Source organism: Peribacillus asahii, from assembly GCF_003570725.1.
Taxonomy (GTDB): Bacteria; Bacillota; Bacilli; order Bacillales; family DSM-1321; genus Peribacillus; species Peribacillus asahii.
This window is the reverse complement of record NZ_QWVS01000013.1, coordinates 57,672-173,014: the sequence shown is the minus strand read 5'-3', so window position 1 is coordinate 173,014 and position 115,343 is coordinate 57,672. Positions and strand designations below refer to the sequence as shown.

The 115,343-nt window shown below is 38.2% G+C and carries 121 protein-coding genes, 1 pseudogene and 3 riboswitches (1 of these 125 only partly in view); of the genes and pseudogenes, 101 read left to right on the top strand and 21 right to left on the bottom strand.

Annotation, left to right across the window (positions count from 1 at the left end):
* The first annotated feature begins 2 nt into the window (after window positions 1–2).
* The 39 genes from D1953_RS07080 to D1953_RS06900 all read left to right on the top strand — a co-directional run bounded on the left by D1953_RS07080 (window position 3) and on the right by D1953_RS06900 (window position 31,009).
* Window positions 3–203 (top strand): XtrA/YqaO family protein, encoded by a 201-nt coding sequence (locus tag D1953_RS07080; protein ID WP_119116467.1) that lies wholly within the window; start codon window positions 3–5, stop codon window positions 201–203.
* Entirely contained in the window at window positions 200–931 is a 732-nt protein-coding gene (locus D1953_RS07075; RefSeq protein ID WP_119116466.1) for a hypothetical protein, read from the top strand. Before D1953_RS07080 ends, D1953_RS07075 begins: the two co-directional genes overlap by 4 nt.
* 84 nt (window positions 932–1,015) lie before the next feature.
* A complete protein-coding gene (locus D1953_RS07070) occupies window positions 1,016–1,210 on the top strand; it encodes a hypothetical protein (RefSeq protein ID WP_119116465.1) in 195 nt (64 codons plus the stop codon).
* 6 nt (window positions 1,211–1,216) lie between these two features.
* The gene (locus D1953_RS07065) at window positions 1,217–1,600 is read left to right on the top strand and encodes an ArpU family phage packaging/lysis transcriptional regulator (protein ID WP_119116464.1); all 384 of its coding nucleotides are present in this window, start codon (window positions 1,217–1,219) and stop codon (window positions 1,598–1,600) included.
* Window positions 1,601–2,452: 852 nt separating this feature from the next.
* The gene (locus D1953_RS07060; RefSeq protein WP_119116463.1) at window positions 2,453–2,641 is read left to right on the top strand and encodes a transcriptional regulator; all 189 of its coding nucleotides are present in this window, start codon (window positions 2,453–2,455) and stop codon (window positions 2,639–2,641) included.
* A 122-nt stretch (window positions 2,642–2,763) separates the two neighbouring features.
* A complete protein-coding gene (locus tag D1953_RS22170; RefSeq protein ID WP_119116462.1) occupies window positions 2,764–2,868 on the top strand; it encodes a DUF2116 family Zn-ribbon domain-containing protein in 105 nt (34 codons plus the stop codon).
* 77 nt (window positions 2,869–2,945) lie between these two features.
* Window positions 2,946–3,839, top strand: coding sequence for a terminase small subunit (locus D1953_RS07050; protein WP_245979960.1), 894 nt, complete (start codon window positions 2,946–2,948; stop codon window positions 3,837–3,839).
* Window positions 3,820–5,277 carry a phage terminase large subunit gene (gene terL, locus D1953_RS07045; RefSeq protein ID WP_119116461.1) on the top strand — a complete coding sequence of 486 codons (1,458 nt, stop codon included), beginning with the start codon at window positions 3,820–3,822 and terminating at the stop codon, window positions 5,275–5,277. Before D1953_RS07050 ends, terL begins: the two co-directional genes overlap by 20 nt.
* A 6-nt stretch (window positions 5,278–5,283) precedes the next feature.
* Entirely contained in the window at window positions 5,284–6,606 is a 1,323-nt protein-coding gene (locus D1953_RS07040) for an anti-CBASS protein Acb1 family protein (protein WP_119116460.1), read from the top strand.
* Complete coding sequence (locus D1953_RS07035) at window positions 6,593–7,345, top strand: phage head morphogenesis protein (protein ID WP_119116459.1); 753 nt, start codon at window positions 6,593–6,595, stop codon at window positions 7,343–7,345. Before D1953_RS07040 ends, D1953_RS07035 begins: the two co-directional genes overlap by 14 nt.
* Before the next feature lie 46 nt (window positions 7,346–7,391).
* Window positions 7,392–8,477 carry a DUF2213 domain-containing protein gene (locus tag D1953_RS07030; RefSeq protein ID WP_220453357.1) on the top strand — a complete coding sequence of 362 codons (1,086 nt, stop codon included), beginning with the start codon at window positions 7,392–7,394 and terminating at the stop codon, window positions 8,475–8,477.
* Window positions 8,478–8,489: 12 nt separating this feature from the next.
* The gene (locus D1953_RS07025) at window positions 8,490–8,936 is read left to right on the top strand and encodes a structural cement protein Gp24 (RefSeq protein ID WP_119116457.1); all 447 of its coding nucleotides are present in this window, start codon (window positions 8,490–8,492) and stop codon (window positions 8,934–8,936) included.
* Window positions 8,937–8,950: 14 nt separating this feature from the next.
* Entirely contained in the window at window positions 8,951–9,829 is an 879-nt protein-coding gene (locus D1953_RS07020) for a DUF2184 domain-containing protein (protein WP_119116456.1), read from the top strand.
* Window positions 9,829–10,128 carry a hypothetical protein gene (locus tag D1953_RS07015; protein ID WP_119116455.1) on the top strand — a complete coding sequence of 100 codons (300 nt, stop codon included), beginning with the start codon at window positions 9,829–9,831 and terminating at the stop codon, window positions 10,126–10,128. The genes D1953_RS07020 and D1953_RS07015 overlap by 1 nt, the downstream gene beginning before the upstream one ends.
* A gap of 11 nt (window positions 10,129–10,139) precedes the next feature.
* On the top strand, window positions 10,140–10,487 hold the full coding sequence (locus D1953_RS07010) for a DUF4054 domain-containing protein (protein ID WP_119116454.1): 348 nt from the start codon (window positions 10,140–10,142) through the stop codon (window positions 10,485–10,487).
* The gene (locus tag D1953_RS07005) at window positions 10,488–11,093 is read left to right on the top strand and encodes a hypothetical protein (RefSeq protein WP_119116453.1); all 606 of its coding nucleotides are present in this window, start codon (window positions 10,488–10,490) and stop codon (window positions 11,091–11,093) included.
* A 1-nt stretch (window position 11,094) separates the two neighbouring features.
* On the top strand, window positions 11,095–11,448 hold the full coding sequence (locus D1953_RS07000) for a hypothetical protein (RefSeq protein ID WP_119116452.1): 354 nt from the start codon (window positions 11,095–11,097) through the stop codon (window positions 11,446–11,448).
* Complete coding sequence (locus tag D1953_RS06995; RefSeq protein ID WP_119116451.1) at window positions 11,429–11,917, top strand: phage neck terminator protein; 489 nt, start codon at window positions 11,429–11,431, stop codon at window positions 11,915–11,917. Before D1953_RS07000 ends, D1953_RS06995 begins: the two co-directional genes overlap by 20 nt.
* Window positions 11,918–11,921: 4 nt before the next feature.
* On the top strand, window positions 11,922–12,935 hold the full coding sequence (locus D1953_RS06990) for a DUF3383 family protein (protein ID WP_119116450.1): 1,014 nt from the start codon (window positions 11,922–11,924) through the stop codon (window positions 12,933–12,935).
* Window positions 12,936–12,948: 13 nt separating this feature from the next.
* Window positions 12,949–13,341: a phage structural protein gene (locus tag D1953_RS06985; protein WP_119116449.1), complete on the top strand. Its 393-nt coding sequence runs from the start codon at window positions 12,949–12,951 to the stop codon at window positions 13,339–13,341.
* An 87-nt stretch (window positions 13,342–13,428) separates the two neighbouring features.
* Window positions 13,429–13,731, top strand: a complete 303-nt coding sequence (locus tag D1953_RS06980) for a hypothetical protein (RefSeq protein WP_119116448.1) — start codon at window positions 13,429–13,431, stop codon at window positions 13,729–13,731.
* A 28-nt stretch (window positions 13,732–13,759) separates the two neighbouring features.
* Window positions 13,760–13,906 carry a hypothetical protein gene (locus tag D1953_RS21175; protein ID WP_182480546.1) on the top strand — a complete coding sequence of 49 codons (147 nt, stop codon included), beginning with the start codon at window positions 13,760–13,762 and terminating at the stop codon, window positions 13,904–13,906.
* 4 nt (window positions 13,907–13,910) lie between these two features.
* Window positions 13,911–18,650 carry a phage tail tape measure protein gene (locus tag D1953_RS06975; protein ID WP_119116447.1) on the top strand — a complete coding sequence of 1,580 codons (4,740 nt, stop codon included), beginning with the start codon at window positions 13,911–13,913 and terminating at the stop codon, window positions 18,648–18,650.
* On the top strand, window positions 18,650–19,225 hold the full coding sequence (locus D1953_RS06970) for a LysM peptidoglycan-binding domain-containing protein (protein WP_119116446.1): 576 nt from the start codon (window positions 18,650–18,652) through the stop codon (window positions 19,223–19,225). Before D1953_RS06975 ends, D1953_RS06970 begins: the two co-directional genes overlap by 1 nt.
* Window positions 19,225–19,557: a phage baseplate plug family protein gene (locus D1953_RS06965; RefSeq protein WP_119116445.1), complete on the top strand. Its 333-nt coding sequence runs from the start codon at window positions 19,225–19,227 to the stop codon at window positions 19,555–19,557. Before D1953_RS06970 ends, D1953_RS06965 begins: the two co-directional genes overlap by 1 nt.
* Window positions 19,541–20,392, top strand: coding sequence for a phage protein (locus D1953_RS06960; RefSeq protein ID WP_119116444.1), 852 nt, complete (start codon window positions 19,541–19,543; stop codon window positions 20,390–20,392). Before D1953_RS06965 ends, D1953_RS06960 begins: the two co-directional genes overlap by 17 nt.
* The gene (locus tag D1953_RS06955; protein ID WP_119116443.1) at window positions 20,392–20,856 is read left to right on the top strand and encodes a hypothetical protein; all 465 of its coding nucleotides are present in this window, start codon (window positions 20,392–20,394) and stop codon (window positions 20,854–20,856) included. Before D1953_RS06960 ends, D1953_RS06955 begins: the two co-directional genes overlap by 1 nt.
* 12 nt (window positions 20,857–20,868) lie before the next feature.
* Window positions 20,869–21,234 (top strand): DUF2634 domain-containing protein, encoded by a 366-nt coding sequence (locus tag D1953_RS06950; protein ID WP_119116442.1) that lies wholly within the window; start codon window positions 20,869–20,871, stop codon window positions 21,232–21,234.
* Window positions 21,227–22,396, top strand: coding sequence for a baseplate J/gp47 family protein (locus D1953_RS06945; RefSeq protein ID WP_119116441.1), 1,170 nt, complete (start codon window positions 21,227–21,229; stop codon window positions 22,394–22,396). The genes D1953_RS06950 and D1953_RS06945 overlap by 8 nt, the downstream gene beginning before the upstream one ends.
* Window positions 22,393–23,193, top strand: coding sequence for a hypothetical protein (locus tag D1953_RS06940; RefSeq protein ID WP_119116440.1), 801 nt, complete (start codon window positions 22,393–22,395; stop codon window positions 23,191–23,193). The genes D1953_RS06945 and D1953_RS06940 overlap by 4 nt, the downstream gene beginning before the upstream one ends.
* Window positions 23,193–23,489: a hypothetical protein gene (locus D1953_RS06935; protein ID WP_119116439.1), complete on the top strand. Its 297-nt coding sequence runs from the start codon at window positions 23,193–23,195 to the stop codon at window positions 23,487–23,489. The genes D1953_RS06940 and D1953_RS06935 overlap by 1 nt, the downstream gene beginning before the upstream one ends.
* 11 nt (window positions 23,490–23,500) lie before the next feature.
* Window positions 23,501–26,011, top strand: coding sequence for a hypothetical protein (locus D1953_RS06930; protein WP_119116438.1), 2,511 nt, complete (start codon window positions 23,501–23,503; stop codon window positions 26,009–26,011).
* Between the two features lies 1 nt (window position 26,012).
* On the top strand, window positions 26,013–26,243 hold the full coding sequence (locus D1953_RS06925) for a hypothetical protein (RefSeq protein WP_119116437.1): 231 nt from the start codon (window positions 26,013–26,015) through the stop codon (window positions 26,241–26,243).
* Window positions 26,240–26,356 (top strand): CD1375 family protein, encoded by a 117-nt coding sequence (locus tag D1953_RS21935; protein ID WP_281271531.1) that lies wholly within the window; start codon window positions 26,240–26,242, stop codon window positions 26,354–26,356. The genes D1953_RS06925 and D1953_RS21935 overlap by 4 nt, the downstream gene beginning before the upstream one ends.
* A 497-nt stretch (window positions 26,357–26,853) precedes the next feature.
* Window positions 26,854–27,267 carry a phage holin family protein gene (locus D1953_RS06920; protein ID WP_119116436.1) on the top strand — a complete coding sequence of 138 codons (414 nt, stop codon included), beginning with the start codon at window positions 26,854–26,856 and terminating at the stop codon, window positions 27,265–27,267.
* Window positions 27,267–28,001, top strand: a complete 735-nt coding sequence (locus tag D1953_RS06915; RefSeq protein ID WP_119116435.1) for an N-acetylmuramoyl-L-alanine amidase — start codon at window positions 27,267–27,269, stop codon at window positions 27,999–28,001. The genes D1953_RS06920 and D1953_RS06915 overlap by 1 nt, the downstream gene beginning before the upstream one ends.
* A 183-nt stretch (window positions 28,002–28,184) precedes the next feature.
* Window positions 28,185–29,777: an SIR2 family protein gene (locus D1953_RS06910; RefSeq protein ID WP_119116434.1), complete on the top strand. Its 1,593-nt coding sequence runs from the start codon at window positions 28,185–28,187 to the stop codon at window positions 29,775–29,777.
* Between the two features lie 278 nt (window positions 29,778–30,055).
* Entirely contained in the window at window positions 30,056–30,241 is a 186-nt protein-coding gene (locus D1953_RS06905; RefSeq protein WP_119116433.1) for a hypothetical protein, read from the top strand.
* Window positions 30,242–30,367: 126 nt separating this feature from the next.
* Window positions 30,368–31,009 carry a thermonuclease family protein gene (locus tag D1953_RS06900; RefSeq protein WP_119116432.1) on the top strand — a complete coding sequence of 214 codons (642 nt, stop codon included), beginning with the start codon at window positions 30,368–30,370 and terminating at the stop codon, window positions 31,007–31,009.
* Between the two features lie 429 nt (window positions 31,010–31,438).
* Here the strand turns inward: D1953_RS06900 and D1953_RS06895 are convergent, their stop codons facing one another.
* The gene (locus D1953_RS06895) at window positions 31,439–31,939 is read right to left on the bottom strand and encodes a hypothetical protein (RefSeq protein WP_119116431.1); all 501 of its coding nucleotides are present in this window, start codon (window positions 31,937–31,939) and stop codon (window positions 31,439–31,441) included.
* Between the two features lie 285 nt (window positions 31,940–32,224).
* Window positions 32,225–32,449 carry a helix-turn-helix transcriptional regulator gene (locus D1953_RS06890; protein ID WP_119116430.1) on the bottom strand — a complete coding sequence of 75 codons (225 nt, stop codon included), beginning with the start codon at window positions 32,447–32,449 and terminating at the stop codon, window positions 32,225–32,227.
* A 283-nt stretch (window positions 32,450–32,732) separates the two neighbouring features.
* On the opposite strand from D1953_RS06890, the gene D1953_RS06885 reads away from it, so the two are divergent.
* Genes D1953_RS06885 through D1953_RS06875 form a run of 3 tightly spaced genes read left to right on the top strand, consistent with a single transcriptional unit; the run spans window position 32,733 to window position 34,977 of the window.
* On the top strand, window positions 32,733–34,031 hold the full coding sequence (locus D1953_RS06885; RefSeq protein ID WP_182480534.1) for an FtsK/SpoIIIE domain-containing protein: 1,299 nt from the start codon (window positions 32,733–32,735) through the stop codon (window positions 34,029–34,031).
* Window positions 33,979–34,548 (top strand): replication-relaxation family protein, encoded by a 570-nt coding sequence (locus D1953_RS06880; RefSeq protein WP_245979959.1) that lies wholly within the window; start codon window positions 33,979–33,981, stop codon window positions 34,546–34,548. Before D1953_RS06885 ends, D1953_RS06880 begins: the two co-directional genes overlap by 53 nt.
* Window positions 34,549–34,560: 12 nt before the next feature.
* A complete protein-coding gene (locus tag D1953_RS06875) occupies window positions 34,561–34,977 on the top strand; it encodes a hypothetical protein (RefSeq protein WP_119116428.1) in 417 nt (138 codons plus the stop codon).
* Window positions 34,978–36,003: 1,026 nt separating this feature from the next.
* Here D1953_RS06875 and glsA read toward each other — a convergent pair.
* Window positions 36,004–36,933 (bottom strand): glutaminase A, encoded by a 930-nt coding sequence (gene glsA / locus D1953_RS06870; protein WP_119116427.1) that lies wholly within the window; start codon window positions 36,931–36,933, stop codon window positions 36,004–36,006.
* Window positions 36,934–37,412: 479 nt separating this feature from the next.
* Between glsA and D1953_RS06865 the strand changes: the two genes are divergently transcribed.
* The 20 genes from D1953_RS06865 to D1953_RS06770 all read left to right on the top strand — a co-directional run bounded on the left by D1953_RS06865 (window position 37,413) and on the right by D1953_RS06770 (window position 56,458).
* Window positions 37,413–38,006, top strand: coding sequence for a hypothetical protein (locus tag D1953_RS06865; protein ID WP_119116426.1), 594 nt, complete (start codon window positions 37,413–37,415; stop codon window positions 38,004–38,006).
* A gap of 294 nt (window positions 38,007–38,300) precedes the next feature.
* Window positions 38,301–39,077, top strand: a complete 777-nt coding sequence (locus D1953_RS06860; RefSeq protein ID WP_119116425.1) for a 3-hydroxybutyrate dehydrogenase — start codon at window positions 38,301–38,303, stop codon at window positions 39,075–39,077.
* A 272-nt stretch (window positions 39,078–39,349) separates the two neighbouring features.
* Window positions 39,350–40,735: an MATE family efflux transporter gene (locus D1953_RS06855; RefSeq protein ID WP_119116424.1), complete on the top strand. Its 1,386-nt coding sequence runs from the start codon at window positions 39,350–39,352 to the stop codon at window positions 40,733–40,735.
* A gap of 179 nt (window positions 40,736–40,914) precedes the next feature.
* Window positions 40,915–41,982, top strand: a complete 1,068-nt coding sequence (locus D1953_RS06850) for a phosphotransferase family protein (protein WP_119116423.1) — start codon at window positions 40,915–40,917, stop codon at window positions 41,980–41,982.
* A 12-nt stretch (window positions 41,983–41,994) separates the two neighbouring features.
* Complete coding sequence (locus tag D1953_RS06845) at window positions 41,995–42,744, top strand: 2-phosphosulfolactate phosphatase (protein WP_119116422.1); 750 nt, start codon at window positions 41,995–41,997, stop codon at window positions 42,742–42,744.
* A 40-nt stretch (window positions 42,745–42,784) separates the two neighbouring features.
* On the top strand, window positions 42,785–43,960 hold the full coding sequence (locus tag D1953_RS06840) for an acyl-CoA dehydrogenase family protein (RefSeq protein ID WP_119116421.1): 1,176 nt from the start codon (window positions 42,785–42,787) through the stop codon (window positions 43,958–43,960).
* A 20-nt stretch (window positions 43,961–43,980) separates the two neighbouring features.
* Window positions 43,981–44,745, top strand: a complete 765-nt coding sequence (fabG, locus tag D1953_RS06835; RefSeq protein WP_119116420.1) for a 3-oxoacyl-ACP reductase FabG — start codon at window positions 43,981–43,983, stop codon at window positions 44,743–44,745.
* 13 nt (window positions 44,746–44,758) lie between these two features.
* Entirely contained in the window at window positions 44,759–45,208 is a 450-nt protein-coding gene (locus tag D1953_RS06830) for a MaoC family dehydratase N-terminal domain-containing protein (RefSeq protein ID WP_119116419.1), read from the top strand.
* Window positions 45,205–45,609, top strand: coding sequence for a MaoC/PaaZ C-terminal domain-containing protein (locus tag D1953_RS06825; RefSeq protein ID WP_119116418.1), 405 nt, complete (start codon window positions 45,205–45,207; stop codon window positions 45,607–45,609). The genes D1953_RS06830 and D1953_RS06825 overlap by 4 nt, the downstream gene beginning before the upstream one ends.
* 163 nt (window positions 45,610–45,772) lie before the next feature.
* Complete coding sequence (locus D1953_RS06820; RefSeq protein WP_119116417.1) at window positions 45,773–46,978, top strand: acyl-CoA dehydrogenase; 1,206 nt, start codon at window positions 45,773–45,775, stop codon at window positions 46,976–46,978.
* A gap of 18 nt (window positions 46,979–46,996) precedes the next feature.
* A complete protein-coding gene (locus D1953_RS06815) occupies window positions 46,997–47,770 on the top strand; it encodes an SDR family oxidoreductase (RefSeq protein ID WP_119116416.1) in 774 nt (257 codons plus the stop codon).
* A gap of 16 nt (window positions 47,771–47,786) precedes the next feature.
* On the top strand, window positions 47,787–48,956 hold the full coding sequence (locus tag D1953_RS06810) for a thiolase family protein (RefSeq protein WP_119116415.1): 1,170 nt from the start codon (window positions 47,787–47,789) through the stop codon (window positions 48,954–48,956).
* Between the two features lie 92 nt (window positions 48,957–49,048).
* Window positions 49,049–49,612, top strand: coding sequence for a TetR/AcrR family transcriptional regulator (locus tag D1953_RS06805; protein WP_119116414.1), 564 nt, complete (start codon window positions 49,049–49,051; stop codon window positions 49,610–49,612).
* A gap of 34 nt (window positions 49,613–49,646) precedes the next feature.
* Window positions 49,647–50,075: an acyl-CoA thioesterase gene (locus D1953_RS06800; protein ID WP_119116413.1), complete on the top strand. Its 429-nt coding sequence runs from the start codon at window positions 49,647–49,649 to the stop codon at window positions 50,073–50,075.
* 74 nt (window positions 50,076–50,149) lie between these two features.
* Window positions 50,150–51,820: a long-chain fatty acid--CoA ligase gene (locus D1953_RS06795; RefSeq protein ID WP_119116412.1), complete on the top strand. Its 1,671-nt coding sequence runs from the start codon at window positions 50,150–50,152 to the stop codon at window positions 51,818–51,820.
* Window positions 51,821–51,849: 29 nt separating this feature from the next.
* Window positions 51,850–52,716 carry a branched-chain amino acid ABC transporter permease gene (locus D1953_RS06790; RefSeq protein WP_119116411.1) on the top strand — a complete coding sequence of 289 codons (867 nt, stop codon included), beginning with the start codon at window positions 51,850–51,852 and terminating at the stop codon, window positions 52,714–52,716.
* Complete coding sequence (locus tag D1953_RS06785) at window positions 52,713–53,726, top strand: branched-chain amino acid ABC transporter permease (protein ID WP_119116410.1); 1,014 nt, start codon at window positions 52,713–52,715, stop codon at window positions 53,724–53,726. The genes D1953_RS06790 and D1953_RS06785 overlap by 4 nt, the downstream gene beginning before the upstream one ends.
* A gap of 3 nt (window positions 53,727–53,729) precedes the next feature.
* Window positions 53,730–54,494, top strand: a complete 765-nt coding sequence (locus D1953_RS06780) for an ABC transporter ATP-binding protein (protein WP_119116409.1) — start codon at window positions 53,730–53,732, stop codon at window positions 54,492–54,494.
* Entirely contained in the window at window positions 54,487–55,194 is a 708-nt protein-coding gene (locus D1953_RS06775; protein ID WP_119116408.1) for an ABC transporter ATP-binding protein, read from the top strand. The genes D1953_RS06780 and D1953_RS06775 overlap by 8 nt, the downstream gene beginning before the upstream one ends.
* Before the next feature lie 121 nt (window positions 55,195–55,315).
* Window positions 55,316–56,458, top strand: coding sequence for an ABC transporter substrate-binding protein (locus D1953_RS06770; RefSeq protein ID WP_425454258.1), 1,143 nt, complete (start codon window positions 55,316–55,318; stop codon window positions 56,456–56,458).
* A 70-nt stretch (window positions 56,459–56,528) separates the two neighbouring features.
* On the opposite strand, the gene gltC is transcribed toward D1953_RS06770, so the two are convergent.
* A complete protein-coding gene (gene gltC, locus D1953_RS06765; protein ID WP_119116406.1) occupies window positions 56,529–57,431 on the bottom strand; it encodes a glutamate biosynthesis transcriptional regulator GltC in 903 nt (300 codons plus the stop codon).
* A 273-nt stretch (window positions 57,432–57,704) separates the two neighbouring features.
* Here gltC and gltB point away from each other — a divergent pair, with 273 nt between their 5' ends.
* Complete coding sequence (gltB, locus tag D1953_RS06760) at window positions 57,705–62,258, top strand: glutamate synthase large subunit (RefSeq protein WP_119116405.1); 4,554 nt, start codon at window positions 57,705–57,707, stop codon at window positions 62,256–62,258.
* A gap of 15 nt (window positions 62,259–62,273) precedes the next feature.
* Window positions 62,274–63,755: a glutamate synthase small subunit gene (gene gltD / locus D1953_RS06755; protein ID WP_119116404.1), complete on the top strand. Its 1,482-nt coding sequence runs from the start codon at window positions 62,274–62,276 to the stop codon at window positions 63,753–63,755.
* Window positions 63,756–63,903: 148 nt separating this feature from the next.
* Here the strand turns inward: gltD and D1953_RS21170 are convergent, their stop codons facing one another.
* The 4 genes from D1953_RS21170 to D1953_RS06740 all read right to left on the bottom strand — a co-directional run bounded on the left by D1953_RS21170 (window position 63,904) and on the right by D1953_RS06740 (window position 66,756).
* Window positions 63,904–64,074, bottom strand: a complete 171-nt coding sequence (locus D1953_RS21170; protein WP_182480545.1) for a hypothetical protein — start codon at window positions 64,072–64,074, stop codon at window positions 63,904–63,906.
* A gap of 436 nt (window positions 64,075–64,510) precedes the next feature.
* Window positions 64,511–64,600: riboswitch (cyclic di-GMP riboswitch) on the bottom strand.
* Between the two features lie 695 nt (window positions 64,601–65,295).
* The gene (locus tag D1953_RS21165; protein ID WP_182480533.1) at window positions 65,296–65,433 is read right to left on the bottom strand and encodes a hypothetical protein; all 138 of its coding nucleotides are present in this window, start codon (window positions 65,431–65,433) and stop codon (window positions 65,296–65,298) included.
* Window positions 65,434–65,587: 154 nt separating this feature from the next.
* A complete protein-coding gene (locus tag D1953_RS22165) occupies window positions 65,588–65,836 on the bottom strand; it encodes an Ig-like domain-containing protein (RefSeq protein ID WP_425454257.1) in 249 nt (82 codons plus the stop codon).
* 14 nt (window positions 65,837–65,850) lie between these two features.
* Window positions 65,851–66,756, bottom strand: a complete 906-nt coding sequence (locus D1953_RS06740; RefSeq protein WP_119116401.1) for an AEC family transporter — start codon at window positions 66,754–66,756, stop codon at window positions 65,851–65,853.
* Between the two features lie 286 nt (window positions 66,757–67,042).
* Here D1953_RS06740 and D1953_RS06735 point away from each other — a divergent pair, with 286 nt between their 5' ends.
* Entirely contained in the window at window positions 67,043–67,309 is a 267-nt protein-coding gene (locus tag D1953_RS06735; RefSeq protein WP_119116400.1) for a YiaA/YiaB family inner membrane protein, read from the top strand.
* Between the two features lie 130 nt (window positions 67,310–67,439).
* Here the strand turns inward: D1953_RS06735 and D1953_RS06730 are convergent, their stop codons facing one another.
* Window positions 67,440–69,041 (bottom strand): FMN-binding glutamate synthase family protein, encoded by a 1,602-nt coding sequence (locus D1953_RS06730; protein WP_119116666.1) that lies wholly within the window; start codon window positions 69,039–69,041, stop codon window positions 67,440–67,442.
* A gap of 258 nt (window positions 69,042–69,299) precedes the next feature.
* Here D1953_RS06730 and D1953_RS06725 point away from each other — a divergent pair, with 258 nt between their 5' ends.
* The 4 genes from D1953_RS06725 to D1953_RS06710 all read left to right on the top strand — a co-directional run bounded on the left by D1953_RS06725 (window position 69,300) and on the right by D1953_RS06710 (window position 73,840).
* Window positions 69,300–69,728 (top strand): DUF2935 domain-containing protein, encoded by a 429-nt coding sequence (locus D1953_RS06725; protein ID WP_119116399.1) that lies wholly within the window; start codon window positions 69,300–69,302, stop codon window positions 69,726–69,728.
* A gap of 52 nt (window positions 69,729–69,780) precedes the next feature.
* Window positions 69,781–70,323: a nitroreductase family protein gene (locus tag D1953_RS06720; RefSeq protein ID WP_119116398.1), complete on the top strand. Its 543-nt coding sequence runs from the start codon at window positions 69,781–69,783 to the stop codon at window positions 70,321–70,323.
* Window positions 70,324–70,752: 429 nt separating this feature from the next.
* On the top strand, window positions 70,753–72,387 hold the full coding sequence (locus D1953_RS06715; RefSeq protein ID WP_119116397.1) for an acetolactate synthase large subunit: 1,635 nt from the start codon (window positions 70,753–70,755) through the stop codon (window positions 72,385–72,387).
* A 19-nt stretch (window positions 72,388–72,406) separates the two neighbouring features.
* Window positions 72,407–73,840, top strand: coding sequence for an aldehyde dehydrogenase family protein (locus tag D1953_RS06710; protein ID WP_119116396.1), 1,434 nt, complete (start codon window positions 72,407–72,409; stop codon window positions 73,838–73,840).
* Window positions 73,841–73,943: 103 nt separating this feature from the next.
* Here the strand turns inward: D1953_RS06710 and D1953_RS06705 are convergent, their stop codons facing one another.
* From D1953_RS06705 to D1953_RS06690, 4 genes are all read right to left on the bottom strand, one after another.
* Complete coding sequence (locus tag D1953_RS06705) at window positions 73,944–74,129, bottom strand: hypothetical protein (protein WP_119116395.1); 186 nt, start codon at window positions 74,127–74,129, stop codon at window positions 73,944–73,946.
* Between the two features lie 183 nt (window positions 74,130–74,312).
* Window positions 74,313–75,188: a glycine-rich domain-containing protein gene (locus D1953_RS06700; RefSeq protein WP_119116394.1), complete on the bottom strand. Its 876-nt coding sequence runs from the start codon at window positions 75,186–75,188 to the stop codon at window positions 74,313–74,315.
* Between the two features lie 244 nt (window positions 75,189–75,432).
* Window positions 75,433–76,011, bottom strand: coding sequence for a YybS family protein (locus D1953_RS06695; RefSeq protein ID WP_119116393.1), 579 nt, complete (start codon window positions 76,009–76,011; stop codon window positions 75,433–75,435).
* Between the two features lie 105 nt (window positions 76,012–76,116).
* On the bottom strand, window positions 76,117–77,745 hold the full coding sequence (locus D1953_RS06690; protein WP_182480532.1) for an acetolactate synthase large subunit: 1,629 nt from the start codon (window positions 77,743–77,745) through the stop codon (window positions 76,117–76,119).
* Between the two features lie 196 nt (window positions 77,746–77,941).
* Between D1953_RS06690 and D1953_RS06685 the strand changes: the two genes are divergently transcribed.
* The 11 genes from D1953_RS06685 (at window position 77,942) to D1953_RS06630 (ending at window position 89,939) form a co-directional block, all read left to right on the top strand.
* Window positions 77,942–79,558: a YceG family protein gene (locus D1953_RS06685; RefSeq protein ID WP_245979958.1), complete on the top strand. Its 1,617-nt coding sequence runs from the start codon at window positions 77,942–77,944 to the stop codon at window positions 79,556–79,558.
* A gap of 18 nt (window positions 79,559–79,576) precedes the next feature.
* The gene (locus D1953_RS06680) at window positions 79,577–80,656 is read left to right on the top strand and encodes a toxic anion resistance protein (protein ID WP_119116390.1); all 1,080 of its coding nucleotides are present in this window, start codon (window positions 79,577–79,579) and stop codon (window positions 80,654–80,656) included.
* Between the two features lie 65 nt (window positions 80,657–80,721).
* Window positions 80,722–80,764, top strand: a riboswitch (PreQ1 riboswitch).
* Window positions 80,765–80,817: 53 nt separating this feature from the next.
* Window positions 80,818–81,477: a 7-cyano-7-deazaguanine synthase QueC gene (queC, locus tag D1953_RS06675; protein ID WP_119116389.1), complete on the top strand. Its 660-nt coding sequence runs from the start codon at window positions 80,818–80,820 to the stop codon at window positions 81,475–81,477.
* 4 nt (window positions 81,478–81,481) lie between these two features.
* Entirely contained in the window at window positions 81,482–81,955 is a 474-nt protein-coding gene (queD, locus tag D1953_RS06670; protein WP_119116388.1) for a 6-carboxytetrahydropterin synthase QueD, read from the top strand.
* Window positions 81,948–82,670, top strand: coding sequence for a 7-carboxy-7-deazaguanine synthase QueE (queE, locus tag D1953_RS06665; RefSeq protein WP_119116387.1), 723 nt, complete (start codon window positions 81,948–81,950; stop codon window positions 82,668–82,670). Before queD ends, queE begins: the two co-directional genes overlap by 8 nt.
* 4 nt (window positions 82,671–82,674) lie before the next feature.
* On the top strand, window positions 82,675–83,214 hold the full coding sequence (locus tag D1953_RS06660) for a VUT family protein (RefSeq protein ID WP_119116386.1): 540 nt from the start codon (window positions 82,675–82,677) through the stop codon (window positions 83,212–83,214).
* Between the two features lie 124 nt (window positions 83,215–83,338).
* Window positions 83,339–84,982 carry a spore germination protein gene (locus tag D1953_RS06655; RefSeq protein WP_119116665.1) on the top strand — a complete coding sequence of 548 codons (1,644 nt, stop codon included), beginning with the start codon at window positions 83,339–83,341 and terminating at the stop codon, window positions 84,980–84,982.
* Window positions 84,979–86,169: a Ger(x)C family spore germination protein gene (locus tag D1953_RS06650; protein ID WP_245979957.1), complete on the top strand. Its 1,191-nt coding sequence runs from the start codon at window positions 84,979–84,981 to the stop codon at window positions 86,167–86,169. The genes D1953_RS06655 and D1953_RS06650 overlap by 4 nt, the downstream gene beginning before the upstream one ends.
* Window positions 86,170–86,442: 273 nt before the next feature.
* Entirely contained in the window at window positions 86,443–87,537 is a 1,095-nt protein-coding gene (locus D1953_RS06640) for a GerAB/ArcD/ProY family transporter (RefSeq protein WP_119116385.1), read from the top strand.
* 99 nt (window positions 87,538–87,636) lie between these two features.
* Window positions 87,637–88,731: a GerAB/ArcD/ProY family transporter gene (locus D1953_RS06635; protein WP_119116384.1), complete on the top strand. Its 1,095-nt coding sequence runs from the start codon at window positions 87,637–87,639 to the stop codon at window positions 88,729–88,731.
* 104 nt (window positions 88,732–88,835) lie between these two features.
* Window positions 88,836–89,939 (top strand): GerAB/ArcD/ProY family transporter, encoded by a 1,104-nt coding sequence (locus D1953_RS06630; RefSeq protein WP_119116383.1) that lies wholly within the window; start codon window positions 88,836–88,838, stop codon window positions 89,937–89,939.
* A gap of 3 nt (window positions 89,940–89,942) precedes the next feature.
* Here D1953_RS06630 and D1953_RS06625 read toward each other — a convergent pair whose 3' ends face one another.
* Window positions 89,943–90,689 (bottom strand): YqjF family protein, encoded by a 747-nt coding sequence (locus tag D1953_RS06625; protein WP_119116382.1) that lies wholly within the window; start codon window positions 90,687–90,689, stop codon window positions 89,943–89,945.
* A gap of 165 nt (window positions 90,690–90,854) precedes the next feature.
* Between D1953_RS06625 and D1953_RS06620 the strand changes: the two genes are divergently transcribed.
* From D1953_RS06620 to D1953_RS06610, 3 genes and pseudogenes are all read left to right on the top strand, one after another.
* A complete protein-coding gene (locus tag D1953_RS06620; protein WP_119116381.1) occupies window positions 90,855–92,255 on the top strand; it encodes an FMN-binding glutamate synthase family protein in 1,401 nt (466 codons plus the stop codon).
* A gap of 138 nt (window positions 92,256–92,393) precedes the next feature.
* Window positions 92,394–92,516 (top strand): annotated as a pseudogene (locus tag D1953_RS06615) (cell wall hydrolase); the annotation flags it as partial.
* A gap of 111 nt (window positions 92,517–92,627) precedes the next feature.
* Window positions 92,628–93,557, top strand: coding sequence for an alpha/beta hydrolase (locus tag D1953_RS06610; protein ID WP_119116380.1), 930 nt, complete (start codon window positions 92,628–92,630; stop codon window positions 93,555–93,557).
* 84 nt (window positions 93,558–93,641) lie between these two features.
* Here the strand turns inward: D1953_RS06610 and D1953_RS06605 are convergent, their stop codons facing one another.
* The 3 genes from D1953_RS06605 to D1953_RS06595 are packed head-to-tail and all read right to left on the bottom strand — an operon-like array spanning window position 93,642 to window position 96,333.
* Complete coding sequence (locus tag D1953_RS06605; RefSeq protein WP_182480530.1) at window positions 93,642–94,643, bottom strand: ABC transporter substrate-binding protein; 1,002 nt, start codon at window positions 94,641–94,643, stop codon at window positions 93,642–93,644.
* Between the two features lie 36 nt (window positions 94,644–94,679).
* Window positions 94,680–95,540 (bottom strand): ABC transporter permease, encoded by an 861-nt coding sequence (locus D1953_RS06600; protein WP_119116378.1) that lies wholly within the window; start codon window positions 95,538–95,540, stop codon window positions 94,680–94,682.
* A gap of 1 nt (window position 95,541) precedes the next feature.
* Complete coding sequence (locus D1953_RS06595) at window positions 95,542–96,333, bottom strand: ABC transporter ATP-binding protein (protein ID WP_119116377.1); 792 nt, start codon at window positions 96,331–96,333, stop codon at window positions 95,542–95,544.
* Between the two features lie 297 nt (window positions 96,334–96,630).
* Window positions 96,631–96,782, top strand: a riboswitch (cyclic di-AMP (ydaO/yuaA leader).
* 102 nt (window positions 96,783–96,884) lie between these two features.
* On the opposite strand from D1953_RS06595, the gene D1953_RS06590 reads away from it, so the two are divergent.
* From D1953_RS06590 to D1953_RS06570, 5 genes are all read left to right on the top strand, one after another.
* Window positions 96,885–97,541: a potassium channel family protein gene (locus tag D1953_RS06590; RefSeq protein ID WP_119116376.1), complete on the top strand. Its 657-nt coding sequence runs from the start codon at window positions 96,885–96,887 to the stop codon at window positions 97,539–97,541.
* A gap of 836 nt (window positions 97,542–98,377) precedes the next feature.
* Window positions 98,378–99,430: a DUF5105 domain-containing protein gene (locus D1953_RS06585; protein ID WP_182480529.1), complete on the top strand. Its 1,053-nt coding sequence runs from the start codon at window positions 98,378–98,380 to the stop codon at window positions 99,428–99,430.
* Window positions 99,431–99,445: 15 nt separating this feature from the next.
* Window positions 99,446–99,826, top strand: a complete 381-nt coding sequence (locus D1953_RS06580) for a TcaA second domain-containing protein (RefSeq protein WP_119116374.1) — start codon at window positions 99,446–99,448, stop codon at window positions 99,824–99,826.
* A complete protein-coding gene (locus tag D1953_RS06575) occupies window positions 99,823–100,506 on the top strand; it encodes a hypothetical protein (protein WP_119116373.1) in 684 nt (227 codons plus the stop codon). Before D1953_RS06580 ends, D1953_RS06575 begins: the two co-directional genes overlap by 4 nt.
* Window positions 100,507–100,811: 305 nt before the next feature.
* Complete coding sequence (locus D1953_RS06570) at window positions 100,812–101,219, top strand: S-Ena type endospore appendage (RefSeq protein WP_119116372.1); 408 nt, start codon at window positions 100,812–100,814, stop codon at window positions 101,217–101,219.
* A 79-nt stretch (window positions 101,220–101,298) separates the two neighbouring features.
* Here D1953_RS06570 and D1953_RS06565 read toward each other — a convergent pair whose 3' ends face one another.
* Entirely contained in the window at window positions 101,299–101,643 is a 345-nt protein-coding gene (locus D1953_RS06565) for a DUF3992 domain-containing protein (RefSeq protein WP_119116371.1), read from the bottom strand.
* Between the two features lie 104 nt (window positions 101,644–101,747).
* Complete coding sequence (locus tag D1953_RS06560; RefSeq protein WP_119116370.1) at window positions 101,748–102,299, bottom strand: TVP38/TMEM64 family protein; 552 nt, start codon at window positions 102,297–102,299, stop codon at window positions 101,748–101,750.
* Window positions 102,300–102,436: 137 nt separating this feature from the next.
* Between D1953_RS06560 and D1953_RS06555 the strand changes: the two genes are divergently transcribed.
* The 9 genes from D1953_RS06555 to D1953_RS06515 all read left to right on the top strand — a co-directional run bounded on the left by D1953_RS06555 (window position 102,437) and on the right by D1953_RS06515 (window position 109,107).
* Window positions 102,437–103,045, top strand: coding sequence for a class I SAM-dependent methyltransferase (locus D1953_RS06555; protein ID WP_119116369.1), 609 nt, complete (start codon window positions 102,437–102,439; stop codon window positions 103,043–103,045).
* Window positions 103,046–103,088: 43 nt separating this feature from the next.
* Window positions 103,089–103,490 carry a hypothetical protein gene (locus D1953_RS06550; protein ID WP_119116368.1) on the top strand — a complete coding sequence of 134 codons (402 nt, stop codon included), beginning with the start codon at window positions 103,089–103,091 and terminating at the stop codon, window positions 103,488–103,490.
* Between the two features lie 259 nt (window positions 103,491–103,749).
* A complete protein-coding gene (locus tag D1953_RS06545) occupies window positions 103,750–104,259 on the top strand; it encodes an acyl-CoA thioesterase (protein WP_119116367.1) in 510 nt (169 codons plus the stop codon).
* A 193-nt stretch (window positions 104,260–104,452) separates the two neighbouring features.
* Window positions 104,453–104,797: an ArsR/SmtB family transcription factor gene (locus D1953_RS06540; protein WP_119116366.1), complete on the top strand. Its 345-nt coding sequence runs from the start codon at window positions 104,453–104,455 to the stop codon at window positions 104,795–104,797.
* A 14-nt stretch (window positions 104,798–104,811) separates the two neighbouring features.
* Entirely contained in the window at window positions 104,812–106,107 is a 1,296-nt protein-coding gene (locus D1953_RS06535; protein ID WP_119116365.1) for an arsenic transporter, read from the top strand.
* 15 nt (window positions 106,108–106,122) lie between these two features.
* Window positions 106,123–106,542 (top strand): arsenate reductase (thioredoxin), encoded by a 420-nt coding sequence (gene arsC / locus D1953_RS06530; protein ID WP_119116364.1) that lies wholly within the window; start codon window positions 106,123–106,125, stop codon window positions 106,540–106,542.
* Between the two features lie 93 nt (window positions 106,543–106,635).
* Window positions 106,636–106,998 (top strand): arsenite efflux transporter metallochaperone ArsD, encoded by a 363-nt coding sequence (gene arsD / locus D1953_RS06525; protein ID WP_119116363.1) that lies wholly within the window; start codon window positions 106,636–106,638, stop codon window positions 106,996–106,998.
* Window positions 106,999–107,021: 23 nt separating this feature from the next.
* Window positions 107,022–108,791: an arsenical pump-driving ATPase gene (arsA, locus tag D1953_RS06520; protein WP_119116362.1), complete on the top strand. Its 1,770-nt coding sequence runs from the start codon at window positions 107,022–107,024 to the stop codon at window positions 108,789–108,791.
* Window positions 108,792–108,831: 40 nt separating this feature from the next.
* Window positions 108,832–109,107 (top strand): adhesin, encoded by a 276-nt coding sequence (locus tag D1953_RS06515; protein WP_119116361.1) that lies wholly within the window; start codon window positions 108,832–108,834, stop codon window positions 109,105–109,107.
* A 111-nt stretch (window positions 109,108–109,218) separates the two neighbouring features.
* On the opposite strand, the gene D1953_RS06510 is transcribed toward D1953_RS06515, so the two are convergent.
* Window positions 109,219–110,313 carry a CdaR family transcriptional regulator gene (locus D1953_RS06510; protein WP_182480527.1) on the bottom strand — a complete coding sequence of 365 codons (1,095 nt, stop codon included), beginning with the start codon at window positions 110,311–110,313 and terminating at the stop codon, window positions 109,219–109,221.
* Window positions 110,314–110,546: 233 nt separating this feature from the next.
* Between D1953_RS06510 and D1953_RS06505 the strand changes: the two genes are divergently transcribed.
* The 4 genes from D1953_RS06505 to D1953_RS06490 all read left to right on the top strand — a co-directional run bounded on the left by D1953_RS06505 (window position 110,547) and on the right by D1953_RS06490 (window position 114,668).
* Complete coding sequence (locus D1953_RS06505; RefSeq protein ID WP_119116359.1) at window positions 110,547–111,686, top strand: glycerate kinase; 1,140 nt, start codon at window positions 110,547–110,549, stop codon at window positions 111,684–111,686.
* 12 nt (window positions 111,687–111,698) lie between these two features.
* Window positions 111,699–113,039 (top strand): GntP family permease, encoded by a 1,341-nt coding sequence (locus D1953_RS06500; protein WP_119116358.1) that lies wholly within the window; start codon window positions 111,699–111,701, stop codon window positions 113,037–113,039.
* Between the two features lie 277 nt (window positions 113,040–113,316).
* Window positions 113,317–113,913: a LemA family protein gene (locus tag D1953_RS06495; RefSeq protein ID WP_425454254.1), complete on the top strand. Its 597-nt coding sequence runs from the start codon at window positions 113,317–113,319 to the stop codon at window positions 113,911–113,913.
* Window positions 113,910–114,668 carry a TPM domain-containing protein gene (locus tag D1953_RS06490; RefSeq protein ID WP_119116356.1) on the top strand — a complete coding sequence of 253 codons (759 nt, stop codon included), beginning with the start codon at window positions 113,910–113,912 and terminating at the stop codon, window positions 114,666–114,668. The genes D1953_RS06495 and D1953_RS06490 overlap by 4 nt, the downstream gene beginning before the upstream one ends.
* A 183-nt stretch (window positions 114,669–114,851) precedes the next feature.
* Here the strand turns inward: D1953_RS06490 and D1953_RS21930 are convergent, their stop codons facing one another.
* A protein-coding gene (locus D1953_RS21930) for a glycine betaine ABC transporter substrate-binding protein (protein ID WP_119116355.1) crosses the window boundary here: on the bottom strand, window positions 114,852–115,343 show its final stretch. It continues 1,236 nt past the right edge of the window; 492 of the gene's 1,728 nt are visible here — the last part of the coding sequence; its start codon lies off the right edge, out of view; the stop codon is at window positions 114,852–114,854.

Sequence of the window (115,343 nt, the reverse complement as noted above, 5' to 3'; positions counted from 1 at the left end):
TCATGAGATTACAAAATATTGATATAGATCCTAGTACTATGAGACTAGAAGTTGATATAATGAGTCAAAAAGGGAGCTTTGTTGTTGTCGTTTGCGATGGTAAGGCCCGATTAACTCGTTTGCCTGAGCATGGAGAAACAAAGATCATTACACATCAGGGGAAGGTGAAACGGGTTAAGTTCGATGAGGGGGAAGATTTTTGAGTAAGAATAATGAGGTGCAAATTGTTGAAGATGTAAAAGAGGAAATGCAGAATTGGATGCTCGAACAGCAATTAACTAACATGGAAAATACATTGTCTGATACAATTTCATTTTTTTCTACCACATTTGCTATTGTTGGTATAGGAGTTACGATTCTACTTGTTTTTGCTGGATGGTGGTTGAACCGACTATTTAATACAAAATTAGAAAAGGTACAAGAGTTTTCTAATTCAGTTAGTGAAAATAAAACTGATATTGAAAAAATCGAAAAAGAACTCATAAAAAGGCTTGGACATATCAAAGAATTGGAAAATTCTCTTCGAGAGGAAACTGGTAAGTTAACAAATCAAGAAGAAATTAATAGTTTTCTAGAAAAAGAAAACAATTATTTAAAAGAACAGGTTGAGTTTACACTTACATTAACAAGGTTTCAAAGTGTTATATTAAGGATTGAAGAGCATCTAACCAAAATAAATGAAAGTATGATAGAAAGTTCTGAATGGGGGAGTGAGAGTGAGACTCCAGTAGAGGATTTTGAGTGGCAGAAAAAAGACTATTTAGAAGCAAAAGCTATATATGAACATTTTAATGATACTGAATATCACCTTGCTGATTATTTGGGTGACCTGGAAGCGGAGGAGCAAGGTGATAGATTGGAAGAATTACAAGAGAAATTGAAAAGTGCTCAGGAGTTTTATTATTTATTATTATCAATCTTAGAGAAATAAGTTCTACCAGCCCTCTGGAGGACACTGAATGACGCATTAAGCGTTGTTTGGTGTCCTTTTTTATTTGTCAAAAGGAGTGAAAATATGAATCCGCCAATGCAAAATCAATTGATTAAGTGGAAACAACATCAAGAACCTACTCCTAAGAAACAGAAACATCGTCAGGAATCACAGGAGCGTCATACAGACCAGTTAAGTGATTGGGAATGGAAAGAACTTATGGGGAAATTCGGCCAAAGATTGAGCCGACGTAATGGCGCATTAAGAAGAGGGAGGTAGGAAGAGATGGGAGCAAAACAACTCAGTTTATTTGAAGATATAAACGAGAAAGAAGTCCGACGTACTGTAGCGCGTGAACTTAAACAATATAAGGCTTTAAAGGTAGCACAGCAAAATAGGGATGAACGACTGCAAGAGGGAATCAACCTTCTTTTTCCCTCTCTCAATCAAAATGAAAAAGAAAAGGAGTTAAAGGTAAGACAAATTGACAGGGCCTTAGAATATGCTCTTGATGAAGTGGAGCGTCAAATTGTTAGGGAGAAGTATCTTTCTCCTAAACGTGTGAAAGATATCAATTTATATCTAGATATGGGGATGACGAAAGATCAATATTACACAAGAAAAAAAGAAGCTATATTTCTCATTGCAGCAGCTCTTGAAATTATTTGAGGGCTGCTTTATTTTCCTGACAAAAACCCGACAAAAAGCAGGACATTTTTAGGGATAAAAGAGGGGAATTTTTATTTTTCTATTGAAGGTAAGATTTTCTTATCAGGTGAACACTTGATGGGAGATGCATCGTTCCCTTATCAATGGTGTACTCGAGTGTATCGAATGACTGAGAAGGTTGCCGGCTGAAATTACGGGGGGACAACTGGAGTCTAGCTGTATTGCGTGCGATAGCTACGGGGATGCAAAGCGTGAGATTCCTTTGCAAAGACTGACTGTCGATTTGTACAGCGACCGTTACTACAATCCCGGCCTCCTCCTGGGTGATTGATATAGGACGGGATAATTAAATTTATTAAGCGACTAGCATAATGGGGTGAGATATTTAAGTGTGCGTCACCTTTCGGTGGTGTTTTTGTTTTATCACATAATTTTATTTGGCAGGTGAATCCCTTGATAGGATTGAACTTTTCTCTTTAGTTAATTAAAGAAATGCAATTTTCAATTTTATTATATAATTTTACTTATGCCCCATCCTTATAAAAAGGACGGGGCACTATATGATTTTTGAATTTTATTTTTTGTTTTTTATGAAAAATAAAAGCCTAAGCCTAAACTTAATGTAGTTATTAGCAATAAAACTTTCTTTATAAACTTTTTTTCTAAATTAACATGAAAAAGCATTTGTTGGCCTGTATAAATAAAAATTACTTTCATTTTACTCCTAACTGTGCCCAGTCATAATAATATTGTATCCTTGAGATAATAACTTTATTCATTGGTATATCAAGGAAGTTTGCAGGGATTTATCTCTTTTTGTCGAATTATCTTTGGCAAGAAGGGGGTGAAAACATGGAACCGAAATGTCCTGATTGCGGAATAATAGGTGTTAAACATATTGTAGCAACAGAGAGTGAAGAAAGAAGCCAAGGTGGAGACCCATGGTTTGAAATTGCACATTGCGATAAATGTGGGCACGTGTATGGGGTTTTTCCTAAAATCGTTCATAAGCCAAGTATAAAAGTCCCAAGTTTTGAATAAGACTTGAATTTATATTTTGATGATGAGGCATCCTTCGGGGTGCTTTTATTTGAAAGGAATAAAATAAGAATAATACAAGCTATTCAACATATATTTTTAAAAATGTTAGAGGAGTTGGTATTATGGGGCAAGATAAAGAGTTATGTGTAAATTGTGGAAAACCTATCTATAACGGTTTTTCCTTTTGTTCAGATGAATGTGATCTGGAGTATAGATTAGACGATTAGTAGGAGCATCCATTGTGGGTGCTTTTTTCTTTGTTCCAAAATAACTCAAATCAAAAGGAGGTGGCAGGTGATGAGGGGTGGCTGAAAAATACGAACTAGCCGAACATGACTATATGAGCGGTATGAAATATAAAGATATTGCTGAAAAGTATGATGTCTCGATTAATACCGTTAAGTCATGGAAGACTCGATATAAATGGTCAAAAGATAAAAAAGGTGTGCACACAAAACCAAAAAGTATGCATACAAAAAAAGATACTCGGAATAAGGAGAGTATTACTGAAACAAAGGCTGCTGTTACAGATGATTTGCCGCTTAATGAAGATGGCGAATTGACCGATAAACAGTGGCTTTTTTGTATGTATTACGTCAAATATTTTAATGCTACAAAGGCATATCAAAAGGCTTATGAATGTGATTATTTTACAGCAAATGCTAACGGTAGTAGGTTGCTAGTAAAGGCTAGTATTAAATCTGAAATAGAGAGCATGAAAAAAGAAGTGGCTGATGGTCTAATGTTAGATGCGAGTGCGGTTTTACAGAAATACATCGATATTGCTTTGGCTGATATAACTGACTTTGTTGAGTTCGGTAAGAAAGAGGTTCAAGCAATGGGTGCTTTTGGCCCTTTAGAGGATGAAGAAGGAAATCCTATTATGGTTGAAGTTAACTATGTGGATTTTCAGGAATCCTCAATGGTCGATGGAACAATCATAACCGAAGTCAAAAAGGGTAAAGACGGCGTATCTATTAAGCTAGCTGATAAGATGAAAGCTTTAGAGTTCCTTTCTAAATATACGGATCTTCTTTCGGATAACGATCGTAAGAAGCTACAGGAAGAAAAACTTAAAGCTGATATTGCAAAAGCTCGTTCCGAAACGAAGGGTTCTGGAAATGCAAATATCAATGTTGTTGATTTCAGTAATTTGAGTACAGAGGAGTTGAGAGCCATTGCCAACTCTAACAAATGAACAGATTGAAGCGTTAGTTTACGAGGCAAATAAAGAGCTTGCACGCCGTAATTATCGCGATTATGTGGAATATGTTCATCATGGCCATTTTCAGCATTTCCGACATACGGAGCTTGTCTGTGAGACATTACAACGCATTGCTGATGGTGAGGAACTATCGGTGCTTATTGAAATGCCGCCGCGTCATGGTAAGTCAATGACAGTGACTGAAACATTTCCAAGCTATTACATTGCGCGAAATCCGCATAAACGTGTTATTGCCGCTGCCTATTCGGATGGCCTTGCTACAAAGTTCGGTCGTTTGAATCGGAATAAGTTTGGGGAGTTTTCTTATTTATTCGGTGAATTGCTATCAGAATCCAACAGTGCCACAAAAGATTGGGGCGTTGAAGGAAAACGAGGCGGTATGATTGCGACAGGTATTGGTGGTTCTATTACAGGTCAAGGTGCTGACTTGATGATTATTGATGACCCGATTAAAAATGCCGAAGAAGCCGCTTCTCCTGTTATTCGAGAAAAGATATGGAATGAATGGGAGTCGACGCTTTCAACGCGTTTGCATAAAGGCGCATCGTTAATTGTTATCATGACACGATGGCATGAAGATGATTTAATCGGTCGGTTGCTTAAAAAGAGTCCTCGTAAATGGATTAGATTACGACTGCCAGCAATTGCAGAAGATGATAACGATTTACTTGGTCGTGCTGAAGGTGAGGCACTATGTCCGGAGCTTGGATTCGATGAACAATGGGCAGCGGATAAAAAGGTTGAAGTTGGTTCGAGAACATGGGCTTCACTTTACCAACAACGTCCGACTCCAGCTGGCGGTGCTATATTTAAGCGTGAATGGTTGCGGTACTATGTCCGAACACCAGAGCAAAAGCGTGAATGGGGCTTGAGTGATGACGTGATGATATATCCAGTGCATATCGATAAAATGGCTCAATCATGGGATTGTACATTTAAGGAATCTGATAAAAGCGACTTTGTTGCTGGTCAGGTATGGAGTAAAAAACAAGCAAACTTCTTCTTGGTAGATCAAGACCATAGACGAATGGGCTTTCCTGAAACGGTAAAAGCCATTCGTGCTATGACAGACAAGCATCCACAAGCACGAAGTAAATATATCGAGGATAAGGCAAATGGTTCTGCTGTTATTCAGACATTACAGGACGAAATCAGTGGGATTATAGATGTTAATCCAGAAGGAGGAAAGGAGGCCCGTGCTAATGCGGTGTCTCCTTTATTTGAAGCCGGCAATGTTTATTTACCACATCCGTTAATGTGTCCATGGGTTGAGGAATTTATTGAAGAGCTGGTCAGCTTCCCAAACGCTGCACATGACGATATGGTGGATGCTTGTACGCAAGCACTGAATCAGATGTACAGTGGTAAAACGAACGTCGTGGATCGATACAAGAATTTGTTAGGCAGGTGATAACAGATGGGTATTTTAGAAACCACTAAGCGATACGTGACCGATTTCATGGACGGTGTAGGGCGTAACGGTAAACGGGATAAGTTAGCCCGAATGAGCGCAGGTACTTATGTGCGCACACCAGCACATGAGTTAAATGCTTTATATGCTGAAAACCGAATCATTCAAAATGTGGTCGATATTCCAGCGGAGGATATGACGCGCAACTGGTTTACCTTGCGTTGTGATAATGATGAGCTTTCACGAAATATCCTGAGCAAGCTTGCTGATCTAAATGCAAAAGACGCTTTCAAGCGCATGATGATGTATGAGCGTATTCAAGGCGATGGCTTTATCTCGCTTGGTGTCACGCAACCAAGCATGTTTGATTTAAAACAACAAATGCCGGATAAGGTAAAATCGGTCGACTACCTACATGCTTTCAGTAGTTATAAGGTCAGCGAGTTCATCATAAATGAGGATGTATTCGACATTCATTATGGCAAGCTCGATTCATTAGTCATTGACCGTTCATCTAAGCATATGGCAAGCAAAGTACAAGGGAATGCAGCGGTTCACACTTCACGATTGTTACATGCTCGTACACGATGGCTAGAAGGCGAGGTACAAGGACAATCGCTTATTGAAGCAATGAATGATGTGTTTAAGGTATTTGATACGACTCTGTGGAGCGTAGGTCAAATCCTTTATGATTACACATTCAAGGTGTACAAGTCGAAGGATATTGATGGTATGAATTCGAGGGATAAGCAAGAATTATCTATGCTAATGGATTTCATGTTTAGAACCGAAGCACTTGCATTAATCGCGAATGACGAAGAATTAACGAAGCAAACAACAAACGTCAGCGGTATTGACCAGCTGATTGATTTTGTATGGGATGTAATGGCTGCTTCAGCTCGAATGCCGAAGACAGTTCTTAAAGGGCAGGAGTCCGGCACTATCGCCGGTGCTCAATACGATGTGATGAACTATTACTCTCGTATTGCAGCAGACCAAGAGAACGTGATAAAGCCGTTACTCGAGAGATTAATTCGATTAATCATGCAATCAGAAGAGTTCAACGTAGATCCTGAATCGTTAGAGTGGGAAATCAAGTTCAATCCTTTATGGCAAGTTGATAGCAAAACAGATGCAGAGATTCGTAAACTAATCGCTGAAACAGACCAGATTTACATTGTAAATGGTGTTCATACGGTCGATGAGGTGCGCAATGCTCGCTTCGGTCAATTTGGTTTAACTGAGGAAAATAAATACTCTGGTGATAGTGCTAATCTAGACGATATAGCTAGGAAAGTGTACAAGGGTTTTCTAGATGGTAAAGCGTAATATCCCACCTACACGCTATCCATATGCTGTTGAAAAGGCCTATGAGCAAGGTATGAAGCGCATGATTAAAGAGATGGTTCGTTTCACACTTCAGGAGTATGATAGAGCGATTAAAATGAACATCAAAGCTTATCAAGCTGATGCTGATGAATTAACATTTGCGCAGCGTGTACTTAAGCTGGTTAGGGCGTTGACGTTAAATATTTTTACTGACTCCCAAATTACGAATCTTGCAAATACATTTGTGAGTGGCCTGAATCTATTTAACATGAAGAATATGAACGATCAAGCGAGAGTGGCAGCGGTTAATCCTATACAACATGAGGGTTGGCTAAATGACTTCGTAAAATCATCTGTAACGCAGAATGTAGGGTATATCAAGTTCATTCACTCCCAGTACCATGACAAAATTGAGGCGATTGTGTACGAGGGGATGAAGAACGGTACAAGCATGAAAGAGATTCGCAATCAAATCATGAAAACTGGAAAAGTCAGCGAGAGTCGAGCAGAGTTTATTGCTGTTGATCAAAGTGGCAGTATACATGGACAACTAACAAGGAGACGTCATGAGGCGATGGGGGTTGAAAAGTTTACTTGGTTAACTGCAGGTGACGAACGTGTGCGAAAAGAACACCGCAATTACAGCGGTAAAGTGTATGACTATAAGAATGGTGCTAATGGGAAGTTTCCAGGTAGCGATTATCGTTGCAGGTGTGTTGGGACACCTGTTTTTGAATGAGTCATTCATAGAGTGGCTTTTTTATTTGCTGAAAGGGGGTGAAATATTGAAGCTCCAACGATTCGATAGGTCTTATATTAAAGACTATCAAGAAACGACAGAGGGTTATCTAACATTTAAGGACGTCCCAATTACACGTACAGGGGTTTTTCCTTATCGTCGTAGTGACGGGGCTACAAGCTATGAAGCAAAGCTTCCGGAGGAAATATTGTCAGATAGCACAGTGCAATCAGCACAATCAAAAGCTGTTACTGATGAGCATCCAAGTGAGCTTGTAACGACTGCTAATCATAAACAGTTAGCAAAAGGATTAAGCCATACAGATGCGCGTGTAGATGGTGACAAATTGCTTGTATCATTTACTGTCACAGACAGCGAGCTAATCGACAAGATTAAAGCTGGTAAGCGAGAGGTATCTATTGGATTTTTAAGCGATATTGAACAACGTGAGGGCGAATACAACGGCCAACGGTTTGATGCAGTACAAAAGAATATTGAAATCAATCACATTGCTGTTGTAGATCATGGTCGTGCAGGTCCTGAAATTGGCATCCGTAACGACAGTGATGCATGGCAGATTGAAAATGAAGGAGGAAAAGGGAAAATGCCAGTTTATAAGATTGATGGGAAAGATTATGAAGTGGATTCAGCTGTTAAATCATTTTTAGAAGCACAACAGGCGAAACTTGATGCTGCTGAATTAAAAATTAAACAAGTAGACACGTTACAAGGGCGTGTAGATGCACAAGATGCAACAATCAAAGCGAAAGATGCTGAGATTACTCAATTAAAAGAAAAACAATTGTCTGCTGATGAATTAGACAAGAAAGTTGAGGAACGTGTAGCGCTTATTGCTACTGTAAAGCCACTTCTAGGCGATTCATTTGACTTTACAGGTAAAACTGACCGTGAGCTAAAAGAAGCGGTCATTCAGTCTGTAAATCCCGAATTTAAAGGTGATAGTAAGTCTGATGATTATATCAATGCCTTCTATGATGCAACTGTCGCTAATGTTCAAGTGAATGGCTTTAGTTCAACAGGTGCTCAATCAGCATTAACGGTTGATTCAGCTGGTACTCAGTCTAAAGAAATCAACGACATGAAGGCTCAACGCCTAAACATGCGTAAATAAGGAGGAAACGGAATGTCTATTACATCCTATCCGCAATACATGGAGCCAGCGGGCAAAGCTGGTCAACTAGCAAACTTTCAAAACTATGTAGCAGATTCATATGCAGTCCAAGAAGCCGTGCCATATGGTGCAGCTGTACAGTTAAATGCGACAGGTACAGCAATCACGCCGATTAAAACGGGTGGGACGGTTATCGGTATCGCGTTAGCTCAACACATTCATGATTACGTGGAAAAGAAAGACGACCAAAAATACGAAGTGGCATCATCGGCTGCAATCGTAAAACGTGGTCGTATTTTTGTTGTTGCAGGAGGCGATATTATCAACGGCCAAGCGGTTAAAGTGGATCCAACAACTCAAAAATTCTCAACAAGTGGAACAATTACAATCGCAGGAGCTGTTTTTAAATCCAATGCAACGGCTAATCAACTTGTAGAAATCGAAATTAACTTACCATAGGAGGGAAAATAACTATGTCATTATTACGACCGCAAGATTTACAAGCTATCGATGCTAAAATCTATGAGCCGCATAAAGAGGAACTAAAGGCACGTAGTATTTTTGCATTAAAAACAGATATTCCAGCGGGCGCAGAAACGTATGCGTATGATGTATTCAATCGTTCCGGGGCCGCTAAAATTCTTGCTCCGGGCGCTACAGATATTCCGTTAGTTGATGCTGATTTAGACCGTCATACAGTCAATATTTACTCAATTGCTGCTGCTATTAATATTACGGTGCAAGAACTTCGTCAAGCTCAAATGGCAGGCATGACAGTAGAAACCGTAAAAGTCGACACGGCTCGTAAAGCCATTGCTGAAAAAGAAAATAAACTCGCTTTCATTGGTGACTCTGCTCACAACATCAAAGGTCTAACGTCAACTACTGGTATCCAAGTGTATGCCGTACCACAAGGTGTATCTGGAAAAACAACATGGGCTGATAAAACAGCCGATGAAATCGTTGCTGATATTCGTAAAGCAAAAAATAAAGTCAATAAATTACCTGGTCATACTGCTGACACATTGCTGGTTACGCCTGATTCGTTTGAATTGCTGGAAAAACCGTTCAATGAGTTCACTAAGCAAACTGTGCTGGAATATATCCAATCACAGCGTTGGTTTACTCGCATCGAAGTATTAAACGATATTAAGGGACAAGGTACTGCAGGTGCAGATTGTTTTGTCGTGCTTGATTCTTCACCAGAGGTTGTACAACTGGGCATTCCAATGGATATTACACGCCATCCACAAGAATACTCATTCCCAAATTACAAAGTGCCTTTTGAACAGCGTACAACAGGCTTAATCGTGCGTTATCCAATGGCGATTGTGCGAGGTGACGGTATCTAATGTTAGTAAATAATAAGGGTAATTTCTCATATGAAGCGGCGGGTGTTGTATTAATTCCTGGTACAAACAAAGTGGGTGAAAAGGAGTTTGAAAAATTTCTAGCTCATCCACTCATGGCGGAGTTAGATCAGCGAGGTGAATTTGTCTATGAAAAAGGTAAAACGTCTGCGAAGGATGTTATCGCGCTTGTTGAAGATGCATATGACGTCGACATGCTAGAAGTCATGAAAGCAGAAGAGGACCGTAAAACTGTTCTTGAAGCAATCGACAAGCGTATCGCTGAATTAAAAGCTGAGTAGGAGGTGCTGGTATGAGTGAGAAACTCACAACACCTGAAAAAGTAAAATCCATTGCAAAGCACCTTTCGTCATTGTCTGATGAACAGGTGCTTTTATTGATTGAAGATGCACAACTTGAAGTTGAGGAGCTTGATGTTGCGGATAAGTACAAAGAAAAACTCACTCGCTACTTAGCTGCTCACTATGGATCATTAGGTAAAAGACAGGCCCAATCTGAAACAGTTGGTCCTATTAAGCGTACATTCACTTCATCTGCTATTGATTCTAGTAAAGGTCTAGATGCCACTCCATTTGGCCAAGAGTATCAACGATTGTTAAAGCTTTATAAGCCGAAAAAAATTAATTTAACGGTGATATAGATGGAATACTTTGACGATATAGAAAACCTTGAAAAGTTAGAGCGGGAAATCAATGAGCTCAACCGTTATGCAGTAGAAATCGGTGTGTTTGGTAGTGATGACTCGTTTTATCAGATGATTGCTACGGTGCATGAGTTTGGTATGCAAATCAAAGCCAAAAACAAGTATCTAGCTATTCCTACAAAAGAGGCCGGCGAGAAGCGACCGAAAGACTTTGGCGATAAATTATTCAAACCGAAAGGAAAGAATATTTTAGCACTCGCTAATCGTGATGGTACGTTGACAACGATGTTCATATTGAAAGAATCCGTCAATATCCCAGAGCGTTCATTCATTCGTTCTACATTCGATGAAAACGAACGTGATTGGGCTGAATTTATTGAAAATCAAATCGAAAAGGTCTTGTCACTAGAAATTACAGCAAGGCAGTTATTCGAAAGACTTGGTGCTCTTATAGTTGGAGATATCCAAAAGAAAATGACAGACCTTAGAACACCTGCCAATGCGTCCTTAACAGTTGCCAATAAAGGCTCTAGTAATCCTTTAATAGATACAGGTGAATTAAGGCGGCACGTTACATGGAAAGTAGTGAGGGATGATGGATAACATGTTTGATTTCTCTGATTTACTCGAGGAGCATAGCGTGCCATTCGTCGCTTATGAAAAAAGAGATGGGGATTGGGCAGACAATGGGGATTGGGTTCCAGCGGGTAAATTGGTTCCAATTAACTTGAAAGGGGCCATCTTTCCCTTAACAAAGGATGATCTGCAATATGCTGAAAATGGAACGTATAGTGAGAAGGACCGAAAAATCTACACTACTCATGTATTAGAGGTTGGACAAAGACTTCTATATAAAAATATTACGTACACGATTCAGGGTATGGAGGATTACAGCGACTATATGGATATTAATATCTATTATGCAAGGTGGGCCGGCGATGAATCTAGTAGCGGTTAAAGAACTGATTACTCAAATAAAAAAAGATATCGGTATTCCAATCATTAAAGGGAATACAAAGGCTCCAGCGCCAAAGCCACCTTATGGGATGTACAATATCACTTCTCCTTATATCAAAGGAAAGGGAAGAGGAGCAGTTACCCTCCATGATAGTGAATCCGGACCATACGAAAAACGGACAGAGGAGTATACATTCACAATCTCTTTTTCTATTTTTGCTGAAAACACCGAAACTACTATTGGGCTTGCTCACAAAGTTCATCAGTGGTTTTTGTTTTTAGGCGAGGAATTTATTAGAGAGCAAGGCTTTGTTATCGCTAGTGTTGGAAATATCGAAAATCGAACTACTTTTTTAGTAGACGATTATGAATACAGATATGGATTTGATGTTCAGTTCAGGGCTGTAGATGAACAGATTCGTCAAATTGAAACGATTGAAAAAGTAGAAATTACTAATTTGGGAGGTTGAATAAATGCCGTTAAGTGATGTAACAGTAACCATTGATATTCAAAAACCAACAAGACTTATTGGGCTTGGGAAACCTTTAATTCTTGCTAAAAAAACAGGAACAAGTACGTACAAAAGCTATAGCGATTTGACAGCAGTTAAAGCGGATTACGCAGAATCAACGAATGCTTATAAGAAAGCAGCTGCCATTTTTGCGCAAGATCATGCGCCAGCGGAGATTGCTATTGCATCTTATGATACCGCTGCATCGGCTGGTGATCCGAAAACACCAGTAGAAGCCGTAACGAAATACTTTGAAAATGATTGGTATTTCTTGCTTACTACTGATGCGACAAATGTAGAACAAACTGCTGTTGCCGACTATGTGGAATCTCAAAAATATAAAATCTATGTTACCAAAGCAACCGCAGCCGCTGACCGCACTGCGTTCAAAACAAAAGCCTATGACCGTACAGTCGTTTTTTATCATACGATTGTGGCGGAGGAACCAGATGCGGCGCTAGTCGGTGAATTAGGCAGTCAAACGGTCGGATCCATCACTTGGAAATTTAAAACGCTAAAAGGTATCACGCCACTCGACCTCACAAAAACAGAATTAAACGCGATTCATACTGATAAGGCTATCGCTTATGTTACAAAGGCGGGTATTCGCCAAACAAGTGAGGGTACAGTAGCGAGCGGCGAGTACATTGATGTCATTCACGGAAAAGATTGGGTTAAAACGGATATGGAGAATAACATCCAAACAGCTTTTGCTAACAATCCAAAACTTTCTTTCGATGCTCGAGGAATCAGTGTGCTAAATGGACAAGCTACTACCACTCTTTTACGTGGGGTTACGAATGGAATTATCGCGGTCGATGATGACGAAAACCCATTATTTACAGTGAAAACTAAATCAAGATTGGAAACACCTGTAGCAGAACGTGCAGCTCGCGTTTATAAAGGTCTGTCATTTTCTTTCCAACTAGCCGGCGCTATTCATACCGCGGAAATTTCAGGCGAGATACTAAAATAAGGGGGATTCATTCATGGGAAATTATGATGCTAATCTATGTACACTTGTGGCTGATGGGAGATTTATTACAGGGTTTGAAGATGGTTCTTTTATTAGTGCAAATAAGAATGAAGAATCATTTTCGGTGAAGACCAGTGCTCAAGGTGAGCCAATTATTTCGGAGAATAATAATCCATTGGGGACCATTGGGGCCACATTGTCGCAAACTTCTCCTTCTTATGCATACTTACAAGCATTGGCTAAATCTAAAAAAGAGTTTCCAATTTGGGTAAACTATAGTGGGACACCATCGGAAAAAGCCGGTGGAACTCGAGCACGAATTAAAAAAGTACCAGATAAAGAGTACGGCAATGATGCAGGAGCTCGTAGATTTGAAGTTGTAGTATTTGACTACACAACTGATTAATGCTTCAAAAGCAATTAAGCGATACAAAGAGGCGGCCTAATAAGGCTGTCTTTTTCGTAATTAAAACTAAAATCGGAGGTATTTAAAATGGCTGAAAATTATCAAAATCAAGGACAAGTAAAAGAAGAAAAACAATCGAAATTTGGATTACAGGAGAAACACACGGTTGAAGGTGTGGAATACACATTCCAGTTCCCGGGTACACGCAAAACACAAGAAATCTTAGATGATTCATCAGGGAAGGGCAGCTTTAGTAACGTAAAATACCATGAAGATATTATGGAGCACGTAATTGTTAATCCAAGAACAACTTGGGATTATTGGGATGAAAATGCCGGCTATCGTGAGGTAATGAATTTAGCCGACAACTTTCTTGGTCGCCAACTCTAAGCGAAAGAAGAGAGAAGAGTACGAACGGATGTTAGTGGAAGATGAAATGTACTGGCTGCCTGTCATCGCCGGTATCGCGTCTCATGAAGACGTAGCTGTGATGACAGCGGATCAATTAGGGATGGCGGTAGCTGCCGCTAACTTGAAAATCAAATTATTCGGGAAAGGAGGATAATTGATTGTCAAGAACGCTTAGAAACACAACGATGCGCGTCAAAATGGATGTTGAAACACGAGGCTTAGCAGCAGCGAACAGACAGATTGATGCAACGCGCCGCAACATGGAACAATTGGAACGTACAGCTGATGGTGCCAGTAATGGCATTGATCGTACTAGGGGAACGTTCATATACTTGGACCGGACAATGCGAAATAGTACAAATTCTACAAATGACAATACACGTAGTACAAACCGGAATACAAATGCCCAAGCTGATTTAAATGAATCACTTGCTAATCGTGCACGTCGTACAAGAAGTGCACGGGATGCGCAGAATGATTTAACGAACAGTACCCGCCGTAATGGTGAGGAGTTAATCGGCGCACGCCGTAGATTAGTCGATTGGTCAGATTCTATATCAGATTCTAATCGACGACTTCAAAGATTAGGTAGAACCATTCAAGATACAGGAAAACAAGCTTCAACTTTCGGCCAAGATGTAACATCATCGATGGCCGATGTAACACTCGCTGTTGGTACGGGTGTAGGTTATGCTGTTAAGCAAGCGGCAGACTTCGAGCAGGCGATGAAAGATGTAGAGGCATTGATGTCTGATAGTGAATGGCAGCAATCCGGTAATAAGCTATCTAAAATGGTCACTGAGCTAGGGATGGAAACAAAGTACAGCTCCAACGAAGTTGCTGGCGGTTTGGAAGAGTTAATCAAAGCTGGTGTGTCGACGCAAGATATTCTTGCCGGCGGCCTGAAGGATGCTCTTAATCTAGCAACAGCCGGTGGTCTTGACTTAGCAAAGGCATCTGAGGTTATGAGTACGGCTTTAAACTCGTTCACAAACGATACAATCAGTTCTACTCGTGCCGCGGATCTATTAGCTGGTTCCGCCAATGCTTCAGCAACTGATGTAAAAGAAATGGCGTATGGCTTATCTCAATCTGCAGCAGTGGCCAATAACCTTAAGTTTAGTTTTGAAGAAACATCTACGACTCTAGCAGTGCTAGCTCAAAACGGTTTGAAAGGCTCGGATGCAGGTACATCACTGAAAACGATGTTAATGAACTTGTCGCCACAAACTGATGCAGCTGCAAATCAAATGGCACAATTGGGATTAGGTACTACAAACGTAGCGAATGGTTATAAATTCTTAATTAAACAGGGGATTCAACCAGCATCAAAAGGCTTCGATGATATTTCTGCATCGTTAATGGCTATGGCCAAAGAACAAGCTGGTGCTGGAGCTACAGCTACTAAGATTCAAAAAGAATACGACAAATTAGCAAGTCAATCCGGTTTGGTTTCATCTGCTTTCTTTGATGCAAATGGTCAAGCTAGAGATATGGATGAAATCTTCCAACTGTTGCAAGATTCGTTAAAAGGTCTATCTGACGAACAACAACAAAATGCATTAAAGACCATGTTTGGTACTGATGCTGTGCGTGCTGCTACAATTGCGGCTGACCAAGGTGCAAAAGGCTACAAAGCTATGAATGATGCTATGCAAGATACAACAGCAGCCAGCGTTGCGGCAGAGAAAATGGACACGCTTTATGGTTCATTAAACATGCTGAAATCATCTTCAAATACTCTTGCAACGGACTTTGGTACAGCTTTAATACCGACAGTGAAAAGTGTGACAGAAGGTGTCACAGACTTAACGAATTGGTTTAATAGTTTAGATCAATCGACAAAGGAATCGGCGGCTAAATGGACAATGATTACTTTGGTTGGTGGTGCATTAGTAACTGGATTAGGTTTAGTATCTATTGCAGTAGGAGGCGTTGTTACAGGTGTAGGTACGCTAATCGGTGCGTTTAGTAAGTTGAGAAGTGGTGCTGGGTATGTCGGTAGTTGGTTGAGTGGATCACGTCGCTCGTTTAACAATGAAACAGCTGCTATTAACGCTAACACGGCAGCACTACAACGCAACAATCGAGCTCGCAACAATCTTGGTGGCAATACTACTGGCGGTACAAGCACTACTTCTAGCAACGGTCGTCGTTTAAGTCGTACAGCGCGTGGAGGTACAGCAGTTGGCGGAGCAAGAACGATTCAAAACTTCGGTAACACAGCGAGTAACGTAGCTGATACCACGACAAATGTTGCACAAGGTGCTGGCAGGTTTGCGAGGGTAGGAAAGGTTATCCCGTATGCGGGTGCCGCACTTGCTGGACTATCTTTGGTAGGCATGACAAGAGATACTGCCGGTGAGGATTTAGGTGGATTTGGTGGAGCGTTAGCTGGTGGTGCAGCAGGTGCCGCAATTGGTTCAATCGTTGCCCCAGGCATCGGCACTGCAATTGGAGGTATGATTGGTTCTCTAGCAGGAACTAAATTCGGTAGTGAGTTTGGTGCAACTGTACAAGAGAAATGGCCAGAAATTAAAAAAACGGTCAGTGATTTTACCGAAAAGCATCCAATACTCACACAAGTAGCTACTAATGTTATTCCTGGTGCAACCTTTGTGAAAGGCGCAGCATCAGCGAAAAACGCTTACGATAATGCAGTGAAAGACCCTCTTACCGATAAGATGGACTTTGGTAAAGGGGTATCTGAATCGACAGAAAAAGCATACAACAGTTATAAAAAGCTAAATGACAAAGCGACAGAACAATTGAATTTGTTGTATTGGTCTGGGGAAAAGATTTCAAAGAAAACGGCGAAGTCATTAAAGGCGAATTATGACGATATGGCTGATAGTATTCAGAAATCCATGAAAACAAAGTTCGGTAAATCCGAAAAGACTTTATCCGATTTTATGAAAGACTCCGGTTTTTCCAAAAAAGAACAAAGTGCTATAACCAAAAGCGTTGAAACGAACCATAAAAAGCAAAAAGAAACTGTTGAAAAGTATCAAGAACAAATCAACAAAATTTTGGATAAGGCAGCTAAAGAAAGACGTTCTTTGACGGATAAAGAGCGTAGTGAAATCAACAAGATTCAAAATAGAATGAACAACACGGCTGTCAAAACATTATCAAAGTCAGCAAAAGAACAACGCACAATCATGACAACGTTAAAAGCTGAAAGTAGTGAAATTAGTGCTAAACAAGCTGCTGATGTGGTTAAGCAATCAAAGAAAGCTCGTGACGGTGCTGTAAAAGAAGCCAATAAAAAGTATAAAGACGTAGTTGCGGCAGCAGATGCGGAATATTACGAAAATGGTTCTATTACTAAGAAACAACATGATGACATTATAGCGAAGGCAAAGTCACAGCGTGATAACGCAGTTGCACAAGCTGAAGACATGCATATTAAAGTGGTCGAACAAGCTAAGAAACAAGCGGAAGGTCATATAAAACAAGTAGATTGGGAAACAGGACAAGTTCTTTCAAAATGGGATCAGTTTAAGGTTTCGTTAGCGAAAGTGTACAACGCTGTTACTGGTGCTATTAATAAAGCATTAAAGTTTTTTAATCTTCCGGAGATTCCCACTTGGAATCCTGCTGGATATAGTTCTAGTAAATCCAAAGTTGCTTCTAACGCAAGAGGGACAAATTATCATTCCGGTGGAGCTTCCGTAGTTGGTGAAGAAGGTCCGGAGCTTGCTTACATGCCATATGGAGATGCTTGGATAGTCGGGCAAAATGGAGCTGAAATTGTTGACTTGCCTCGAGGGGCTAAGGTGCTTACTGCGTCCCAAACAAGTCAAATGATGTCTGGTGGATTAAAAGGAACGATGCCGGGGTATGCGGGTGGAAATGGTGGATCGATTAAAGACGCTGCTAGTGCAGTTCTTGATAAAGCGAAGGATACAGCAAGTGGTGCCATTAGCAAAACGAAAGAAGTAGCAGGCAGTGCATTAAATAAAGCGAGTGAAATAACGGACGATGTGATGTCATTTATCGCAGATCCAGCAAGTGCCATTAAAAAAATTATTGCTAAGAATCCTCTATCACATGATATTGGTGGGATTGGTAAAGCTGCTCTCGGGAAAATAAAAGACGGCGCAGTTGACTATTTGAAAGATAAAATTAGTAGTTTCGGTTTTGGTGCTGGTTCTACTGGCGGCGTGGGTATTACCGGCGGTGCGGCGGCTTGGTCGAACATGATTATAAAAGCCGCGGCGCAAATGCAGGTAGCGTTATCTGGTAGTGAATTAAAAGGAATCATTGCGCAAATCCAACGAGAGTCTACCGGTAACGAAAAGATTATTCAATCACCAGCTGTAAACGATATTAATATGAGGAATGGTAACCCAGCGCGTGGATTGCTCCAATATATCCCTCAAACCTTCAATAAATACAAATTGAAAGGTTTCGGGGATATTATGAACGGGTATCATCAGCTACTAGCGTTCTTTAATAACTCAAACTGGCGTAGGGATTTACCTTATGGTCGTTCCGGTTGGGGGCCGACAGGAGCAAGGAGATATGCAACAGGTGGCATTGCTTATAATCCGCAAGTCGCTACTTTAGCCGAGAACGGATGGAAAGAGTTTATCATTCCAACTCAGCCAAGTATGAGAAAAAACGCTCATGCTCTGCTTCAACAAGCGAATCAGGAGCTTGGCCATACACCTCAAGATTCGTCAGAAGGCAGTTACACACCATTAACAAGTGTTGCTAGTTCTTCTGAAGATTCTCGTGCTGCTATTCACTATAATCCTCAAATTACTGTTCATATCGAGGCTGACAGTAAAGGAAATATTGATGAAGCGAAAGTGAAAAGGATGTTTGCTGATTTACTTGAAGATCATTATGATAAATTGATTTCCATTTACGGAATCGGGGTGGTTCGATAATGGCGAAGCTTGGAAATGTATATTTACAGATAACAAGCGAAGATATAAATGATTCAGTAGTAGCCACCTCTTATCCTGTCGAAGAAGGAGTCCCGTTTTCTGATCACGTTCAAGAACAACCTAAATCTATATCACTGAGTGGGTATGTACTAGGCAAGGATTCTAAACAACGTCTGCAGCAATTACGACATTCCATGAAAAAGGGTGAAATACTCAGCTATGTTGGACGTTCAATCCTCAAAAATGTCATTATCTTGAGTATTGATGACAACCGAACGAATGAAACGGCAAATGGTAGTGCAGTAAACATCCAACTACAATTTATTCGTATCGTTAATACTTCGTGGGAAAAGGTGCCGCCTAAGCAAAAAACGCAGCAAAAAAAGCAAACAAACGCAGGGAAAAAACAGCCTGTTGATAAGAAGAAAACAACAGCCGTTTACCATAAAGTGAAGAAAGGGGATACCTATTGGGAGTTGTCACGAAAGTACGGTACATCCATTCCACAATTAAGGAAGTGGAATAAGTATCCTGATCGAGCCATCCCCATTGGCGTGAAATTGAGGGTGAAATAATGAGAAATTATATCCCGTTTGACAAAAACACGATTCCTGAACGCTTTGAAATCGACTTAGCGGAGGAATCGTTTTTTCTTGAAATCAATTACAACGAAATAGGCGATTTCTTTACCATTAACCTTTTCGATGCGGATGAAGAATCACTTGTATTAGGGGAAAAACTCAGGTTAGGCATTCCTTTATGGTCAGACGTTCCTAACCCTAATCTTCCGGCACCAACCCTTATTCCACTTGATCAAAGCGGAAAAGAGAATCGCATCACATTTGATAATTTCGGTGAGACGGTATTTGTTTATATTGATGATGTAGGTGATGAAGATGAGCTCTAATGCGATGTTTGGTCGTGTCATAAAAGTAACGGTAAAGGGCAAGTATTCCACAACCTTCTCTAATAAAGGTTTGGAAATACGTTTTGACGTTCCTTTTGATGATGATTCAAAGCCGAATACAAGCACAGTGGACATTTATAATCTCTCAAAAGATTCGATAAACCGAATGCAAAAAGGAGATACCTGTACAATCCAAGCTGGATATAAAGATGATTACGGTGTGATTGCAGTGGGGAAAATCACAAAAATCCTTACAAATCGAAATGGTGTAGACAAAATCACAACGATTTCTTTTTTAGAAGGAGATGATTATTCTCGGGTTAAAGTCACTTCTAAAACAGCGGACAAAGCAGAAAAAGGAAAGAAGCAAAAATTGAAGATTGCCTTTAAAGCAGGAACGAAGGGGTCAACTATCATCAAAAAAATTTGCAGCGTGTTAGGGATTAAATTAGCACAAATGAAGCTGCCGAAAGATGTTACGTATAAAAAGGGTTATACTGTCACAGGTCAAATATTAAACAACCTGGAAGAAGTCGTGAAAGATTGTGGTGCTGCTCTTTACTATAAGCGAGGGAAGTTAATCATTCGGTCGATTAAAGAAGGTGACGACGAACGATTTACACTTGAAGAAAAAACAGGTTTAATCGGTAGTCCTGAACCTTTCGATGATGAAAACGGAAAAGGATATAAAGTACAATGCCTTCTCCAACATCGGCTGGCTGTTGCATCCATCGTTAAATTGAAGTCCAAAGGAATTGATGGTAAATATCGAGCCAAGAATGGGCGACATTACTGTGATGGCGGTAATTTTATGACGGAAGCGAATGTGATCTAATGGCAAATGATACGAATTTTATCGACCTATTAGAAAGGCGAATCAAGTTATCTATCCGTACACAAGCACCAGCGAGGGTTATATCGTTCAATGAAGAGAAGCAAACGGCAGACGTTGAGCTTCTTTTTTTATCGGTTGATACAGATGGAGATACCGATAAATACCCTGTTCTGCAAGATGTCCCGATTCTTGGTATGCGGTATAAGATTTCTCATCCCATTCCTGCAAATATTGCAGGATTAACAGGGGCGTATGGTGGGGTTGATGGTTCGAATGGGATAATCCATACGAAAAACGAAATAGAATTCAAACCATTTCTAAAGAAAAATGATGTGGTCTTTGTAGAATTTGCGGAAAGAGCACTCGATAATTTAAACGGCACAACTCCTTTTGATCCCGAGTTTAACCGGACTCATGACCAGAGGGATGCTGTAATAACAGGAATATTAAACTTTGCTCCATAAGGCGGTGATAACATGTTTTCTCCCAAAATAGTGGATGGAGACTTAGTGATTGATGAAAACGGTGATATCGTCATGGTGGAAGGTGATGAAGAATTGGCCCAGTCCGTACGGATGATTCTCGAAACTAGAAAAGGAGAGTTTTTTCTTGAACCGGACCATGGCTTGGTTTTCGATAACCTTTTAGGGAAAGAAGCCGACCTAGCAAAAGCTCATGAAGATATCGTTGAAGCAGTTTTACAAGAAGAGAGAATTGCCTCTGTTGAAGATGTTATTTTTACGGATAATCCACAAGAACGGACTAGATCTGTTTCTCTGGAAATGAAAAAAACAGACGGAGGAACACTTTCTTTGGAGGGGGTGAATATAGAATATGCTTGATGAAAATGGCTTTAAGAAAAAAACATACGCTGAACTCATTGAGGAAATGGAAGCGAAAGCTAGAGAAGGATTCGGTGAAACAATTAATCTATCACCACGTTCTTTCCTTGGTATCTTAATACGTCTTTACGCATGGTTTTTAGCTATCGTATGGCAGGTAATAGAGAAGGTTTATAACAACTCATTCCCTGGCACAGCTGAGGGGGTTTCTCTTGATCGAGCCGTAAGATTCAAGGGTATTAGCAGGAACCTCGAAGAGTATGCTTATGGAAAAGTGAAAATAAGAGGAACACCTGGAGCAACCATAGAGACTGGTTTTATTGTAGGCACGAAAAATAATATTTATTTTGAGACAACCGAAGATGCCGTTCTGGATGAAATAGGGGAAGCTATCGTAGAGATTTATGCAGAGGAAAAAGGAACGCAAGGGAATGTGGCTGCGGGCGAAATTACAGAGATTTTATATCCCGATCCAGAAGTAGTTTTTGAGGTTATTAATTTAGAACCAACAGCGGGTGGCACGGATAGAGAAACAGATACAGCTTTATACACTAGATATCAATCCTATCCTCCTAATAAAGGTTCATCTGATTTAGAAGGCATTCAGGCTGAACTGTTAGAGGTGCCTGGTGTTCGTGATGCTATTGTAAGCCAGAATACATCAATGGTAGAGAAGGATGGCATTCCTCCTAAATCTATTGCCCCATTTGTGTTTGGTGGCACAGATCTCGATGTGGCAAAAGCCATTTTTGGGAGAAAATCTGGTGGGATACAATCATTCGGTTCGACTGTAGTAGAAGTTCTTGATTCAAAAAATATCAAGCATTATATCGGGTTTACCCGGCCTGAAATCATTCAGATTTATGTACGGGTGGCTTTAACAAAGAAAGCTAATTTTCCATCCGATGGGATAGAAATAGTACGTTCTCAAATCTTAAATTATATCGGTGGGGAAAGTGAGTCCGGCACAGAATATCCGGGTCTTGGACTGAAACAGAATGTGATTATTAACCAAATTGTCTGGTCTATTATAGAACTAAATATTGTAGATGATGTGACAGTTGAATTAAGTACGGATGGAGTAACATACGCATCTGGAAATATCACAGTGCTTGACGGAAAGGTTGCGAAAACGAGTTTTGATAAGGTTGTGGTGTCATGATTTTTTTAGATAACATTCTCTCAAAACTTACGGATGCGTATAAAAAGACGAAAGAAAGTAAGATTGGTAAATTAATATCGATTGTTTCTTCACAGTTAGATGATATTGATAGCACATTGAACCGTATGGAGGAATGGCGAGATATTGATTTAGCGGAAGGCAAAGCATTAGATCGATTAGGTCAAGAAATCGTTGGAGAATTCCGAGGCTTGTCTACCGATGAAGAGTATCGCTTGAAAATAAAGACAAGAATTGTGACAAACTTTTTATCAGATGGGGACATCGAGAGTATAAATCAACTCCTACAAATCTATTTGAATGAGTATTTTATTAGTGCCCAAGAAGGGTGGAGTCTTAAAGGAAGCCCTTTTGACGGGGAACCAGCCATGCTTTTTATTACGGTAAAAGGCGATGGTAATCCATACGGCATTCCCTTTTCTGACTTAAATCGAGTGGGAATAGGCGGAATAGGTACACAATGGCAATATCTCTTGGAAAGAGAATTAACTGCAGCCGATGAATACCAACGCTGGATGTATCCATTTGAAAACTACGCTGGCCACATGATGGCAGGTGGGGAACAAATCACAAATGGGAATGCACTTTATCAAGCATCTTTAGACATTAGAGGTGCTTATTCCAAAGCGGATAACCCTTATCTAATCTGCGGGGACTATGTTTCTGGAGACAATATCAGCAAGGATTACAACTCCAACTTTGAACTAAGTGGGGTTTATTCGTCGTTTTTACAAATCTATCCGATTTGCGGGAATTTTGTTGCAGGAGAGGTGATTTAATGGCTATTACAACTGGTGGACATACCAAAATGAAAAACTGGCTAAAGGGCTTTATCAAAGAAGGTCAGTACACGGTGGGTGGAGTGAAATACAAAACGCCCATCTATAAAACAGATTTAACAGGTGACGTTATTACGATTTATCTGTATTTAGATGATACAGTGAGCGGCACGATTACGAAATTTGAGTTGTTAGACCAAGACGGGGCCGTATTCGATGATCAACCAGATAACATCGTAAAACCAAATATAAACGGTTTACTCATTTCTTTTAAATACACATTAAAGAGAGTTTAGGAGGTAATTGAATGCCTTATTCACAAAAACAATGGCAAGATCGTATTAAAGATGCACAAGGAAACATTATTCAAGAGGGAACGCCTTTTAGTGCTGGTAACATGAATCGGATGGAGCAAGGGATTGCTGATGCACATGCACAGTTAGAAGAAGCGGGTCGACAAAAACAAACGTTAATCCACGGTTTGAGTGTTTTAAACGGCGGAGTCGATGCTCCAGTTAACATCGAAATTGAAGGCTGTACACGAATCCCAATGCAAAACACGGTACTCGATCCGTTGAAATATTATGTTTTAGCCGACAAACGAACAAAACTTAAATGGGCAGATGCTTCTATTACAGCAGGGGTAGCGAAGTTTACAGCAAAGGCAGAGCGTCCAACATTAATCCGCGTTGCTAATTTCGAGGGGAAAGTCGCGGGAATTACGTTGGAAAATCCGCATAATGCCAAGTATAAAATAACAGACACTATCCTTGCTATTCCTCCATCGTTTTCATCAGAGGTTAGTCAAGGGGCGTATAGTAATTTATATTCCTTAAATTCTGCTAATTCCGTTCACGGAAGCAGCGTCAACGGAGGTATCGCGCAACACCTATTCTCATTCGATATAATCGCAGAAGTAGAACGCCAATTAGGCCGCATCCCGCGCTCGACAGTTGCGGATAAGGTGCAGTGGCTGAAGGATAATGTTTCAAAAATTACATGTAATTGGCATGGCTTCGGATCGTCCGTTGGTGGAAATAAAGCTAGTTTAAAAGTATGGCTCAACGCTAGTAACGTTTGGTCTACAACTGTAGCAACTACAACTAACGCGGCTGTTTCTAAGTTGGCTCTTAATACAACTGCCGAGCATAGTGATTCTAATGGATTCCTTCACTTCCTAGCCTACGCCGAACCAACGGACGGCAGTGCAACGCCATCTTTAATCAACACCGATTACGTCGAACTAGAAATCGAACTAAAACCGGAGGCCATCCTACATGCTCCAAGAGTGCCGTTATACGAGGTAACGAAAGAGCATTATGATGCAATCAACGTAACGATGCTAGAGGATGAGGTTTTACGCCGTTATCCATCAGTTGAAGGTGTGCAGCATTTGCAAAATCCGTACATCATGGCAGAGGGTGAGAATTTATTGCCGCCGTTTAGTGAGTGGACGTTGAACCCTAACGCAAAAATTCTAAGCCAATATGAATTAGAGTTGAACGCCACAGCAAGCGGGCAAATTTCATCTGTCATAATCCCTGTTAAAAAAGGTTTTTCATACACCGTTTCAGGCGAGGGCATGTATTACGGAAGAAAAGAAAGTGCATCCGGTGCGATCGTTCTTACTACAAGCACCAAGACATTCACCGCGGACAGCGATTTTAATTTATATTTTTACACTTTCAACAGTGAGGCAGGAACGTTCTTGTTCAAAAACCCAATGCTCACACTAGGCGCAACAGCAAAACCATTCGTACCACAAAATAAATCTTATGCATTGTTCGAAACAAAACTAGGAAAAATCGGAGATGTTGCGGACCGTTTATTTGAACAAGATGCCAAGTATTTCAAACGCAAGGTGATTGAGGATGCTGTTTTGGATGGTTCTTCAACATGGTACGTTACGGATGCCGGTGGATATAAACTTTTTTGGACACCTATCGCGAGCAACGGTAAAGGATTAGGGGTTGTTTCTAAACACAACGGCGCACTGTTAAAAATCACTACAGATGCTTACACCGGAACGGATAAAACAGGTGATTTGGCTTATCCACGCGACAATAACTTTGTATTTCTTACAGTGTCCGACCAAGATACAGGATTTGCGGAAACATACACACCGACAGGGGACGAAATTAAAGCTTATTTCAATGGTTGGAAAGTGAAAACGGTCGATCCAACAACATTTAAACCGACAGCATGGGTATCCGTTGTTGATGGCACAGATGCACCAACGCAAACATTGGATTACGTCAAGGCGAACAAAGCAGCAAATTACACGCCGTACAAACTGTCTTATGTGTTAGCGATTCCGAAAGTTGAGGAAATCCGTTCAGAGGGTGCAATTAGCGTAAACGGATTAACACAAGTTGAAGTTGGTGGCGGGGTTGTCATGAAGGAGACGGCAACAGCGTTCCAATTCTCTAGTGCGGGGAATATAACAAACGGGTATGTTCTAAACTCCGCGTCCAATAACCCATTGGCATATCAAGCGGAAAAAATAATCGCGGTTTATAAAAACGGCATAGTCGATAGAGATTGGGTTGTGCAAACTTCAAATGCATATGGTAAAGTCAGGGTCGCTATTGAGCCGAGCAAATACGAGGCAACAGCAAAGTACGAAATTCGCTACATTGTTAATAATCGCCAAGCTTTCACATCCAGCCCGGTGAATGTATCAGCTCAATTTGCCAACAATGTCCGGTCAGCTCTTGAAGATGCGACGAAAAAAGTTGAGGATAATACAACAGCAATTTCAGTAAATACAAATATTTTGTATGATGTGTTGAAAAGATTAAAAGCGGGGGGCCTCTAATATGGATGAGTTGTTGCAAAGAGTATTACAGCAGTTAGGTAAAACACCAGAAGAATTTGATCAAGATGTTGAGGAAATGCGCAAGCAGTCAAACCCGGAAATGATGGCTAATTTAATTGCTATGCTGATGCAAAATGCAGAGTTTACCGCTATGATGCTATCAACATTAATGATGGAAAATGCTGATTTAAAATCAAGAGTTGAAAATTTAGAAGGGGGGCAACCTGTATGATAAACATGTATACAAGCGCCGTAAAATATGGATATATGACAATTGATCAAGTACCAACGCAATATCGCCTACAAGTTGAAGAAGCACTAAACCCGCAAACACCTGCTCAGTAAGGTGTATTTTTTATGACTTAAAAAGGAGTGTTGGAAAATAGAATTTTTCAAAGGCTGCATGTGGGGAGCGTTATTATCCATTCCAATGTGGATTATCATTATTTTCGTCATACAATCTCTATTAAATTAATCAACAACTTCATGATTTAAGAAATGCCCTGTACCGAGCAGAGAGATATGTAAAGGGTAGGGTTATTCCTATTTAATTGAATATAAGGTTATTAAAGTGATTTATTTTTAAAATAAGTAAATTTTATAAGACATCAGCACCGTGTGACATTATTCGACAAAATATTTAATTAGTAAGGTTATACTATCGACAACTTTCGACAAATGGTTTATATTATACGTAGAAAGCAATCATGTTGCGTTGATTGTTTTCTTTTTACTCATTGAGACAGCCAGTTTCCTTCAAAACTGGCTGTCTTTTTTATTACATCATGACCTGAGTTGCCCCGAACCGATCGGGGCTATTTTTATGTAAAGCAGGTGTACGAATGGAGAACTTTTTTCAAATCACAATTGCTACAATTGGTGGCCTTATAGGATGGTTAGTTGGCGGATGGTCCGTCTTATTAACAGTACTTTTAATCTTAAATACATTTGATTTTATTACAGGTATGGCAGCGAATTGGGGGCAAATATCGAGCAAACGTGGCTATGAAGGTATTATAAAAAAGGGCATGATGTGGGTATGGATTGTTGTGGCTAATCTTATCTATCTAGTACTAGACCATCAAGGGTTGAAAATCGGTGGAGTTATTCCGAATGCTGTTGCAATCTTATTTATTTTAAATGAAGTAGCTTCACTTGGTGAGAACAGTGCGAAACTAGGTATTAATATTCCAGAGCCAGTGCAAAAAGCATTGGCTATTTTCGATAAAAATGAAAAGGGAAAGGAGAATAAATAATGGTCAACGTGTTATCAAAGCAGGGGCTAATTAAGATTTTTATTGACCCGGGTCACGGCGGTAAAGATCCAGGAGCAGTTGGAAATGGATTGCTTGAAAAAGATTTAACCTTAAAGATTGCTAAACGAGTAAAAGAACTATTAGCTGCATATGAAGATGTAGAAGTAAAAATGAGTCGTACAGGAGATACTTATCCGACACTATCAGAACGAGCAAAGACAGCAAATGTTTGGGGAGCTGACTTCTTCTTATCTATTCATATCAATTCAGCTTCTAAAACATCAACAGGTTATGAAGATTATATTTACACGAAAGCTTCAGCGAAATCGAAAGAATATCAGAAAATTATCCATGCTGAAATCATGAAGAAAATCAAAGAATATGGAGTGCGTGATCGCGGCCTACAAACAGGGAATTTACAAGTTTTAAGAACAACGAATATGCCAGCTTTACTGACAGAAAATCTTTATATCTCCAATCCTGATGAAGCTGCTATTTTGAAAAAGGCTGCATTTATTGAAGATGTTGCACAAGGTCATGTAAACGGGATTGTTACAGCATTCGATTTGAAAAAGAAGAAGGCTGATGACAAGGAATATCACACAGTCGTAAAAGGTGATACAGTAACAAAAATCGCTAAAAAGTATGGCACGACGATTGTAAAAATCAAAAGCTGGAACAAGCTTGATGATAAGTACACGGTTCGCATTGAACAAAATTTACGGGTGAAGTAAATGTTAAAAATCCTTCTCTTAACTTAAGAGGGGGATTTTTTTGTTTAAACGTATTAAGTTTACAGATATATTCGATGTTAATTTTGAAGAAAACAACTAATTCTGTTAATTAGAATGATTTACGTTCAAACAAACTGGACATAAGGTATAATTAGAAAAAATAGTGAAAAAGGTGTGGGTAAAATGTCTTTTGAACAGTTAATAAAAGGAAGTAAATTGCCTGTTTTATTTATAGGCTCTGGATTTAGCAGAAGATATTTAAATTCTCCTGATTGGGAGCAATTGCTGATAAAAATATATGAATTTATTGGTAAACAGAAAATAGATTATGTAGCGCTAAAGTCCAGAATTAAAAACAAGGCAGAAAATAGAAAACTTGGTGATGGAGAAGTAAATTCCATTATTGCAGAAGAACTTGAAGAGGAATTCAATAATTATTTTTATGAAAGTGATTTAGTAACAGAGTACTCTGAATGGGTTGAGCAAGAAGTTAACCCATTTAGAATGTGTATTGCTACAATTGTCGGGCAGCTAAGTATTTTGAAGGAAAAAGAAGCTGAAATTGAAATTTTTAAAAGTTTAAAAAATAAAGTTATGTCTGTAATTACAACTAATTATGATACTTTAATAGAGTTGTTATTTTCTTTGACTAAAGAAAGTACATTTATTGGGCAGCCGCAACTTTTTAATCCGAACTCATTGGAATTAGGGGAACTATATAAAATTCACGGGTGTATAACTGAACCGGATAATATAATAATTACCAAAAGTGATTATGATAATTTCAAGGAAAATGCTAAATTATTTAGTGCCAAGTTATTAACTTTGATATCTGAAAATCCAGTGGTGTTTATTGGATATTCAATAAATGATCCTAATATGCAGCAAATATTGACTGATTTAGTTCGCTGCCTATCACATTCACAAATAGAAAGTCTAAAAAATCACTTTTATTTAATAGAATTTGATAGTGGAAATCAAGAATTAGTTGAAAAACAATTTTTATTTAAAGCAAAGGCTTATAATGGTGAGGAAACAGTATTTCCTATCTCTGTGATTAGTACAGATAATTACGGAGAGGTTTACACAAAGCTGTCAAATTTAACTCCATCTATGAACATTAACACTGTAAAGCAAGTAAAGCGCATAGTTAAAGATATAGTAATACAGTCAGTTGAATCTAATCAAAAGACAGATGATGTTATGACTATATTCATGGATGACGTAAGTAAATTATCAGAAACTCATCAGAAGTTTGCTATAGCCGTAGGTAATGTTAAAGACATAAACAATGCTTATGGGTACAATCTCCGTCCTATCGAAGATGTGTTAGAAGACGTGCTATTTGATAATAAGAATTTGAACAGTAAGAGGTTAATTGAAGAAACATATGAGTTGGCATACTTTAAGATTAACCGTAAATTACCGATATATAAGTATTCAAAGGATTTAAGTGCGAAAGAAATTAACGCCTGTCCTAATGTAAATCATTATCTTAATTCTCATAATACTAAAAAACATTATTTAAACAATAGTATTATAAAGTCTTTACAGAATGTTCAGGTAAGTAATGACATAAAAGATATGCCGCCTTTGGAGATTAATTACCGGAGAACGTATTTGTGGATAATTAAAAACTTCGAAAATTTACCAATTGAAGAACTTAGACTTATTCTGCAAAAGGAATTTCAAGGATATTCAGATTTTAATAGTAATAGGCAAAGTGATTATCGAAGATTAGTCGCAATATATGACTTATATAAATTCAAAGCATAAAAATAACCCTATGGAGTGTTCATATTTCAATTAATATGAATTCCATAGAGTTATCTGATGCTTTAATATTATATGCTCATTATATAAGTGTTATGTTAGGTAGTCAATGGTTAAAAAGAAAAATTCATGGCGATTGGCTTATTTAACAATTTTATTTGGATCAGCAATCCTGAAAGCTCACCTGAATAGGTGGGCTTATTTTTTTATGTCAAATCCATGAACTCAAAGGATTTGCTCTCTCCAACGCTGAATTATTCAGAAAAGGAGAGGTGATACATATGAAGAAACTACTTGAAATCCATTGTTGGGATTGTCGCCTGAGACTGGAACCAGACGATGTAGTTAACATGGATGAAATCTACACGTTAACACACGATTTTTGCAATTCGATGGGGTTCGAAATTGAAGATACGGGGACGTATGAGGAGATAGCGAAAAGACACCCGTACTATTATAAGAAGTAAGGGCCATTTTTGATTGAGAGGGGGATTTTTGTCTAGACTTTGTTGAATTTTTACATATTTATATCTATGGAAGTATGCTACTCTTATACTGTTGAAAATAGTATAAATCGAAGGAGAAATGGTAGCATGAAGCAATCGAAGAAAATGGTTAGTATAGTAATGATTGCAGTTTTAAGCTTTTTTAGTCTTTTAGTTGTAGAAAGTGCAGAAGCGAAAGCTGGGAAGAAATTTACTGTTTCATTAAAGAAATGTACAGATGGGGATACGGCTCAATTTACTAAAGTAGGTAAAACTCGTTTCTTGTATATCGACACACCGGAAAGCACAAATAAAGTAGAATCTTACGGAAAAACAGCAGCAAAATACACTTGCGATAAGTTGACGAAAGCCAAAAAAATCGAATTACAATACGATGGCACTAAAAAAGATAAATATGGTCGAACACTCGCATGGGTATGGGTTGATGGTAAATTACTTCAAAAAGAACTAATCAAAAAAGGTTATGTGAAAAAGTTCTATGATTACGGCACATACTCTTACGAAAAAGAACTAATTCAATTACAAAAAGAAGCTCAAAAGAAAAAAATAGGGTATTGGAGCAAACACAAACCTTCATCATCCACTACAAACAACAATACATCTAATAAAACAAGCTTTAAAAACTGCACAGAATTACGTAAAGTCTATCCAAATGGCGTATCTAAATCACATCCAGCCTATCAAGCAAAAATGGATCGTGATAAAGACGGATATGCTTGCGAAAGATAAAAAATAGTTGTTGAATAGTAATTGAAAGGTAAAAAAGCCCTTACTCGGTTGAAAGGGCACTGAAAAAGTCTATTTTTGAAAAACAAGAAAGCAATTACCTACTATATGTAGATAACTGCCTTCTTTTATTTACTGTATATTGATGGAGATCTCTGTTCATCGTTCAAAGAAACCACTTTTTCAGTGGCCTCCTCGGTTGAGTAGGGGCTTTTTTACCTTGTCTATAAGAGGTACCATCAACAATTTTTTTTAACTAAAGCTAATAGTTAGCTATCCATGAAGCTCTGCTTCACCACAAAAAATATGTAAGAAAACTAAGTTCTTAGATGGTAGTTAAATGAGAATATTCTCTTCGAACTGTGAATTAATTTAGACCTAAACTTTCCTCGAGATTTCCAAGTTATTTAAATGAATTATCAATTTCTAAATCTACTTTTCTATTTCACTGATATCCAGAAAATGAACGTATCCATTTGTCCCTACATATGGACCGTCTAAAACTTTAACATAATCTATACGGTGGTCTTCTGTTGTTCCATATTCGACCTTTGTACCTTTTTCCAATACTATGCCATTTTCTCTTGCATGTTGGATTCCTTCTTCATTACCATTATCAACTGAAAGACCGTAAAACCAAGCATCATCTTCACTTTGAACAAGGATTGTATCAGCATCAGTAACACCTAAATTCAGCGATGGTTTTGAATCGGCGGAAACAGTTTCTTCTTTTTTGGTAAAATGAGTTACTGTTTTGTACCCTATAAAGGAAAGTATAATAATCATTATTATTGAAATATTCGCCAATAGAATTAATTGTTTTCTTCTCACTTTTTTTTCTTGTTGTTTACGTTTTTCTTTATCTCTTCTCACTCGTTCTCTATATTCTTTTCTTTCTTCTTCAGTCAATTCTGAATGTCTTTTGTATGCCACTTCTTAATCCCCAATCTAATTAATATATAATTTTTAATTACTTCAATAATTTTTTCTTATTCCCACGAGATTCAAATTTAATTTCTGTCTCCAAAATCTGCACTTCTTTATGCCGCGATATGTGTCAAAAGGGGACATAAAGGAGTCATTTCTCTTCTTAAACTTAATTTAAGTACAAACTTTCACAATCTTACTAGAGTAAAGCCTAGGATTCTTCTTCTAAATGCAACAAGCTTGATGATTATATATTCAGATTGACTAAAAGTTACGTGTGAAGTAAAGCCCTTACTTGTTTTGAGTAGGGGCTTTACTTCCCGCAATTAAATCTCCCCATAATTCTTCAACACTTATATCCAATACTCGAGCAATCCGAAGTGCTGCTGGTAACGTCGGAACTGATTTCCCTCTTACAATTAAGCTGAAAGCGCCACGTGATAATCCTGCTTTTTCAGCGATAAACCCCTGCTTCAATCCTCGTTCATCAAGTATCTTTTTTAATTTTGTCTCCATTCTGATCACCTCATTATTTTTATATTCGATAAAAATTTTGCTTGTCCTTTAAACTTTTTAGTTATAGGACAAATCACGCCCTCAATATACATTTACAAATTCACAAAAACATACGGAAACAAGTTCGCAGCAACATGCGTTTTCTATGTTCGTTTAACGATTCGCTGTATGAATATGTAGGTGAACCTTACGGGTTCAACCCTTGTAAAGGTTCCGGCACTTATTTCAGCATTCGTTTTCCATGCAACTATTTATAAATAAATACTTAAAAGGCGGTGGTGTGATGCTGTTCGAAATTGCAACAACTTCATTGATGGCTGGCTTAGTAGGATATTCTTATTTGAAAAAGAACGGTCTCTCCGATGTAGATAAGATTCAAAAGATTTGTTTGAATTGCGGATTGACCATTAAAGAAGGGAACGATATCAAAACCATTCATCTATATCGAAAAAAACGACACGATTGGGGGATGGAATATGTATACAGAATTCCTCTTGGACTGTCCTTTCATGATTTCGAAAAGAGGCTAAATCATTTGAGGGACGGATTGAACAATAAAAAATCTACCATAGAACTTTCTGATTTATTTAAATTGAATTTCAAGACCAATATCATCAAACGAGTTAAAGATATCCTCAATAATGGAAAGTACATGCAAAAGGATGTAGAACTCGAATATGACGGAATGTTGCATATTAAGGTACTTAATCAACCTTTACCTGTTGAATTGTTTTTTGACGAAGAATTATTCAGCAAGTGTAACGAGTGGCAAATACCACTAGGTCAAACTCGATACGGATTCACTTATCACGATACAGAACGTGGTCATATTACTCTGGCCGGTGCCACTAGGAAGGGGAAAACGGTGTTTCTTAAACTTTTTATCACTTCATTAATCCATCAGCAACCAGAAAACACAAAACTCACTTTGATTGATTTAAAAGGCGGCCTTGCTTTTACTCGATTCAAGGATCTTAAACAAGTAGAAACGGTTGCTACTGATTTGAATAGTACATTAAAAGCTTTAAAAAGCGTCAAAAACGAAATGAATCAAACGAAAGAATGGTTTGATAAGAATGGATGCGAAGACATTAAAGAAGCTGGGATTGATACTAGACATTTCATTATTGTTGATGAAGCAGCGCAAATCTCGCCGCAAATCATCACCGGGAAAGAAGAGAAAGAAAAAGCGCGTCAATGCGAAGAAGTACTCTCGGAAATAGCGCGAATCGGAGCTGGGTTAGGGTACCGTCTTGTCTATTGCTCACAGTATCCTACGGCCGATGTAATGAACAAGCAAATCAAGCAGAACTGCGATACGGTTATTACTTATAAATTGAGGGATGCTATTGCTTCTCGTGTGGTCTTAGATGAATCAGGAGCAGAAGATTTACCGATACCAGGTCGAGCGATATATAAAACGCCAGATGGTGTGCAGATTGTTCAAACTCCGTTTATAACGAATGAACAAATAGAAAAAATCATTAAGCCTAACATTGTTATGAAAGCCAGGAAGGAGGATATAGCTATTGAAGAACCAGCAGAGGCTAGAAGAAATACTTTTGAGCTTGAAGAAATGTGACTATCTTTCCAGAGAGCAATTACAGAAGATGCATGATCTTGGTCAAGACAGAAATGCTCAACGCGTTCTTAGTAATATGAACGAATACATTTCTCATTTTACTGAGGAAAGGAAAAAAATTTATTACCTAAATGCAGCTGGACGCGAAATGATTCAGTCAGAAAAAGTCCGCAAGAAAACAGCCTTAGTTAACCACTATCTAATGCGAAATGATCTATACATTCACTTTGAACGCCCTTCTAGTTGGAAGAATGAAATCAAAGTAGCCTTGAATGACATGTCCCTCATTGCAGATGCAGCATTTATCTCCAATAAACTCCACCATTTTATTGAAGTTGATTATAAGCAATCCATGTCCAAAAATATTCAAAAGATAAAAAAGTACAGACAATTGGCCGCACTCAATCCACAATTCGCACTGATATGGGTTACAACAACTCCGTATCGGAAAAAGAAAATAGAATCCTTATGTGAAGGTCTGAAAGGTAGAGTTTTTCTTTGGGATGATATTAAATAGGAGGGTTTCATCATGAAAACACAAACTATGACAATCAGAGCGTTTATGAGCGGTGAATATAACAATAGGAAGAAAAGAGATTTTAGACCTCTCCAAGCTGCAACAGCTATAGTTACACCATTTATTTTATCGCCACTTAAAACTTCAGCTGAAACTATTCAAGCGGTACCCGTTGGCGCAGTCACTAAAGCTGCAGGTACTAACCTTACCGAAGTTATAGCGCATGCATTAGATCCGTTAGTTGATATCATGGTTGCTTTGTCTTTCCCAGTTGCATCAGTCGTAATCGTTGGAGCCTGTTTCTTCTTTATGTTTGGTCAAGGCGATAGAGCATGGACCATGATTATGAATTCAGGATTAGGATATGTATTAATTCAGATATCTCCATTGTTTTTGAAAATATTGAAGGATATAGGAGCAGCGATTTAAGGGAGTGAATAAACAGTATTTTATTTTCGAAGATGATGAAAGAGGGGGCAACTGATGATGGTTGCCCACCATTTGCCCACGTATATTTGAAAAGGTATAATCCAAAAAGAAAAGGCATAATCGAAAAATATAAAGTTAACGATATTTGAAAAGGTTTGATTTGGTTAAAAAACACCTGATAACTCGTCATATGACATGGAAAAGATGTTTAAACGGGTGATGTAATTTCTAGCACTGAATAATCCTTGCTATATAAGGATTATTCAGTGCTTTTTTGGTAGATTGACTACATTTCTTACCTGGAGATTTCTTTTTGAAGTGCTTTTGAAGAATTTCTCTCTTACAAATCTTATGGAGTAGGGGAACGTTGCGCAAGGTTGAATATGTAGCAGGTTTTGAGGTCTATAGCTTGGATGAATCTATGAAAGTCATCGTCATAAAGAAAGCTCCACTAATAGCAGAATTTAAGTTAAAACATAGAATGGAGATTTGTGGATAGGAGATTTTATCCGATTAGTGAATGGCGAGTTACTATAAAGGGTAGCCCCCCTCACTTACTTAACACTAAAAAAGGTTGAATAAAAAATAAAGGTAAATGCCGTTATTATCCCCATTAAGAATAATGTGTTAAATAAAATTTCCATAGACGTATTCCTCCTCAAAATATTTTGAGATATACATGGATTCGTTATAGTTATAATAGAAAATTTTGAGCAGAATTACCTGATAAGAAATGCACCTCCTATTAAAGTAAGTGTAATAGAAGTTTACTACTGCTGTATGAAGTAGGTATGAAGGAATTGTAAATATAGCAAAATAAGTATGTACACAAAGGAGAAGCATCTCCTTTTTAGATAATTTATTTACTTACCGAAATTCCCTGTTGGCAAACCACAGTCGTTAAATAAATTATTCTTAATGCTGTATTATTTACCTAATCTACATATTTAGAGCTGCACGTCGGTAATAGGATGTGCAGCAAAGGGTGTTTATATGGTCTTGATAGGGTGACCATATAAACACCTTTTAAAACATGCTCAAACTATAGTTCTTTGATAACAGCTCTAATAATTTTATTCCTGCAATACTGTTTCCTTTTTCATCTAAAGCAGGTCCGAAAATTCCAATGCCAAACCTTCCTGGAACAGCGCCCATTATTCCGCCGGATACACCACTTTTCGAAGGAATCCCAATTTTGATAGCAAATTCTCCAGAAGCATTATACATTCCGCATGTGACCATAAATGTTTTACAAATACGAGCTACGTCTGTAGGCATGATTTGTTTACAGCTTAGAGGATCGACTCCATCCATCGCAAACACCACTCCAATTCGGGCCAAATCCAAACAGTTCATTTCAATGGCACATTGCTTCGTATATAAATCCATTAGTTGTTCTACATCCTCATCCAGAATGTTATGCTGTTTTAAAAAATAACATAATGCTCGGTTTAAATGAGCCGTTTCGAATTCGGAACGAGCTACTTCCTCACAATAACTGATTGTTGAATCATTTGTCATTTCCTGAATAAAGGATAGAAGTCGCTGAAACCGCTCTTCAATAGTGTTCCCTTTAATCATATGGGTTACGACAAGTGCTCCCGCATTAATCATAGGATTTAACGGTTTTCCGGGAGCCATTGTTTCTAATTTAGCAATCGAATTGAAAGGGTCTCCGGTCGGCTCCATTCCAACACGCTCAAACACATAGTCCGATCCTCTGTCCATCAAAACGAGGGCCAAGCTAATCACTTTTGAGATGCTTTGGAGGGTAATCCTTTTTTCGATATCTCCTGCTGAGACACATCGCCCGTCAGGATAGTGAATCGCTATGGATAAATCGTTTGGATTTGCTTTTCCGAGAGCGGGAATATAATCTGCAACCTTACCGTTTTTTGTACATGTCTTCGCCTCTGTTACTAAGGCCTTTAATTCATCATTTGATTGACATAGCATATTTATCACCATTAGTAGTATGAGCCAAATGCTTTGTTTATATTAAAAAAAAGGGTGTTTCGGTGATTTTTGATGAATGGACTAACACTGACAAACTAGCAGTATAGGGCTTTGATTAGTTAAATAGACACGAGAAGAATCAGGAATAAAATGGTGATTGCTGCTCATTACAATTACAAATGTTCTAATAATATCCAGTTGGTGATGACCATTTACATAAATGAAGTGTATGAGATTCATCATTCCATAACTAGAATGTACAGCAAGTTTAATAGTAGGCATTATGGGTTAAAAACCGCCAAACTTCTACAAATAAGTCTTTTTGCTCGTTTATTTTAAATCCCAAAAAATTAATATTGTAGGTAATTGTTGTTGATGATTCCTTTTGAAGGGGACTATACAACAAAAAGGAAAGGCTGTAGAAATTTAATTGAACAGCATTAAAGCGACTATAGTGTTAACAATAGGAGGAAGAGATTATGAAAATAAAATGGTCTTCAAAGGTTTTAGCAAGCGCATTAGCTGTCTCCCTAGCTTTTAGTACAGCTTCATTTGCAAATGCACAGAGTTCAGACAGTAAAAAAACAGAGCAAACAAGTAAAGTTCAGAAAGAAGATAAATCTTCTAAGAAAAAGGAAGAACAGAAAAAGATTGTTGTGAAATCTAAAACTGGTAAAACAGTTGAAAAGCGTTTAACTAATGTAGAGTCTTCAATTACAAATATCACTAAATCTATTAATTTATATTTTGGTGTTACTGAAGATACAATAGTTGATAAAAAATTGAGCAAAAAAGCAGCATCTAAAAAGTACAATAGCTATAAAGGAAAACTAAAAGCAGATATTAATAAACTTCGTGCTATTGATAAACAGTTAGCTTCTTATAAGAAAAAACATAAGGTAAATACTGCTGAATTTGATGCATTAACAGCAAAGTCTAAAGAACTTCAGAGTTTAGCTAAGGCTGAAATCCAACGGGTAAAAGATTTAGCCAAACAGGCTTCTACTTCAAAAGAACAAAATAAAAAAACAAACACTACAGGTAATACAGCAACTAAAGAATCAGCAGTTTAATTAAGTATTACTTATTAAATTGTATAGTTCTAAAACGTTAAAAAGTCAATATTCTTAATATTGGCTTTTTAACGTTTTAGATTAGGGGAATCGATTTCAATGATTTTGTTATATAACGCGTTTGATTAATAATATTATTTAACGGAACCATTGAAATAATAGTAAAATCGAAAGAAATATAAATGAGTAGAACATGTAGATAATCTAGTTATTGTTAAGCTTGACCATTTTTTCTTCTAGGAATCTGGTAAATGTCATAAAATAATAAAAACTTGTTTTATGGGGGGAGCTAATATGGTAGAAGGTAAGGTTGTGTTTATTACTGGAGCAGCAAGTGGTATTGGGAATGAAATCGGCGTAGCATTTGCAAAAAGCGGCGCGAAAGTGGTATTTACCGATTTAGATGAGAAAAAGGTAAAGCAAAGTATAGCAGCGTTAGTAGATGAGGGATATGATTGCTTAGGATTAAAGTGTGATGTGACAAAGGAAACAGAATTACAGCAAGCCATTCATCAAACAATCGAGACGTATGGACAACTGGATGTGTTAATTAATAATGCTGGATTACAGCATATTGATTTAATTGAAGAATTCCCTACTGAAAAATTTGAATTGCTCATTCAAGTGATGCTGACGGCTCCTTTTATCGCAATGAAATACGCACTTCCCATTATGAAACAACAGAAATCAGGAAGAATTATTAATATGGCATCGATTAATGGACTTGTCGGATTTGCTGGGAAAGCAGCCTATAATAGTGCTAAGCATGGGGTAATTGGATTAACGAAAGTTGCAGCGCTAGAAGTGGCGAATTACGGTATTACTGTTAACGCTTTATGTCCTGGTTATGTGGATACACCGCTCGTTCGAAATCAGTTGACCGATTTAGCCCATAATCGCAATGTCTCATTAGAGAAAGCCATTGAAGAGGTTTTATATCCACTGATTCCTCAAAAACGGCTGCTATCGGTTCAGGAGATAGCGGATTATGCCATGTTTTTAGCAAGTGATAAGGCGAAAGGGGTTACAGGTCAAGCGGTTGTACTAGATGGAGGATATACAGCACAATAATGATTAAGCGAAAAATGTAATCGGATTCATGGATAATAAATGAATATGAAAGAAAGCTAATTAGATAGGAAGCACCTTTTCTCTTGCAGAGAAGGTGCTTTTTAATATGTGCTATAAATTATAATTAATCTCTACGTTTATTGACTTCGAGTTGTTCATGAATGATTTTTTGAAAATTCATTTAAATGAAAAATCACGTGACCAGTGTCAATTTGTGGTATGATACCATTTGTCTTAAACATAGAGAAGTAATTGTAAGAAGGTGACAGCTTGTGGGTAACCCCATAGACGTAAAAAAAGAGGGACAAACCTCTAAAGAATATCATTTGTTTTTCCTTACATGGCCTATCTTTTTAGAACTCTTTCTATTTATGTTAATGGGAATTGTCGATACGTTCATGTTAAGTGCGATATCAGATAATGCGGTGTCTGGGGTCGGTGCAGCTAATCAATATTTGCATATTGCTATTTTAATTTTAGAAGTGATTGGGAATGGGGCTGCGATTGTTGTTGCTCAGTATATCGGCTCGCGTAGAATGCTGGAAGTTGCCAAGATTTCTGCCTTAGCTATTATACTTAATCTACTTGTTGGTTTATGTTTGAGTGCTGTATTTATTTTTTTCAGCGGCAGGATGATGCGTGCATTGCATTTGTCTGGTGACATTTTGTATTATGCGGAAAGCTACTTAACGATTGTTGGCGGGGCGATTTTCCTTCAAGCAATAATTAATTCCTTAGCCTCTATTATTCGGGTGCATGGTTTTACAAAACAAGCGATGTTTGTGTCGCTTGGTATGAATATTTTTCATATTATTGGTAATTACGTACTGATATTTGGGAAATTTGGTTTTCCTGAATGGGGCGTTCAGGGAGCGGCGATTTCTTCTACCGTGAGTCGTTTTCTCACTATATTTGTGTTTTTCTGGCTGTTGTATCGCGTAATGGAAGTGCGTGTAAAGCTCGCTTATTATGTTTCATTGTCCTGGCAGTATATTCGAAAAATCTTAAAAATCGGTGTACCTTCTGCCTTTGAACAAATTATGTATCAGAGCTGTCAAGTTGTGTTTTTATATTATGTAACGTATTTAGGAGCTAGTTCCTTAGCGGCTAGACAGTATGCGATGAACATATCGATGTTTATCTATTTATTTGCTTTAGCTATTGGTATGGGAACAGCGATTATCGTCGGTCAGTTAGTTGGTGGAAATCGGCAGAATGAAGCGTACATTAGAGTATGGAAAAGTGCAAAATGGGCAAGTGGGTTAACTCTTGTCATGATAGTCATCGTCATTGTGTTTCGTGAACAATTTATGCGTTTATTTTCAGACGATCCTGAGATTATTCGTATGGGAGCAAGTGTTTTAATACTCAGCGTTTTGTTGGAAACAGGACGGACTCTTAATATTGTCATTATTAATTCGCTAAGAGCAGCTGGAGATGCAAAATATCCTGTATATATTGGTTTAATCTCAATGGTCGGCATGAGTCTGCCATTAGGGTATTTTCTTGTGTTTCAGTTGAATCTTGGATTAGTAGGAATTTGGCTAGCCATTGCAGCGGATGAATGGACAAGGGCTATTATTATGTCTTTTCGCTGGAAGAGCCGTGCTTGGGAAAAGCATGCTCTTGTAAAGCCTGAAAGTTCAGGAGCGGCATAAAGATGTAGAAAGCGATGACTCAAGAGGTGTATTCCTTTTGAGTCATTTTTATTGTACGAGAAAATTAAAATGGAAAATACTTGAAAAGTTTCGTGTATCTATGTACAATAAATCTATAACATACCAACCGGTTAGTTAATGAATGAAAGCGGATTCAAATAGAATAGGGGGGGAAATGGATGAGTCATAAAATCATCGATACAAAGCCGGTACGAAAGGGCGAAGAATTAAACGCTCGTGTATTGGAAACCTTCTTAAGAAAACATCTAGATAAACTGCCGGATGAAACGTTAATAATTGAACAGTTTGGAACAGGCTTATCGAATCTTACATACTGTTTAAAAATAGGAGAGTGGGAAGCCGTTTTACGTCGGCCGCCTAAAGGTCCAGTTGCTCCGAAGGCCCATGATATGGGGAGAGAATTTCGTATTTTATCTGAAATTCATCCGATTTATTCATTAGCTCCAAAACCTTACCTCTTTTCTGTAGATGATTCAATTGTCGGCAGCCCATTTTTTATTATGGAACGAAAAAAAGGCATTGTAATCGATTCACAATTTCCGTCGCATATTCAACCTACTCCTGAACTACGTCAATCGCTATCTAAGATGATGGTAGATCAACTAGTTACCCTTCATAATATTGATTACACAACAACACACCTTATTGAAATTAGCCGACCTAATGGGTTTATGGAACGACAAGTACATGGCTGGATTGCTCGATATGAACGAGCTAAAACTCATGATATTAAAGGAGTCGAACAGCTTCAAAAATGGCTTGTTAAAGAAATTCCAACCCCTTCTGCTGCTACGATTATCCATTACGATTATAAATTTAATAATGTGATGTTTTCCGAAGATTTAACTTCAATGATTGGTTTATTTGATTGGGAAATGTCCACAGTTGGTGATCCTTTAGCGGATCTTGGTGCAGCGATGAGCTATTGGACACAGGCAGATGATCCGGATTTATTAATTCAAGGATTGGGAAAAACACCAATTACGGTTCAAGATGGTTTTCTCACTCGTCATGAATTTATCGAATTATATGCGAAGAAGAGTGGACGAGATGTAAGCAATATTCATTTTTACTTAACATTTGCGTATTTCAAATTAGCCGTCATTTGTCAGCAGATTTTTTATCGCTATTACAAAGGACAAACGAATGATCCGAGATTCGAGCATCTTCATCGAACTGTGAACAGTATTATTCAACATGCCATTAATATTTCTACTGAAGAATAAGGAGGTGCACGCTTGACAAAAATTCACTTATTAATGAAAAAAGAAGAAATTGATTGTACGAAGATGTCTGACAATAAAATTGCTGTTGTATTTGATGTACTGCTAGCTACATCAACGATTACATCAGCCCTCTATCATGGAGCAAAAGAAGTGATTCCAGTATTAAATGCGGAACAGGCACTATTGGAAGCGAATAAAAGAAAAGATGATAGCTGCATTTTAGCAGGGGAATATGAAGGGAAAGTGATTGACGGTTTTCTAGGTCCACATCCTCTTCAGCTACAATCGTCACTTTTTCAAAAGTCGCTGATTTTATCAACAACAAATGGAACCGTTGCCATTCGAAAAAGTTCAGCAGCAAAAAAGGTGTACATTTGTTCTTTGCTAAATGGGCAAGCTGTCGCCAATAGACTTGCTGCTACCTTACATGATGAAACAATTATTGTCGTTTGCTCTGGCTCATCAAATGAATTTTGTTTAGAAGATTTTTATGGAGCTGGTTATTTTCTATATGAGCTTCTTCAACAAAAACAAATGAAGTGGGAGCTTTCCGATGCTGCACAGGCTGCCTTAGCTTTTTATACACATTCACCTAAGAATGGGCCCTCATTGTTGAATCAATCTCGAGTAGGAAAACTGTTGAAACAATACGGGCTGCAAGATGAAATAAACTTTGTGGCAAGTGAGGGAATGATTCCGACTGTTCCGGTTCTTACGAATAATTTTAGAGTCATCGCAGAAGAACAACATATTGTGAAGTAGGCCTATCTCTTGAGAAAAATAAAAAATAGGAGCTGATCATATGTATTTACGTTTATCAGATGAACAAAAGATGGTTCAAAAGACGATTCGAAAATTCGTTGAAAAGGAGCTTATTCCATTAGAAAATGAGGTACTTCGAAATGAAAGAGAAGGGAAGCCTTCCTTAGCTCCTGAGAAATTAAAAGAGCTTCAATTAAAGGCGAAAGAAGCTGGTTTTTGGGGAATTAATACACCTGAGGAATATGGCGGGGCGAATCTTGGACAAATGATGATGGCGCTTGTTTATATGGAGGTATCGAAAACGTTTGTCCCTTTCACATTTGGAGGTTCGGCGGATAATATTTTATATTATGCCAACGCGGAACAAAAGGAAAAGTATTTACTTCCAACGATTAATGGGGAGAAAAAATCATGCTTTGCGATGACAGAACCAGATGCAGGATCCGATACAAGAGGGATTAAGATGACGGCTGTTAAAGATGGAAATGAGTGGGTATTGAACGGAGAAAAAACGTTTATCACAGGTGGGAATGAAGCAGATTTTGTTATGGTTATTGCGATTACAGATAAAGAAAAACACGCGAAAACAGGACGTGATGGAGTAACCTGTTTTATTGTAGATCGCGATATGGGCTGGAAATCGGAATATATTCATACAATGGGGGACTGGGGACCTGCTGGTTTAGTATTTGATAATGTACGAGTACCTGAAGAGAATATTTTAGGTGAATTGCATGGCGGCTACAAATTAGGTTTAGAATGGATTGGTTTTGCTCGCTGGATTGTAGGGGCCCGTGCGGTTGGAACAGCCGAACGACTGTTACAAATGGCTATTGATTATTCACAAGAAAGATATACATTCGGTAAACCAATTGCTGATCGACAAGCAATTCAATGGAAAATTGCTGATTCGGCAGTTGAGATTGAAGCGGCTAAATGGTTAGTTTTAAATGCAGCGTTTACGTTGGATCAAGGAGAGGATAATCGTCATTTAGCTTCGATGGCCAAATTATATGGGGCGAATATGGGAAATCGGGTCGTAGACCGCGTATTGCAAATTCATGGAGGCATGGGGTATACAAAGGAATTGCCAATTGAACGTTGGTACCGTGAAGCGAGATTGTGGAGAATATATGACGGAACAGATGAAATTCAACGTCTTGTTATTTCAAGAAATTTATTAAAAGGTCATGTGAAAGTAGGTCAGTACGTCTAAAACAAAGGGGGAGAGTTCAGATGAATAAACGTTTTGAAGGGAAAGTCGCTTTTATTACAGGAGGCAGCAGGGGAATTGGGAAAGCAGTGCTTGAGCAATTTGCTGAAGAAGGGGCAATTGTAGCTGTCATTGATGTGAATGAAGAGGCGTTAGTATCCACTGCGAATGAGTTCAAAGAAAAAGGCTATACGATTTATGCAAAGGTTGCGAGTGTCGTAGATTCAGAGCAAGTAAAAGCGGCTGTCAAAGAAGTATATGACTTGTATGGTTCAGTTGATATTTTAGTGAATAATGCGGGTGTTATTCGCGACAATCTATTATTTAAAATGACTGATTCTGATTGGCAAACCGTTATGGATGTTCATTTAAAAGGCGCATTTAATGCGACTCAGGCTGTTCAAGAGTATATGGTTCAAAATAAATATGGTCGAATTATTAATATTTCTTCTACTTCTGCACTTGGTAATCGTGGACAAGCAAACTATGCAACGGCAAAAGCGGGTTTACAAGGATTTACAAAAACGTTAGCAATCGAATTGGGTAAATTCGGAATTACTGCCAATGCTGTTGCACCTGGTTTTATTGAGTCAGATATGACGAAAGAAACCGCAAGACGGATTGGTATTTCCTTTGATGAACTCGTTTCAGCAAGTGTGGCTAATATTCCGGTTGGTCGAAGTGGCCGACCAGCTGATATTGCTAACGCTGTCGCTTTCTTTGCAGATGAAAAATCCTCTTTTGTGAATGGCCAAGTGATTTATGTAGCTGGGGGACCAAAAACATAAGGGAGGGATATAGATGTTTCAATCATTTATTGGTGCACGCTCGGATAAAGTGAAAAACCGGGTTGAAAGAGGAGCGGTCAAGAAGTTTGCTGCTGCGATTGGAGATCTTCATCCTATTTATATAGATGAGGAAACAGGAAGAAAATCTAGGTATAAACAAAATATTGCCCCGCCCACTTTTTCACGAGTGTTCGACTATGGAACGATTGATGGATTGAACCTTCCAGCAAAAGGATTAATTCATGGTGAACAAACATATACGTTCAAACGTCCGTTATTAGTAGAGGAAGAAGTATATTGCTATACAGAGATTACGGATTATTACGAGAAATCTGGGAAAAACGGAAAAATGGGCTTTTTAGTGTTACACAATACCGGTGAAGACCGCAATGGTGAATTTCTCTTTAAAGCTAAGCAAGTGGTTATTATTACAGAAACGGTTCGAAAGGAGATTTCTGTATGACGGTACTTCAACAATTAGAAGTCGGGGAAACGTTAGTCGATATCCAATTAGAGCCTGTATCACGGTTAGCTTTAATTAAATATGCAGGAGCTTCTGGGGATTACAATCCGATTCATACGATTGATGAAGAAGCAAAAGCGACGGGGTTACCAGGGGTCATTGCTCACGGTATGTGGACAATGGGGAACTTATCCAAGTTATTCACCTCATATTATGAGGAAGGGTTTATTGAAACTTTCTCGATACGATTTAAAGGTATGGTATTTCTACATGATGTGATTCGCTTACAGGCTACGTTAGCTGAAAAATCACCACAAGCATTGCGTTTTCAAGTTAGAGCTGTCAATCAACGTGGAGAAGATGTGATAGCGGGAGACGTGATGTATTCTCTTTATGAATGATAAACGGATACAAAAGTGATGGTTCCCTAACAAAGAACCATCACCATTACATAATAGATTATAGACAGATAGATAAGCATAAGACTAGTCAATTGAAATAAAACCTGAACTAACATACTGACTAGTTAGTATTAATTAAAAATCATAAAAGGGTGTGTTTATGATGAATTTCACATATTCAGATAAGGTGAAGCAATACGAACAAAAACTATTGCGTTTTATGGACGATTATGTGTATCCCAATGAACGATTATATAAGGAGCAATTAGATCCGCATAATCGTTTTGCTAAAACGCCCCCGATTATGGAAGAGCTAAAACAAAAAGCAAAAGATCAAGGCTTATGGAATTTATTTCTACCTGACAGTGAATATGGGGCAGGATTAACGAATTTGGAATATGCCCCTCTTTGTGAAATAATGGGTCGCTCTAGCATTGGGCCTGAAGTGTTTAATTGTGCGGCCCCTGATACAGGAAATATGGAAGTGCTCGTCCGCTATGGAACAGAAGAACAGAAGCAACAATGGCTTCATCCCTTATTAAATGGGGAAATTCGTTCTTGTTTTTCGATGACAGAGCCTGATGTCGCTTCCTCAGATGCGACGAATATTCGCACGAGTATTGTTCGTGAGGGTGATGAATATGTCATTAACGGAACAAAATGGTGGTCATCGGGTGCAGGAGATTCGCGCTGTAAAATTGCGATTGTTATGGGGAAAAGTGATACAAAAGCGAATAAATATGAGCAGCAGTCAATGATTCTTGTACCTTTAGATACAGAGGGAGTAACGATTAAACGAATGTTACCTGTTTTCGGTTATGATCATGCTCCACATGGTCATGCAGAAATTGAGTATAAAAATGTAAGGGTGCCTGCCTCTAATATAATCTGGGATGAGGGGAAAGGATTTGCCATTGCTCAAGGTCGATTAGGACCTGGCCGGATTCATCATTGTATGCGGATAATTGGTGCTGCGGAAAGAGCGTTAGAAGAACTATGTAAACGAGTAGAAAATCGACAGGCTTTTGGTAAGAAACTAGCTGAGCAAGGTGTTATTCAAGAGTGGATTGCTGAATCCAGGATTGAAATTGAACAAGCGAGACTGCTTACATTAAAAGCGGCTTATATGATGGATACAGTTGGAAACAAAGAGGCCAAAGCAGAAATTGCAATGATTAAAGTCGTCGCTCCGAACATGGCTTTAAAGGTAATTGATCGTGCAATTCAAGCACTAGGTGGTGCTGGTGTAAGCGATGATTTCACTTTAGCAGCAAGCTACGCCAATATTCGAACATTACGATTAGCAGATGGTCCAGATGAAGTTCATCGTAGAGCTATAGCCAAATACGAACTGCAAAAATACCGTTAAATAAAGGGGGAACGAAAGATGCATGTAAAAGAATTGTTTGATTTAACAGGACAAGTAGCGGTCGTAACTGGTGGTGGTCGTGGACTCGGAAAGCAAATAGCAGAAGGTTTTGCTGAGGCAGGAGCAAATGTTGTTGTTTGTTCACGAAAAGAAGCTGCCTGTATGGAAGTAAGTGAACAATTGAAAAAAATGGGGGTAGAATCACTAGCGTTGAAATGTGATATTACAAATCCTGAAGACATTGAAAATCTTGTTGCAAAAACGCTTGAGAAGTTTGGCCGAATTGACATTTTAGTCAATAATAGCGGGGCAACGTGGGGAGCTCCCGTGGAAGAAATGCCGCTTTCTGCTTGGCAAAAAGTAATGAATACAAATGTTACCGGAACATTCTTAATGTCACAAGCCGTTGGGAAAGTGATGTTAGAGCAACAATATGGAAAGATTATTAATATCGCTTCTGTAGCTGGACTAAAAGGAAGCAATCCAAAGTTGATGGATACGATTGGCTATAATTCTAGTAAAGGTGCCGTCATTACATTTACGAAAGATTTAGCAGTAAAATGGGGACCGCGTGGGATTTATGTAAATGCTATTGCACCAGGATTTTTTCCAACGCAAATGTCTAAAGTAACGATGGAAAAGGGCTCCGAACAATTTTTAGAAGGAACACCACTTCGAAAATTTGGTACAGAAAATGATTTAAAAGGAGCCGTTGTATTTCTAGCTTCTAAGGCTTCTGATTTTATTACTGGTGAAATTCTTGTCGTAGATGGCGGTACAAATGCTACCTAAAAGGAGGAGGGAAAAAATGAAGAGAGATGCGGTTATTGTATCAGCTGTCCGTACAGCTATTGGTCGTCAAGGAGGTGCGCTTGCAACGGTTCCAGCCCATGTTTTTGGGGCAGAGGTACTGAAAGAAGCGATTAAACGAGCGAATATTACTCCAGATATGATTGATGATGTCATTTTGGGAAATGTATTGAGCGGTGGAGGGAATATTGCACGACTAACGGCTTTGCAAGCTGGGCTTTCGCTTGAACTACCAGGTATTACAGTTGATCGCCAGTGTGGCTCCGGTATTAATGCCATTAATTTAGCAGCGCAAGCGATTCGTGCAGGAGATGGGGATATTTATATCGCTGGTGGTACAGAAAGCATGAGCCAAGCTCCATACTTGATGAATCGACCAACAAAGGCCTATAGTTCTGCTCCGCCTGCTTTTCGTAAATCACAGCTTTCACCGAAAGAGATAGGAGATCCGCCTATGGGTATTACAGCTGAAAATCTTGTGAAGAAATACGAGATTACGAGAGAAGAACAAGACGCCTTTTCTTTTCGTAGTCAGCAACGAATGGCAGTAGCTATGCAGGAAGGACGCTTTGATGAGCAAATTGTGGCCATTGAGATTCCGAATAGAAAGGGAGAGCCGATTATTTTTAATCGTGATGAACATCCAAGACCGCAAACGACACTAGACGCTTTAGCAAAACTTCCTCCCGCTTTTCTTGAGGGTGGTTCGGTCACAGCCGGAAGTAGTTCAGGTTTAAATGATGCGGCTTCAGCGCTTGTTATCATGTCTCGAGAAAAAGCTGAACAATTAGGTCTTAACCTGCTTGCAACGATTCGGGAATATGCTGTAGCAGGCGTGGATCCGAATATTATGGGAATTGGTCCTGTTCCAGCTACAAAAAAAGTACTTGAAAAATCAAGATTAGCACTAGATGATATCGATTTAATCGAAATTAATGAGGCGTTTGCAGCGCAAGTTATTGCCTGTGATCGAGAGCTTCAGATGAACCCGGAGAAAGTCAATGTTAATGGAGGAGCGATTGCCCACGGTCATCCATTAGGAGCAACAGGAGCTATTCTAGCAACTAAGGCTATCTATGAATTAAGGAGAAGCCAAGGAAAGTATGCATTAATTACAGCATGTATTGGCGGCGGTCAGGGGATTGCGACGATTATTGAAAGAGAATAGCATGAGTTCGTACGTTATTTAGTAGAAGGTAGAACCTTATATTTGTATGTTATAATGGTAGAAAATTCTGCTAAATGAGAGGACAAATGTGTATGAGAGATAAAATACTTCGAACAAGCCTCACTCTTTTTGATCAAAAAGGGTATCGAGAAACCTCTATTCAAGATATCGTTGATTCACTCGGTGTAACGAAGGGAACATTCTATTATTATTATTCTAGTAAAGAAGAATTATTAAAAGCTATTTGCTTAGCTTATATTGAAAATCTGGTACAGCATCAAGAAGAAATCATTTATCATCCAACGAAAACAAATACAGAGAAGTTACATGATATTATCTATATGCTCATTGATCGAATTGAAAGAGAACGAAATGAAGCGCGTATCTTTTTTCGAGAAATAAGAAATATCAAGGAGGAGCATATAGAAGAAATTAAACAAATGCGCGATCGCTTCCGTCTGAATTATCAGAAAATTTTGGAAGATGGCATGAAGAATGGGGAATTTAAAGAAAATGTACATCCGAATTTAATCACTCTAGGTATGCTGGGAATCACGAATTGGGGTTACTATTGGTATAATCCTGAAGGTGAAGTATCTGTTGAAGAATTAGCGAAACTTTATTTAGATGTCATCTTAAACGGCATTAAACGGTAAATAGAGATTTCCTTAGTAAGGAGGTGAGGTTTTTATGAATTCACATATTATCGATATTCATATTCGCATGTCCGAGACGAATGCTTCTGGACATGTGAGTAATACGAGTTATTATATTTACCTAGATGATGCGAGGTCACAGTTTTTTGATGCAGTAGGCTTTGGTAGCGGTGAACAGCAGATGAGTTTTGTTTTAGCCTCTTGTTATTGTGATTTTTTACAAGAGGTATTCTTTGGCCAAATATTACAGGTTGAGACAACTGTCAGTAAAATTGGGACGAAAAGCTATACACTGCAGCATCAAATCATTGATCGAGCGACCGGAAGTCTCGTTGCGAAGGCACAATCAGTTGTCTTCTGTTTTAATCATCAAAATAAACAATCTGTAGCCATACCCGATGCGTTATATGAGGGGCTTAAACGATATGAATCTAATAATCAGTTTATTAATCCGGGCACGTAACGATATGGAATATACTATATAGGGGTTCTTTCTTTAGATTTGCTGCATCATTTCATGAAAAGGGAGCGATGAAGATGCTTACTAATCATTACAAATTTTGGCCAAGAATTCCGACCTCATTAACCCTGCCGCAAACTTCTCTGTACGATAACCTCTCTGTTACTACTAAAAGATATCCAGATAAAACGGCGTTAATTTTTTATGGAAACACCATAATCTATAAAACATTGCATGATGAAGTAATTGCTCTAGCGGGCTTTTTACAACAGGCATTTGAAGTGCAAAAGGGTGAGAAAGTATTGCTATTTATGCAAAATTCTCCTCAGTTTATTGCTGCGTACTATGCTATTAATCGTGCAGATGCCGTTGTTGTTCCGATTAACCCTATGTTAACGGCTTCAGAGCTTGAATTTTATATAAAAGACTGTGAGATTCAAACGGCTATCATCGGTCAAGAACTCTATGATCAAGTAGCTCCTTTATTACAATCTACAACATTAAACAATCTTGTTATTGCAGCTTATTCAGATTATCTTACGGCTAACGAAGTGATTCGTTTGCCAAAAGAAGTAGTAGAGCCGCGAAAAGGCTTTGAGGGAAGTCAGCATGTTTACTGGCAGGATGCTATTGCAGCTAATTATGTACCAACTGCTCATACAGTAGATGCGAATAGTTTAGCGGTAATCCCTTATACGTCTGGCACCACAGGTTTGCCAAAAGGGTGTATGCATCCGAATAAAACGGTTCAAGCCAATATTCTCGGTTCATTTCATTTTTCCAGACCAACACCCAATACAGTTCATTTAATGACGCTTCCTCTCTTTCACGTAACAGGAATGGTTCAAAGTATGCATACGCCTATTTATACGGGAAGTACGATTGTCATTATGACGAGATGGGATCGTGAGCATGCGCTTGAATTCATTCGATTGTATAAATGTACGCATTGGGTGACGATTAGTACGATGTTAGTCGATTTTTTATCGAATCCAAATTTGAGGGCCGAAGATGTAGCTTCTTTCCTCTCGATTTCAGGTGGCGGTGCAACTTTACCAGAAGCGATAGGTCAAAAATTGTTAGAGTTAACGGGTATTCGATTTGTAGAAGGGTATGGACTATCTGAAACGATTGCCCAGACACATGTTAATCCGCCAGATCGACCAAAGCTCCAATGTTTAGGTGTGCCAACTTTCGATGTGGATTCAAGAATTATCGATCCCGCGACGGGGAAAGAGCTTGGTGCAAATGAAGTAGGAGAAATCGTTACACATGGACCACAAATTATGACTGGTTATTATAACCGTGAAGAAGAAAATAAACACGCTTTTATTGAACTGGATGGCAAGTCCTTTTTTAGAACAGGGGATATCGGTCGTTATGATGAGGAAGGGTACTTTTTCATTGTTGATCGTGTAAAACGAATGATTAATGCGTCCGGCTATAAAGTATGGCCGACCGAAATTGAATCGTTTCTTTATAAACATCCAGCTGTTAAACAAGCATGTGTTGTCGGTGTCCCGGATGCAAGAAGAGGAGAAACGGTGAAGGCTTTCGTCATTTTACAAGATGAATATGTTGGTAGAATTAGTGAGGGGGAAATTAAACAATGGGCAAAAGAGCATATGGCTGCGTATAAATATCCCCGAATTATTGAGTTCAAGCAAAGTTTTCCGACTACAAGCAGCGGCAAAATTCTTTGGAGAAAACTTCAAGAAGAGGAGTTGTCGAAATTAGAAAACGCTTAATGAGATGATGGGGAAAAGGAGGAGAACAAGTGGATATTCTTATACAACAGTTATTTAATGGGCTAACCATTGGAAGCGTTTACAGTTTGGTCGCATTAGGTTTAACGTTAGTATATGGTATTTTGCACATTCCTAATTTTGCACATGGGGCCTTATATATGATGGGCGGGTATATGACCTTTACAATGATGACGAAGTTCGGCTTTCATTATTGGTTAGCAATTCTCATTGCTGTTGTGGCTGTAGGTCTGCTTGGTGTGTTAATGGAGCGGTTTGTGTTTCATCCGCTAAGAAACGCTCCTCCATTACATGATAAAATCGCTGCAATCGGAATCCTCTTGTTTCTTGAATCCTTTGCCCAATTAGTATGGGGTGGGGATTATTTAACGATGCCTACACCATATAACCAAGTAGTTTCGATTTTTGGCTTAACCTTTACAATGCAACGTTTGTTAATTATTATCGCTGCAATCGTTATTATGATTGCTCTAAATTTGTTCTTAAAAAAGACGTTCACAGGAGCAACGATTATTGCGATGTCGCAAAATCGAGAAGGAGCGAATTTAGTTGGGATCAATACAACAAAAGTGGCGATGCTGACATTTCTTATTTCAGGTGGGCTGGCAGCACTTGCTTCCTCACTGGCTTCACCAATTAATCTTGTTTTTCCGGGTATGGGGCACTTAGTAATCTTAAAGGCTTTTGTCATTATCATTTTGGGCGGCATGGGCAGTATTCCTGGAGCCATTCTAGGTGGCTATATTTTAGGATTTAGTGAAAGCCTAGGTGCAACCTATATTTCGAATGATTATAAAGATATTATTGCCTTCATACTTCTCGTGCTGATTTTAACAATCAAACCAACGGGATTATTTGTTAAGGGGGGACATACATGACTTCAATCTTCAACAAAAGAAATAGTATCATTTTCTTTGTCCTTCTTTCTCTTATCTTTCCAGCTGTTGTGCCAAACGACTATTTTCTATACTTAATGACAACGGCTTTTATATGGGTTATTGCTGTATCTGGGTTAAATATACTTGCTGGCTATACAGGCTATTTATCGTTAGCACATGCTGGTTTCTTTGCTATTGGAGCTTATTCTCTAGGTCTACTGACTGTTAAGGTTGAAATGAATTATTGGATCGCCTTTGTTTTAACACTAGGGATTACTTCGCTAAGCGGGTTATTGGTTGGCTTAATTGCTTTACGAACAAAGGAACACTTTTTCGCGATTTACACATTATGTGTCGGTTATATTATTTATTTGGTCATTGATAAGTGGGAAGGGCTAACTGGCGGAGTTCGTGGCTTAATTGGCATTCCTACACCAGCGAATATAGGATCGCTTGCTTTTGATAGTGTACATTCCCAATATTATTTAGTGTTGTTTTTTATGCTTCTTTCCCTGTTGATTATTTATAGAATTGTTCATTCTTTAACGGGAAGAACATTTATTGCTATTCGAAATAGTGAACAGTTAGCGACAACAATTGGGGTTTCAACGATGAAAAATAAATTGCTTGCGTTTGTATTGTCTACTTTTTTTGCAGGGATGTCTGGGGCCCTGTACGCCTCAGTAATTCGGTTTATTGGTCCGGAAATTGCTTATACGTCTGTAATGTTTGATTTGCTTATGTATCTTTTAGTAGGTGGGATTGGTACCATTTCCGGACCAATTGTCGGAGCGATTGTAATTGTTTGGGTTTCACAACAGCTACAGTTTTTACAAGAATATCGCATGCTTATATTCGGACCTCTTTTAACGCTCATTATTATTTTTTATCCACGGGGCATTGTGGGGGCTTTCATCAGTCTAAAGACTAGAGCGCAAGCAAAAAAGAGGAAAGTTCCCATCGTTAATGAGTCATTGACACCAACGCAAAAACAAATAGAGGAGGGATGAGCCATGTATTTAGAAACAAAACAGTTAACGAAGAAATTTGGTGGGTTAGTAGCGGTGAATAATGTTGATTTTTCGATTGAAAAAGGGAAAATCAATGCAATCATTGGTCCGAATGGAGCGGGGAAATCGACTTTCTTTAACTTGATTAGTGGTTTTCATCCCCCGACATTTGGACAAGTCATATTTAAGGGGACTGATATTACGACGCTGCCAGCTAATCAAATTGCTAAGTTAGGCATATCACGAACGTTTCAAACAACGAATCTTTTTGAACAAGCAACTGTTTTAGATAACGTTATGGTTGGTCATCGCTTACGAACAGAGTCGAATTTGTTCGATGCTATTTTTAGAACAAAGCGCTTGCAGCGTGAAGATAAGCAATGCAGGGACAAAGCGATGGAAGTGCTCACCTTTGTTGGGTTACAAAATATTACACATAAAATGATTACCAATATCTCGCAAGAAGAGAAAAAAAGAGTGGCCTTTGCTTTAGCTCTCGCAACAGACCCGGAAATTATCTTTCTTGATGAACCGGCAGCGGGAGTGAATCCAGATGAAACAGAAGGACTAGCCGAGTTAATGCAGAAGATGGTCGATTATGGTTTAACTGTTTGTCTGATTGAACATAAAATGCAAATGGTGATGAAATTAGCTCAGAAGATTATGGTATTGAATTATGGTGAAAAAATCGCAGAAGGAACGCCGGATGAGATTAAAAATAATGAAGCGGTCATCAAAGCGTATCTAGGAGGGAGTGCGATTGCTTAGACTACAAGATGTTTCGATTAAATATGGCGAATTCACAGCGATTTCAAATGTGAATATCGAGGTGAAGTCCGGTGAGATTATTGTTTTATTAGGAGCGAATGGAGCTGGGAAAAGTACGTCATTTCGGGCGATAAGCGGCTTAAGTAAACCGCATCAAGGAGATATTCTTTTTCAAGGCCGTTCTATCCTGAAACTTTCTGCTGATAAAATTGTACAAGCTGGTATCGTTCAATGCTCGGAAGGAAGGAATTTATTTTCTGCGATGAGTGTACAAGAAAACTTGCAAATGGGTGCCTATATTCATCGAAGAAAAAAACAACAAATTAAACAGTCGATGGAACATGTATATGAATTATTTCCGATACTTCACGAAAAGCGACATGACGCAGCGGGATCATTAAGTGGAGGCCAGCAACAAATGCTCGCAATTGGACGTGCATTAATGTCTAAGCCAAAGCTAATGATGTTGGATGAACCTTCTGTTGGATTAGCGCCGCTTATTGTTGAGCAAATGTTTGCTGTTATTCAGCAAATCAATCAGGAAGGCATGACGATTTTACTTGCGGAACAAAATGCGAATGCGGCTTTAAAAATTGCTTCAAAAGGTTATGTATTTGAAAGTGGTTCGATTGTAACAGAGGGAACGCGAGAACAGCTGCTTGCGAATGATCGTATACGTAAAGCTTACATCGGTGCTTAATAAGGTGGAGTTTCTATCAGTAGGGAATGTTTATCTCTGTTAGTCCGCAATCAACTAATCGTTATGGAGGGAGAAGCTTATGAAACGATTCAAAGGTTTGTTTTTGCTCAGTGTAATCGTTATGTTAGTATTTGTAACGGCGTGCAGTGACTCAACAACAGGTGGTTCATCTGGAAAAGACGGCGAAAAAGGGGTCGTCAATATCGGGTATAGTGGCCCGCTTAGTGGGGCTGCCGCTTTTTATGGAGAACGAACATTAAATGGTTTAAAAATGGCTGCTGAAGAAATTAACGATGAAGGCGGATTTGAAGTGAATGGGAAGACATATACGATTAATCTTGTGCCATTAGATGATAAATATCTTCCTAATGAAACGGCCTCCAATGCAAAACGATTAGTTCAAGAGCATAAGACACCAATTATTTTTACACCACATAGCGGCGGAGTGTTAGCTCTGCAAGTATTTAATGAAGTCGATAACTTTATTATTGGTGCTTATACATCTGAGCCAAGTGTAACAGAAGGGGGCAACAAATTAACGGTACAAATTCCTCCTAAATATGATGGATATGTAGAGCCGTTTACAAATTACGCAATGGATCGATTTGGTAAAAAAATCGCGGCATTGCCAACTAGTTCACAGTATGGGAAAGATTGGACGGAAACTTTATTAACTTATTGGAAGAAACAAGGTGGAGAGGTTGTCTACGAGTCTTCAATTAACTTTGCGAAAGATACTGATTTCTTTACAGTGATTACGAATGCGCTGAAGAAGAAACCAGATGTTCTTTTTATTGGTGGTGCGTCTGAGCCAACGGCCAAAGTAGCTAAACAAGCACGAGAACTTGGCTTTAAAGGTGGATTCATCGTTATGGATCAAGCAAAGCTAAATGAAATGGAAAAAATAACAGGTTCCTATGAAGTACTAGAAGGTGCAGTAGGTGTATTGCCTCTTATTTATTCGAAAGCACCAGGGGTTCCAAGTTTTAAAGAAAAATATAATGCTAAATATAAAGAGGATCCAGGATCAGAAGCTGGTATTCATTATATAGGTTTACATGCATTTATTGAGGCAATGAAAGCAGCAGGAACTGTAGATGATCCGAAAAAAATATATGAACATGTCCAAGATGGATTGGATGCCATTCCAGAAGAAAGAAAAACATATCTTGTTCCGAAGATTACAGAAGCAGGTTCATTTGATTATGAATTACACTTTGGTGTCGTTGAAGATGGAGAAGTAAAGGAGATGGAAGCTAAATAAAGGCTACAAAAGTAAGAGATGCAAAAGTAATGGAACTTTATTACTTTTGCATCTCTTTTTTGATTTTCGATTACTGATACTGTTCCAGCATGGAGAAGAATTTTTTGACAAACTCATAAAATACTTTTTCAGTTGGTGCTAGTTCTCTATGTTTAGAAGTAATGATTCCGACGGTTCGTTTTACTCGCGGTGTATCGATTTTTATTTTTACCGTGGAGGGGGGAGTTGTATTATAGAGCGTTCCATCCGGTAAAAGGCTAACGCCAATGCCGGCTGAAACGAGCCCTTTTATCGCATCCATATCCTCTCCCTCCGCCGTAATCTGTGGTATAAAGCCTGCTTGTTCACATGCATTAAAGGCAATCTGGTGAAGAACATAACCTTTTGGGAATAATACGAAGTCATCATTTCGTAAATCGCTAAGTGCTAGGCTTTCTCTTTCAGCCAAAGGATGGCTCGAAGGAACTAAAGCGGAAATACCCTCTGAGAATAAAATATGAGTTTCCAAATCGATTTCATTTGTTGGGACAGGTCCAAGAAGTGCTAAACCGATATCGCCATTTTTAACAGCATCAATTAAAAAGGCATAGGAACCTTGTCGCAGATGGTAAGAAACGTTTGGTTGCTTCGCTTTGAATGCGGAAATAACCATTGGCAGCAAGTGATTAGCAAGGCTTGTTGGATAGCCGATTTTAATAGTTCCGCTTTCTGGAGATAAGTATTCATCAATTTTTTCTTTAGCATAATCAATCGCTTTAATCGCTGATTTCGCATGCGTTAAAAAAATCTTTCCGATTTCTGTTAATTTAATATTTCTCCCAACTCGCTCAAACAGCGTTACACCTAGTTCTGCTTCAAGCTTCGTAATCTGAAGGCTGATGGCTGATTGAGCTACGTGCAGATGTTCTGCAGCGGATGTGACATGTTCTCGTTCAGCAACTTCTATAAAATAACGTAATTGTCGTAGTTCCATATTATTTTCCTCACTTTTTCTTTATATCTATATGATATATAAACAATCTCAATAATGGATCGTTTATATCAATATAGCATTCTAAAATGGATAAATAGGGATAAAAACCCTTTGCTTCAACTCATTAGGGTATGAAAATGATGAAGTATATTCCTATTTTTGTTAATTCATTCGTTAAATAGATGATTTCTATCTAAATGATATATTGTTTATATTGATTTGAAAACTTAAAATATGAATTAAGATAAGAAAATGAATCGGGGGAGATAAATCATGACTTATAATCAAATACCAAAAGCGCAAGGTCTCTACCGTCCTGAGTTTGAACATGATGCATGTGGAATTGGCTTATATGCTCATTTAAAAGGACAACAGACACATGAGATTGTGAAAAAAGGACTGAATATGCTTTGCCAATTAGATCACCGAGGTGGACAAGGAAGTGACCCGCTTACAGGGGATGGCGCCGGCTTAATGGTGCAAATTCCAGACCGTTATTTCCGACAAGTATGTCCAGAAATGAATCTGCCTGAAAAAGGACGTTACGGGGTTGGAATGCTATTTTTCTCGAACGATGAGGGTGAACAAAAAGAAATTGAAAATCAAGTGAATCAATTAATTGAACAAGAAGGACAAACGGTTCTTGGATGGAGAACAGTGCCTGTTGATCCTAAACACCTTGGAGAAGGTGGAAAAGCAACTTGTCCGACTATTCGTCAAATATTTATTGGTGCAAGCAAAGACATTAAAGAGGAATTAACATTCGAACGTAAATTATATATCATTCGTAAACAAGCAGAGCACTGGGCGGAAGAACGTGAACTACGTTTTTACTTTGCAAGTCTTTCCACTAGAACAATTGTTTATAAAGGATTACTAACACCAGAGCAAGTCGATGCGTTTTATCTAGATTTACAAGATGAGTCTTTTGTTTCAGCGTTTGCTTTAGTACATTCTCGTTTCAGTACAAATACATTCCCAAGCTGGGAAAGAGCACATCCAAACCGCTACCTGATTCATAACGGAGAAATTAACACGTTGCGAGGCAATATTAACTGGATGAAAGCACGTGAGCAGCAGTTTGTATCAGAAGTTTTTGGTGAGGATTTAGCGAAAGTGCTTCCGATTTTAAATAAAGATGGAAGTGATTCTTCTATTTTAGATAATGCTTTAGAATTTTTTGTCCTAGCTGGTCGAAAGCCTGCACATGCCGCTATGATGTTAATTCCAGAGCCATGGTCAGAAAATCCTCATATGCCAAAAGAAAAGAGAGCTTTTTACGAGTATCATAGCTGCTTGATGGAGCCTTGGGATGGTCCAACAGCGATTTCCTTTACAGATGGGAAACAAATTGGGGCGATTTTAGATCGAAATGGTCTACGTCCAGCTCGTTATTATGTAACAAAAGATGATTATATTATTTTCTCTTCAGAAGTCGGTGTAATCGACGTTGAACCTGAGAATGTACTATATAAAGAGCGTTTAAGCCCAGGAAAAATGCTATTAATTGATTTAGAAGAAGGACGCATTATTTCAGACGAAGAGATTAAAAACGAAATGGTAGCGGCTCATCCTTATCAACAATGGTTAGATGAACAACTTGTACAACTGGACAATGAAGTGGGCGAAGAAGAGCCGGTGGAAGATTTGATTGTTCGTCAAAAAGCATTTGGCTACACATATGAAGATGTTCAAAAATATTTGGTTCCTTTTATAACAGAAGGAAAAGACCCGCTGGGATCAATGGGGAACGATACACCACTTGCTGTTTTATCAGATCGTCCGCAATCTCTGTTTAATTACTTTAAACAGTCATTTGCTCAAGTAACGAATCCTCCAATTGATTCGATTCGTGAACAAATTGTGACATCTACTATGACATTCTTAGGAGCGGAAGGGAATTTACTTCACCCAACTGAAGAAAACTGTCATCGAATTCAACTTGAAACGCCTATTTTAACAAATGGTCAGTTAACACAATTAAAAGGGAATGCTTATCCAGAATTTAAAAGTGTCATCATCGATACGTTATTTTCAAAAGATTTGCAATATTCTTTAAATGCTATGTTCCAAAAAGCTAAACAAGCGATTGAAGAAGGCGTAAGTTTGTTAATCCTTTCTGATCGTAATATGAATAAACAAGAAGCAGCCATTCCAGCTTTACTTGCTGTGAGCGCACTGCATCAAGAGTTAATTCGTCAAGGAAATCGCAGTAAAGCGAGCATCATTATCGAAACAGGGGAAGCAAGAGAAGTTCATCATTTTGCAGCACTGATTGGTTATGGGGTGGATGCGATTGTTCCATACCTTGCTTATGCGACATATAAACAAGCTGCTTTAGATGGAAGCTTAACGGTTAGCTATGAAGAAGCAGTTGAGAAATATGTATACGGCGTGACTGAAGGCGTTGTAAAAGTAATGTCTAAAATGGGGATTTCGACAGTACAAAGTTATCGCGGAGCTCAAATTTTTGAAGCTGTTGGAATTGGCTCTGATGTCATCGAACGCTATTTCACTGGAACAGCTTCACAAATCGATGGAATTGGATTAGAGACGATTGCTGAAGAAGCACTGATTCGTCATAACGCAGCTTATATTGATTCATACGATAATACGTTAGAAACTGGAAGTGAATTTCAATGGAGAAAGCATGGTGAGCATCATGCGTTTAATCCAGAAACGATTCATATGCTTCAATGGGCAAGCCGCAATAATGATTATGCGTTATATAAAAAATATTCTCATGCTGCGAATGAAGAGAGAATTGGATTTTTACGTAATCTATTCTCATTTGATTCAACGCGTCCGAAATTAGCGCTTGAAGAAGTGGAATCTGTGGATTCAATTGTTCGCCGCTTTAAATCTGGTGCCATGTCATTTGGGTCACTAAGCCAGGAAGCGCATGAAACATTAGCGATTGCGATGAATCGTTTAGGTGCAAGAAGCAACTGTGGTGAGGGCGGAGAAGATCCAAAACGTTACGCTTTAGATAAGAATGGCGACAATCGTCGAAGTGCAATTAAGCAAATTGCTTCAGGGCGTTTTGGTGTAAAAAGCCACTATTTAGTGAATGCGGATGAGCTGCAAATTAAAATGGCACAAGGTGCAAAACCAGGGGAAGGCGGACAGCTTCCAGGACAAAAAGTATATCCATGGGTAGCGGAAGTACGTGGATCGACACCGGGTGTTGGATTGATTTCTCCACCGCCGCATCACGATATTTATTCGATTGAAGATTTAGCACAATTAATTCATGATTTGAAAAATGCGAATCGTGATGCACGAATTAGCGTTAAGCTTGTATCAAAAGCAGGTGTAGGAACGATTGCAGCGGGTGTTGCAAAAGGTGCTGCAGATGTAATTGTTATTAGTGGATATGACGGCGGTACAGGAGCATCGCCAAAAACAAGTATTAAGCATACAGGGTTACCTTGGGAGCTTGGACTCGCAGAAGCTCATCAAACATTGATGTTAAATGGCTTGCGTGACCGTGTTGTATTAGAGACGGACGGAAAGCTGATGACGGGTAAAGATGTTGTTATGGCTGCTATTCTTGGAGCAGAAGAATTTGGTTTTGCGACAGCACCGCTTGTTGTTTTAGGCTGTGTAATGATGCGTGTATGTCATAAAGATACATGTCCGGTTGGAGTGGCGACACAAAATCCTGAGCTTCGTGCGAAATTCACAGGAAATGCAGATCATGTTGTTAACTATATGCGCTTCGTTGCAGAAGAAGTACGTGAGTTAATGGCGGAACTAGGATTTAGAACAGTAGAGGAAATGGTTGGACGTACAGATGTTTTACAAGTGAGTGAACGTGCTAAAGCACATTGGAAAGCGAAGCATCTAGATTTGTCTACTCTTTTATACCAACCAGAAGGGGCTCGTACATTCCAAACGCCTCAAAATCATAAAATTGATGAATCATTAGATATGAAAGAAATTTTGCCAGCAGTAAAGCCGGCTTTAGATGATCAAATTCCAGTCGATATTACGCTGCCGATTACGAATGTAAATCGTGTTGTAGGAACAATTGTGGGTAGTGAAATTTCTAAACGCTATGGGGAAGAAGGGTTACCTGAAGAAACAATCACTCTTCGTTTTACAGGTTCAGCTGGTCAAAGCTTTGGTGCTTTTATTCCGAATGGTATGTCGCTTCATTTAACAGGTGATGTGAATGACTATCTTGGAAAAGGGTTATCTGGTGGGAAGTTAATTGTTAAGGCACCAGCTGAATCCTCATTTGAAGCGTCTGACAATGTTATTGCAGGAAACGTTGCTTTAATTGGGGCAACGAGTGGTGAAGCTTATATTAATGGGCGTGCAGGTGAGCGTTTTGCTGTTCGAAACAGCGGTGTAAATGTTGTTGTTGAAGGAATTGGAGATCATGGTCTAGAGTATATGACTGGTGGACGTGTCGTGATTCTAGGAGAAGTAGGGAAAAACTTTGGAGCAGGTATGTCTGGTGGAATTGCTTACGTTCTAGCTGATGATCGTGAGGCATTTAAAGCTCTATGCAATCCAGAAATGATTGAATTTGAGTCACTTGAAACAGAGAATGATATTGGTGAAGTATGGGAAATGGTATTAAGTCATTATATTTACACAGGCAGTGCAAAAGCAGCTTATGTTCTTGAAAATTGGGAAGAGCTTGCAGAGAAGTTTGTCAAAATTATTCCGAAAGACTATAAGCGCATGATGAAAAGTATTGAAGAACAAAAGCAAGCGGGTTTAACAGATGAACAAGCGATTATGAGTGCGTTTCAAGCAAATGCTGCACAAGAAAAAAAGGTACCTGTTAAAAAATTAGAAGCAGTTATGCAATAGAAAGGAGAGAGGAATATGGGAAAAGCAACAGGATTTATGGAATATACTCGTCAAAAACCAAAAGAGAGAAATCCTCTCACACGGTTAAATGATTGGAAAGAATATTCAAATTGTTTCTCAGATGATATGTTAAGTCAGCAAGGAGCGCGGTGCATGGACTGCGCCACTCCTTTCTGCCATATGGGAACAGAAATCAATCGGGTGACAACAGGTTGTCCTATTCATAATTTAATTCCTGAATGGAATGACTTAGTGTATCGTGGAAGATGGAAGGAAGCGTTAGATCGTCTTTTAAAAACGAATAATTTTCCTGAGTTTACAGGACGTGTTTGTCCAGCTCCATGTGAAGGGTCTTGTACAGTGGGAATTTCTGACCCTGCAGTTACGATTAAAAGCATTGAGCGAACAATTATTGATAAAGGATTCGAAAATGGTTGGATTACCCCGCGTATTCCAACAAAACGAACAGGGAAAAAAATCGCGATTATCGGTTCGGGTCCTGCAGGGCTTGCAAGTGCTGATCAATTAAATCAAGCCGGACATACAGTAACAGTATATGAGCGTTCAGATCGCGCTGGCGGGCTGTTAACATACGGTATTCCAAACATGAAGTTAGAAAAAGAAGTGGTTGAGCGTAGAATTCGTTTATTGAATCAAGAAGGTATTGATTTTATTACAAACACAGAAGTTGGAAAAGATATCACAGCTAAGGAGCTTCAAGATCAATACGATGCCGTAATTCTTTGTACTGGTGCTCAAAAGCAACGTGATTTAGTAATAGAAGGTAGAGAAGCAAAAGGTATTCATTTAGCAATGGATTACTTAACAACAACAACGAAGAGTTTACTAGACTCTAACTTTGCAGATGGCCAATTCATTGATACAAAAGGTCAAGATGTTATTGTAATTGGAGGAGGGGATACAGGAGCTGACTGTGTAGCTACTGCTCTTCGCCAACAATGCCGCAGTGTGGTTCAATTTGGTAAACATCCTAAATTGCCAACAGCACGTACATCTGACAATATGTGGCCTGCTTATCCAAATGTCTTTACGCTTGAATATGCATATGAAGAGGCTGAAGCGAAGTTTGGAAATGATCCACGTGAATATTCCATTCAAACGAAGAAAATTGTTGCAGATGACAATGGAAATGTGAAAGAGCTTCATACGATTCAAATGGAAAAAGTAAAAGACGAAAACGGCGGATATATTTTCAAGGAAATTCCGGGAACTGAAAAAGTATGGCCAGCACAATTTGTTTTCATTGCTATCGGTTTTGAAGGAACAGAACAGCCCCTTCTTACGCAGTTTGGTGTGGAAACGACAAATCAAAAAGTTGCCGCAGCTTATGGTGAGTATAAAACAAACATTGAAGGTGTTTTTGCTGCAGGTGATGCAAGACGAGGTCAAAGCTTAATCGTTTGGGCAATCAATGAAGGTCGTGAAGTAGCACGTGAAGTAGATCGTTATTTGATGGGAAGTTCAGTTTTACCTTAAATATAAAGTTATCAAAAAACAAAGCACCTTAATTTCAAATAGCGAAATTAAGGTGCTTTTTCTATTATTTATTGTTAGCGGTGAAACCATAAAAACGAAGTCCCTAGCTCAAGAGAAGAGCGTGAGAAGCTTCGTTGGTAAGAAAATTTTATAGATTATTATTTTGATTTTGCTGCCCAATTTCCTTTTCAGCCAAAATTAAGTTTCCTGTTTCTACTGTACGATGCTCTTTAACAGAATCTCCAGGCTCTAAATTGTTTAAATTCGCACGAATCGTTAATTCTGCTTCATTTACAACAGGCTTTTTCTTTTTCTCCATATTTGCCACTCCATTCTTTCATCGATAACTTAAGCAAGACACGTTTACCTAAGTTAGTCTTTACGATTTCAAGAACTTCATACGATAAAAAATTAATGAGCATTCAAATGCTACAAAAGAGACATGCGTGGAGAAATGAACTGAATTAGAAATATGTAGCTAACATTTCTGTTTTACGTGTGATTTACATGTTGGACAAGTGATTTCCTGATCTTGCTTAAACCTAATTTTTCTAAGGTCGATTCTTGTGAACATGAAAAAACCATTATATTTTGCTCCGCATATACAATAGTTTTTATCCTTCACAATGTGTCTTTCATTTGTTTCGTTAATTAATATAGTTGGATAAAACATAACTCTCTCCTCAGTTTGCTAAATTCAGGCAAATTTAAAAGGAGCCAAAAACTCTTAATCTTCAGTTTAATCAAGAATATATCTTGGCAACCCGGCTGCCATGACAACTATTTGTTGCTTTAGGCCCGTGGCTTTGCGTCTTTTACTTTCGTAAAATTTGCCCTTATAGGTATAATAACATACAAAAATAACACTCAAACAAATAAATGTGACAAAAATACTAAATTTAAGAATGGAGAAGAGAAAATGGTTAAAGCATCTAGAGGGATACTATTCTAATTTATTATTTTTTCTCGCAGTAAATCGATTAAGTTCTGTCAAGATAAATAGGATTGAAAAAATAGCCAGAACAGGGAGGAATAGAGGTTGATTGCTATCGATTAGCTTAACGTCAAACGTAAGTTCGAGTAGAGTAATGATTCCTAAAAGAACAAAAAAGATATATGTTATACATTCAAAAAACTTGTACATGTTCAACAGTCCTTTCGAAAGTATATATAAATAATTCGATGATTTTCGTAATTATCCTTTATTCAATAGGAGGAGAGTAACATTATTGTACAATTTAGTGAGAGTGCGCAACTAAGTTCCTATGATTATTTGCATGTCGACAAAAAATGACGAATTCCATATAGTATAGATAGGAAGCAATCGTGTTGCGATGATTGTTTTCTTTTTACTCATTTAGACGATCAATTCCCTTCGAAAGAAATTGATCGTCTTTTTTTATTGCAGATTTAAAGCTTTGATTAGTGAGAGAAAGAAACTATTGTTAAACATAATTAACCCCTGCCTGTTTTTATACATAACGGGCAGGGGTTCTATTTGACTTCTATTTGGAGATCCGTAGTCATCACGTCCTTTTTATTAGTAAGCTTTTTTATTGTATTCATTTAGTTGTTCTGCTGTTAAATGCTTAATAAAGTGGTAAAAATTCACCGACTCCATTCCGTGGTTTTCACAAGCCATTTTATAATATTCATATGCTTCGCGATACATTTCCATTTTGTTTTCCTCCTTTGTTATATAACAACTTATTTTTGTTATTAATAATGTATAACAGTTTTGGAATTCTGTCAATATTATATGTTCTTGTTTTTTTCATTGATACAAAAAATAAACGAACGAGAAACGACAATTGCTGCCGTTTCTCGTTCGTTTACTGTACTGTTTTTGTAGCTGGTTGACTTTTGTTTCCCGCTTCATCCGTTGCTGTTGCGGTGACTGTTGTTCCGGATTTTTGCGGTGCGATTTTGATTGTATATTTCCATGACTTATCCGCTTTCTTGCTTCCGATGACTTTCTGTTTTACTTTTAACTGAACTGTTGCATACGCTTCAGCTTTACCAGAAAGATAGGTGTCATTATCATCAATTGGATTGACAGAAGGTTTATCTTTATATGAAATAATATGTATAAGGGTTAAAGTATAAAATTCGCAAAGAGATACAAAATCAGCATACTAATGATGATGGTCATATTTGTGAGCGTACCAATAAAACGTGTGGTGCTATATTTAAATTCAAGGGCAAATGGTAAAATGGATGATCCAATAGGTAATAGAAGACCGATTAGAATAGTATATTTAAACATTTCATTGAATGGAAGCAGAAAATAGAGAATAAGCCCAAAAAGTAGACCAGTACCATACCGGAAAAGTAGAAATTTTACCATAGGTTTGATGTACAGCTTTTCAAACTTGAAATTTAAATAAAGTCCTAGTAATAAGAAAGACAAAGGCATATTCGCTTTAGATAGAATCGTAGCAAAATCAATGAATGCAGACGGTAAATGTAGATGGCAGTAGTTTAAAATACTAACGATAAAATAAGTCATTAGTGGAATTGATGTACCAAACTTTTTAAGGATGATCTTTGGCTTAAGCGTTAGCCCCTCTTTTGAATAATAACTTCCGATAATGTAAACGATTCCGAATAAGATGAATGCATTTCCAGCATCGAACATCCCAAAATAGGCTAATCCTTCTGCTCCCCAAATGGTTTGAACAAGTGGAAAGGCGAAAATTCCAACATTATAGCCAGGGGCAAGCATTAATAGAGTCCCTTTGAGTTCCTTTTCCTCTTTTCTGAAGATTAGCCAGGCGAGAAAAAGTGAGAGCATTCCATAAATTAACACAATGACTGTGAGTAGCAGCAAGGAAGGCTCGACCTTCACCGTATCAAAAGTAACAATAATGAGAGCGGGGAGAGTAATATTAAAAATAATCCTTCCCATCGCTTCTCCATCTTTCTCTTTTAAAAGATTTAACCGTTTGAAAACATAGCCAACCATGATTAATAGCAGTAAAAATAGAAATTCCTGATTCATACAGTATGACACCTCTAATTATAGAAAAATAGTATATAATTAAAAATACTACTATATCGAGAATAAACCAATCCATCTAGTAACTATTTTCTAAAATTAAGGGTGAAAAGAAGCTTCTAATAACCAATTAGACTGTATAAATAGGCATTAAGACATTCCGTATCTGATACTATGGTACATCAAGAATTATTATAGTGATTGTTAGGTAAATCCCCCAGATTTAATGAATAATTGAGGCACAATAAGTAGTAATTTAGTTAAGAATGACTGTTTAGGGGGAATAGACGTGCAGAGATACAGGCGAAGGAATACAACGGCTTTTACAGTATTGGCTTATTTCACTTTTTTTGCAGGGGTCTTTTTATTCAGTATCGGCCTTTATAATGAAGACAGTTTGCAGTTGAATGAAAAAGGATATTATATTGCTGTGATGATATTAGTGGCAGTAGGTGCAATCTTGACACAAAAAGTAACGAGGGATAATGCTGAAGATAATGAGATAATGGCAGAACAGGAAAGAAGACAAAATCAATCGATGAAGTTAGACGATTAGTAATATAAATGGAGGAATATAAAAGTAAAAATGAAATATCGCAGCCTTAGTGAGCTGCGGTATTTCATTTTATTGAAAATCATAGAACAGCGATGTCCTAGATAATAGGCTGGTTAAAGCTTAGAGCTTGTTAACTCGCGCCGATTTGACGCTTGATGTCATGAAGGATATGCTCTAAAGAAGTAACGACTCCTTTATCATCTTTATACATAATATGTTTTGGTTGAAAATGAACAGGTGAATCTAAACCAGCGGCTGCTGAAATACGGAATAGTCCTTTTCTTAATGTAACAAGAAAATTAACTACACGATACTTCTTCTCATCAATAACAAGAGCTTTTTGCAAATCTGGATCAGTCGTTGCTACTCCAACAGGACAGGCATTGGATTGACATTTTAATGTTTGAATACAGCCAACCGCAATCATAAAACCGCGAGCAATGTTTACTAGGTCTGCTCCCATCGCTAAAGCAATAGCGATTCGGTCAGGAGTAAATAGCTTACCAGAGGCAATAATTTTTACACGATCACGTACACCGTATTTTTCGAGAGTAGATACAACGATAGGGAGAGCAGATTTAATTGGCAGTCCTACACTATCAATTAGTTCTTGATAAGAAGCGCCTGTGCCGCCCTCACCACCATCAATTGTAATAAAGTCAGGTCCTTTACCGGTCTCCTTCATATACTTTGCTAGTTCTTCCACACTATCATTTCCGCCGACAACAATCTTTATGCCAACGGGCTTTCCTGTATGGTCTCGAATTTTTTCAACGAAATCCAGTAAGGAGGCTATATTTCCGAATTGAGGAAAGCGGTTTGGGCTATCAACTGATTTGTATGGCTCTACTTTACGAATCTCAGCGATTTCTGGTGTTACTTTTTCAGCATCGATATGCCCGCCGCGTGTTTTAGCACCTTGGGCTAGTTTAAGTTCAAATGCTTTTATTTGTGGAAGTTCACTTTTTCTTTTTAATTCATCCCAATCTACGTTCCCGTTTTTATCACGTATACCAAACATAGCGGGACCAATCTGCATGATGATATCCACTCCGCCTTTTAAATGGTAGGGCGAGAGTCCACCTTCTCCTGTATTCATCCATGTTCCTTTTGCTAGCCCTAAACCTTCTGATAAGGCAGTGATTGCATGGTGTCCTAATGAACCGTAACTCATTGCAGACATACCAATGAGACCTTTTAAAACAAATGGATGTCTGGTATTTGGTCCAATGACGATTGCGTCATCGTCATGCAATAAATGAGCAGATGACTCCTCATCTTCCCATTTTTCTTCCCTTTGTGAAAGAAGCGGATCTTTTAATAAAATATATCGTTTCGTTAAAACTTTTGTTTCCTTATCCATTTTTATTTCTTCCGATAATTTCGGAAACATATCATTTCGAACAAAAAAACCTTCTTCGTCAAAGTCTCGTTTTGAACCAAAACCGATAACATCTCGATTATATTTGGCGCTTTTGACAATATGTTCGTAGTCATCTCGTGAAAATGGTCTGCCTTCCGTATCACTGTTGAACCAATATTGGCGCATTTCTGGGCCAATCTTTTCAAAAAAATAGCGGACCCGGCCAAGTGCAGGATAATTCCTTAAAATAGCGTGTCGTTTTTGGTTGCGGTCAAATAAGATTAAATAAACTAGAAAAATAACAAGCACTAGAACAATAAGTGCAATTAATGCAAATCCGATGATAATGAGTTGACTTGCGAGATTCATCATATTTTTCCTCCTGAACTGGCTAAATCTATTTGGCGTTAATATGCTCCAAGATGAGTGTAATTATTCAATGGGAGCTCTTTATAGAACCATTATTCTTTAATAAAACCGTATTAAATAATGATTGCGGTCCTATACAGAGTGAGTCGAAAGTTAACAGATTCATCTGATAAAGCTAACATGAAAATAAGCCGAACAGTCATATCCCTTTTATGAATCCCATACGTTAAAACGAGATAGGGAAATAGGAGGGAGAACATGCAATTTTATTACGGTCCACAAATGCCTTTACGTATATTGGATGAAGCTGAATTTTGGAAGCATCAAGAAGAAGAGCACACCGTTGTTATTCGTGAGCTAGTTTCTCATTTGGAATCGAATTTCGTGAATGCCTTAAAGGAATGGGAGAAGGTATTGGGAGAAACACATCAACATGTTGTCCGATATATTGAATCTGTTACCCGTTCAGGGTCGTACGTGTCAGCGCAGCTTTATCAGCAAGTGTTACAGCTCACTTCTTTTTGTTTAAACCAAAGCTTGGAATTTATTAAGCTATGCCAACAAATCAAAAACGAAAGCAAGGCAATTAGTGAAAATCCAACAGCAAAGGTTGTGTTGAATCATATTATCAGAGAATCCGAATATTTTGTTGGAGTCGCCCAGGCCTTACTTTATAGTGAAAATTAATAAGAATGTATGATTTAATAGAGATAAGGAAATGAAAAAGGTGGTGAAATCATTGAGTGTACTTGATGTGATAAAAGGAAGAAGAGAAATCGTCCGCTTTGAAAATAAAGAAATTCCCGCTGAAATTTTAGAACAGGTTGTAGATGCGGGATACTATGCTCCAACAGGGAATAATTTACCTTCAAGAGAATTGATTGTAATAACTAAAAGAGAAGGATTAGACAAGCTATCTGAAACAACACCATTTATGAAATGGTTGAAAGAAGCTACTGCAGCAATCATTATTACGGGAAGACCTGATGAAAGCAAATATTGGTTGCAAGATGCTTCAATCGCCAGTTCTTTTATTTGGCTTACAGCTACAGATTTAGGGTTGGGACTTGCTTTTGGAGCGGTCTATCACTCAGAGGATCAAGAAGAATCCGAAAGACGGGAACGATATGTAAGAGAACTTGTGGGAATCCCTAATAATCGTAGAATTGTGGCTGTTTTGGGCATGGGCTATCCATTGGAAGCGCCTCAAAGAAAAAAACATCAACCACGTGAAAAGATTGTTCATATTGAAAGGTTTTCAAGTGACGAAACGAAAGAGTAGAGGAAGACAATTGTCTTTTTACTGATGAGGGAAAATCTAATTTGACTAAAAGTAAAGAAGAAATTCCCTCATAAATATTATTTCCCCTTTTCCTTCCATACATATAAAAAGTTTATTCTCCAATATCACTCCTTCCTTTGCAAGAAAAGTTCGAGGTGTTTAAGTGTATTGACTACCAAAAAAAGTTCGTCTGAAAAAGAAAGTATTCTGAAGATAAAGCAATTACATTATTTTTAAAGCAGCTTGTAGCTCTATAGAATATTTCTAAAATAAGTCTCACTCTGTCATCACTCGTTCATTTATAAGTAACGAGTTTTTTTATGCATAATGAAAGAAGATGGTTGAACTCTCATATTTTAGCTACATAATTTTTTAGTTGAATAGCCACCATAGGAGGAGATATTTCGAATTTATAATGGAGGAATGGTCTTGAAAGCTTCGGATTTATTTGTGCGCTGTTTAGAAAATGAAGGGGTTCAATATATCTTTGGCATTCCTGGAGAGGAAAATACGGATCTTGTTGATTCTCTTATTGGCTCTGAAATTGACTTTATTTTAGTGCATCACGAACAAGCAGCAGCTTTTATGGCCGATGTATATGGTCGTTTAACTGGAAAGCCAGGTGTTTGTTTGGCTACACTTGGGCCGGGTGCAACCAATTTATTAACAGGAGTAGGAAATGCTTATTTAGATTACTCACCTGTTGTCGCCATTACCGGCCAGGCAGGTCTTGAGCGTATTCATAAGCAATCTCATCAGTATGTGGATATTATTGGTGTGTTTGAAGAAACAACAAAATGGAGTCAACAAATTCACGTGCCGCACACAATACCAGAAATTATTCGTAAAGCATTTAAAACAGCCCTTCTTGATAAACCAGGTGCCGTTCATATTGAGCTTCCGGAAGATGTAGCGCGGATGGATACAGAAGGAGAACCAATTCCTGTTACATCACTACCTATCTCTTGTCCGGCTGAGGAAGAAATCAAAAAGGCAGCAGAATTGATTAACCGTGCTAAACGGCCGATTATTTTAGCTGGAAACGGGGTTATTCGTGATGGAGCAACAGACGCGTTACGCCAGTTCGCCGAAGCGAAAAATATTCCGGTAGTTAATACGTTTATGGCAAAGGGTGTGCTGCCTTCGGATCATCCATTGACCCTATATACGGTTGGCATGCAAGCAAGGGATTATGTGCTTTGTGGCTTTGATCTTGCTGATGTCATTATTACGATAGGCTATGACATTGTCGAATATTTACCGAAATATTGGAATGATGAAGCGATGAACCCGATTGTTCATATTGATAGTTTGCCTGCTGAAGTCGATGCGTATTATCCAGTCCAAGCCGAATTAGTCGGTGATGTTAAAGAAGCGATTGAAGCTTTAAACAGCTATGTTGAAGAAAAAGAACTTTGGTCGGATGTAATACGGCTAAAGAATCAGTTGGTTGAGAAACTGCATGAGTCTGATGAGGTATCCGGCAGTCCTATTATTCCACAAAGAATTCTTGCCGACTTAAAAAAGGCGGAAAAAGGAGAAGCGATTGTTATTTCGGATGTGGGCGCTCATAAACTATGGATTGCTCGTATGTATCAGCCTGAAAATCCAAATCATGTCATTATTTCCAATGGATTTGCCTCAATGGGGATTGCTGTTCCCGGCGCCATTGCTGCAAAATTAGCACAGCCGGATAAACCTGTCATTGCGATTACCGGTGATGGCGGCTTTCTAATGAATGGTGTTGAGCTAGCCACAGCGAAACGTTTAGGTGTGGCGATTGTCATTATTATTTTTCATGACTCTAAATTTGGTTTAATCGAGTGGAAACAACTGAATAAATTTAATCGATCCAATGCTATTCAATTTGAAGATCCGAATTTTATTGAGTTCGCTGAAAGTTTCGGTGCGAAAGGAATTAAGGTGAAACATTCGGATGACTTGCTTCCTGCATTAGAAGAGGCCATTCAGAGCCAAGATATTGTTTTAATCGATGTGGATGTCGATTATTCCGAAAATGTTAAATTATCCAAAACACTTGGCGATTATATTTGTAAATTATAAGAATGAGGTGTGATGAAGGATGAGGCAAAAATGGCAATTATGGATTGGTGGAAAATGGCGCGAAGCGAAAACTTATGAGCCTTTATATAATCCGCATACGAATGAACAATTAACTGAAATTGGACAGGCTGAACCCGCGGATGCCGTAGAAGCGATTGTTGAAGCGCATACGGCTTTTCAGAAATTCCGAGAGTATCCGGCACATCGTCGTGCTAAGATTTTAGCAAGAGCGGCCACGATTATGGAAGAACGTAGTGAAGAATATGCCAAAATCATTTCTTTAGAATCGGCCAAAACGATTCGCAATGCCCGTGAGGAAATTAATCGGACCGTTCAAACGTATCGTTTTGCAGCAGAAGCGGCTAAAAGTAATTATGGAACACAAATTCCAATGGATGCTGCAGAAGGCGGGGAGAAACGTTTTGGTTTTACAACTTGGACGCCAATTGGGGTGGTGACAGCGATTACTCCTTTTAATTTTCCATTCAATCTCGTAGCGCACAAAGTGGGACCAGCTATTGCGGCCGGAAATTCAATTGTGTTAAAACCAGCTGAGCAAACACCGATTAGTTCACTTGTCCTTGCTGAGATTTTTAAAGAGGCGGGGCTTCCAGAAGGGGTATTGAATGTTATTCCTGGGAAAGGCGATGTTTTGAGCGAAGCATTAACGACTCATCCGCATGTGAAAAAAGTGACGTTTACAGGCAGTGTAGAGGTGGGGCATCTGATTCAGCAGCAAGCAGGTTTTCGTAAATTGACACTTGAACTCGGCTCCAATTCCCCTTTTATTATTGATGAAGGGGTAAACATTGATAAAGTCATTGAACGTAGTGTATTAGGGGCTTTTTCTAATAATGGACAAGTGTGTATTTCTATTCAACGAATCTATGTTCATCAATCGCTTTATGAACAATTTTTAGAACGGTTTGTTAGTCGGACAAAGCAACTTGTTGTCGGTTCACCGCTTGATGAGGATACGAATATTACGGCGGTCATTTCAAAAAAATCATTGGACCGTCTGCAAAGTTGGATACATGAGGCCGTACAAGAAGGGGCTACAATTGAATGCGGCGGGAATGTAGAAGGAAATGTATTATATCCAACCGTATTAACGAATGTAAATCGAGACTCCAAAGTGTTTCGTTTTGAAGTATTTGGCCCTGTTGTTTGTGTTTTTCCGTTTGCTACGTTGGATGAGGCGATTAAGGATGCGAATGATTCCCGCTACGGATTAAACTCGGGAGTGATGACGCCAAGTATTGAACGAGCATTTTATGCAGCGGAACGGCTTGAAACGGGTGGAGTTGTTATAAATGATATTCCAACCTATCGAATTGATAATATGCCTTATGGCGGCTGGAAGGACAGCGGTGTTGGTAGAGAAGGGGTTAAATATGCAATGGAGGAAATGATGGAGCAAAAGTTTATCAGTTTTAAAATTGGTGATGAATGAACGTGGTAGTTAGATGAGTACCTGAAAAGGTATTTAAAATGGCCTCGAATAGTGGATTCTTTGGAAAAGAACCATTAATCGAGGCTTCTCTATAGGAAATGTTTCATGAACGTTGGATGACAGAAGAAGAAAAGCTTTTAATTAATTGCTGTAAGTTTCTATGTCCTTCTCGTAGTTTGATCGTTTCTTCGAGAATTTTTTGAAAGCTTTCTAAATCTTTATCTGATGCATTTAATACGGCTTTTGGAATCGTTTCAGCAATTTGTTGTATGGTCAAATCCGGGCTCACAAACAACGACCACCTTCCCACTGATTTGTTGGACATTGTTTTGTCCTTTTTAATACTTTATAGAAAGAACCTGCATTTTCCTGCAAAATGCCCCCTAAATTAATCTACATGTATCGGCAAATTTTTTAAATATTTAAGTAGCAGAAAATGCGGGACGATAATAATGAGCTTTTTCGTTCTCTCTTATGAAGACGAACATGAGCTGCAAGACGAACAGCTCGATGTATCTGATCCGCTGTCGTTATAGCTAGAAGCGGAATCACTGGAGCTTCCAGAGTCTGTAGAGTCGCTGCCAAAAATGTCTTTAAATTCATGCTTCGCATCTTCATCAGCCGCGACATAAGCAAAGTAAGCTGGACTCGCATTGTCGGTCTGTTCGTATCGTTTCTTCCAGTGAAGATTTCCCTCGTTTTGAGCGTCTTTGAATCTTGCTACGAAAAATTCAAAGGTTTGTTCCGCTTCTTGGCTCGTGTTCGTGCGCATATAGGTTTGCTTTAAACTTGTTAGTTTATGAGATGTAAATTCATTCAAGAAAGAAATGCCTTTATCTTCTTTAAAAAATTTTCGCCAAATTTTAAGTGAAATCATGTCTACGGTAAATAGCTGTACATAATAAAAATCAAATAAAGTGCGTTCTGTCGGTTTCCATGTTGGCTGTTTGTGCGAGATATGCTCAATTTTGTGTCCGATAAACGTTTGGCAGAACTGATTGTATTTGTTTGGATCGTCTAACATGAGGTGCCAGAGCTCATCGACTTTATCATGAAACATCTCTACTTGTTTAAAAATAGCGGCTAATACGAAATACCTCTTTAACTCTCGCCAAAGCTCATTTACTTGTCGTTGCGAATAGCGCGGAAATTTCAAGCGAAACGCTGTATTGATCTCTTCCATATATTCTGGATTTAGAGCGACATGTAAGTATTTAATCAAATTTACATGGACTGTTTCTAATTCATGAATCACTAATGTGTCTTCAAAGTTTTGGCGGAATTCTTCTTGATAACGTTCTCGTTTATTCTGCTTCCATCGCTTTTTGATTGCAGAGAACCAGCTCATTTTCTCCCCCCTTTTGTTGGTCCTTTTAGTGAATTATACCATTGATTGATTGTTCATTAATGAGTAGTAAGACCTTCACTTTTAAGACTGAAGGGGAGGAATAACTACCTGAATGATGCAATTGTAAGCTGCATAGGGCTTAACAATTATTATAATCATTTGTTCGCGACCAACTAGGCTATTGATAAACTGATGAACGAGGAAGCCGACCAATTGTACACTCACCGGATGAGCTTCATATTATTTAATCTGGAATAGTAACGTTGATTTTCCTGCTCCATCGTTTAAAGAGAAATGCACTCAGTTCAATCCAAATCCAACTATACAATAATGAAAAAAGGGAGAGTGAAAGAAAGAATAATAAGCTTATAGAGGGCTGAATCGATGGTCCTAATACTGGAAACTGAAAGACGAATAATAGAAGAAGAATTCCGCTAAGCAAGAAGATTGCACTTGCTATTAGGATACTAAGGCGCTTTTTCCATAAATGGAAGGAAAAACTGATACTAATGCCTAGCAACCCAGTGGTAAAAGCAAAGATGATTACTTCACTCGGTTGAATGAGAAATAGCAGAAATATAGTTAATAAATAGCCAAGAAAGCCGTATCGAGCGGATAAAATTGTACTGACAATGACGGGTGCTGTTGCAAAGGGACTAATAAATAAACCAACTACAGGAATAAATCCACCGGCTGATTGAAGAATAGCTGACAATGTACATAATAATGCAGCGGTTGTGATTTTCTTTGACCTAGAGGCTGTTCTATGAAACGTATCGGAAATGCTTTGCGTATGCTTTGTAATCGGTTGAAGTAAAAACATGTAATCCTCCTTCAATCGTTCGTTATGCATACTATATTCAGCTTATCCTTTTGTCAGTAGTGAAAAATGCCCGTTGATCAAAACGGGCAAACGCATCATGTACATTTAGTGAGAGTTTTTCAACCGTTCACTCAGTCGGAAATTTTCTTCATAATCGACCGGACATTCAATAAGAACCGGTCCTTTTTCTAAAAGTGCTTGCTGCAAAATTCCCGATAATTCAGTCGCTTGTGTTACTTTATACCCTTTCGCACCATAGGATTTTGCCAGGGCAACAAAATCAGGGTTATCGAATTCGATATTGGAGGAATGACCCAACTTGTTTTCTTGCTCCCACTCAATCATTCCATATCTGCCATCTCGCCAAATTATAACAACAATCGGTAATTTTAATTGGACTGCTGTTGCAAATTCTGCTACAGACATGACAAATGCTCCGTCTCCACATACAGCGATTACTTTTTTGTCTGGACAGGCAAGCTTTGCACCGATTGCTCCGGGCAATGCAATTCCCATTGATGCAAGTCCGTTTGAAATGATACATGTATTTGGCTGTGAGGCCTCATATTGTCGACCAATCCATAGCTTATGAGCTCCAACATCTGACAGTAAAATATCATTGTTTGATAGAACTGCCTGAATTTCTTGAATAATGCGTTGAGGGCTTAGCGGGTATGTATCGCTCGTTGTGTTAATCAGTCTATCATTCGTTATGGTTTCCTTTATATTACGATAAAATGGATCGATCCCATTTCTTTGTTGAATTTGAACCGTTAAACACTGAAGATTTGCGGATAAATCACCAATGAGAGAGGCTTTTACCGGATAAAAGTGGTCTATTTCAGGTTCTTTTACATCAACATGAATAATCGGTGCCAGTAATGTATTCCACTTTTGTGGTCCATATTCGATTGGGTCATACCCAATTGTAATGACTAAATCAGCACGGTAAAAGGCTTGATTAACAAAATCACCTTCAGGCAACCCAATTGTTTGTAAATGAAGAGAATGATTTTCAGGAACAACTCCTTTTGCCATAAACGTTTCCGTAAAGGGAGATTGAAGCTTTTCAATGAACGTTATAATATCGCTAGAAACTTCTTCTCCTATCGCATTATTCCCTATGAGAATAAGCGGGAATTTTGCTTCATTAATCGCCATGGCTACATCGTGTAAGGCTTGGTCAGATGCCATTACTTTTTGGCTATTTAGCTGGTTTTGTAAAGGCTGTCCTTGTACGAGAGTGGAGGCGATATTATTTGGGAGTTCTATATGAATGGCTCCAGGTAGATTACTTGTCGCTAATGTAAATGCCTTAGCGACAACTTCGGGAATAACGGAACCATCGTGAATAGATGTGTTCCATTTCGAAATTGGACGGTATAATTCGATAAGATTTAAATATTGGTGAGAACTTTTATGTTGCATCGTGAGGTCGGTCTGTGCTGTAATGGCGACTAACGGCATTCTATCCAAGGTAGCACAGGCGACACCTGTGACCATATTGGTAGCTCCAGGTCCAAGTGTTGAAAGACAAACACCCGGTTTTCCTGTCAATTTGCCCATCATCCCAGCGATTAACGCTGCCCCTGTTTCATGTCTGCAAACGATAAACTTGATGGATGACTGATTTAGTGCATCCACTAAAGCAATATTTTCTTCTCCAGGCACTCCGAATATGTATTCTACATTTTGTTTCTCTAAACATTTTACAAAAAGCTCAGCTGCTTTCAAAAAAACATCCCTTTCTACTTTAAATAACATTCATCTGTTAAAGTTCCACAAATATTCTGCTTTTATTTCAGTTCTGTTAAATAACATTGTTGATTTTTGGATTAGCTATTCCTTAAAATTAAGCAAGTATTAATGAATACGTATATAATAGAAATAAGAGAAAAAGCCGGAGATCTTGAGGGAAGGAGTGGCTACGGTGAATTATATAAACATTGAACCTGTATTATCTACATCGACAGAGGATTGGTTAAAATTATTTTTCGCTTCGGTGAAAGAAAGGCCTTCCTATTTAATTAATGATTCAACTTATGGGTTTCAACGAGTGGGCATTCGTGTATTAGGTACACCTCTGGATCAAGATGAGTATTATAATGCCTTATTCGAGATGAACCAAGAGAGTTCCTCCGTTCATGTGTTAAGTGAGGAGTTGGATAAGACGATTGATAATCAGATGATGAAATCGATTCAAGACATATTGGACGTGCATCAGCAAGAACCGAAAGGCCTTTCTATTAATCGGTTAATCGCTTTTATGTATGGGAAGCAATTAATCCCAAAGCACCATGACCCATCACTTAGTCGGCATATTCAATTATCTGTTATGAAAGTGATAGAGCATTTTCAGCAGCACCATTCTGCGGGCCTATTAACGCAAGAATTTAGGCGCTTTCTTATTGATGTGGTGAAATGGTTAAAAAACCATTGGGCAAAGTGGGCCGAAACTATCACGATAGGTGAGGACTTCCCGAAAGTAGTTTGGTATGGTGACATGAATGACAGTCAAAAGTATTTCCTTATGTTATTGATGGAGTTTGGGTGTGATGTGCTACTGTTTCATCCTGAAGGGAAGGATCTATTTGCGGAAATCGATTCAAATAATACAATCTCTATTCCTTATCAATATCGTCATACAGCAAAGTTAGAGCCCTTCCCGACCCATCAAAGAGAGCGTCAAACAACAGTTGCTTATCGAGCTAATAAACAACTAGAAATTATGATGCATGATCATGGATCGGGCATTTATAAGCCATGGCAATTTAGAGATTATATCCCTTCCTCCATTACTTTACGTATGACATATGATGATGTGTTTATTTATGCGAGGGAAAAGGCGATGATTCGTCCAGAATTTAAGCTAGAAAGTAATCGGGTACATATTCCTGTGATTTTTGCAAAAATTCAAGGGGTCTCGAAAGATCGGAAACAATATTGGGAACATATGAGGGAGCTTATCGATGATTCATTAGCTTTGTGCATTCGCGAGTTTCCTTTTTCTCAAGCGACAAAAGCAAATTATCATTTTCATTATCAAAAGTCTTTAGAACAAGGGGTGCTTTCCCCAGAAAAGATGGTCAATAGCAATTGGTGGCGCTATAAACATTTGCCGAATGGACTTCAAAATGCAATTGCTCATACGATTAAAGCGTATTGCGAACATCCTAAATTAAATAAAATAGCAGGAGAATCTGATTATGATCTTCAATTATTTCTATTTAAACAGGCTAATATGATGCCGGAAGTAGTTCTCCAATTGCTGCAAAAGTTTGATTATGCTCAAGAAATTCCTCGTCTGGTTCTTTATAATATGGAGAAGAATGGAAAGCCTTCTAGGGAAGATGCTGCTCTTCTTTTGTTTTTAAATGAATTTGGCTGTGATGTAATTTGGTATAATCCAGCCGGACATAACGATATTGAACAGTTTATTAATCCGTCATTTTATGATGTTCATTGGTTAGAAGAAGTGGAATTTCAACAGGAGTTTCAAGAAAAAGAAGAATCGATTATTAAGAAGATTATTAAAAAAATATTTTAAGTATAGGAGTGGGATACTATGACAGCTGATTTAGAACTTCAAAAACAAGAGTTAAATCCAAATACAGCACAGCAATTACGTGCTCAATTACGCCAAGAACCACAAGTGTTGCAGTTAGTTCAATCGCTCGATATTAAAGATCAGCATCAATTATTAACGCTTGGAAAAGAACCAGCTGACAGTTTATCTCGTTTTGCAGATCGAATCTTACATTCGATGACGGTAACAAATATTGAGAAATCGAGCGACTTACTCAATCAATTAGAAAAATTAATGAAGCGCTTTGATCGAAATGAAATTATGAAAGAGCCTGGGTTTCTTGATAAATTATTCAAGCGTGCGAAAAAGACAATTGAAGATGTGTTTAAAAAATATCAAACGTTAGGCGGTGAACTAGATAAAATTAATGCCCAATTTGCGATTATGGAAGACGAACTAAAGCGTGCAAATAATGACTTAGAAGGACTATATGAAGAAGATATTCAATACTACTTTGAATTAGAGAAATATGTCGTAGCAGCTGAAATGAAGCTGGAAGAGGTAAGAGATACATTGATTCCAAGGTATGAAGAACGTGTTCAGTCAGGAGATCAATTAGCGCGCATTGAATTAGAAGGATTACGAACAGTTCAAGAATTATTAGAACGGAAGATTGATGATTTAGAGAAAGCAAGAATGGTTGCTGTTGTTGCTGCACCACAAATTAAGACGATGCAGCGCGGAAATAATGATTTAATGGCGAAAATCAATAGTAACTTTGTAACGGTAATTCCGATTTTTAAAATGGGGATTATTAATACGGTGTATGCGAAGCGTCAAAAATTACATTCTGATTCATTAAATGCTTTTGAAGAAAGAGCGAATCAAATGTTAACGGAAGTAACTTCAGATATTATGAATCAAAGTGTTGAAATTGCTCAGCGAACAGGCAGCTCCAGCATAAAAATGGAAACGATTGAGACGATGTGGACGACAATCGAAAAAGGAATTGTAGAGTATAAGAGAGTAAAAGAAGAGCAGTCGCTGCAGCGAGTGGAAGATAAGAAACGATTAGAAGCTCTTCAAGAAGAGGCAAAAAGGGTGCTATCTCAAGGATAAAAAACGCTTGCATTACTTGCAGTTTCGCTATACTATAAGTGAGGAATTAAATAATCTGCCAATGTGCAGAAGAGGTTCTAGCTACCCTCTTTAAAAAACTAAGAAGAAACAGTACTCTGTCTTAGGGTGCTGTTTTTTCGTTATAAAGGAGTTTTTCAGGAATGAAAAAGGAAAAAGCAGTGGTTGTATTTAGTGGTGGTCAGGATAGTACGACATGTTTGTTCTGGGCATTAGAAAGATTTGCTGAAGTTGAGGCGGTCACATTTGATTATAATCAGCGTCATCGACTGGAAATTGAGTGTGCACAAAATATTGCAAATGAGCTTGGTATCAAGCATCATATTTTAGATATGTCTTTGTTAAATCAACTTGCTCCAAATGCGTTGACTCGTAATGATATTGAGGTAAAGGATGGCGAAGATGGTGAATTACCTTCGACGTTTGTGCCAGGACGTAATTTATTATTTCTTTCGTTTGCCGGTGTGATTGCGAGCCAAATCGGTGCAAAACATATTGTCACTGGTGTATGTGAAACAGATTTCAGCGGCTATCCAGATTGTCGCGATGTGTTTATTAAATCGTTAAATGTGACATTGAATTTATCGATGGACGATTCGTTTGTCATTGATACACCGTTAATGTGGTTGAATAAAGAAGAAACGTGGGAGCTTGCCGATCGGTTAGGCGCATTTGAATTTGTCCGTGAAAAAACATTAACGTGTTATAACGGAATCATTGCGGATGGATGTGGGGAGTGCCCAGCGTGTAAGCTTAGACAAAAGGGCCTTGTAGATTATTTAAGTAAGCGGAAGGAGTCTTAAAGGCATGTATGGATTTCGAATTGTTGATAAGCTCCAGAAACTAGATCAAGATATACAGAGAAATCAATTAAACTATCATAAGAAGCGTGTTCTTGTAAGTAAGGAATTTACATTTGATGCTGCTCATCATCTGCATTGTTATGAAGGAAAATGTAAAAACTTGCATGGTCATACGTATCGAGTTGTCTTTGGCTTAAGCGGATTTACCGATGACCGCGGTTTGATGATAGATTTCGGTGATATTAAACAGATATGGAAAGATAAAATTGAAATTTATTTAGATCACCGCTATTTAAATGAAACGCTGCCATTGATGAATACAACGGCAGAGAATATGGTTGTTTGGATATATGAAAAAATGGCGGATGCGCTGCGTGAAGGGCCTCAATATAAAGGAGCTCGGGTAGAATTTGTTCGCCTGTTTGAAACGCCAACGAGCTATGCGGAAGCAAGACGGGAGTGGATGGAAGATGAGTAAAATTCCCGTTATGGAGATTTTTGGACCTACCATACAAGGGGAAGGTTCTATGATTGGACAAAAAACGATGTTTGTGCGTACAGCTGGCTGTGATTATTCTTGTTCCTGGTGTGATTCAGCTTTTACATGGGATGGAAGTGGAAAAGAGTATATTACTCAACTGACTGCGGAAGAAATTTGGGCTGAGCTGAAAAGAATCGGTGGAGATGGTTTTTCTTTTGTTACAATTTCGGGTGGAAATCCAGCATTACTGAAAAATCTAGATAGTTTAGTTGCACTCTTAAAAGAGCAGGGGATAAAAATGGGCGTGGAAACACAGGGGAGCAGATGGCAGGATTGGTTTTATGAAATCAATGAGCTGACGATTTCTCCTAAGCCGCCTAGCTCGGGAATGAAAACAGATTTCGGGATACTTGATGAAATCTTCACTAAGTTGCAAAATAATCAACATCATGTTTCGCTTAAGGTTGTGATTTTTAATGATGAAGATTATGAGTATGGAAAAGCGATCCATCATCGCTATCCGGACATTCCGTTCTTTTTTCAGGTTGGAAATGATGATAGTACGACGACGGACGATTCTAAATTGATTAGTAGACTTCTACAAAAATATGAGTGGTTAATTGATAAAGTTGTACAGGATCAGGATGTTACAAATGTGAAGGTGCTCCCGCAGTTGCATACGTATGTTTGGGGCAATAAACGAGGAGTATAAAGATATGAGAATATTATTTTATTTACTATCAATCGTGGCTGCGAACGTGGTCACAGCGGCTTTTGCACCGCTCCAATTTGGTGTATTTATCGTACCGATGGGAACGCTTTTGATTGGAGCAACCTTTATCTTTCGGGATCTTGTCCAAAATAAATATGGTCGAGCGAAGACATATGGATTCATTGTGACAGCGCTCATTTTATCAGCAGCTGTATCGTTTACATTAGGGGATACATTATTAATTGTTGCAGCCTCCGCGCTTTCATTTATTGTTGCGGAATCTGCGGATACAGAAATTTACTCGCGTTTGAAGTTACCAATGAGTTGGCGCGTATTCTATAGCGGAATTGTTGGCGGGTTTCTCGATTCGGTAATTTTCGTTGTGATTGGTTTAAGCCCATTTGGTGCCAACATTTTACCTTGGGAAGCTGTACCTGCTGCTATTGTAGGGCAAATTATTGTCAAAACAATTGTTCAAATGATTGGTGCATTCATCTTGAATCAGGTGCATGTTCGTTTAGAGAAGAAAACTGTCGTTAGTTAATATAGTGGAGAGGCTCAGTCTTATGACTGAGCCTTTTCTCATTCACTCTAATCGCCTTGAAGAAAATCACTAGCACAGTAGAGAATTAGGAAATTTCTTAATGCTTTTGTATAAATTACCCTTAATGAAGAACTATAGAAAAAGAGAGCTTATAGCTACCTGCAAAAAAAATGGGGGAAGCAACTTGATTCGAAATATAAATAAATTATTAAGGAAACCAAAGCAAAAAAATAATGATATACAAGCTGAACAGGAACGGCAGGATGTTAAGCCGGTGGATTTCCTTTCTAATCATTTCGATCACAATGTGGAAGCGTTTCGGATGGTGTATGATCGTTGTTCAGATGTCGTTTTCCGTCCGTTTTTACTTTTTGGAAAAAAGAGAGCGACGATTATTTATATAGAGGGGATTACGAACGTCGAAGGGATGGAGGAGTTCGTTCTATCGCCGCTCATTAAGGAAACAGCAAGCGAAACCCAGCCCTTAAATGAATTTCTTGAAAATAAACTGCCTATTTCTAAAGTAAAAAGAATGCATACAATTGCCGAGTGTATCGAATCCATTTCATCTGGAAATCCTATCCTTCTCTATGAAGGGGAGAGTGCTGGTTTTTCTTTAGGATTAGCCAAATGGGAAAAGCGCGGGATTGAAGAACCTATAGCAGAGGTAGGAATCAGAGGGCCGCGAGAGGGATTCAATGAGTCTTTAGAGGTAAGTACGTCTCAATTGCGACGCATTATTAAAAGTCCGGCTCTTAAAATACAATCGATGAAAATCGGAAGTTATACGCAGACGACTGTTGCCATTGCTTATATTGATGGACTTGTAGATCCAACATTGATTGAAGAAATAACGAATCGATTGAAGCGGATTGAGATAGACGGCATTTTAGAAAGCGAGTATATCGAGGAAATGATTGAGGACAACCCGTATTCCCCTTTCCCTCAGATACTATCAACAGAACGACCCGATACAGCCTGTTCTAGTTTATTAGAGGGACGAGCGGTCATTTTAGTAGAAGGAACACCATTTAGTTTAATTGCTCCAATTTCCTTATTTTCTTTGCTTCAATCACATGAGGATTATTATCAACGCTTTATGGTTGGCACACTTATCCGTTGGTTACGTTATAGTTTTCTTAGTATCTCGCTTTTGCTGCCTTCCTTTTATGTCGCTATTTTGACGTTTCATCAGGAGGCGATACCAACGGCACTGCTGCTGAGTGTATCAGCGTCCCGGGATGCGGTCCCATTTCCTGCCGTAGTAGAGGCGCTGCTTATGGAAATTATGTTTGAAGCGCTGAGAGAGGCAGGGGTTCGATTACCAAAGCAGATTGGCTCTGCTGTTAGTATTGTTGGAGCGCTAGTAATTGGTCAAGCTGCTGTTCAAGCGGGATTGGTTTCCGCGCCAATGGTTATTGTGGTGGCGATAACGGGAATCTCTTCTTTTATGATTCCCCGTTATATTGCTGGAATTGCTATCCGAATACTGCGTTTTCCTATCATGCTGCTTGCCGGTACTTTAGGACTGCTCGGTATTATGATGGGAATTATTTCCATAGTCATTCACTTATGCGGCTTGCGCTCCTTCGGTGTCCCTTACTTACAGCCACTGGCACCACTAAAAGGACGTGAGTTAAAGGATGTGCTGTGGAGATCGCCTCTGTGGAAGATGGATACAAGGCCGCATCTTACAGGGGAGTTTAACCGATATCGTCAGTCTCCAGATCTGGCGCCAAGTTCGAAAAAAGGGGGAGACACCCAGTGAAAAATATTCTCCATATACTATGTATTTTTGGATTGATTCTTCTTTTAAGCGGCTGTTGGGATCGGGTGGAAGTCAATGATTTGGCTATTGTCACAGCAGCAGCTATTGATATAAAGGATGACAATCAAATTGAATTATCCCTCCAAGTGTTTATACCTAAAGCATTAAGCACCGGAGGAGGTCAAGGAGGGAGCGGTCAAGGAGGAGGAGGAGCTGCTACATTGGTGAGGTCTCAAAGAGGATCCAATATTTCAGATGCGCTTTCCAAGCTACAAAGCAAGATTCCGCGCAAAGTTTTTTGGGGACAATGTAAAGTATTTATATTCGGTGAAAAATTAGCAAAGCAAGGAATACAAGAGCATATGGATTTCTTACTTCGCCATCCCCAGCCAAGAGAGAGAGCTTATCTGTATGTTAGCAAAGGGAACCCGAAGGATGCCCTTGAAGTACTTCCTCCTCTAGAACGCTATTCGGGGGAAGTGCTTCGGGAACTATCTGATTTACATATCGGGATGCAGGTTACCATGCAGGATGTACAGGAAGGGTTAGTAGGTGTAGCTCAGGCTGGTGCATTTCCATTTATTAAAATTTTACCACCGGGTAAAGGGGAAGAGAAATTACAGGGAATTCCGTACATTGTCGGAACAGCGGTATTCAAAAAAGATAAAATGGTTGGAACGATGTCAGAAAAGGCAACAAGAGGAATCTTGTGGTTAAGAAATGAAATGGAAGCCTATACAGTTATCTTAAAACCTGAAGGCGTTAAAGGAGAAGTATCTTTAAATCCAGTGTCGGCACGCATCAAACTGATTCCACAAATAAGAAATGATAAATGGAAAATGCTCGTGAATGTTGATACAGAGGGGGCTGTTGTCCAAAATGGAACAAACTTGGCTCTTACAAGTCCAAAATCAATACAGACTGTAGAAAAAGCGTATCAAGAAGATATTAAAGACCGTATCGAGCTAGCTATTCAGCAAGCGCAGCATAAGATGAAAGCGGACATTATAAAATTCAGTAAAGAATTCTATCGAAAATACCCTAAAGAGTGGAAAAAAGTTGAAAATCGCTGGGACGAGGTATTCCCGAAGGTGGAAGTAGAAGTCAACGTTGAGGCCCATATTCGCAGACAGGGCTATATAAATAAACCGGGGGGATTGCCTGAGAAAGAGGTGAAGAAGCAGTGAGATGGGGAGCTTTTTTTAGTGTTATGGTAATCGTGGCTTTGATCATTTTATATGAATGGCCGAAAATGAAACAAAACCCAAAAAAGGACAAGATGGCTTTTTTTACTCTGCTCTTCATCGGCTTAGTGCTGTCCATGTTCGATCTCCCACATATGGGAGGTCCCACTGCATGGATTCAAAGTCTTTTCAGGCCGTTTGGACGGTTTATGGAAAAATAAATGTCTAAGGGGCGCGATTTTGTTTTTCCATATGATCATAGAAAGGAGAAAAATGATGGAGAAAGGCAAAATTTCATCCCTGCAAATGGCCATCATGATGTATCCTGCGATTGTGGCTACCGCTATTCTCGGGGTTCCAAGTATTACAGCGAAATATGCCAAAACCGATTTATGGCTATCGCCCATTTTGGCATCCTTCCTCGGATATGCGACAGTGTATATCGCATATAAACTGCACAAACATTATCCGAAAGAAACAGTCATTCAATTTAGTGAACACATTATGGGGCGATTCGCTGGAAAAATTCTCGGTTTTCTATTCTGTTTTTTTTACATCCAGGTCGCGGGACTCATCGTTAGAGAATACGCGGAATTTGTTGTCGATTCTTTTCTGGTCAATACTCCAATTAGTGTGATTATGGGATCAATAATATTTCTCTGTGCTTTAACCGTATACGGAGGTTTAGAAGTATTGGGGAGAGCTGCCCAAGTGTTTTTCCCCATTTTTATATTGGCTATCTTTTTCTTTAGCATCTTTTTGGGCCCTGATTTTGAATGGAAAAATATATTCCCGATATTGGGAAATGGGGTGATGCCTCCAATTAAGGGTGGAATTGTGCCTGGTGGATGGTTCACAGAATTTTTTCTTATATCTTTTCTTCTGCCTTTTTTAGCGGATCAGAAAAAAGGGATGAAATACGGAATGATGACTGTTTTTGTTGTGACGATGACGTTAGTTTTAATCAATCTTATCGTTCTTTTTGTGCTAGGGCCAGCGACATCCTTTAAGGTTTATCCACTGATGAGTGTAGCTCGATACATCAGTCTCGCCGACTTTTTTGAACATTTGGAGTCCTTCATTATGGCTGTTTGGATCGTAGGGGCGTTTATCAAATTGTCTGTGTTTTATTATGCGGCTGCTTTAAGTACCGCGCAATGGTTGAATCTTTCGAATTATCGACCTATTGTATGGCCGATAGGGATTCTGATATTAGAATTCAGCTTTTGGTCACTTCCTAACACAATGGGATTGGAACGTTATCTGGTCGGGACCTTTCCTCTATTCGCACTATTGATACAAACAATTATCCCTTTGTTTTTGTTGATGATGGCAAGTATAAGGAAAAGAAAACGCCAGGCTAGCCAGTAGATAGGATATTTAGATAAATAATTCTTTTTAACTTTAGGGAATCTGAATCAATGGGAAATTCTTCTGTAAAAAACTCTAATCACTTATAAGGAGAAAAATATGGAGAAAGGCAAAATTTCATCCCTGCAAATGGCCATCATGATGTATCCTGGGATTGTGGCTACCGCTATTCTTTCAGTTCCAAGTATTACAGCGAAATATGCCAAAACCGATTTCTGGCTGTCCCCCATTTTGGCATCCCTCATCGGGTATATGACAGTGTATATCGCATATAAACTGCACAAGCTGTATCCGAAACAAACGGTTATTCAATTCAGTGAACAGATCATAGGGCGGTTTGCAGGTAAAATTATCGGTTTCTTATTCTTGGTTTTTTATATCCAGATTACGGGGAATATGCTTAGACAGTACGCAGAATTTGTTGTCGATTCTTTTCTAGTCAATACCCCGATTAGCTTGATTATAGCGTTGATGGCATTACTCTGTTCCTTTATTGTACGCGGAGGTTTAGAAGCATTAGGGAGAGCTGCCCAATTGTTTTTCCCCATTTTTACACTTCCACTTCTCTTCTTAATTATCTTAGTGTTCCCTGATTTTGAATTTAAGAACATATTCCCTATATTGGGAGAGGGGATGATGCCTCCAATCAAGGGTGCGATTGTGCCTGGTGGATGGTTTACAGAATTTTTTTTGATTACTTTTTTCCTGCCTTTTTTAACGGATCAGAAAAAAGGAATGAAATACGGAATGATGACTGTTTTTGTCGTGATGATGACATTAGTTGTGGTAAATCTTATCGTGCTTTTTATACTAGGGCTAGCGACATCCTTTAAGGTTTATCCACTGATGAGTGTAGGTCGATACATCAGTCTCGGCGGCTTTTTTGAACATTTAGAGTCCGCCGTCATGGCCATTTGGGTAGTAGGGGCGTTTATCAAAATTTCTGTTTTTTATTATGGGATTGCTTTAGGCACTGCACAATGGCTGAATCTTTCGGACTACCGGCCCATCGTATGGTCGTTAGGGATTCTACTCGTTATATTCAGCTTTTGGTCATTGCCTAGCACAGTGGAATTACACAAGTATAGTGTAGGGACCTTCCCCCTTTTGGGACTACTGATCCAAATGATTATTCCACTGTTTTTGTTGGGGATTGCAGTTATGAGGAAAAGAAAGCGCCAAGGTAGCGAATAGGCATGATATTTGGCTAAACGATTCTTTCTAATTTTAGAGAATTTGAATCAATTGGAAATTCCTCTAGAAAGAACTCTAATTACTAAATATATAAGGAGAAAAATATGGAGAAAGGCAAAATTTCATTCTTGCAAATGGCCATCATGATGTATCCTACGATTGTGGCTACGGCTATTCTTGGGGTTCCGAGCATTACGGCGAAATATGCCAAAACTGATTTATGGCTGTCACCGATTTTAGCGTCGTTCATCGGGTTTGTGACGGTGTATGCCACTTATAAACTACATAAATTATATCCGGAACAAACGGTTATCCAATTCAGTGAACACATCATTGGTCGGTTTGCGGGAAAAGTTCTCGGTTTTATATTCCTATTTTTCTACATTCAGATCATTGGGATAATTATTAGAGGCTACGCAGAATTTATTGTCAACTCCTTTCTAGTTACTACCCCAATTAGTGTAATTATGGCATCGATGGTATTGCTCTGTGCCTTAACGGTGCATGGGGGTTTAGAAACAATGGGGAGAGTTGCCCAAATGTTTTTTCCTGTTTTTATTGTTCCATTCCTCACTTCAATCATCTTATTAAGCTCTGATATGGAATTCAAGAATATACTTCCAATATTAGGGGGTGGGATGGTGCCCTCAATGAAGGGGGCAATTGTGCCGAGTGGGTGGTTCACAGAATTTTTTCTCATTATTTTTCTCCTGCCTTTTTTAAAAGATAAACAAAAAGGAATGAAATATGGAATGATAAGCGTAGTTGCTGTGATGATGACGTTAGTTGCCGTCAATCTTATTGTTCTTTTTGTACTCGGACCAGCGACATCCTCTAAGGAATATCCCCTTATGAATGTAGCTCGATATGTCAGTATCGCTGAATTCTTTGAACATTTGGAATCCGCTGTAATGGCTGTTTGGATAGTAGGAGCGTTTGTCAAAATTTCTGTATTTTATTATGCAACTGCTTTAGGTACCGCACAATGGCTGAATCTTTCAGACTATCGGTCCATTGTATGGCCGTTAGGAATTCTGATGCTAGAGTTCGGCTTTTGGTCACTTCCTAATGCAATGGAAACCGAACGTTTTGATGTCGAGACTTTCCCTTTATATGGACTACTAATCCAAACGATTACTCCGCTGTTTTTATTGATGATTGCTATTGCAAGGAAAAGAAAACGCTTAGGAAGCAAAAAGAATGATTGAAAACTACAATAGTGTCTTTTTAATATTCCAAATTAGTGAATCTACGCCTTTAGAGAAATGAGAAATTGGTTTCGTTTTAGTAAGGTCTATATTGAAAGGAGAAAAAAGCGTATTCTTACATATTTCTGACTCTGCATGTTGTAAAGGCCAAGGACGATGATGTATTTCCCCGCAATAGATGTTTCCTCTGTTATTGGTACTAAAAAAGCAATATCGTTCTGTGAGCCAATGATCTAACGTTCCTTCTTTAGGAAAATAAACTTCCGATAAGGGGGTGTATTTTCCTTTAAATGTTATCGGAGGAGTTGTATTTCCTTTACGAATACTTTGGCAATCAAAGGTTTGTCCTTCTTGTTGAATCGAAATGTCGGCAGGATGATAAGGTAAATGTAACCATCTCTTTGCGATTGTATAGGAAAGCCAGTCATTGACGTCAAGAGACATGAAATACACACCGGGTTTACCATTACATTGAACATATGTCCTTACATTAACTTCTGGAAATGTTGGAGAAAGTGATACGGAGGACATTCCACGAGGGTATATGCCCCCCATAATGAATGCAACAATTCCTAACCAAGCATATCGATCAAAAGTGTCAATTTGTAAGGAAGAAGGAATATATGGTCGCAGTGTTTCAGGTGAAATAGGCCAATGAACAAATAATAGATTGTTCCAAGTTTGTCGCATAATCCATTTCTTTGAAGGAAATGGCCAAGGGCGGTGAAAGCTGTCATTCATTAAGTCCATGAAAGTGGTCTCCTTTTATTTTTCTACCTATTTAGTCTAGGGTGAGAAGGGAAATAAGATGTATCTTCAATCGTTTTTGTACTTAATAACATATTTACCTCTTTTATGTAAATGATAAGGTTAGAGAACTAGGTAATTTCATTATGAGGTAGTGGAGAAGTGACTATGCCTAATATTTTATACTATGTAACTTTTATGATGCTTACGATACTATTCATCCTTTTTTTACTCATGCTTATTGGCTGGCGCTGGTTTCTGAAACGAATGGTAAAGCAAATGGGGAAAATTATTTTTACTGATAGTTACCAAGAAAATATTATCGAAATGATACCAGGATTCAGGCATATGGGGATTCAAAATGTGCTTGAGAATAGCTTGCGTGCAGAAACAGGTGATGTTCTTCATCGTCCACTTGGTTCTTCAAAAAAGTGGCCGCATCTCGATCCGATTACATTTATCCCTGCACAGACGTCACCGTTTCCGATTGATGGTGAAGAGGAAGTGGATGTTCAAGTAACTATTGGACCAAAAGCGAAAAAACCAATGAACATAAAGATTCCGCTTATGATCAGCGGAATGGCTTATGGAATCGCGCTTAGTGAAGAAGTAAGATTCGCTCTGGCCCAAGCAGCTAAAAACACAGGAACAGCGATTAATTCTGGGGAAGGCGCAGTCTTACCCGAAGAATTAGACAAGGCTGGAAAATATATTTTGCAGTTTTCAAAAACAGAGTGGTCCAAAGAAGAAGACCTTATTAAGCGAGCTGATATGATTGAAATTAAGTTTGGCCAAGGCGCATTAATGGGGATGGGCGGGAAAATTTCTCCGAAAAACTTAACAGGTCGTGCTCGCGAAATGATGGGGCTTAAAGAAAATGAGGAGGCTGTGATTTTTGAACATTTTTTTGAAAATCAAACATTAAAAGATATTAAGGAACTTTTGGAGGAACTTCGGAATATAACAGGCGGTGTTCCAATTGGTGTGAAAATGGGAGCTGGCGGAAAGATTGAAGAAGACATGGATCGTTTAATCGATCTCGGTGTTGATTTTATTGCGATTGATGGCGGACAAGCAGCGACACATGGTGCACCTCCCATTTTAGCTGATGACTTTGGAATACCAACTTTGCATGCCGTAGTTCGGGCGGCTAATCATTTAGAAAAAAGGAATATGAAAGGACAAATTAGTTTAATTGTTTCAGGTGGACTTTTTACACCTGGGCACTTTTTGAAAGTACTTGCACTCGGTGCTGATGCTGTTTACTTAGGATCTGTTATGTTATTCACTGTCTCACACAATCAAATATTAAATGCACTTCCATTTGAACCACCTACACAAGTTGTTTGGAATGAGGGAAAGTTCAAGGAACAATTTAAGATCAAAGATGGGATTCAAGCAGCAGAGAAATTTTTAACAGCAAGTACAGAAGAAATGAAAATGGCCTTAAGGGCGATGGGGAAACGCTCCTTAAAAGAGTTATCAAAAGAAGATTTGGTATCTTACGATGATTTGACTGCCCAAATGATTGGCATTCCATTTTCATTTAAACCTTGGGAGGAGAAATAATACATCCATACATGTTATAAATAAGTATCTGCTTCTTGATTTGTATAATGAGACCTATGAAAAAGCAAGGAATGAGAGAATAAATGGTTTCATATATTATTATGAGGCTAAATTTGCTCATAGGATGGAGGGGTAAATATGGCCGTTGTCAAGGCGACTAGCTCAGATGCGGAAGGAGTTCAAGGCATGATGCTTGTAGGAAATGTAGGCATCAATCCATTACGAGCTAATTGTTCAGATTTTAAAGGGCTTCGTACCATATTCCCCAAATGATTTATCCCACACTTAACGGGCAGTAAGACCCCCATCTCAAGCGTATGAGAAAACAAAGAAGATAGGTGGGGGTAGTTCAATTGAAAGGGAGGGATTAAGATGCAATTGGATCCAGCACTTCAACAAATTCTAGAAAGTTATCCCAAATTGCCTGAAACATTAACACCAGATTTAATTGTGAAAATCCGTGAGGCTAGACTTCAAACGATTCTAGATATAGAGGAGCGTCCGTTCGTTCATGCAGTAGAGGATCGTCTGATTCCTGGTCCGAATGGTGACATACCTATTCGAATATACACACCCAAAAGTGTGGAAGAGCGTCTTTCTGCTATCGTGTTTTTCCATGGTGGCGGCTGGACGCTAGGGAATCTTGAAAGCCATGATGTAGCTTGTAGACAACTTACAAATGCTTCGGGGTGTAAAGTCATTGCTGTCGATTATCGATTGGCACCGGAGAATCGCTTTCCAAAAGGCCTAAAAGATTGCAGTGCAGCGGTGCAGTGGGTGTTTAACCATTCAGGGGAATTACAGGTAGATGTGAATCGAATTGCTGTTGGAGGGGACAGTGCAGGAGGAAACTTAAGTGCAGCGGTTACCTTATTGTTTAAAAACTGCGGAGGACCATCAATTTGGCGGCAAATATTAATATACCCTGCGACAGATGCTTTACGCTCTATTGAACAATCGCCTTATGAGTCCATTCGGAAAAATGCACACGCTCCTATATTGACTAGCAGCGTGACAAAAAGTTTTTGGGATCACTATATTAAAACGGAAGAGGATGCCAGTAATATATATGCTTCTCCTATACGAGCACAAGATTTAAGTGGTTTACCAAAAGCTTTTGTGATTACAGCGCAATACGATCCTATCCGGGATGAAGGAGAGGCTTATGCTAATCGACTTCAGGAAAGTGGAGTTCCCGTGCAGCTTACCCGATACAGTGGACTTGTTCATGGCTTTCTAACATTGCCGATTCCAATTAATGAACAAGTTTTTCAGTCCATTGCAGAATTTCTGAATGAATGAAAATCTGTTTGATGAAAGTAAAACTAAGCCTCTGGCTAAACAGCAATCCAGAGGCTTGTTTTTCTAGTCTTACTCATGAGAAATTTACTTTTCAGGTAAGTATTTTGTTGTAAAGATTTCATTCGCTTCGAATGGCTTTTCCAATAAGTCTAAATCATGCAGCTGTTGAATAAGTGTAGTCCATCTTTCCTCTGTCATATAGCCGACACCGTGTTCAGACGCATCTTTGCCGTACACAAATTCTTCTTGAGATTCGGTTTCAAAGGCTAGAGCATCTAAGGCGATGTCTGGATTATCATTCTGAATGACTTTATTAATAGATTCAGAAGACGTTTTATAAGAATTCCATCCTTCTACAAATGAAGTAACAAAGTTTTGAACCGTTTCTTCATTCTTCTCTAAATATTCTTTTGTTACAAATAATACAACATTATAAGGATCGTAACCCGCGTCAGCAATCAGCTTTGTTTCTGTTTCAATTCCTTCTTTTTCCAAAAAGAAAGGCTCGGATGTGGCAAATGCTTGGGTAACAGAATCTTTTTCATTTACAAAGTTCGTATGCTGCCCATTGTATGCTAACTCTTCTACTTTACTTAAATCGTATTTAGATTTTAAAAAGTCCCAATATGTAATTCCAGGTTGAACATATACTTTTCTTCCATTTAAGTCTGTGAAGTCTTTAATTCCATGTCCTTTATGAAACATAAATACTTGTGGACTTCCCTGCATCGCAGCTGCTACAGCGACTAAATCAATTCCTTGATTTTTAGCAATAACTAATTGATCTGCGTGTGCAAGACCAAATTCGGCGCTGCCGGATGCAATCATTTGAACAGAAGATACTTGAGGACCACCTGGTTCAATAGTGACATTCAATCCATGTTCTTCAAAAGTTCCGTCTTCTTGTGCGGCATATACACCGCCATGCTGTGCCTTTGGAAACCAGTTTAATACTAATTTAACATTTTCAACAGCTTTATCATCCGGTTTGCTCTCTTCCTCACTAGTACTAGTTTCCTCACCGCTGCAGGCAGTCAGGAAAACTAGAAAGATAATTCCTAAAAATAGTAGATTGAATTTTTTCACCTTTTCTTCCCCCTTTAATTCGTAATGAATTTCGCTTTATTTTTCAACCTTCATCGCTGACTCATGCCAAGATCGCAACATTAAGTGAGCTACCAGGCTAACGAGAAGGTAAAAACCAATCCCTAATAATGCCGCTGCTATTCCGCAGGCAAACAAATATGGAGTTTTTAATTGGATAGCGGCTACTGTAATGGCATAGCCTAGGCCGCCTTTACCTCCACCGATTCCTGCTACATATTCTCCGACAATAGCTCCGACAATCGATAGAGTACAGGATACTTTTAACCCTGCCATAATATAAGGCATTGCAGATGGGATGCGAAGTTTCCACATTTTCTTCCATTTTGATGCATTATATAGTGTAAAGAGTTCTCCCATATTTTTATCGACTGAATTCAGCCCCATTAATGTATTCGAGATAACTGGGAAAAATCCAATTAAAAAAGAAATGGTTACAATGGCATTGAAGCCGGCACCAAACCAAATAACAATAATCGGTGCAACAGCAACAACAGGAATAGTTTGCAAAATAATGGCATATGGATAGATGCTAATTTCTAACACTTTTGAGCTTGCTAATAAAATAGAAACGAAAATACCGATAGTCGCACTGAGTAAAAATCCAATAATTGATTCAATCACTGTAATTTGAATGGCTGGCCATAATAAGTGCCAATCCGTTATTGCAGCGTGTAAGACATCTGTTGGTTTCGGAAGAATAAATGGTTTGATTCCTAATAAAGCAGGGATCAATTGCCATAGAGAGAGGAAAGTAATTAAAGCAATGATTGGACCGAGATAAACCCCTTTAAATTTAGTCCAAATTTTTCCTTCATTACTTTGAGGGAAATCCGAAACTATTTTTGTTTTTTTCGTTGCTACTGATTGTGTGGACATTTTATCCTAACTCCCTTCTTATTGAACTATTTTCGAGACTGTGGGCAGCTATATCTACATAGTCTGTAAAGGTTTTGTCTGTTCTTACTTGAAGTTTTCTTGGGAAGGGGAGATTGACGTTAATAATGGATGATAATTTCCCGGGACGAGAAGACATGACTGCGATTCGTGAGGATAAAAATACAGCTTCATATACGTTGTGGGTAACAAATAGAATAGTAGTTTTTTCTTTTTGCCATATATTAAGGAGATCAACCTGCAATGTTTGGCGTGTAATTTCATCAAGAGCAGCAAAAGGTTCATCCATTAATAACATTTTTGGTTTTGCTGCTAAAGCGCGAGCGATTGAAACTCTCATTTTCATCCCGCCTGATAGTTCTCTAGGATAAGCATATAAGTAATCTTTTAAACCGACCATCTCTAATACTTCTATTGCATACTCCTTATGGCTTTTCTTAGTAGATCCTCTTAATTCAAGCGGCAATAATACATTATCAAGCACAGTTCGCCAAGGAAGTAAATTTGCATCTTGAAAAACGAAGGCGATATCGTTTGTTTTTTGAATAATCTCCTTAGGGGTTTTACCAAAAACTTGGACATGGCCGCTAGTGGCCTCACTCAACCCAGCTACCATTCTTAGTGCAGTGGACTTACCGCAACCTGATGGACCTAAAAAACTAATAAACTCGCCTTCTGTAATCGTTAAATCAAATTGACTTAATGCAATGGTGCCAGTGTTATACACTTTACTAACATTTTGGAATGAAACGACTTCGTTTGGATTTGTGCTCAATATTTTCCCCTCCTGAAAATTGCATTATTTGTTTATATGTATAAATGTTACATTTAATTACATTTTATGTAATATAATACTTATCTTATTATGTTATAGTTCGTTTGTCATTAGCAAAACGAACAAATTAAAGTAGATATTTTAGTTATTATCACTAATTGTACGTTATGAAATCTTACATTAAAGATTTCTGAAAAGTGGGAAATCTATATTTTGTCGTTCTATAAGGTGGATGCTCTCAAATGCCCTTTACAACCTAATTTTGAAGGAGTAATATTACTTTCATGTAAAACCATATTTCTTTATTCGCTGAATCCTTTATGGAACGGGGGAACCAATCTTGTGGCGGTTTTTTCGTCGCTTGGGGTGAATCCTTTATGAAGAAGGTAGGGCTACTCTCATGGTCCGAATCCGACAGCTAACTCCGGAAGCGTGAAGAGAGAGGAAGTGATACTGGTGATCGAAAAAATCATTCGACCACGGGGTAATCCTCTGTGGTCTTTTTTGTGCTTTCTATATAAAAAAGATTGTAATAGAAGGGGAAAAATGAGATGAAAAAACAGTTTGTTGTGTTTGGGTTAGGTAGATTTGGAGGGAGCTTAGTTAAGGAATTCCATTCGATTGGAGTGGAAGTGATGGCGATTGATAAAGATGAAAGTAAAATAGATGAATATGCAGCCTTTGCTACTCATGCTGTCGTAGCTAATGGCATAGATGAGATGAGTTTAAAATCCTTGGGTGTGAGGAATTTTGATGTCGCTTTCGTCTCTTTAGGTGATGATATTGAAGCTAGTATTTTAACGTGCTTACTTTTGAAGGAAATGGGGGTTCCTCAAGTTTGGGCAAAAGCTCAAAATATGTATCATCATAAAGTGTTAGAAAAGGTTGGAGTCGACCGAGTGATTCATCCTGAAAGAGATATGGCGCAGCGAATTGCTCATCACATCGCATCCGAAAAAATTATTGATTATATTCAATTATCGGAGGAGTATAGTATTGTCGAAATCGTGGCGTCGCGTAAAATTGATAAAAAATCATTGATGGATTTGGATATTCGTGCAAAATACCGCTGCAATATTATCGGGATTCAACGTGGAAAAGACATTAATGTGGCTCCGCTTGCTGAAGAACAAATTCGCCAAGGAGATACATTAATTGTTATTGGGCATAACAAAGATATTGCAAAATTAGAGGCGCAAGGCGTGTAACAAGCACTATACATTTGAAATGAATCTTACTGAAACACTTGTATTTAAACCGTTTTATCTCATACCTAATGGGAAGTAAGCTCTCCACCTCAAGCTTGCGAGAAGAAAAAAGAGAGATGAGGAAATTCCCCCATTATAACTGCATTTCCTAGCTCCTCGAGGTTATAAGCGGTCATGCTCTATGGCAAACTGCGTTATGCTGCCTTTCATCTGAATAGTCGTCTTTCAGCTTTTGGCATAGTAGATCTGTCTATAGGAACAATCGATGGCTTCTCTATTGTTGAAAAATGAATCGTTGTAGGAGTTAGGGGATTTGGTAAAGTAGGTCCGGTTACCCTCGTCTATTTGCTGATAACAACAAAAAAGTGAATATCAAATATCCTAGTGAAGATATATAGAACGTATGAAAAAATATACAAATAGAAACAAGCAGTGAATGTTTTCGCTGCTTGTTTCTATTTATATGGGAATGTTCGGAAGATTAATATATGAAAATCATTGTATAGAAGCTAGCTATAGGATGAGCTAAATCAAAAGTTCTATTATTTTTTATAATAATTAATAAAAATAAGAAAATGGTACGTTATAGCGCTTATGTAAGTATATTCAAAAACTAGGAAAAATGAATTATTTTCCTTTATTTATATAATAAACCAAAAAATATTTGCTATCTATCCCCCATATATCAGGGCTTTGAATCATTAAGCCTAGCTTAATAGGATTATTTTTCCTTTTTATTAGAGATAAATATCCTGTTTTGGGAGTGAGGATTTAGGTAGATTTAGTATGAGAGAAAAATAGTACATATTATGTCTAGTTTAGGAAGGGGTTTTTTTTTGAAAAAGTGGGTATTATTCTCCGTTGTATCAGTATTTATTTTCCTTTTATCTGCATGTTCAGATTCGGGTGAAAAGGCTTCAACTGAAAAGAGTAAAGGGTTGGAGGCTTCTATTGAAAGCGCTAGTTACATTATTTCAGAGAGTGATGATGGGGTTTCTGAAAATGAGAATCTAGCTACTATGGCTGTTCATTTAAAAGTCAAAAATTTGTCAGATTCTCCAATGCGATTATCAGGGTATGATGGGATTAAGTTATATGATGGTGAGCAGCAAATCAATATTAATACAGAACTTTATAATCGCGATATAGGCTTGGATATTGGTACAGGCGGGAGTATTGGTGCAGGAAAGTCAAAAACTGTATTAGCGATATTTGAAGTAACAAAGGATAAAGAGTATGAAATTGGCTTAAATCCGCTATTCGATGATTTTGAAGAGGAGTCAGAAGAGTTAGTATTAAAGCTTGATACGAAGAAGTATGCCGCTAGCTATGAAACGCTGCAAGATCCAGAGAAAGCATTGAAGGCTTATGTGGATCAAATCTATTACAATAAGGAAAATCCAGATTATGAGCAACTTGTATCGGCTGATAAACCAGTATTGCAAGAATCAGCACAAGAAGCATTTGAAAAGGAAATAAACAAGGTGTTTGATAAGAAGTTAGATGACACAGACATTGAAAAGCTATATGCAACATACCGTGATATCTTAGCGGAAAAGGCTGAGGTGAATGCTACTACTATTGCACATGCTAATGATAAGGCAATCGTTGAAGTAGAGGTTTCTACACCGTCATTACAAACATTATATGAAGATGTCTATGAGTATAAGAGTGAATTTAGAGAAAATACAGGAAGTTATGATTCACAAGAAATTGATAAATATGTACTTTCAAAATTGCCTAAAATTTTAAATGCTCTTGAGGTAAACGAACTTAGCGATCCAGTGGAAGTGTCTTTAACGAAAAAGGATGGAAAATGGACGATTAAAGCAGTTGATAAGTATGGTGCAAGTTTAGACACTGTATTTGTAAAAGGATCAATTTATTAAGGAGCCGTGAATAGTGTGAAGAAAATATGGTTATTTGCTATACCAGCGGTAGTTGTGCTCACCATTATTACGGTTGTGTTGATCCAGCAGAATAATCGACCTAAACAAGTTGTGGAAGCGTTTGAACAGGCGGTTGATCAAAAGAAGCCGGAACAGCTGAAGGATATACTCTTAGTAGATAATAAGAAGGCTGAAATAGATGAGTCATCGCTTAAAGCATTCGTTACGTATCTAAATGCTAATTATAATAGTTATCAAGTAATTCAGGATAGCTTAGAGGAGCAATTAGAGAAGCAAGAGTACAAGATGACAAATCAGCAGATTAGTTTGGTGGAAGACGGAAAACGCTTTGGGATATTTACCTTTCCGTCGATAAAACGAAAGATTTTCTTATGAAGAGTGAGGAAGAATTGTACGGTCCGCTTCTTCCGGGTACATATGATGTACGATTAACTGTAAAAAATACACTGGGCACTTTTTTAGAGAAAAGAAAAGTAGAAGTGTGGGGCGGCAGCAAGCAGGTCAGCCTGCTTGTAGACGATAGTGATTTGGCTAAAAAAGATAAAGGCGTTCAACAAAATGTATTAGCCGCACTAGATGTATTTAATAAGGACTTAATCGTTTTTCAGACAAACAACTATGAAACGAAGCATTTTACAAATGTCACAGATGAAGTAAGAAAGGTTACGGCATTTGCCAAATATGATTTTGAATTTTATAAAGAGTATGTTGATGAAATTCAGATGCAATATTTGGGAGCAGTTGTAAACCTTGATGATTTAGATATTAATCATTTTAATGATGAGTGGGTTGCAGAAGCTACAGCACTTGTTTCCTACAAAAATAAAATGAAAGTTCGAGACATGAAAGGTTTTGAAGATATTTCTTATAAAAATGTTCGGACATATAAGATGAAGTATGATGAAAAGAGTAAAAAATGGTTAATAGCTGACTTGGAGGAAGTAAAAGCGGATGGCTCAGAAAGTGACGATTGGGAAAATAAAACTGAGCTGAAAAATGAAGACCCACCGGTTATGAAGTGGACTCGTAAGAAGGATAAAAGTAATATGTTTTAAGAAAATTTAACCATTTCTTAGTTTTTAGTAAAGAGTAAGAAATGGATGGAACAGAATAAAGGGTAAATGAAAAACGCTGCTTGATTGGTAGCGTTTTTCTGTGTGCTTAGTCATGGGAATGGATTCAATCTATCCGACACTTAACGGGCAGTAAAACCTCCACTGATGGAAATTTCACTTTACAGAGATTAGAAGTGAATGGCCTTCTGCCAGTCGATTTGTATTCGCGAGTGATGAACTGACGGCACGGTTTTAGTTGTTTACCCATACAATAAATTACCATAATTGGAAAGGAGATATCAGGTATGAACGCACAAAATGATTCTCATATTTCACCCTCCCCATTAAGCAGTTTATCTCTTTTTCCTCGTAAACCAAATCTTCCAGAGCCGCAATTAGTAACAGATGAAATAAGTGGTGTTATTATACAAAATTGCGATGGTAAATATGTAGAGTATTGGAGAGCTATTGAAATCGATCCTCTGCCATCAGGATCATTAACCGTACAAAATAAATGTGGCTGTATTATGAGGGTAAGGGCGGATACGAATGGTGATGGAAAGGCGGATACGACATTATTTACATTGACTGAAATAAATCAAGCGAAATCGGTTTCTTTGAAGGCTATTTCAAATCTGGAAATCTCTTGTCGAGGAGGATCAGGTCACAAGGCCAATGGTCATTATAGTATGAAGGTTCGTTATGTGACTTAATATTTTGTATGTAAAGGCTATGTAAAAATGATGCTGAAGTAGAGCATCATTTTTTTGCTTCAACATAGATAGAACTACGTTAAAACTTATAGTTTAAAGAAAAAGAGATGTTAATTTTGGCAGTGCCTGTTCCTGTTACAATGATACTAATTGAATGCAGATCATTTACCGTAATAGACCGACATTCACCTGGTGCAACGACAAATCCATTAATTGCAGTTCCGTTCACAAGAAGAGCAGCCTTTGGTGAAGCGCCGACTTTTCCTTTATTGTCAACTACAATAGTTCCATTTATAACAAAAGGAGTGTCATCCTGCCAAATGGTTGTAGCTGCACCATTCGTGTCCCCTGATTCAATCGTACAAGACACTGAATCACTGATGACGTTTAATGGGTTATTGCTAAACCCGCCCAAGTTAGCCAAGAACTCACCCCCTCAATACATAGATTCTTAGTATTTTATGTTTAATCGACTACTTTTGTTTAAATATTCAAACGCTGGAGTGAAAAGTGATGAATATTTTTTAACTAAACACGTTTCCTTTTCACTGCCCAATAAATGAGTAACATAATGAATGAAACAATAAACAAAATTCCTTTCCCTTCGGTCTCCCACATTAATACTTCGTTAACGGAGTATGCTTCTAGAAGCATAGCAGGGATTTTTCCAATCGTGCTTGCCAATGTAAAATGAAGTAAGCTGATTTTACTTAAGGCCGCACCTAGGTTAATTAATCCAGATGGGATAAAAGGTACTAGTCGAAAGGCTAGAACGAATATAAACGCTTCTTTTCCTGTTGAAGCTGTCAGTTTATTTAAATATTTTGAATGGGCAGGTAGAGAATATTCCATGTATCGAATCCCTTTTCTATATAAGAGAAAGCTAGTTGAAGCGCCTGCACATTCTCCAATGTAAGAAATAAACATGCCCGCTTCAAATCCAAAAAAAGTGATATTAAGAGCGGTCAAAAAAACACTAGGTATGACACCAAATATACTTATTACAATATTAATGAAAATACTAACAATAATTGAAAAAGGCCCTGCTTGAGAAAACCAATTTAAAATGAATTCTTTCATGTTTTAATCCTTTTCACATTATAATTATCCCCAGTATAACCGATAATGAATAGAAGCTGGATAGAAACATTTCTCCTTTTATTCTTATAGAAAAATCGATATCATTATATCTATATGAATGGAATAGGGGTAAATCGATGAAAGAACGGTACTATGATGAATTGCTGAACATTAAAACAGGGGGAGAACAGAAGGTTTTCAATAAGTCCTTGCATTATCATCGCTACGAGCCAACGCCCTATAGCGCGCTCGAACAATTATTTGAGCAATATGAATTAACCAGTAACGACCAAGTCGTAGATTTTGGCTGTGGAAAAGGAAGATTAATTTTTTATATAAATTATTTATTTAATGCCTCCGTTGTTGGAGTTGAAATGAATAAAACTTTTTATCAGGAAGCTATAGATAATCGAAATAGTTATGTGAAGAAAATGAAAAAGAGCAGTCACCATATTCAATTCCACTGTTGTTTAGCAGAGAAGTATAAGATTGATTCACTAGACAATCGATTTTATTTTTTTAATCCATTTTCCGTACAAATTTTCATGAAGATTATTCAGAATATATTGCGTTCAGTGGAACAATTTCCAAGGGATATTGAATTAGTTTTATATTATGGCTCCAAAGATTATATCTTTTTTTTAGAAAATCAAACTGCTTTTCAATTTAAAAAAGAAATCTTGCTGCAAGGTTTATCTGAGCGTAATCCTTATGAGAGGTTTTTAATTTACCGTTTAGCCTATTAATTGATAATACTAAGCTTAAACGCAAAAATAAAGGAGAGTTACAATGAATAATTTATTGAGTCATTTGGCGCAAAAAGCACAAACGAAAATTAATCAGGCAGTTGGGTATGTAAAAGACAAAGTGACAACGATTATGGCAACAAATGTAGTAACTGTTCAGCAAATAGCGGATTATATTACTAATCATGTTGAGACAAAACAAGACACACAGGAGTTATTAGGACTGAAATTTTCGTTTCACCGCTTAGAAAAAGAGGACGTTCACTATTATGTAGAAATGAAGGGCTCTCATATTTTGCAATTGGATATACATATAGCAGGTAATCGTAGTATCTCTTATCGCTCTTATCGCGACTCTTCTATCTTACAGTCTCCATTGGAATTACCTGAAGCATTTTATTTAAAAAATCATATTCGTCATTTACTGAAGCATGAAAAGGTTTAATGACCATCTTTATCTGATTTAGCCAGAAGACTCTGATTGAATATGAAATAATGAGGGGGGATGAATGCTTTTTGGTAAAAAAAGCAATATAATAAGATGTAATATAGAACTCTATAGTCGTGAACGATACATATTCATTCCGAATCTACTGAAATGCAGTTAATAGAGCTTAAGAAAGAGTAGACTTACATTAAAAAGAACACCTGAACATCAAGCAGACACTCAGTTTGAAGAATTTACTGTTAAGGAGGCCCTTTTTATGAAAGCAAAATATTGTAAAGAATCACGAGTAATTAGAACAAGCCGGATTTTTCCGAATGATGTCAATAATCATAACACCTTGTTTGGCGGTCGAATGATGAGTGATATAGACCAAGTTGCTTCTATTTCTGCTGCGCGTCATAGCCGAACGGAATGTGTAACGGCCTCAACAGATTCTGTAGACTTCCTGCATCCTGTTCGGCCGACCGATTCAGTTAGTTTTGAATCGTATGTTTCGTGGACAGGCGTATCTTCGATGGAGATTTTTGTGAAAGTTATTGCGGAGGATTTAAAAAGCGGAGAGTGCAAAATAGCGGCAACAGCTCTATTAACATTCGTTGCTCTTGATAAGAATCAACGTCCTACCGCTGTCCCAAAAGTGATTCCTGAAACAGAGGAAGAAAAGAAACTACATGAAACAGGCGAGGAACGAGCAAGAATGCGACGTGAAAGAAAACAAAAAAGTAAAGAGTTAGCGGCATATTTAACAACAAAAACAATTATGTAGTTATTGGACATGATAGATTACAGTAGAAATAAAAAAGCAGCGAGCGATGATAGACACTGTTCGCTGCTTTTTTTACTGGGCACTTAAGCAATGTTATAACTAATAGTATGCAAATGATAAAGTTATATTTGTTATTGAATATATAAGTACATTGTTATATATTAATATTCGACTGGAAGGAGGGGATGTTTGTATGCAAAAATTAACAGTTGGAATCGAAAAAGCTGCAACCATTTTAAAGCTATTAGGTGATAAAACAAGACTAGCTATGATGAAAATGTTAGAGACACATGATTATTGTGTTTGTGAATTTGTTGAAATTTTTAAAATGAGTCAGCCTGCTATTAGTCAACATATTCGAAAGTTGAAAGATGCCGGATTGGTACAAGAAACAAGAAGAGGACAATGGATTATTTATTCATTAAATAAAGATAACGACTATTATCCTTTAGTTCACAGTTTGCTTCAACATCTTCCAAGTCAAGATTTTAAACTACAAGAACTAGAAGAACAGGGATTACGCATCTCTTGTGACTAATGGAGGTTTGTACATTGATAACGGCAATATTAGCATCCGTCATTTTTTTAGTGACACTCATCTTTGTCATATGGCAGCCTAAAGGTTTGAACATCGGCTGGTCTGCCTGCGGTGGAGCAATCTTAGCTCTCTTAGTAGGAGTAGTTGGATTAAATGATGTTGTAGAGGTAATAGGAATTACATGGAATGCCACATTATCGTTTGTAGCGATTATCCTCATTTCATTAATATTGGATGAGATTGGGTTATTTGAATGGGCTGCATTACATATGGCAAGGGCGGCTAAAGGCAATGGAATCAAAATGTTCATTTATGTCAGTATTTTAGGGGCAATTGTCGCTGCACTATTTGCTAATGATGGGGCTGCCTTAATATTGACACCAATCGTATTAGCAATGGTTCGTAATTTGAATTTCAAAGAAAAGATGATCTTTCCCTTTATTATGGCGAGTGGGTTTATTGCGGATACCACTTCATTACCATTCGTCGTGAGTAACTTGGTTAACATTGTATCTGCCGATTTCTTTGACATTGGATTCGTAGAATATGCTTCGAGAATGATTATTCCGAATCTTTTTTCATTGATTGCAACCATCACGGTATTATTGATTTATTTTAGAAAAAGCATTCCACAAACGTATGATTTATCTAAATTAAAGAACCCAGTAGATGCGATTAAGGACCAAAAAATGTTTCGTCTTTCATGGTATGTTCTTGGGATCTTACTGGTTGGTTACTTTGCTAGTGAATTCATTAAAATTCCTGTTTCCATTGTTGCAGGAATAATAGCCGTTTTCTTTCTATTGATGGCAAGAAGAAGTAACGTCGTTAATACGAAAGCCGTTGTTAAAGGAGCACCGTGGAGTGTCGTATTTTTCTCAATTGGTATGTACGTTGTCGTATATGGGTTAGGGAATGCATGGCTCACTCATTCGTTAGCGAGTGTCATCCAAGCAACGGCTGAACAAGGTTTATTTGTTGCCACCATAGGAATGGGCTTTATTGCAGCTTTCTTATCATCCTTGATGAATAATATGCCGACCGTAATGATTGATGCATTAGCTATTGCCGAGACCAATACTTCTGGCACGATTCGAGAAGCTCTTATTTATGCCAATGTCATTGGGTCTGACTTAGGTCCGAAAATTACACCAATTGGATCATTGGCAACCTTAGTGTGGCTCCATGTTTTATCTCAAAAAGGGGTTAAAATCTCATGGGGAACCTATTTTAAAACAGGTATTGTGTTAACAATCCCAATTCTATTTATTACGTTATTAGGTCTATACGTATCATTATTAATGAACTAAAAGGAGAAATACGTCATGTCTAAAAAAACAATTTACTTCTTATGTACAGGAAATTCTTGCAGAAGCCAAATGGCAGAAGGATGGGCGAAAAAATATTTAGGTGATGAGTGGGAAGTACGCAGTGCAGGTATTGAGGCACATGGATTAAATCCAAATGCGGTAAAAGTAATGAAGGAAGCGGGTATGGATATTTCCAATCAAACTTCTGACATTATTGATCCTGAAATTTTAAATAGTGCGGATTTAGTCGTTACATTATGCGGAGACGCAGCTGATAAATGTCCAATGACACCACCACATGTTAAACGTGAACACTGGGGATTTGATGATCCAGCAAAAGCGGAAGGAACAGACGAAGAAAAATGGGCGTTCTTCCAGCGTGTTCGTGATGAAATTGGTGACAGAATTAAACGTTTTAGCGAAACAGGAGAATAATACAATCAAATAACCAAGAGTTTATTCTCTTGGTTATTTCTTAAAGATAAAAATAAGCAAATGCTTATTTAATAATATATTGGAGGTTGTAGCATGAATAAAGTTGAGATTTTTGATCCTGCAATGTGTTGTTCCACCGGAGTATGCGGTCCTAGTGTGGATCCAGAGTTAACGAGAGTAGCATCTGCTGTTTATTCATTAGAGAAAAAAGGCTTTAATATTACACGATACCAATTAACAAATGACCCTGATAAATTTGCAAAAAACAAGGAAATACATCGTATTCTTATGGAAAAAGGTCCCGATGCCTTACCCGTTGTTTTAGTTAATGACCAAGTTGTCAAAGTAGGAAGTTACCCAGCCAATGAAGAATTTGCAGAATGGTTTGAAGTAAAAGCTGAAGAGTTAAATGAAAAACCAAAATCTGGACTTTCTATCAATTTAAATCAACTATAAATATTTGGAAAGAAGGAAGAGGCATGTATCCATCATTCAGTCCAAATCACGTTCAGACGCAATTTTTATTTTTAACAGGAAAAGGTGGCGTAGGAAAAACATCAACAGCCTGTGCAACAGCAGTCGCATTAGCCGACAGTGGAAAAAAGGTGCTGTTAATTAGTACAGATCCTGCCTCCAATCTACAAGATGTATTTGGCATCGAGTTAACTAGCATACCGAGAGCAGTTCCGACGGTTGCCAATTTATATGTGAGTAATATAGATCCTGAAGCATCAGCAAAAGCCTATCGGGAGAGTGTTATTGGTCCATATCGAGATATATTTCCAGAAGTAGTAGTTGCTACAATGGAAGAGCAATTGTCAGGTGCGTGTACAGTCGAGATTGCTGCATTTGATGAATTTACAGGTTTTCTTACAAATAGGGAAATCGGAAATCTTTACGACCATATTATCTTTGATACTGCCCCAACAGGGCATACATTACGACTTTTACAGCTTCCAATGGCTTGGAATGGGTTTTTAGAGGAAAGTACGCATGGTGCATCATGTTTAGGTCCTTTATCTGGGTTAGTGGATAAAAAAGAGCTTTATTCAAGCGCGGTAGCTGCTCTTTCTGATTTAACTAAAACGACTTTAATACTCGTAACACGACCAGATGTTTCAGCCATTTTGGAAGCAGATCGTGCTTCAAAGGAGCTTAAAGAGATTGGAATCAAAAATCAAATGCTCATTATAAATGGTCTTCTTCAACATTACAATGAAGAGGATGAAGTATCATCGGCTTTTTATCATAGACAACGAGATGCATTAAAGCAAATACCTGAGACTCTAAAAGAGACGACCATGTACTCGTTACCGTATGTTTCTTATTCTTTAACAGGTGTGGAAAATCTGCGAAATCTGTTTAAACTATACGATGAAGTTCCAACAACTGATGTATATATGGAAAATCAATCAATGAATCTTCCAGGCTTAAAAGAGGTTATTAATGATTTTTCAGGTAACCAAACAAAGTTGATTTTCACAATGGGAAAAGGTGGTGTAGGAAAAACAACTGTTGCCTCTGCTATTGCAGTGGGTCTAGTTGAAAAAGGACATCGTGTCCATTTAACAACAACGGATCCTGCTGCCCACCTAGACTATCAATTCCAAAGTGATCATCTAAATCAAAATTTAACGATTAGCAGCATTAATCCAAAAGTAGAAGTCGAAAAATATAAAGCTGAAGTCCTAGCTAAATCAAGTGAAAACCTAGATGAAGCTGGTTTCGCTTACTTAAAAGAGGATTTAGAATCACCATGTACAGAAGAAATTGCCGTTTTTCAGGCTTTTGCTGAAGTAGTGGCTAAATCTGAAAATGAAATTGTCGTCATTGATACAGCACCGACAGGACATACATTACTATTATTAGATGCATCCGAATCCTATAGTAAAGAAATTGAACGGTCAACAGGTAACGTACCAGAAAGTGCAAAAAAATTACTGCCTCAAATTCGAAATCCAAAAGAAACAGCAGTAGCTATTGTCACACTTGCGGAAGCAACACCTGTTTTAGAGGCATCTAGATTACAGGACGATCTAAGACGGGCTAGTATTAATCCGCAGTGGTGGGTCATTAACCAAAGTTTATCTGCCACTAATACGAACGATCATATTTTAAAAGGTAAAGCAATGGCAGAAAAGGAATGGATTCAAGAAGTAAAGGATAATAAGGCAGAGAAGTGTGCAATTATTCCTTGGCTATATGAAGAAAAAGTTGGATATGACAAGCTAAAAGATTATATTAAGTAGGGAATAACAATTTGATAGTTCATTTAAGGAGGAGACATAAATGAAAATTACAGATGGAGCTAAACACTTGTTAGAAAATTTTTTAAATGAAAAGGGTGCAGAAGGAATTCGGCTAACCTCTGTTGCTGGCTGTTGCGGGCCGCAATTTGCGATTTCTTTAGATGCACCAATAGAAACAGATACAATTGAAATAATCAACGGAATTAAAGTAGCGTTCGATTCACAAATTGCAGGAACGGATGAATTAACATTAGATAAAGAAGTAAATGAAGAGGGTGCAGGATTAGTTTTATTAGGTGCTAGTAGCTGTTGCTAAAGGCAAGAAATAAAAAAGGAGTAGTTAGTTCACTTAGAGAGCTAACTACTCCTTTTTGATCGTTTAGAAAATTATAAAGTTCTTGAATTGTAGATAAGTATTTTAATTGACTTATTCCTTAGGCAGCATCTGTAAAATCCAAATCGCAAGCTGCAATGTCATAGCATCATGTATGTTTTGTGGATCGTATCCAGTTTTTTCTTTTACTTTTTTAATTCTATAGATAAGAGAATTACGGTGAATGTACATTCTCTTTGCGCATTCTCCTATATTTAGGTTGCAAGCAAAAAAATGTTCTAACGTATCAATTAGTTTGTCTGACAGATTGCTTAAAATCCTTTTAGAAAATTGCTGTTTAGCTCTTTCGTCTAGTTGATCTAAAAGGGCTTTCGTTTCAATTTCGTTATAGGTAATAAAAGCTTGTTCGAGATTACCGAATTTTAAAGCGCTTAAAGCTTCTTCAAAGGAGTGACGAATATGAGCCTCGACAAATACGGTAGAGCCTGTTCCGGCCCGCAGTGATATACTTTTCGCCTTTAAGACGCTTATAACGTTTAGCATTTTTTGTTTTAACCGCTCCTCAGGGAGATGGGAGGTAAGAATAAATAAACGATTAACGTTTAGAAAACCGATGAGCGTTTGTTGTTTATTGAAAGAATCTCTAAATATTTGAAGCAGCTCATTCTTTTTTAAATGATGGGATCCTAATTCTATTATACCTACTTGATAGGGTGCTTCTAATGTTACTCCAATTAGATTCAGTCTTTGCTTAATCAATTCAGGTTGTGATGAATCTGTAAGTAAGTCCTCGAATACTAATTCAATTAATCGTTGTTTCCATTCAATCTGTTCGGTGAGGAAAGATTGTTGAATCATCATTTCGGTAATCATTTTGACTAACTCTCCAAACTCCATAATCTCTTCTGGGTTTCCGGTAATTCCGATGACACCGATAATGTTGTTTTGGAATTGAATAGGGAGATTAATGCCTGGAAGAGCTCCATCCCATTGCTGTGAATCATCTTTCGAAATAATGAGAGGTTTACCCGTTCGAAGGACTTCTTTAGCTCCAAAATGAGCTTGATTAATTCGCTTTACATTTCCAGAGGCAATAATGGTTCCTTGTTCATCCATTATATTGATATTTCTATTTAATCGTATCATTGTTTGAGCAACAATTTCTTTTGCTATTTCTTGTGTTAACATGTAGGTCATCCTTGTTTGTTTATAATTTTTGTTTATTATAGACAAAAAAGTTCGAAAAGTCATACCATTTTTTGTTTATGAAGCACGATGAATAAAATAATTATGAATATTATAATAATAAACAAGAGAATTGTTATATAACAAAATGCTTATTTTTATACAGTTTTATATAAGAATCATAAAATATTGTTTAATCTATTGAAGATTAAGAATTTAGTAAGGTGGTACATAATATGAAAATTGTTATTGCGCCCGACTCATTCAAAGGGAGTTTGACGGCAGTAGAAGCCGCACAGGCAATTGAAAGAGGGGTAAAGAAGGTCTCACAGGATATAGAGACCATTCTAGTACCTGTTGCTGATGGCGGAGAAGGAACGATGGATAGTTTAGTAGCTGCTACTAATGGGCGAATGGTTGACGTGTCTGTGAAAGGACCTCTGCTTGATTCCGTTCCGGCAGCCTATGGAATTCTAGGAGATGGACAAACATGTGTCATTGAAATGGCTAGTGCTTCCGGTTTATGTCTCATCGAGACTACTAAGCGGAATCCAGTGTTAACTACAACATTTGGTACAGGACAATTAATCAAAAAAGCATTAGATGACGGATGTCGAAAATTTATCTTAGCAATTGGTGGAAGCGCTACCAATGATGGTGGTATCGGCATGTTGCAAGCGTTAGGTATGCAGTTGTTGGATTCGGATGGAAAATCCGTTGGCTATGGTGGAGGAGAGCTTTCACGTATCGTTCAGATTGATGATCAAGATTTTGACTCTCGTATTACCAATTGTGAATTTTTAATTGCATCAGATGTACAAAACCCATTGATTGGTAAGGATGGAGCCTCATATGTATTTGGGCCGCAAAAAGGGGCCACGCCTCAAATGGTAGAAATGCTAGACCGGAATTTATCACATTGGGCAGATTTAGTAGAAAAGAAAACAGGCATTCGCTTACATGATAAACCAGGTGCTGGTGCAGCGGGCGGCATTGGTGGAGCTTTCCAAGCTTTTTTTCCTTCTGAAACAAAAAGAGGAATCGATATCGTTATTGAATATACAGGGTTAGCCGACAAATTAACGAATGCGGAATGTGCTTTTACGGGGGAAGGGCAAATAGATTTTCAAACAGCTTCTGGAAAAACTCCGATGGGTGTTGCAGAGGAAGCAAAGAAAAAGGGAATTCCTGTGTTTGCTCTTGCTGGTTCGGTTGGTAAAGACATTGACGTATTATATGAACATGGCATTACGAGCGTTCATAGTATTGTAAACGCTCCTATGACGTTGCAAGAAGCGATTATAGGAGGAGCAGCATTGCTGGAAGATACAGCAGAGCAAGTTATGCGTACATACTTAGCATCATTGAAGAAATAGGAGGGGAAAAGCATGTTATTTGTTGTCTTAGTTATTGGCGTTTTATTAATCGTTGTTGCTACTACTAAGTTTAAAGTACATCCGTTTTTATCGTTATTATTAGGTACATTATTTGTTGGATTTGCTTCTGGCATGCCTCTTGCTAAAATCGTAGAAAATATAAATAGCGGTTTTGGTGGATTAATGGGCGGTATTGGTCTTGTAATTGTATTTGGAACAATTATCGGGACCATTTTGGAAAAGGCTGGAGCGGCGCTGCGCATGGCTGAAGTCGTTTTACGTATTGTTGGGCCGAAAAGACCGCAGCTTGCAATGAGTTTAATCGGTTATCTTGTTTCAATCCCTGTTTTTTGTGATTCTGGTTTTGTTATTTTGAACAGCTTGCGCAAAGCATTGGCTAAGCGGGCGAAAGTGGCTCTTGCTTCGATGTCTGTGGCACTTGCAACGGGGTTATATGCAACTCATACTCTTGTACCGCCAACACCGGGTCCGATTGCGGCGGCTGGAAATATTGGTGCAGATGGTTTCTTAGGTACTATTATTTTAATTGGGCTAATTACAGCCATTCCTGCAGTTGTTGTTGGGTATTTATGGGCAACAAAAGTAGCTAGTAAAATCGAAGTCGAAGATGATGGGGAAGAACTAGATTACGAGGAAATCGTTCGGTCATTTGGAAAAATGCCATCTACTTTTCAAGCATTTTTACCAATTGTGCTGCCAATCGTATTAATTGGAGTAGGATCTATCGTATCCGTTATCGGGATGGAAGGAAATACAGCAGCTTTTCTTAATTTCTTAGGCCAACCTGTTATTGCGCTACTTGCTGGTGTAGTTACAGCACTTGCATTATTGCCAAAATATGATGAAGAAACATTAACAAATTGGATTGGTGAAGCGTTGTTAGACGCAGCTCCAATTCTATTAATTACAGGAGCTGGCGGTGCTTTTGGTACAGTTATTAAAAACACAGGAATTGCGGAAATGATTCAAAGCTGGGATATTGGAGATACATTTAGTGGTGCTTTATTCTTACTTATTCCTTTCCTTATTGCGGCAGCTCTAAAAACAGCACAAGGTTCGTCAACTGCAGCACTTGTCATTACTTCTTCACTTATTGCACCAATGCTGCCGACGCTCGGAATCGAAGGAGCTGTACCTTTAGCGTTAGTCGTTATGGCTGTTGGAGCAGGTGCGATGACAGTGAGTCATGTGAATGATAGCTTCTTCTGGGTGGTTACACAGTTTAGTGGAATGAAAGTGACTGATGCTTATAAAGCACAGACGATGGCTACATTAATGCAAGGCCTTGTAACGATTGTTGTGAGTATGATTTTATGGGTGATCTTAGTTTAAGTGAATGATAGTAAAAGACGGAGAGCATTAGTCGCTCTCTGTCTTTTTTGTATGGTTTATAAGAGGAATAATATGTACGTTTTCCTCCTTGCAGTGATTAATATATTCCAGCGGGTTTGGTAAAGCGAATATACGCAATCAGTAAATGTAAGTGTTTAAACTTTTTGTTTCTCTAGCCAAGCTCGCTTTCATATTGCATTTGTATACCAACAATGTAGATTGTATACTTATTTATACATTATCCACATAAATACAATTAAGATAAAAATTTATATAGATGGGAGTGTTTGTGTTGAGAAAAGGGTTGTTAGGTACAATACTTGCCATTCTCGCAGTTATAGTCGTTTTTGTCATCATGTTGATGAGTAGCTATAATGGCTTTGTCAATAAGGAGGAGGATGTGAATCAGTCCTATGCACAAATTGAAAATCAACTGCAACGAAGACTTGATTTAATACCAAATCTTGTGAATACAGTAAAGGGATATGCTTCACATGAAAAAGAAGTGATTGCATCAGTCTCAGATGCACGGGCCGAATTAGCTGGGGCAAAAACTCCTGCAGAACAAGCAACAGCTAATGAACAATTATCAGGTGCGTTAAGTCGCTTGCTCGTAGTTGTTGAGAACTATCCTAATTTAAAAGCCGATCAGCAGTTTACTCAATTAATGGATGAACTTGCAGGCACAGAAAATCGAATTGCTGTAGCTCGCAAAGATTACAATGAACAAGTTGCAGTTTATAACAAAAAGGTAAAAAGAATGCCAGGAGCAATTGTAGCAAGCATAACTGGATTTGATGAAAAAGAATATTTTAAAGCGGACCCTAATGCAACTAAAGCTCCTAATGTCGACTTTGGAGGCAATGGTCAATGATCAGAAAGCGGGTTTCGCATTTTCTTTTGGTGTTACTCGCTTCTTTTGTTTTAGCAGGTCAAGTATTTGCAAAGGATATTGATATTCCAAATCCAGTTGGTGACATTTACGTACAAGATTTTGCTGATATTTTAACAGAAAATGAAGAAAATCAATTAAAAAGTATAGGGCGCAGTCTTGAAAATCAAACAACGGCACAAGTGTCTGTTCTTACTGTTGAAACAATTGAAGGCACACCGATTGCAGAATATGCGAATGAAGCTTTCAGGCAATATGGAATTGGTAGTGAAGTGGAGGACAATGGCATTTTACTCGTTCTTGCTATGGAGGATCGCAAAGTTCAAATTGAAGTGGGATATGGGTTAGAAGGTCGACTTCCAGATGGAAAGATAGGAAGGATTTTGGATGAACATGCGATTCCCTATTTGAAAGATAATGAGCCAAACAAAGCTGTGATTGAAACATATGAAGTGTTGGCGCAAGAAGTGGCGACTGAATATGGAGCAGCAGGTGGTCAACAAACTACAGAGAAGCAAGCAACTGAAGAAGAAGAAGGGATAGGAATACCCACGTGGTTAATCATTCTTTTTATTGTAGCTGCTGTGTTTATTGATTTTAAGTTTTTTGGAGGAACGCTTACTTCAATTATCCTGTCCATTTTATCCCGTGGAGGTGGAAAAGGCGGCGGGGACGGCGGTTCACGCGGGGGTGGCGGCGGTTCCTCTGGCGGCGGCGGAGCAGGTAGAGGATGGTAAGGTCTATTTGTAAAGAAGCTATGAAATCAGGAGTTTGTTGCCGGAGTATCCATATTATTATAGGGAATATTCACACGAAGATTTCGTGATATCTCGACAAGAATAAGTTTTCGCGCGTTGTTTTTATTATGATTGTATATGGAAAAACGAGGCTACCTCAAAGTTTTTGGCAGCCTCGTTTTTTTATTTTAAGTCTTCAATTGAATCAATATCCATATACTCAGGTACTACTAGTCCATTCTTCGTTCCCGTAAGATTTGGTCCGAGATCAATGAAATCATTTTTATAGGTATTATAATAATCAAGATGTGTACTTGGCAGCCATGCACCTACCATTGCATCAGCACTGCCATTGGCAACACCTGCAAACATTGGACCAACCTCAACTTGACTCAGCGTCACGTTGTAGCCGTGCTGCTCAAGAACTTTACCAATAACATTGGTACTAGCTATTTCAGTATCCCATGCAACATATACAAGATTGATGCTTTCACCATTTCCTTCTTGAGCTCCTTTTGTCCACTTAGCTGTTTTGTCCGGATTGGTTTGAATCCATTTTTCAGCAGCTTTAGCTGGATCCACTCCGTTAGCAATGTCAACCATTACATCTTCCATATCACTTGGTTTCCAGAAGAATTGATCAAGGATCGTATAAGCACCAGGAGCATCTTCTTT

What these genes read in the sequence shown, in the direction of transcription:
- D1953_RS07080 (WP_119116467.1), top strand. Translation starts at nt 3, where the DNA reads ATGAGATTACAAAATATTGATATAGATCCTAGTACTATGAGACTAGAA.
- D1953_RS07070 (WP_119116465.1), top strand. Translation starts at nt 1,016, where the DNA reads ATGAATCCGCCAATGCAAAATCAATTGATTAAGTGGAAACAACATCAA.
- D1953_RS07065 (WP_119116464.1), top strand. Translation starts at nt 1,217, where the DNA reads ATGGGAGCAAAACAACTCAGTTTATTTGAAGATATAAACGAGAAAGAA.
- D1953_RS07060 (WP_119116463.1), top strand. Translation starts at nt 2,453, where the DNA reads ATGGAACCGAAATGTCCTGATTGCGGAATAATAGGTGTTAAACATATT.
- D1953_RS22170 (WP_119116462.1), top strand. Translation starts at nt 2,764, where the DNA reads ATGGGGCAAGATAAAGAGTTATGTGTAAATTGTGGAAAACCTATCTAT.
- D1953_RS07040 (WP_119116460.1), top strand. Translation starts at nt 5,284, where the DNA reads ATGGGTATTTTAGAAACCACTAAGCGATACGTGACCGATTTCATGGAC.
- D1953_RS07035 (WP_119116459.1), top strand. Translation starts at nt 6,593, where the DNA reads ATGGTAAAGCGTAATATCCCACCTACACGCTATCCATATGCTGTTGAA.
- D1953_RS07025 (WP_119116457.1), top strand. Translation starts at nt 8,490, where the DNA reads ATGTCTATTACATCCTATCCGCAATACATGGAGCCAGCGGGCAAAGCT.
- D1953_RS07020 (WP_119116456.1), top strand. Translation starts at nt 8,951, where the DNA reads ATGTCATTATTACGACCGCAAGATTTACAAGCTATCGATGCTAAAATC.
- D1953_RS07015 (WP_119116455.1), top strand. Translation starts at nt 9,829, where the DNA reads ATGTTAGTAAATAATAAGGGTAATTTCTCATATGAAGCGGCGGGTGTT.
- D1953_RS07010 (WP_119116454.1), top strand. Translation starts at nt 10,140, where the DNA reads ATGAGTGAGAAACTCACAACACCTGAAAAAGTAAAATCCATTGCAAAG.
- D1953_RS07005 (WP_119116453.1), top strand. Translation starts at nt 10,488, where the DNA reads ATGGAATACTTTGACGATATAGAAAACCTTGAAAAGTTAGAGCGGGAA.
- D1953_RS07000 (WP_119116452.1), top strand. Translation starts at nt 11,095, where the DNA reads ATGTTTGATTTCTCTGATTTACTCGAGGAGCATAGCGTGCCATTCGTC.
- D1953_RS06995 (WP_119116451.1), top strand. Translation starts at nt 11,429, where the DNA reads ATGAATCTAGTAGCGGTTAAAGAACTGATTACTCAAATAAAAAAAGAT.
- D1953_RS06990 (WP_119116450.1), top strand. Translation starts at nt 11,922, where the DNA reads ATGCCGTTAAGTGATGTAACAGTAACCATTGATATTCAAAAACCAACA.
- D1953_RS06985 (WP_119116449.1), top strand. Translation starts at nt 12,949, where the DNA reads ATGGGAAATTATGATGCTAATCTATGTACACTTGTGGCTGATGGGAGA.
- D1953_RS06980 (WP_119116448.1), top strand. Translation starts at nt 13,429, where the DNA reads ATGGCTGAAAATTATCAAAATCAAGGACAAGTAAAAGAAGAAAAACAA.
- D1953_RS21175 (WP_182480546.1), top strand. Translation starts at nt 13,760, where the DNA reads ATGTTAGTGGAAGATGAAATGTACTGGCTGCCTGTCATCGCCGGTATC.
- D1953_RS06970 (WP_119116446.1), top strand. Translation starts at nt 18,650, where the DNA reads ATGGCGAAGCTTGGAAATGTATATTTACAGATAACAAGCGAAGATATA.
- D1953_RS06965 (WP_119116445.1), top strand. Translation starts at nt 19,225, where the DNA reads ATGAGAAATTATATCCCGTTTGACAAAAACACGATTCCTGAACGCTTT.
- D1953_RS06960 (WP_119116444.1), top strand. Translation starts at nt 19,541, where the DNA reads ATGAAGATGAGCTCTAATGCGATGTTTGGTCGTGTCATAAAAGTAACG.
- D1953_RS06955 (WP_119116443.1), top strand. Translation starts at nt 20,392, where the DNA reads ATGGCAAATGATACGAATTTTATCGACCTATTAGAAAGGCGAATCAAG.
- D1953_RS06950 (WP_119116442.1), top strand. Translation starts at nt 20,869, where the DNA reads ATGTTTTCTCCCAAAATAGTGGATGGAGACTTAGTGATTGATGAAAAC.
- D1953_RS06945 (WP_119116441.1), top strand. Translation starts at nt 21,227, where the DNA reads ATGCTTGATGAAAATGGCTTTAAGAAAAAAACATACGCTGAACTCATT.
- D1953_RS06940 (WP_119116440.1), top strand. Translation starts at nt 22,393, where the DNA reads ATGATTTTTTTAGATAACATTCTCTCAAAACTTACGGATGCGTATAAA.
- D1953_RS06935 (WP_119116439.1), top strand. Translation starts at nt 23,193, where the DNA reads ATGGCTATTACAACTGGTGGACATACCAAAATGAAAAACTGGCTAAAG.
- D1953_RS06930 (WP_119116438.1), top strand. Translation starts at nt 23,501, where the DNA reads ATGCCTTATTCACAAAAACAATGGCAAGATCGTATTAAAGATGCACAA.
- D1953_RS06925 (WP_119116437.1), top strand. Translation starts at nt 26,013, where the DNA reads ATGGATGAGTTGTTGCAAAGAGTATTACAGCAGTTAGGTAAAACACCA.
- D1953_RS21935 (WP_281271531.1), top strand. Translation starts at nt 26,240, where the DNA reads ATGATAAACATGTATACAAGCGCCGTAAAATATGGATATATGACAATT.
- D1953_RS06920 (WP_119116436.1), top strand. Translation starts at nt 26,854, where the DNA reads ATGGAGAACTTTTTTCAAATCACAATTGCTACAATTGGTGGCCTTATA.
- D1953_RS06915 (WP_119116435.1), top strand. Translation starts at nt 27,267, where the DNA reads ATGGTCAACGTGTTATCAAAGCAGGGGCTAATTAAGATTTTTATTGAC.
- D1953_RS06910 (WP_119116434.1), top strand. Translation starts at nt 28,185, where the DNA reads ATGTCTTTTGAACAGTTAATAAAAGGAAGTAAATTGCCTGTTTTATTT.
- D1953_RS06905 (WP_119116433.1), top strand. Translation starts at nt 30,056, where the DNA reads ATGAAGAAACTACTTGAAATCCATTGTTGGGATTGTCGCCTGAGACTG.
- D1953_RS06900 (WP_119116432.1), top strand. Translation starts at nt 30,368, where the DNA reads ATGAAGCAATCGAAGAAAATGGTTAGTATAGTAATGATTGCAGTTTTA.
- D1953_RS06890 (WP_119116430.1), bottom strand. Translation starts at nt 32,449, where the DNA reads ATGGAGACAAAATTAAAAAAGATACTTGATGAACGAGGATTGAAGCAG.
- D1953_RS06885 (WP_182480534.1), top strand. Translation starts at nt 32,733, where the DNA reads ATGCTGTTCGAAATTGCAACAACTTCATTGATGGCTGGCTTAGTAGGA.
- D1953_RS06875 (WP_119116428.1), top strand. Translation starts at nt 34,561, where the DNA reads ATGAAAACACAAACTATGACAATCAGAGCGTTTATGAGCGGTGAATAT.
- glsA (WP_119116427.1), bottom strand. Translation starts at nt 36,933, where the DNA reads ATGCTATGTCAATCAAATGATGAATTAAAGGCCTTAGTAACAGAGGCG.
- D1953_RS06865 (WP_119116426.1), top strand. Translation starts at nt 37,413, where the DNA reads ATGAAAATAAAATGGTCTTCAAAGGTTTTAGCAAGCGCATTAGCTGTC.
- D1953_RS06860 (WP_119116425.1), top strand. Translation starts at nt 38,301, where the DNA reads ATGGTAGAAGGTAAGGTTGTGTTTATTACTGGAGCAGCAAGTGGTATT.
- D1953_RS06850 (WP_119116423.1), top strand. Translation starts at nt 40,915, where the DNA reads ATGAGTCATAAAATCATCGATACAAAGCCGGTACGAAAGGGCGAAGAA.
- D1953_RS06840 (WP_119116421.1), top strand. Translation starts at nt 42,785, where the DNA reads ATGTATTTACGTTTATCAGATGAACAAAAGATGGTTCAAAAGACGATT.
- fabG (WP_119116420.1), top strand. Translation starts at nt 43,981, where the DNA reads ATGAATAAACGTTTTGAAGGGAAAGTCGCTTTTATTACAGGAGGCAGC.
- D1953_RS06830 (WP_119116419.1), top strand. Translation starts at nt 44,759, where the DNA reads ATGTTTCAATCATTTATTGGTGCACGCTCGGATAAAGTGAAAAACCGG.
- D1953_RS06825 (WP_119116418.1), top strand. Translation starts at nt 45,205, where the DNA reads ATGACGGTACTTCAACAATTAGAAGTCGGGGAAACGTTAGTCGATATC.
- D1953_RS06820 (WP_119116417.1), top strand. Translation starts at nt 45,773, where the DNA reads ATGAATTTCACATATTCAGATAAGGTGAAGCAATACGAACAAAAACTA.
- D1953_RS06815 (WP_119116416.1), top strand. Translation starts at nt 46,997, where the DNA reads ATGCATGTAAAAGAATTGTTTGATTTAACAGGACAAGTAGCGGTCGTA.
- D1953_RS06810 (WP_119116415.1), top strand. Translation starts at nt 47,787, where the DNA reads ATGAAGAGAGATGCGGTTATTGTATCAGCTGTCCGTACAGCTATTGGT.
- D1953_RS06805 (WP_119116414.1), top strand. Translation starts at nt 49,049, where the DNA reads ATGAGAGATAAAATACTTCGAACAAGCCTCACTCTTTTTGATCAAAAA.
- D1953_RS06800 (WP_119116413.1), top strand. Translation starts at nt 49,647, where the DNA reads ATGAATTCACATATTATCGATATTCATATTCGCATGTCCGAGACGAAT.
- D1953_RS06795 (WP_119116412.1), top strand. Translation starts at nt 50,150, where the DNA reads ATGCTTACTAATCATTACAAATTTTGGCCAAGAATTCCGACCTCATTA.
- D1953_RS06785 (WP_119116410.1), top strand. Translation starts at nt 52,713, where the DNA reads ATGACTTCAATCTTCAACAAAAGAAATAGTATCATTTTCTTTGTCCTT.
- D1953_RS06780 (WP_119116409.1), top strand. Translation starts at nt 53,730, where the DNA reads ATGTATTTAGAAACAAAACAGTTAACGAAGAAATTTGGTGGGTTAGTA.
- D1953_RS06770 (WP_425454258.1), top strand. Translation starts at nt 55,316, where the DNA reads ATGTTAGTATTTGTAACGGCGTGCAGTGACTCAACAACAGGTGGTTCA.
- gltC (WP_119116406.1), bottom strand. Translation starts at nt 57,431, where the DNA reads ATGGAACTACGACAATTACGTTATTTTATAGAAGTTGCTGAACGAGAA.
- gltB (WP_119116405.1), top strand. Translation starts at nt 57,705, where the DNA reads ATGACTTATAATCAAATACCAAAAGCGCAAGGTCTCTACCGTCCTGAG.
- gltD (WP_119116404.1), top strand. Translation starts at nt 62,274, where the DNA reads ATGGGAAAAGCAACAGGATTTATGGAATATACTCGTCAAAAACCAAAA.
- D1953_RS21170 (WP_182480545.1), bottom strand. Translation starts at nt 64,074, where the DNA reads ATGGAGAAAAAGAAAAAGCCTGTTGTAAATGAAGCAGAATTAACGATT.
- D1953_RS21165 (WP_182480533.1), bottom strand. Translation starts at nt 65,433, where the DNA reads ATGGAAATGTATCGCGAAGCATATGAATATTATAAAATGGCTTGTGAA.
- D1953_RS06740 (WP_119116401.1), bottom strand. Translation starts at nt 66,756, where the DNA reads ATGAATCAGGAATTTCTATTTTTACTGCTATTAATCATGGTTGGCTAT.
- D1953_RS06730 (WP_119116666.1), bottom strand. Translation starts at nt 69,041, where the DNA reads ATGAATCTCGCAAGTCAACTCATTATCATCGGATTTGCATTAATTGCA.
- D1953_RS06725 (WP_119116399.1), top strand. Translation starts at nt 69,300, where the DNA reads ATGCAATTTTATTACGGTCCACAAATGCCTTTACGTATATTGGATGAA.
- D1953_RS06710 (WP_119116396.1), top strand. Translation starts at nt 72,407, where the DNA reads ATGAGGCAAAAATGGCAATTATGGATTGGTGGAAAATGGCGCGAAGCG.
- D1953_RS06700 (WP_119116394.1), bottom strand. Translation starts at nt 75,188, where the DNA reads ATGAGCTGGTTCTCTGCAATCAAAAAGCGATGGAAGCAGAATAAACGA.
- D1953_RS06695 (WP_119116393.1), bottom strand. Translation starts at nt 76,011, where the DNA reads ATGTTTTTACTTCAACCGATTACAAAGCATACGCAAAGCATTTCCGAT.
- D1953_RS06680 (WP_119116390.1), top strand. Translation starts at nt 79,577, where the DNA reads ATGACAGCTGATTTAGAACTTCAAAAACAAGAGTTAAATCCAAATACA.
- queC (WP_119116389.1), top strand. Translation starts at nt 80,818, where the DNA reads ATGAAAAAGGAAAAAGCAGTGGTTGTATTTAGTGGTGGTCAGGATAGT.
- queD (WP_119116388.1), top strand. Translation starts at nt 81,482, where the DNA reads ATGTATGGATTTCGAATTGTTGATAAGCTCCAGAAACTAGATCAAGAT.
- queE (WP_119116387.1), top strand. Translation starts at nt 81,948, where the DNA reads ATGAGTAAAATTCCCGTTATGGAGATTTTTGGACCTACCATACAAGGG.
- D1953_RS06660 (WP_119116386.1), top strand. Translation starts at nt 82,675, where the DNA reads ATGAGAATATTATTTTATTTACTATCAATCGTGGCTGCGAACGTGGTC.
- D1953_RS06655 (WP_119116665.1), top strand. Translation starts at nt 83,339, where the DNA reads ATGAAGAACTATAGAAAAAGAGAGCTTATAGCTACCTGCAAAAAAAAT.
- D1953_RS06640 (WP_119116385.1), top strand. Translation starts at nt 86,443, where the DNA reads ATGGAGAAAGGCAAAATTTCATCCCTGCAAATGGCCATCATGATGTAT.
- D1953_RS06635 (WP_119116384.1), top strand. Translation starts at nt 87,637, where the DNA reads ATGGAGAAAGGCAAAATTTCATCCCTGCAAATGGCCATCATGATGTAT.
- D1953_RS06630 (WP_119116383.1), top strand. Translation starts at nt 88,836, where the DNA reads ATGGAGAAAGGCAAAATTTCATTCTTGCAAATGGCCATCATGATGTAT.
- D1953_RS06625 (WP_119116382.1), bottom strand. Translation starts at nt 90,689, where the DNA reads ATGGACTTAATGAATGACAGCTTTCACCGCCCTTGGCCATTTCCTTCA.
- D1953_RS06620 (WP_119116381.1), top strand. Translation starts at nt 90,855, where the DNA reads ATGCCTAATATTTTATACTATGTAACTTTTATGATGCTTACGATACTA.
- D1953_RS06610 (WP_119116380.1), top strand. Translation starts at nt 92,628, where the DNA reads ATGCAATTGGATCCAGCACTTCAACAAATTCTAGAAAGTTATCCCAAA.
- D1953_RS06600 (WP_119116378.1), bottom strand. Translation starts at nt 95,540, where the DNA reads ATGTCCACACAATCAGTAGCAACGAAAAAAACAAAAATAGTTTCGGAT.
- D1953_RS06590 (WP_119116376.1), top strand. Translation starts at nt 96,885, where the DNA reads ATGAAAAAACAGTTTGTTGTGTTTGGGTTAGGTAGATTTGGAGGGAGC.
- D1953_RS06575 (WP_119116373.1), top strand. Translation starts at nt 99,823, where the DNA reads ATGAAGAGTGAGGAAGAATTGTACGGTCCGCTTCTTCCGGGTACATAT.
- D1953_RS06570 (WP_119116372.1), top strand. Translation starts at nt 100,812, where the DNA reads ATGAACGCACAAAATGATTCTCATATTTCACCCTCCCCATTAAGCAGT.
- D1953_RS06560 (WP_119116370.1), bottom strand. Translation starts at nt 102,299, where the DNA reads ATGAAAGAATTCATTTTAAATTGGTTTTCTCAAGCAGGGCCTTTTTCA.
- D1953_RS06555 (WP_119116369.1), top strand. Translation starts at nt 102,437, where the DNA reads ATGAAAGAACGGTACTATGATGAATTGCTGAACATTAAAACAGGGGGA.
- D1953_RS06550 (WP_119116368.1), top strand. Translation starts at nt 103,089, where the DNA reads ATGAATAATTTATTGAGTCATTTGGCGCAAAAAGCACAAACGAAAATT.
- D1953_RS06545 (WP_119116367.1), top strand. Translation starts at nt 103,750, where the DNA reads ATGAAAGCAAAATATTGTAAAGAATCACGAGTAATTAGAACAAGCCGG.
- D1953_RS06540 (WP_119116366.1), top strand. Translation starts at nt 104,453, where the DNA reads ATGCAAAAATTAACAGTTGGAATCGAAAAAGCTGCAACCATTTTAAAG.
- arsC (WP_119116364.1), top strand. Translation starts at nt 106,123, where the DNA reads ATGTCTAAAAAAACAATTTACTTCTTATGTACAGGAAATTCTTGCAGA.
- arsD (WP_119116363.1), top strand. Translation starts at nt 106,636, where the DNA reads ATGAATAAAGTTGAGATTTTTGATCCTGCAATGTGTTGTTCCACCGGA.
- arsA (WP_119116362.1), top strand. Translation starts at nt 107,022, where the DNA reads ATGTATCCATCATTCAGTCCAAATCACGTTCAGACGCAATTTTTATTT.
- D1953_RS06515 (WP_119116361.1), top strand. Translation starts at nt 108,832, where the DNA reads ATGAAAATTACAGATGGAGCTAAACACTTGTTAGAAAATTTTTTAAAT.
- D1953_RS06510 (WP_182480527.1), bottom strand. Translation starts at nt 110,313, where the DNA reads ATGTTAACACAAGAAATAGCAAAAGAAATTGTTGCTCAAACAATGATA.
- D1953_RS06505 (WP_119116359.1), top strand. Translation starts at nt 110,547, where the DNA reads ATGAAAATTGTTATTGCGCCCGACTCATTCAAAGGGAGTTTGACGGCA.
- D1953_RS06500 (WP_119116358.1), top strand. Translation starts at nt 111,699, where the DNA reads ATGTTATTTGTTGTCTTAGTTATTGGCGTTTTATTAATCGTTGTTGCT.
- D1953_RS06495 (WP_425454254.1), top strand. Translation starts at nt 113,317, where the DNA reads ATGGGAGTGTTTGTGTTGAGAAAAGGGTTGTTAGGTACAATACTTGCC.
- D1953_RS06490 (WP_119116356.1), top strand. Translation starts at nt 113,910, where the DNA reads ATGATCAGAAAGCGGGTTTCGCATTTTCTTTTGGTGTTACTCGCTTCT.